Origin of the sequence: Methanobacterium sp. (assembly GCF_038562635.1) — an archaeon.
Classification (GTDB): domain Archaea; phylum Methanobacteriota; class Methanobacteria; order Methanobacteriales; family Methanobacteriaceae; genus Methanobacterium_D.
Genome location: NZ_JBCFBO010000001.1, coordinates 1972702 through 2088044 on the forward strand (window position 1 = coordinate 1972702; position 115343 = coordinate 2088044).

Annotated in this window: 108 protein-coding genes, 1 tRNA gene and 2 pseudogenes (1 of these 111 running past the window's edge); 49 read left to right on the top strand and 62 right to left on the bottom strand. The window is 34.7% G+C overall.

Annotation, left to right across the window (positions count from 1 at the left end):
• The 4 genes from AAGU07_RS09445 to AAGU07_RS09460 all read right to left on the bottom strand — a co-directional run.
• Positions 1-740, bottom strand: the 5' portion of a protein-coding gene (locus AAGU07_RS09445; RefSeq protein ID WP_048081917.1) for a bifunctional 5,6,7,8-tetrahydromethanopterin hydro-lyase/3-hexulose-6-phosphate synthase. The gene continues 481 nt to the left of window position 1, outside the view; the window shows 740 of its 1221 coding nt (coding positions 1-740); its start codon is at positions 738-740; its stop codon lies beyond the left edge, outside the window.
• Positions 741-1009: 269 nt separating this feature from the next.
• Positions 1010-2302, bottom strand: coding sequence for a TrpB-like pyridoxal phosphate-dependent enzyme (locus AAGU07_RS09450; RefSeq protein ID WP_342458852.1), 1293 nt, complete (start codon positions 2300-2302; stop codon positions 1010-1012).
• 271 nt (positions 2303-2573) lie between these two features.
• The gene (locus tag AAGU07_RS09455; protein ID WP_342458853.1) at positions 2574-5051 is read right to left on the bottom strand and encodes a PAS domain S-box protein; all 2478 of its coding nucleotides are present in this window, start codon (positions 5049-5051) and stop codon (positions 2574-2576) included.
• A gap of 475 nt (positions 5052-5526) precedes the next feature.
• On the bottom strand, positions 5527-7986 hold the full coding sequence (locus AAGU07_RS09460) for a chitobiase/beta-hexosaminidase C-terminal domain-containing protein (RefSeq protein ID WP_342458854.1): 2460 nt from the start codon (positions 7984-7986) through the stop codon (positions 5527-5529).
• Positions 7987-8498: 512 nt separating this feature from the next.
• On the opposite strand from AAGU07_RS09460, the gene AAGU07_RS09465 reads away from it, so the two are divergent.
• The 3 genes from AAGU07_RS09465 to AAGU07_RS09475 all read left to right on the top strand — a co-directional run bounded on the left by AAGU07_RS09465 (position 8499) and on the right by AAGU07_RS09475 (position 11059).
• Positions 8499-9527 carry a DUF1786 domain-containing protein gene (locus tag AAGU07_RS09465; protein ID WP_342458855.1) on the top strand — a complete coding sequence of 343 codons (1029 nt, stop codon included), beginning with the start codon at positions 8499-8501 and terminating at the stop codon, positions 9525-9527.
• 56 nt (positions 9528-9583) lie between these two features.
• Positions 9584-10231 (top strand): PHP domain-containing protein, encoded by a 648-nt coding sequence (locus AAGU07_RS09470; RefSeq protein ID WP_342458856.1) that lies wholly within the window; start codon positions 9584-9586, stop codon positions 10229-10231.
• A gap of 144 nt (positions 10232-10375) precedes the next feature.
• Positions 10376-11059, top strand: coding sequence for a zinc-ribbon domain-containing protein (locus AAGU07_RS09475; protein ID WP_342458857.1), 684 nt, complete (start codon positions 10376-10378; stop codon positions 11057-11059).
• 34 nt (positions 11060-11093) lie between these two features.
• Here AAGU07_RS09475 and AAGU07_RS09480 read toward each other — a convergent pair whose 3' ends face one another.
• A complete protein-coding gene (locus AAGU07_RS09480) occupies positions 11094-11597 on the bottom strand; it encodes an archaemetzincin family Zn-dependent metalloprotease (protein WP_342458858.1) in 504 nt (167 codons plus the stop codon).
• Between the two features lie 194 nt (positions 11598-11791).
• Here AAGU07_RS09480 and AAGU07_RS09485 point away from each other — a divergent pair, with 194 nt between their 5' ends.
• The 3 genes from AAGU07_RS09485 (at position 11792) to AAGU07_RS09495 (ending at position 14004) form a co-directional block, all read left to right on the top strand.
• On the top strand, positions 11792-12235 hold the full coding sequence (locus tag AAGU07_RS09485) for a universal stress protein (RefSeq protein ID WP_342458859.1): 444 nt from the start codon (positions 11792-11794) through the stop codon (positions 12233-12235).
• 105 nt (positions 12236-12340) lie between these two features.
• Complete coding sequence (locus tag AAGU07_RS09490; protein WP_342458860.1) at positions 12341-13132, top strand: DUF63 family protein; 792 nt, start codon at positions 12341-12343, stop codon at positions 13130-13132.
• A 131-nt stretch (positions 13133-13263) separates the two neighbouring features.
• Positions 13264-14004, top strand: a complete 741-nt coding sequence (locus tag AAGU07_RS09495) for a hypothetical protein (protein ID WP_342458861.1) — start codon at positions 13264-13266, stop codon at positions 14002-14004.
• Between the two features lie 219 nt (positions 14005-14223).
• Here the strand turns inward: AAGU07_RS09495 and AAGU07_RS09500 are convergent, their stop codons facing one another.
• On the bottom strand, positions 14224-14496 hold the full coding sequence (locus tag AAGU07_RS09500) for a hypothetical protein (protein WP_342458862.1): 273 nt from the start codon (positions 14494-14496) through the stop codon (positions 14224-14226).
• Between the two features lie 345 nt (positions 14497-14841).
• Here AAGU07_RS09500 and AAGU07_RS09505 point away from each other — a divergent pair, with 345 nt between their 5' ends.
• The 4 genes from AAGU07_RS09505 (at position 14842) to albA (ending at position 19506) form a co-directional block, all read left to right on the top strand.
• Positions 14842-16359, top strand: a complete 1518-nt coding sequence (locus AAGU07_RS09505; protein WP_342458863.1) for a 2-isopropylmalate synthase — start codon at positions 14842-14844, stop codon at positions 16357-16359.
• A gap of 630 nt (positions 16360-16989) precedes the next feature.
• Positions 16990-17808, top strand: a complete 819-nt coding sequence (locus AAGU07_RS09510; protein WP_342458864.1) for a response regulator — start codon at positions 16990-16992, stop codon at positions 17806-17808.
• 25 nt (positions 17809-17833) lie between these two features.
• Positions 17834-18595 (top strand): response regulator, encoded by a 762-nt coding sequence (locus AAGU07_RS09515; RefSeq protein WP_342458865.1) that lies wholly within the window; start codon positions 17834-17836, stop codon positions 18593-18595.
• 638 nt (positions 18596-19233) lie between these two features.
• Positions 19234-19506, top strand: coding sequence for a DNA-binding protein Alba (gene albA / locus AAGU07_RS09520; RefSeq protein ID WP_069585544.1), 273 nt, complete (start codon positions 19234-19236; stop codon positions 19504-19506).
• 379 nt (positions 19507-19885) lie between these two features.
• On the opposite strand, the gene AAGU07_RS09525 is transcribed toward albA, so the two are convergent.
• The 4 genes from AAGU07_RS09525 to AAGU07_RS09540 are packed head-to-tail and all read right to left on the bottom strand — an operon-like array spanning position 19886 to position 23944.
• Positions 19886-21121, bottom strand: a complete 1236-nt coding sequence (locus AAGU07_RS09525; protein ID WP_342458866.1) for a PQQ-binding-like beta-propeller repeat protein — start codon at positions 21119-21121, stop codon at positions 19886-19888.
• Between the two features lie 27 nt (positions 21122-21148).
• Entirely contained in the window at positions 21149-22339 is a 1191-nt protein-coding gene (locus tag AAGU07_RS09530) for an ABC transporter permease (protein WP_342458867.1), read from the bottom strand.
• Positions 22326-23429, bottom strand: a complete 1104-nt coding sequence (locus AAGU07_RS09535; protein WP_342458868.1) for an ATP-binding cassette domain-containing protein — start codon at positions 23427-23429, stop codon at positions 22326-22328. Before AAGU07_RS09535 ends, AAGU07_RS09530 begins: the two co-directional genes overlap by 14 nt.
• 14 nt (positions 23430-23443) lie before the next feature.
• The gene (locus tag AAGU07_RS09540; RefSeq protein WP_342458869.1) at positions 23444-23944 is read right to left on the bottom strand and encodes a PadR family transcriptional regulator; all 501 of its coding nucleotides are present in this window, start codon (positions 23942-23944) and stop codon (positions 23444-23446) included.
• 454 nt (positions 23945-24398) lie between these two features.
• Between AAGU07_RS09540 and AAGU07_RS09545 the strand changes: the two genes are divergently transcribed.
• From AAGU07_RS09545 to AAGU07_RS09555, 3 genes are all read left to right on the top strand, one after another.
• Positions 24399-25175, top strand: coding sequence for a sugar phosphate isomerase/epimerase (locus AAGU07_RS09545; protein ID WP_342458870.1), 777 nt, complete (start codon positions 24399-24401; stop codon positions 25173-25175).
• A 367-nt stretch (positions 25176-25542) separates the two neighbouring features.
• The gene (locus AAGU07_RS09550) at positions 25543-26643 is read left to right on the top strand and encodes a DUF362 domain-containing protein (protein WP_342458871.1); all 1101 of its coding nucleotides are present in this window, start codon (positions 25543-25545) and stop codon (positions 26641-26643) included.
• Between the two features lie 93 nt (positions 26644-26736).
• Entirely contained in the window at positions 26737-27339 is a 603-nt protein-coding gene (locus AAGU07_RS09555) for a TMEM175 family protein (RefSeq protein ID WP_342458872.1), read from the top strand.
• A 107-nt stretch (positions 27340-27446) separates the two neighbouring features.
• On the opposite strand, the gene budA is transcribed toward AAGU07_RS09555, so the two are convergent.
• Together budA and AAGU07_RS09565 are read right to left on the bottom strand one after the other, a co-directional pair.
• Positions 27447-28172 carry an acetolactate decarboxylase gene (gene budA, locus AAGU07_RS09560; protein WP_342458873.1) on the bottom strand — a complete coding sequence of 242 codons (726 nt, stop codon included), beginning with the start codon at positions 28170-28172 and terminating at the stop codon, positions 27447-27449.
• Positions 28173-28309: 137 nt separating this feature from the next.
• Entirely contained in the window at positions 28310-29098 is a 789-nt protein-coding gene (locus tag AAGU07_RS09565; protein WP_342458874.1) for an HAD family hydrolase, read from the bottom strand.
• 663 nt (positions 29099-29761) lie between these two features.
• Here AAGU07_RS09565 and AAGU07_RS09570 point away from each other — a divergent pair.
• Together AAGU07_RS09570 and AAGU07_RS09575 are read left to right on the top strand one after the other, a co-directional pair.
• On the top strand, positions 29762-30289 hold the full coding sequence (locus tag AAGU07_RS09570; RefSeq protein WP_342458875.1) for a hypothetical protein: 528 nt from the start codon (positions 29762-29764) through the stop codon (positions 30287-30289).
• Positions 30290-30579: 290 nt separating this feature from the next.
• A complete protein-coding gene (locus AAGU07_RS09575) occupies positions 30580-30729 on the top strand; it encodes a hypothetical protein (RefSeq protein ID WP_342458876.1) in 150 nt (49 codons plus the stop codon).
• An 83-nt stretch (positions 30730-30812) separates the two neighbouring features.
• Here AAGU07_RS09575 and AAGU07_RS09580 read toward each other — a convergent pair whose 3' ends face one another.
• The 4 genes from AAGU07_RS09580 to AAGU07_RS09595 all read right to left on the bottom strand — a co-directional run bounded on the left by AAGU07_RS09580 (position 30813) and on the right by AAGU07_RS09595 (position 34600).
• Entirely contained in the window at positions 30813-31448 is a 636-nt protein-coding gene (locus AAGU07_RS09580) for a LysE family translocator (RefSeq protein WP_342458877.1), read from the bottom strand.
• A gap of 182 nt (positions 31449-31630) precedes the next feature.
• Positions 31631-31792, bottom strand: a complete 162-nt coding sequence (locus AAGU07_RS09585) for a hypothetical protein (RefSeq protein WP_342458878.1) — start codon at positions 31790-31792, stop codon at positions 31631-31633.
• 149 nt (positions 31793-31941) lie between these two features.
• Positions 31942-32934, bottom strand: coding sequence for an alanine dehydrogenase (ala, locus tag AAGU07_RS09590; protein ID WP_342458879.1), 993 nt, complete (start codon positions 32932-32934; stop codon positions 31942-31944).
• Between the two features lie 127 nt (positions 32935-33061).
• The gene (locus AAGU07_RS09595; protein ID WP_342458880.1) at positions 33062-34600 is read right to left on the bottom strand and encodes an MFS transporter; all 1539 of its coding nucleotides are present in this window, start codon (positions 34598-34600) and stop codon (positions 33062-33064) included.
• A 366-nt stretch (positions 34601-34966) separates the two neighbouring features.
• Here AAGU07_RS09595 and AAGU07_RS09600 point away from each other — a divergent pair, with 366 nt between their 5' ends.
• Entirely contained in the window at positions 34967-35746 is a 780-nt protein-coding gene (locus AAGU07_RS09600; protein WP_342458881.1) for a heparan-alpha-glucosaminide N-acetyltransferase, read from the top strand.
• 78 nt (positions 35747-35824) lie between these two features.
• On the opposite strand, the gene AAGU07_RS09605 is transcribed toward AAGU07_RS09600, so the two are convergent.
• On the bottom strand, positions 35825-36817 hold the full coding sequence (locus tag AAGU07_RS09605; protein WP_342458882.1) for a hypothetical protein: 993 nt from the start codon (positions 36815-36817) through the stop codon (positions 35825-35827).
• A gap of 672 nt (positions 36818-37489) precedes the next feature.
• On the opposite strand from AAGU07_RS09605, the gene gatA reads away from it, so the two are divergent.
• Together gatA and AAGU07_RS09615 are read left to right on the top strand one after the other, a co-directional pair.
• Entirely contained in the window at positions 37490-38860 is a 1371-nt protein-coding gene (gatA, locus tag AAGU07_RS09610; RefSeq protein WP_342458883.1) for an Asp-tRNA(Asn)/Glu-tRNA(Gln) amidotransferase subunit GatA, read from the top strand.
• 30 nt (positions 38861-38890) lie between these two features.
• Positions 38891-40393 (top strand): AAA family ATPase, encoded by a 1503-nt coding sequence (locus AAGU07_RS09615; protein ID WP_342458884.1) that lies wholly within the window; start codon positions 38891-38893, stop codon positions 40391-40393.
• A gap of 25 nt (positions 40394-40418) precedes the next feature.
• On the opposite strand, the gene AAGU07_RS09620 is transcribed toward AAGU07_RS09615, so the two are convergent.
• The 5 genes from AAGU07_RS09620 to sepS form a co-directional block, all read right to left on the bottom strand.
• On the bottom strand, positions 40419-40685 hold the full coding sequence (locus AAGU07_RS09620) for a hypothetical protein (protein ID WP_342458885.1): 267 nt from the start codon (positions 40683-40685) through the stop codon (positions 40419-40421).
• A gap of 638 nt (positions 40686-41323) precedes the next feature.
• Positions 41324-42007, bottom strand: coding sequence for a 3,4-dihydroxy-2-butanone-4-phosphate synthase (gene ribB, locus AAGU07_RS09625; RefSeq protein ID WP_342458886.1), 684 nt, complete (start codon positions 42005-42007; stop codon positions 41324-41326).
• Positions 42008-42119: 112 nt separating this feature from the next.
• Complete coding sequence (locus tag AAGU07_RS09630; protein WP_342458887.1) at positions 42120-42500, bottom strand: DUF120 domain-containing protein; 381 nt, start codon at positions 42498-42500, stop codon at positions 42120-42122.
• Positions 42501-42635: 135 nt separating this feature from the next.
• Positions 42636-43268, bottom strand: a complete 633-nt coding sequence (locus tag AAGU07_RS09635; RefSeq protein ID WP_342458888.1) for an endonuclease V — start codon at positions 43266-43268, stop codon at positions 42636-42638.
• Between the two features lie 28 nt (positions 43269-43296).
• Positions 43297-44892 carry an O-phosphoserine--tRNA ligase gene (gene sepS / locus AAGU07_RS09640; protein ID WP_342459368.1) on the bottom strand — a complete coding sequence of 532 codons (1596 nt, stop codon included), beginning with the start codon at positions 44890-44892 and terminating at the stop codon, positions 43297-43299.
• 289 nt (positions 44893-45181) lie between these two features.
• Between sepS and tfrA the strand changes: the two genes are divergently transcribed.
• Together tfrA and AAGU07_RS09650 are read left to right on the top strand one after the other, a co-directional pair.
• Positions 45182-46831 (top strand): fumarate reductase (CoM/CoB) subunit TfrA, encoded by a 1650-nt coding sequence (gene tfrA / locus AAGU07_RS09645; RefSeq protein ID WP_342458889.1) that lies wholly within the window; start codon positions 45182-45184, stop codon positions 46829-46831.
• 100 nt (positions 46832-46931) lie between these two features.
• Complete coding sequence (locus AAGU07_RS09650; protein WP_342458890.1) at positions 46932-47468, top strand: DUF1697 domain-containing protein; 537 nt, start codon at positions 46932-46934, stop codon at positions 47466-47468.
• 52 nt (positions 47469-47520) lie between these two features.
• Here the strand turns inward: AAGU07_RS09650 and AAGU07_RS09655 are convergent, their stop codons facing one another.
• The 3 genes from AAGU07_RS09655 to AAGU07_RS09665 all read right to left on the bottom strand — a co-directional run bounded on the left by AAGU07_RS09655 (position 47521) and on the right by AAGU07_RS09665 (position 50550).
• The gene (locus AAGU07_RS09655) at positions 47521-48501 is read right to left on the bottom strand and encodes a hypothetical protein (protein WP_342458891.1); all 981 of its coding nucleotides are present in this window, start codon (positions 48499-48501) and stop codon (positions 47521-47523) included.
• A gap of 414 nt (positions 48502-48915) precedes the next feature.
• Complete coding sequence (locus AAGU07_RS09660; protein WP_342458892.1) at positions 48916-50163, bottom strand: hypothetical protein; 1248 nt, start codon at positions 50161-50163, stop codon at positions 48916-48918.
• A 315-nt stretch (positions 50164-50478) separates the two neighbouring features.
• Positions 50479-50550 (bottom strand) — tRNA-Arg (locus tag AAGU07_RS09665).
• A 175-nt stretch (positions 50551-50725) separates the two neighbouring features.
• Between AAGU07_RS09665 and AAGU07_RS09670 the strand changes: the two genes are divergently transcribed.
• Positions 50726-51502, top strand: a complete 777-nt coding sequence (locus AAGU07_RS09670; RefSeq protein ID WP_342458893.1) for a 4Fe-4S binding protein — start codon at positions 50726-50728, stop codon at positions 51500-51502.
• On the opposite strand, the gene AAGU07_RS09675 is transcribed toward AAGU07_RS09670, so the two are convergent.
• Entirely contained in the window at positions 51488-52120 is a 633-nt protein-coding gene (locus AAGU07_RS09675; protein ID WP_342458894.1) for a PAP2 family protein, read from the bottom strand. The two genes, AAGU07_RS09670 and AAGU07_RS09675, sit on opposite strands and share 15 nt — an antisense overlap.
• Positions 52121-52356: 236 nt before the next feature.
• Between AAGU07_RS09675 and AAGU07_RS09680 the strand changes: the two genes are divergently transcribed.
• Positions 52357-53148 (top strand): 4Fe-4S binding protein, encoded by a 792-nt coding sequence (locus AAGU07_RS09680; protein ID WP_342458895.1) that lies wholly within the window; start codon positions 52357-52359, stop codon positions 53146-53148.
• 62 nt (positions 53149-53210) lie between these two features.
• Here AAGU07_RS09680 and AAGU07_RS09685 read toward each other — a convergent pair whose 3' ends face one another.
• The 3 genes from AAGU07_RS09685 to mtaB form a co-directional block, all read right to left on the bottom strand.
• Positions 53211-54848 carry a methylamine methyltransferase corrinoid protein reductive activase gene (locus AAGU07_RS09685; RefSeq protein WP_342458896.1) on the bottom strand — a complete coding sequence of 546 codons (1638 nt, stop codon included), beginning with the start codon at positions 54846-54848 and terminating at the stop codon, positions 53211-53213.
• A gap of 82 nt (positions 54849-54930) precedes the next feature.
• Positions 54931-55758, bottom strand: coding sequence for a methanol--corrinoid protein MtaC (gene mtaC / locus AAGU07_RS09690; protein ID WP_342458897.1), 828 nt, complete (start codon positions 55756-55758; stop codon positions 54931-54933).
• A 9-nt stretch (positions 55759-55767) separates the two neighbouring features.
• Positions 55768-57153, bottom strand: a complete 1386-nt coding sequence (gene mtaB, locus AAGU07_RS09695; protein ID WP_342458898.1) for a methanol--corrinoid protein co-methyltransferase MtaB — start codon at positions 57151-57153, stop codon at positions 55768-55770.
• A 141-nt stretch (positions 57154-57294) separates the two neighbouring features.
• Here mtaB and AAGU07_RS09700 point away from each other — a divergent pair, with 141 nt between their 5' ends.
• Positions 57295-57861, top strand: coding sequence for a hypothetical protein (locus AAGU07_RS09700; protein ID WP_342458899.1), 567 nt, complete (start codon positions 57295-57297; stop codon positions 57859-57861).
• 27 nt (positions 57862-57888) lie between these two features.
• On the opposite strand, the gene mtaA is transcribed toward AAGU07_RS09700, so the two are convergent.
• On the bottom strand, positions 57889-58959 hold the full coding sequence (mtaA, locus tag AAGU07_RS09705; RefSeq protein ID WP_342458900.1) for a methylcobamide:CoM methyltransferase MtaA: 1071 nt from the start codon (positions 58957-58959) through the stop codon (positions 57889-57891).
• Between the two features lie 331 nt (positions 58960-59290).
• Here mtaA and AAGU07_RS09710 point away from each other — a divergent pair, with 331 nt between their 5' ends.
• The gene (locus AAGU07_RS09710; RefSeq protein ID WP_342458901.1) at positions 59291-59692 is read left to right on the top strand and encodes a protease inhibitor I42 family protein; all 402 of its coding nucleotides are present in this window, start codon (positions 59291-59293) and stop codon (positions 59690-59692) included.
• A 127-nt stretch (positions 59693-59819) separates the two neighbouring features.
• Here the strand turns inward: AAGU07_RS09710 and AAGU07_RS09715 are convergent, their stop codons facing one another.
• The 7 genes from AAGU07_RS09715 to AAGU07_RS09745 all read right to left on the bottom strand — a co-directional run bounded on the left by AAGU07_RS09715 (position 59820) and on the right by AAGU07_RS09745 (position 66165).
• Complete coding sequence (locus tag AAGU07_RS09715; RefSeq protein WP_342458902.1) at positions 59820-60440, bottom strand: PAP2 family protein; 621 nt, start codon at positions 60438-60440, stop codon at positions 59820-59822.
• Positions 60441-60593: 153 nt separating this feature from the next.
• Positions 60594-61754: a hypothetical protein gene (locus AAGU07_RS09720; protein WP_342458903.1), complete on the bottom strand. Its 1161-nt coding sequence runs from the start codon at positions 61752-61754 to the stop codon at positions 60594-60596.
• 298 nt (positions 61755-62052) lie between these two features.
• On the bottom strand, positions 62053-62784 hold the full coding sequence (locus tag AAGU07_RS09725) for a hypothetical protein (RefSeq protein ID WP_342458904.1): 732 nt from the start codon (positions 62782-62784) through the stop codon (positions 62053-62055).
• A 110-nt stretch (positions 62785-62894) separates the two neighbouring features.
• On the bottom strand, positions 62895-63242 hold the full coding sequence (locus tag AAGU07_RS09730) for a hypothetical protein (RefSeq protein WP_342458905.1): 348 nt from the start codon (positions 63240-63242) through the stop codon (positions 62895-62897).
• Entirely contained in the window at positions 63233-64042 is an 810-nt protein-coding gene (locus AAGU07_RS09735; protein ID WP_342458906.1) for a cysteine peptidase family C39 domain-containing protein, read from the bottom strand. Before AAGU07_RS09735 ends, AAGU07_RS09730 begins: the two co-directional genes overlap by 10 nt.
• 225 nt (positions 64043-64267) lie before the next feature.
• The gene (locus tag AAGU07_RS09740) at positions 64268-64696 is read right to left on the bottom strand and encodes a hypothetical protein (protein ID WP_342458907.1); all 429 of its coding nucleotides are present in this window, start codon (positions 64694-64696) and stop codon (positions 64268-64270) included.
• Between the two features lie 107 nt (positions 64697-64803).
• The gene (locus AAGU07_RS09745; protein ID WP_342458908.1) at positions 64804-66165 is read right to left on the bottom strand and encodes an AIR synthase-related protein; all 1362 of its coding nucleotides are present in this window, start codon (positions 66163-66165) and stop codon (positions 64804-64806) included.
• Positions 66166-66430: 265 nt separating this feature from the next.
• Between AAGU07_RS09745 and AAGU07_RS09750 the strand changes: the two genes are divergently transcribed.
• A complete protein-coding gene (locus tag AAGU07_RS09750; RefSeq protein WP_342458909.1) occupies positions 66431-67258 on the top strand; it encodes a 4Fe-4S binding protein in 828 nt (275 codons plus the stop codon).
• A 54-nt stretch (positions 67259-67312) separates the two neighbouring features.
• Here AAGU07_RS09750 and hisH read toward each other — a convergent pair whose 3' ends face one another.
• The 3 genes from hisH to cfbD all read right to left on the bottom strand — a co-directional run bounded on the left by hisH (position 67313) and on the right by cfbD (position 70219).
• Positions 67313-67918 (bottom strand): imidazole glycerol phosphate synthase subunit HisH, encoded by a 606-nt coding sequence (gene hisH, locus AAGU07_RS09755; RefSeq protein ID WP_342458910.1) that lies wholly within the window; start codon positions 67916-67918, stop codon positions 67313-67315.
• Positions 67919-67949: 31 nt separating this feature from the next.
• Positions 67950-69008, bottom strand: coding sequence for a sugar phosphate nucleotidyltransferase (locus AAGU07_RS09760; protein WP_342458911.1), 1059 nt, complete (start codon positions 69006-69008; stop codon positions 67950-67952).
• Positions 69009-69148: 140 nt separating this feature from the next.
• Positions 69149-70219: a Ni-sirohydrochlorin a,c-diamide reductive cyclase catalytic subunit gene (gene cfbD / locus AAGU07_RS09765; RefSeq protein ID WP_342458912.1), complete on the bottom strand. Its 1071-nt coding sequence runs from the start codon at positions 70217-70219 to the stop codon at positions 69149-69151.
• Positions 70220-70487: 268 nt separating this feature from the next.
• On the opposite strand from cfbD, the gene AAGU07_RS09770 reads away from it, so the two are divergent.
• Complete coding sequence (locus AAGU07_RS09770) at positions 70488-71225, top strand: hypothetical protein (RefSeq protein WP_342458913.1); 738 nt, start codon at positions 70488-70490, stop codon at positions 71223-71225.
• 103 nt (positions 71226-71328) lie between these two features.
• Positions 71329-72039 (top strand): DNA/RNA nuclease SfsA, encoded by a 711-nt coding sequence (gene sfsA, locus AAGU07_RS09775; protein WP_342458914.1) that lies wholly within the window; start codon positions 71329-71331, stop codon positions 72037-72039.
• A 20-nt stretch (positions 72040-72059) separates the two neighbouring features.
• On the opposite strand, the gene AAGU07_RS09780 is transcribed toward sfsA, so the two are convergent.
• The 5 genes from AAGU07_RS09780 to AAGU07_RS09800 form a co-directional block, all read right to left on the bottom strand.
• Entirely contained in the window at positions 72060-73064 is a 1005-nt protein-coding gene (locus tag AAGU07_RS09780; RefSeq protein ID WP_342458915.1) for an NAD-binding protein, read from the bottom strand.
• A 31-nt stretch (positions 73065-73095) separates the two neighbouring features.
• A complete protein-coding gene (locus tag AAGU07_RS09785) occupies positions 73096-73422 on the bottom strand; it encodes a hypothetical protein (protein WP_342458916.1) in 327 nt (108 codons plus the stop codon).
• Between the two features lie 367 nt (positions 73423-73789).
• Positions 73790-74062 (bottom strand): hypothetical protein, encoded by a 273-nt coding sequence (locus AAGU07_RS09790; RefSeq protein WP_342458917.1) that lies wholly within the window; start codon positions 74060-74062, stop codon positions 73790-73792.
• A 244-nt stretch (positions 74063-74306) separates the two neighbouring features.
• The gene (locus tag AAGU07_RS09795) at positions 74307-80651 is read right to left on the bottom strand and encodes a hypothetical protein (protein WP_342458918.1); all 6345 of its coding nucleotides are present in this window, start codon (positions 80649-80651) and stop codon (positions 74307-74309) included.
• A 733-nt stretch (positions 80652-81384) separates the two neighbouring features.
• The gene (locus tag AAGU07_RS09800; protein WP_342458919.1) at positions 81385-84096 is read right to left on the bottom strand and encodes a carboxypeptidase regulatory-like domain-containing protein; all 2712 of its coding nucleotides are present in this window, start codon (positions 84094-84096) and stop codon (positions 81385-81387) included.
• A 497-nt stretch (positions 84097-84593) separates the two neighbouring features.
• On the opposite strand from AAGU07_RS09800, the gene AAGU07_RS09805 reads away from it, so the two are divergent.
• Both AAGU07_RS09805 and AAGU07_RS09810 read left to right on the top strand, forming a co-directional pair.
• Entirely contained in the window at positions 84594-85982 is a 1389-nt protein-coding gene (locus AAGU07_RS09805) for an NAD(P)/FAD-dependent oxidoreductase (RefSeq protein ID WP_342458920.1), read from the top strand.
• Between the two features lie 198 nt (positions 85983-86180).
• Entirely contained in the window at positions 86181-86657 is a 477-nt protein-coding gene (locus AAGU07_RS09810; RefSeq protein ID WP_342458921.1) for a DUF308 domain-containing protein, read from the top strand.
• A gap of 128 nt (positions 86658-86785) precedes the next feature.
• Here AAGU07_RS09810 and AAGU07_RS09815 read toward each other — a convergent pair whose 3' ends face one another.
• From AAGU07_RS09815 to AAGU07_RS09825, 3 genes are all read right to left on the bottom strand, one after another.
• Positions 86786-87145: a heavy metal-binding domain-containing protein gene (locus AAGU07_RS09815; RefSeq protein WP_342459369.1), complete on the bottom strand. Its 360-nt coding sequence runs from the start codon at positions 87143-87145 to the stop codon at positions 86786-86788.
• A 191-nt stretch (positions 87146-87336) separates the two neighbouring features.
• Positions 87337-88524 (bottom strand): redox-regulated ATPase YchF, encoded by a 1188-nt coding sequence (locus AAGU07_RS09820; protein WP_342458922.1) that lies wholly within the window; start codon positions 88522-88524, stop codon positions 87337-87339.
• 150 nt (positions 88525-88674) lie between these two features.
• Positions 88675-90444, bottom strand: coding sequence for a S8 family serine peptidase (locus tag AAGU07_RS09825; protein ID WP_342458923.1), 1770 nt, complete (start codon positions 90442-90444; stop codon positions 88675-88677).
• A 738-nt stretch (positions 90445-91182) separates the two neighbouring features.
• Between AAGU07_RS09825 and cbiE the strand changes: the two genes are divergently transcribed.
• Positions 91183-91806, top strand: coding sequence for a precorrin-6y C5,15-methyltransferase (decarboxylating) subunit CbiE (gene cbiE / locus AAGU07_RS09830; protein ID WP_342458924.1), 624 nt, complete (start codon positions 91183-91185; stop codon positions 91804-91806).
• Between the two features lie 33 nt (positions 91807-91839).
• On the opposite strand, the gene AAGU07_RS09835 is transcribed toward cbiE, so the two are convergent.
• From AAGU07_RS09835 to AAGU07_RS09895, 13 genes and pseudogenes are all read right to left on the bottom strand, one after another.
• On the bottom strand, positions 91840-92208 hold the full coding sequence (locus AAGU07_RS09835; RefSeq protein ID WP_342458925.1) for a cupin domain-containing protein: 369 nt from the start codon (positions 92206-92208) through the stop codon (positions 91840-91842).
• A 347-nt stretch (positions 92209-92555) separates the two neighbouring features.
• Entirely contained in the window at positions 92556-93494 is a 939-nt protein-coding gene (locus tag AAGU07_RS09840; RefSeq protein WP_342458926.1) for a CBS domain-containing protein, read from the bottom strand.
• Positions 93495-93596: 102 nt separating this feature from the next.
• Positions 93597-93767: pseudogene (locus tag AAGU07_RS09845) on the bottom strand (PRC-barrel domain-containing protein); the annotation flags it as partial.
• A 159-nt stretch (positions 93768-93926) separates the two neighbouring features.
• Positions 93927-94520: a HemK2/MTQ2 family protein methyltransferase gene (locus AAGU07_RS09850; RefSeq protein WP_342458927.1), complete on the bottom strand. Its 594-nt coding sequence runs from the start codon at positions 94518-94520 to the stop codon at positions 93927-93929.
• A 170-nt stretch (positions 94521-94690) separates the two neighbouring features.
• Entirely contained in the window at positions 94691-94990 is a 300-nt protein-coding gene (locus tag AAGU07_RS09855; protein ID WP_342458928.1) for a hypothetical protein, read from the bottom strand.
• A gap of 9 nt (positions 94991-94999) precedes the next feature.
• Entirely contained in the window at positions 95000-95329 is a 330-nt protein-coding gene (locus AAGU07_RS09860; RefSeq protein WP_342458929.1) for a carboxymuconolactone decarboxylase family protein, read from the bottom strand.
• A 45-nt stretch (positions 95330-95374) separates the two neighbouring features.
• Positions 95375-95536, bottom strand: a complete 162-nt coding sequence (locus AAGU07_RS09865; RefSeq protein WP_342458930.1) for a hypothetical protein — start codon at positions 95534-95536, stop codon at positions 95375-95377.
• A gap of 78 nt (positions 95537-95614) precedes the next feature.
• Positions 95615-96439: a 16S rRNA (adenine(1518)-N(6)/adenine(1519)-N(6))-dimethyltransferase RsmA gene (rsmA, locus tag AAGU07_RS09870; protein WP_342458931.1), complete on the bottom strand. Its 825-nt coding sequence runs from the start codon at positions 96437-96439 to the stop codon at positions 95615-95617.
• Positions 96440-96508: 69 nt separating this feature from the next.
• Positions 96509-97087, bottom strand: a complete 579-nt coding sequence (locus tag AAGU07_RS09875) for a DUF655 domain-containing protein (protein WP_342458932.1) — start codon at positions 97085-97087, stop codon at positions 96509-96511.
• A 155-nt stretch (positions 97088-97242) separates the two neighbouring features.
• The gene (locus AAGU07_RS09880) at positions 97243-97572 is read right to left on the bottom strand and encodes an RNA polymerase Rpb4 family protein (protein ID WP_342458933.1); all 330 of its coding nucleotides are present in this window, start codon (positions 97570-97572) and stop codon (positions 97243-97245) included.
• A gap of 5 nt (positions 97573-97577) precedes the next feature.
• Positions 97578-97871 carry a 50S ribosomal protein L21e gene (locus AAGU07_RS09885; RefSeq protein ID WP_069584347.1) on the bottom strand — a complete coding sequence of 98 codons (294 nt, stop codon included), beginning with the start codon at positions 97869-97871 and terminating at the stop codon, positions 97578-97580.
• A gap of 303 nt (positions 97872-98174) precedes the next feature.
• On the bottom strand, positions 98175-99395 hold the full coding sequence (locus AAGU07_RS09890; protein WP_342458934.1) for a tRNA pseudouridine(54/55) synthase Pus10: 1221 nt from the start codon (positions 99393-99395) through the stop codon (positions 98175-98177).
• 74 nt (positions 99396-99469) lie between these two features.
• A complete protein-coding gene (locus tag AAGU07_RS09895) occupies positions 99470-100801 on the bottom strand; it encodes a signal recognition particle protein Srp54 (protein ID WP_342458935.1) in 1332 nt (443 codons plus the stop codon).
• A gap of 254 nt (positions 100802-101055) precedes the next feature.
• On the opposite strand from AAGU07_RS09895, the gene hpt reads away from it, so the two are divergent.
• From hpt to AAGU07_RS09975, 16 genes are all read left to right on the top strand, one after another.
• The gene (gene hpt / locus AAGU07_RS09900) at positions 101056-101622 is read left to right on the top strand and encodes a hypoxanthine/guanine phosphoribosyltransferase (protein WP_342458936.1); all 567 of its coding nucleotides are present in this window, start codon (positions 101056-101058) and stop codon (positions 101620-101622) included.
• A gap of 15 nt (positions 101623-101637) precedes the next feature.
• Positions 101638-102630, top strand: coding sequence for a diphthamide biosynthesis enzyme Dph2 (gene dph2 / locus AAGU07_RS09905; protein WP_342458937.1), 993 nt, complete (start codon positions 101638-101640; stop codon positions 102628-102630).
• Positions 102631-102760: 130 nt separating this feature from the next.
• The gene (locus AAGU07_RS09910; RefSeq protein WP_342458938.1) at positions 102761-103327 is read left to right on the top strand and encodes an exosome complex RNA-binding protein Csl4; all 567 of its coding nucleotides are present in this window, start codon (positions 102761-102763) and stop codon (positions 103325-103327) included.
• Between the two features lie 399 nt (positions 103328-103726).
• Entirely contained in the window at positions 103727-103993 is a 267-nt protein-coding gene (locus AAGU07_RS09915) for a DNA-directed RNA polymerase subunit L (RefSeq protein WP_048081693.1), read from the top strand.
• A 6-nt stretch (positions 103994-103999) separates the two neighbouring features.
• Positions 104000-104596 (top strand): DUF99 family protein, encoded by a 597-nt coding sequence (locus AAGU07_RS09920; protein ID WP_342458939.1) that lies wholly within the window; start codon positions 104000-104002, stop codon positions 104594-104596.
• A gap of 55 nt (positions 104597-104651) precedes the next feature.
• Positions 104652-105038: an NUDIX hydrolase gene (locus AAGU07_RS09925; RefSeq protein ID WP_342458940.1), complete on the top strand. Its 387-nt coding sequence runs from the start codon at positions 104652-104654 to the stop codon at positions 105036-105038.
• Positions 105039-105268: 230 nt separating this feature from the next.
• Positions 105269-105583, top strand: coding sequence for a transcription factor S (locus tag AAGU07_RS09930; RefSeq protein WP_069584338.1), 315 nt, complete (start codon positions 105269-105271; stop codon positions 105581-105583).
• Positions 105584-105660: 77 nt separating this feature from the next.
• Complete coding sequence (locus AAGU07_RS09935) at positions 105661-106266, top strand: hypothetical protein (RefSeq protein WP_069584337.1); 606 nt, start codon at positions 105661-105663, stop codon at positions 106264-106266.
• A gap of 73 nt (positions 106267-106339) precedes the next feature.
• On the top strand, positions 106340-107074 hold the full coding sequence (gene pcn / locus AAGU07_RS09940) for a proliferating cell nuclear antigen (pcna) (protein ID WP_069584336.1): 735 nt from the start codon (positions 106340-106342) through the stop codon (positions 107072-107074).
• Between the two features lie 449 nt (positions 107075-107523).
• Entirely contained in the window at positions 107524-108405 is an 882-nt protein-coding gene (locus tag AAGU07_RS09945; RefSeq protein ID WP_342458941.1) for a hypothetical protein, read from the top strand.
• Positions 108406-108790: 385 nt separating this feature from the next.
• Positions 108791-109069 (top strand): 50S ribosomal protein L44e, encoded by a 279-nt coding sequence (locus tag AAGU07_RS09950; RefSeq protein WP_048081700.1) that lies wholly within the window; start codon positions 108791-108793, stop codon positions 109067-109069.
• A gap of 8 nt (positions 109070-109077) precedes the next feature.
• On the top strand, positions 109078-109263 hold the full coding sequence (locus tag AAGU07_RS09955; protein WP_069584334.1) for a 30S ribosomal protein S27e: 186 nt from the start codon (positions 109078-109080) through the stop codon (positions 109261-109263).
• 36 nt (positions 109264-109299) lie between these two features.
• Positions 109300-110079 carry a translation initiation factor IF-2 subunit alpha gene (locus AAGU07_RS09960; RefSeq protein ID WP_069584333.1) on the top strand — a complete coding sequence of 260 codons (780 nt, stop codon included), beginning with the start codon at positions 109300-109302 and terminating at the stop codon, positions 110077-110079.
• 37 nt (positions 110080-110116) lie between these two features.
• Positions 110117-110293: an RNA-protein complex protein Nop10 gene (locus AAGU07_RS09965; RefSeq protein WP_342458942.1), complete on the top strand. Its 177-nt coding sequence runs from the start codon at positions 110117-110119 to the stop codon at positions 110291-110293.
• On the top strand, positions 110294-111061 hold the full coding sequence (locus tag AAGU07_RS09970; RefSeq protein ID WP_342458943.1) for a proteasome assembly chaperone family protein: 768 nt from the start codon (positions 110294-110296) through the stop codon (positions 111059-111061).
• 128 nt (positions 111062-111189) lie between these two features.
• Positions 111190-112392, top strand: coding sequence for a TIGR00375 family protein (locus AAGU07_RS09975; protein ID WP_342458944.1), 1203 nt, complete (start codon positions 111190-111192; stop codon positions 112390-112392).
• Positions 112393-112545: 153 nt separating this feature from the next.
• On the opposite strand, the pseudogene mtrA reads toward AAGU07_RS09975, so the two are convergent.
• Positions 112546-113052: pseudogene (gene mtrA / locus AAGU07_RS09980) on the bottom strand (tetrahydromethanopterin S-methyltransferase subunit A); the annotation flags it as partial.
• Between the two features lie 47 nt (positions 113053-113099).
• On the opposite strand from mtrA, the gene AAGU07_RS09985 reads away from it, so the two are divergent.
• From AAGU07_RS09985 to AAGU07_RS09995, 3 genes are all read left to right on the top strand, one after another.
• Positions 113100-113240: a hypothetical protein gene (locus AAGU07_RS09985; RefSeq protein ID WP_342458945.1), complete on the top strand. Its 141-nt coding sequence runs from the start codon at positions 113100-113102 to the stop codon at positions 113238-113240.
• A gap of 365 nt (positions 113241-113605) precedes the next feature.
• Positions 113606-114247: a helix-turn-helix domain-containing protein gene (locus AAGU07_RS09990; RefSeq protein WP_342458946.1), complete on the top strand. Its 642-nt coding sequence runs from the start codon at positions 113606-113608 to the stop codon at positions 114245-114247.
• Positions 114248-114382: 135 nt separating this feature from the next.
• Positions 114383-115060 (top strand): TetR/AcrR family transcriptional regulator, encoded by a 678-nt coding sequence (locus AAGU07_RS09995; protein ID WP_342458947.1) that lies wholly within the window; start codon positions 114383-114385, stop codon positions 115058-115060.
• The last annotated feature ends 283 nt before the right edge of the window (positions 115061-115343 follow it).

A 115343-nucleotide genomic window follows, 5' to 3' on the forward strand; every position in this document is an offset into this window, starting at 1 on the left:
GCAGCTATTTTAACTTCTACTCTTCCGACATCGAGGGTTTTAAGGTCTGCAATTATAAATGCGTCTTTTCTGAGTTCTCTGATTTTGCTTATAACTCCAACACCGAATTTTTTAATAAGTGGTGTTCCAGCTTCAAGCAGTATTCTTTCACGGTTTGGAAGGCTGTTTATTATCCTTTCAACATCATCAAAGTTGTCTAAGTCGAGCGCAACCTGTAAGTATGGTGGGTTCCATAGTTTTACTACTTTAAAGCCCATTATAGGGTGTGCACCACGGTCTTTTTCAGCTAAAACTTTTCCAACTGATGGGTATCCTTCCATCGCTCTTCTTATTGCCAATTTTGTTGCTCCGTAGTTGTACTGATAAATTTTACGATAATCGCTTGCTTCAGGGTGTATGAAAACTGAAGCGAGTATTACTAAATCTTCTGCTTTGTCTTCAGGAATTAATCCTTCTTGAACTGCGTCTGCTACTGCTCTACTTACTGCAGTCTGAGCAGGGCCGAATATTTTCTCTGCATCGCACAAATCTTTCACAGTTACTTTAGGTATAATTAATGTGGCAGGTTTTGTAAGTAAGTTAGGCCTTATAACTGAAAGTAATGGTGTGTGTCCTATTGATAGTTGTGTTAAATTATTTACAAATGCTGTACCAGCAGGGCCGTTTTTGTCCCCAATTACTAGATCAACGTGAGCTACTTCATTTCCGCTTCCTATTAAAGCTTCTCCTATATGATACATAATTATTATCCTCCTAGATTAGTCTAAAATAATGTATTGAATTAGTGTAAATATAGTTTTAGTTTTTTAAAATCATAAATGTTAGTTTAATATTTTTATTGTAATGGGTGTGAATCTATTTCTAGTTTTCTGTTAATTTAAATTGTGATGGGGAATCATCAACAATTTAAGTTCCGTTTTTAAAAACTGAAAATAAGATTATATTTCTAAATAAAATAAAAAGAGATGGGTTAATTACCCTCAAAAACCGTTAAAGATTTTCGAGAGGATTAATCCACAAGGTTGCCGTTTATAAAGTCGTCATAACCTTTAAGGTCCAGCATTCCGTGTCCTGAGAAGTTAATTATAATATTTTTCTCTTCTCCGGTCTTTTTACATTCCAGTGCTTCGTCCATACCTATTTTTATGGCGTGACAGGTTTCTGGAGCTGGGACTACACCTTCGCATTTTGCAAATGTGGTTCCGCTCTTGAAGATATCTCCCTGTTTTACTGAACGGGCTTCTACAAGTCCTTCATGTACGAGTAATGATACCAGTGAGGACATTCCGTGGTAACGTAATCCTCCAGCGTGTACAGATGGAGGTACGAAGTCGTGTCCAAGTGTGTACATTTTTAAAAGAGGTGTTAAACCTGCGGTGTCACCAAAGTCGTATTTGTACTCTCCTTTTGTAAGGGTTGGGCATGATGAAGGTTCTGCTGCTATGAATTTACAGTCAATTTTTTCGTCAATTTTATCTTTAACGAATGGGAAAACTGCTCCTCCGAAGTTACTTCCACCGCCTACACATGCAACAATTACATCAGGGTCTTCTCCAACAATTTCCATCTGTTTTTTGGTTTCAAGACCAATAACTGTCTGGTGGAGGAGAACGTGGTTTAAAACACTTCCAAGGGAATAATAAGCTTTTTCATCCTGTAGTGCGTCTTCCATAGCTTCTGATATTGCAATTCCAAGTGCTCCTGGGTGGTCTGGGTTTTCACTTAATATTTTTCTTCCAAATTCAGTTTTATCACTTGGGGAAGGTATAACATCTCCATCGTATATCTGCATGATGGTTTTTCTGTATGGTTTTTGCTGGAATGAAACTTTAACCATGTAAACAGTACAGTCCATGTCCATCATTGAACATGCAAGTGATAATGCTGTACCCCACTGCCCTGCACCTGTTTCTGTTGTAAGACGTTCAACACCGTCTTTTTTAGCATAGTATGCTTGTGCAATGGCTGTATTTAATTTGTGACTTCCAGTTGGGGAAGTATCTTCTCTTTTGTAGTATATTTTAGCTGGGGTGTCCAGGTAGTCTTCAAGACCAGTTGCCCTGAATAGTGGGCTTGGCCTCCCAATCATTTTATAAACTTTTCTTACTTCTTTTGGAATTTCAATCCATCGTTCTGTGGACATTTCCTGTTCTAAAACGCCTTTAGAAAATACTTTAGGCAGATTTCCTAGCTGCTGTCCTTCCTCGGTCTGTGAAGGCGCGGGAAGTTCTACAGGCAGGTCTGCTGCTATATTATACCATTTTTTGGGTATGTCTTTAGAGGATAGTGTAACTTTATACATTAAAAATCACCATTTAATTTTATTAAGACCATATACTCCGTGATATTATTAAATCTTTGTTGTACACATCTGTACTTTAATAATTATGGATTTTATATTATGAATAAGTTTTGGTTTTTGATTATAAAAACAATATACTAAATTAGCATTAGTGGGGCCATCAAGATGCATGATCCAAGAATAAGATCCATTAAAATTAGTGATTTTGGCATTTTATAGGTCAGTATATGTGGGTATCTCTAAGTGCGAAGGGAGATATAGGGTAGATAACTCACTTTTTTTCTGTAGGTATGGTAAAGTAAAATGTCGAACCTACACAGGGCTCTGATTCAACCCATACCCTTCCTCCATGGCGGTCTATAATTCTTTTAACAATTGCTAAACCTATCCCTGTGCCATGATATTCTCCAATAGCATGTAACCTCTTGAAAACTTCAAAAATTTGATTACTGTATTGCTCTTCTAACCCAATTCCATTGTCACTGATTGAAAAAATATATTCACCATCTTCTTTTCTGGCTGAGATATGAATTTTAGGCTTTAATCCTTCCCTGTGGAATTTAAGTGCATTTCCAATTAAATTTTGGAATACACGCACCATCTGATCTTTATCTGCAAAAGTTACTGGAAGTTCATCACTTGTAATTTCAGCATCAGCTTTACTAATTGCAGTTCCTAAATTACTTAAAGCATAGTTCAAAGCATCTTCAGATTCAAATTCTGTAAATTCATGTCCTCGGGTTCCGACACGTGAGTAATCAAGCAAACCCTGAATCATCTGCTTCATCCTCCGGGAACCATCAACCATAAACTCAATGAATTCATCAGCATCTGGATCTAGTTTATCTTTGTAACGTCTTTCGATTAATTGGGCGTAGCTGGCAATGGTTCTAAGAGGCTCCTGCAGGTCGTGGCTGGTAATGTAAGCAAAACTTTCTAATTCATTATTAGAGCGTTCTAATTCTTCTATAATTTCTTTTAACTTTTCTTCCGATTTTTTACGGGTTGTGATATCGGTCATAAAGCCTTCTAATAAAGGATTTCCATCATTATCATTTCCAAGATCTCTAAAAGAGAGATCTCCAATTATTATTTCTCCATCTTTGCGCCTGTAACGATTTTCAGTTTTAAACCAGGCTTTCGCTTTCAAAGCAGATTCTAAAAAACCAGGTCTTAAATTTTTATTAACATAAATAACGTCTGCAATAGATGTTTTGTTAACGGTTGAAATTAAATCCTCTGGAGAATCATAGCCTAAAAGCCTTGCGAGCTCAGGGTTAACATCAATATATTTTCCATCTAATGTTGAATGAAAAATACCTACAGGTGCATTTTCATATAAAGAACGATATTTTATCTCTTTTTCCTTTAAAATTTTATAAGCCTCTTCTAATTCTAGTGTACGCTCTTTAACCTGTTCTTCGAGGTGATCTAGAGTATATTTTAATTCTATTTCAGCTTGTTTACGTTTTAAAGCTTCAACAAAAGCAACAGAAAGAGTTTCAATGTTATTTTTATCCTGTTCAGTGTAGCCTCCTTCTTTATTCGCTAAAGCAATCAACCCTATTGTTCTATTGCCCTGTTTTAGTGGAACTCCTAAGAATGATTTGATTGGAGGATGTCCTTCAGGGATACCGCGTCTATCCGGGTCTGAATCAGGGTCATTCACGATTTGACTTTTCCCTTCTGTCACTGTTCGTCCCCAGTAACTTACAATTTCCATATTACTTATTAATTCCCGTGATTTTTCAAGATTGGTTGTACATGCGTCCCATCCTGGAGGACTTATAGCAAGGTCATCTAAACGTCCATTTTCATTAACTTCACCTATAAAACTGAAATCACTGTCTGTTAGTTCTTCTGCAACTTCAAGACACTTTTCTACAACATTTTCAACAGTTTCACAGGTCAAAGACTCTTTAAATACTTTGTTAATGCCATTTAATAGTTTATTTTGCCTGTTAATTTGCATTTCAGAGTTTTTACTTTCTGTAATATCGTAGTAAGTGCAGATAATCATGTTATTGCGGTTATTTTCATTTAACAGGGGTTCAGCACTCACCAACATCCAGGTAAGTCTATTAGCTCCGGGATTCCGCACACCGACAAGCTGATTCATTACAGGTTTACCTGCTATCGCTGCTTTTCGTACGGGGTGCTCATTAACGTGTAATAATTTACTATTTTCATTATATACTTCCCAACGACTCCAATCTTGACTGTTAACGTTTAATATATCTGATTCCTTGTCTAAACCGAAAATTCGCATAAATGAGGGATTAACTACTGCAAATTTACCGCCTTCATCTATCAATGCTATTCCTGACTGTAAATTTTGAATGAGCACTTTGAACTGGGCTTCACTTTCTTTCAATGTATTTTCAGCTTCTTTACTTTCAGTAATATCTTGAATTTGAACCAAAAAACTAGAATCCGCAACAGAGACACTCCAATCAATAAAAGCGATCCCTGACTTTACAGGAACATAAAACCCTTTATTTTTTATATTATCATAATTTAATTGGGACTGAAAATTAATTAGCCCATTTTCAAGTAACTCTACCTTCCTGGAGGCAATATGGGGGTTATCAAATAAATTAACTTTTTTAAAATCATCTATAGAATCAATACCTGCTATTTTTAAGGCAGTAGGGTTAGCATCAATTAAGTTCCCTTTTTTATCATAACAAAAAATGCCGATGGGGGATTTATCGAATATTTCCTTGAATATATTGTCTTTTTTATTCAAATATAGCTCTCCCATCAAATGATAATTAATATTATCCGATAAATTAGAAAGAAGTTAGTATTATTTACTTGTTTTTAAGATTTAAAACTTTTTAATTGGTTTTGTAATGGGGGTTAATATTTTTATAATTTAAGTTTTTTTAGTTTTAAAATAGTAATTTAAATAAATTTAAGATTTTAACCGCTAAAATAAGATTTAAAATGCATGAAGTAGGGTGTGGGGGGCGAATTTTTTTATTTAAATCTGGAATTAACGTGGAAATTAATAGTAGTGGAAAATGATCCGCCCCTCGATTTTAATATTTAGGGTTTGAGGTATCATACTTTTTGGCACTAAAAAAAGTTTTACTGTTAAAATTGGGCGTGTAAATTTGTTAGAGATTTATAGAATTCGTTAAAATCCGAAAATGTAATTTTCAAACTTTAAACAATAGTTATAGCGATTTAAAATAAAAAAAAGAAAGAATTTAGGTTTATCACCCTGTTTTAAACTTAAAAACATAACTTTTAGCTAAATTGTTTCCTGCAGCATCTTTAACAGCGTAATATGGAATGTAAACCTGGTACCATGTGTAACCATATCTCCTTAAGTTCATTTTAAGGGTCAATGTGTTACCGCTTATTTTTTTAGTTATTGCGGCTATTTTACCGGTTTTCATGTTTTTAATGTAAATTTTGGACCATTTAGTGCTTGCTTTGATGTTTTCGCTGAACTTAATGGTGATAGCAGCTGTTCTTGAATATCTTGTAGCTCCGTTTTTAGGATATGTTGAGGTTATTTTTGGCGCTGTTTTGTCAATGGTGTATTTTTCTGTGTAAACTGGGGATTTATTCCCTAATTTATCGATTGCAATGAATTTCAATGTGATTGTGGATGTTATTGAAATTGGCCCTGTGCATAGTTTACTTGCTGTAGTTGGTGTGCTTCCGTCTGTAGTGTAGTAAATGCTTGCAACTTCGTTTGTCATCAAATTAATAGACTTGCTGGTATTGTAAGACCCAGTTTTGTAGTCTGCCCATGCAATAGGAGCTGTTTTGTCAATAGTGTAGCTTCTGGTGTAAACATCTGATGGATTTCCTGCGGCATCAACTGCATAGAATTTTAAAGTAGTTGTGGAGTTTATATTAATCGGTGAAGTGTATTTCACACGTGTACTGCTGGTTGTAGGGTCAGATCCATCTGTAGTGTAGTAAATTGTTGTGTCGCTGTCGTCATCTTTAGCAGTTAAAGTGACAGTTTGTGCAGTGTTAAATGCGCCGTTATCAAGACTGGCATTTGCTGTTGGAATACTGCTGTCAATTGTATAAGTTTGATTAAATATTGGGCCCCAAACGCCGAATTCGTTGACTGCAGCAGATATGAGTGTTGTTGTTTTGCTTATTTCGATTGATCCGGTGTAAGGAGTACTTGCCGTAGTGGGTATAGTTCCATCTGTGGTGTAATAAGTTGTATAAGTACTGCCTGGACATTTAGTAGTTAAAGTGACTGTTTGAGAAGTTTTATAGGCTCCTCCTTTAATATCAGCAGTTATCAGCGGTATTGTGGAATTGATTATATAGTTTTGAGTGTAAACTGGGCTCCAGTGATTTGCAGGGTCAACTGCGGAGAATTTAAGAGTTGTATTGCTGTTAAGAGTTATTGGAGCAGTATATGCAGTTCGAGTAGTGCTTGTTTGTGGGTCAGATCCGTCTGTGGTGTAGTAGGTTGTTGTTGTGCTGCTGTCAGGGTCTTTTGTGGTTAAGGTAATAGTTTGTGGAGTGTTAAATGTGCTTCCAGCAGGATTGACAGTTACGGTTGGACTTTTAGTATCAACTGGTTTATCTAAACTTTCTAATGCATTTATAAGAGCATTTGCATCGGTTGCTTTTTGAGCTGTGGAATCATAGGCGTAAGTTTCGTAGATTATAGTGGTTATCCCTTTATTTTTAATTGGTTCTGTGACATATTTGGGGCTTGTTGGATTTGGAGGAGTATATATCAATAATTTGGATGCTTTTGAGTTGATTAATTTCATTTGACTGATTATTTCATTGGCGTATTTTGTAGTAGTCGTGGTTTTTGAAATAGGGTACAAGAACCTGTAATATTTGTATCCGCTCTGTGCACCGTGGTTTTCGTGGTTATCTATCACTAGTATGGGGTGTTCTTTAGAAACATCGGGAACTATAAATTTCTGGCCTAATAGCTGTCCGTTCATCCTTCCTTTGCTGTAATCGCTGGCATCTTTAGTTACATGAATATAGTAAAGGACATATCTTTTAGTGAGTTGGGATGATTTACTTGTTATGGCATTGTAAATGGCAGTGTGTATTCCATTTTCTTGAGGATGCATGCCAATTATAACGACAATGGTCTGGTTAGAGCTCTTATTTCCGTAAATTTTCTTTTCCACGTATCCATAACTTGTTTTGCCTATTATATTGGGATTTGAGGTGACAGTTGCCCATGATTTTACCGTAACGCTGCTTGGTAGAACTTTGTTGGTATTGTAGTAGCTCAAAACCTGTGAAAACATGTAAATCATTGATTCGTAGCGAATGGTTTTTCCTGTACTGGTTTGAGTAACATAATTAGGTGCACGTCCGTTTTTGTCCATGTAAGACCTTACACGATTTGCCATGTCTAAGTATTCTGCTTTGCTGATGGTCTGTGTTGTGATGGTTTCTGAAGGAGAAGATGCTTTTCCAAAGCTTTTTATTGTAATTGCAGTGTTTGAACCTTTGTTGATGTTTACTACTGCTGATGTTGAGACTCCTAAATAATTAGACATGTTCACATTATTTCCAGATATATTTACGCTGCCTGGAAGCTTGTGGTTTGTATCTACATAATTTTTAACAGCAGTTGACGAATTGGCAACCTGATTAGGCGTAACACTTGCTGCCGAAACGGTGCTGACAGTTATAAAAAAAGCTAAAACAAATAATATTAACATTAAATAACTTTTACGTATTTTTTCCGCCCCCTTTGCATATTAAAGTTAAATAATCTTTTATTTTCATGCAACACTTGGTTGTCATGTATACCCATTTTTTAAATATAATACTGTAAATTTATTATATTTTTATAGATTTGTTGAAAATCTATTATGGGAATAATCTTATTTTTGGATTCATATTTAAATTTTGTTATATAATAAAATTTAGTAATAAATGATCAAGGCATAGTTAATCACATTTATGCAAATTCTAGATTAAACATGCTAATTTCATGTATAAATGGATTTAAACAACTTAATACTTAATTAAACTTGTACAATTAATTTAGTGGAGATATTAAAAAATATAATATCTAAAAAGTTTAAAATACAAAAAGAGAATGTTGATTAAATATTTATTCGGCGTATTAATTGTTCAACAAATTATTTCCTGAATACTGAACAGGTACTTAATATAAGCATGTATCCAATTTGATGCTTTATTATAATATAAAATCAAATATACTAACATGAAGATTTTAACCATTGACGTAGGTTTAGGTACTCAGGATATCATGTTTTATGACAGCAAAGAGTCCATTGAAAATTCTCCAAAACTTGTAATGCCCTCTCCAACCAGGATAATCGCAGATAGAATAGCCGAATCAGAGGGAGATTTATTTATAAAAGGCGAAACTATGGGCGGAGGATTTATAACTAAAGTTGTAAAGGAACATTTAAAAGATCACCGGGTTCTCATGACGGAAAATGCTGCAAGGACCATAAGAGACAATTTGGATTATGTAAAGTCGTTAGGGGTGGAGATAGTACCCTTTTCTGAAGCAAAAAAATATTCAGATTTAACTCAAATAGAGTTTAAAGATGTTGATCTGGATGCCATAAAAAGTGCACTGGCTGAATTCGATGTAGATCCAAGTTTTGATTATTTAGGGGTAGCTGTCCAGGATCATGGATATATGGAAGGTGTTGGAGATAGAGATTTCAGATTCATGAAAATAAGGGAAAAACTGGACGTTCCAAAAGGGCCAGAAGAGTTTGCATATTTTGGTGAAGCTCCATCTTATTTTACAAGGATTAATGCAGTATTGAGGTCATTTAACAATTATAAAACTGCTGTAATGGATTCTAAATTTGCGTCTGTCTGCGGTGCAACATGTGACAGGTATGTAAAGACCCTTGAAAAGTTCATAGTTATGGATATTGGAAATGGGCATACTCTGGCGGCAGCATTTGACGGGGGAAAAATAGTGGGTGTATTTGAACACCATACCAGTAATATGACACCAGATAAGATAGATCTATTTGTTAATAAGCTTGCAGATGGAACTATAACTCATGAAGAAGTACATGAAGATCACGGGCATGGGGCATGGTCTTTAAAACCAATAGGTGATTTTGAAGCTATAGTTGCAACAGGGCCCCGCAGAAACGTTTTAGAGAAAACAGATTTTAATGTGCATTACGCAGCTCCTGCAGGGGATGTGATGATGACAGGACCTGCTGGACTTATAAAAGCCATTCGATCTAAAAATGGTTAATTTTTATGTATCTAAGGATGTATGCGTCTGAAAAATATAAATAAGGGGATTTATAAATGATATTAGATCCACATATACATAGTACGTACTCTAGTGACTCAACAGCACGTCCTAGAGATATAATTAAGAAAGCCCGAAGTATAGGGCTAGATGCAATTGCTATAGCTGATCATAACAGCATTAAAGGCTCAATGGTCGGAATTGAAGAATCTAAAGGCATGGAAGATTTCATAGTACTGCCTGCAATGGAAGTAAGCAGCAGCAAAGGCCATATAGTATCAATAGGAATAAATGAAGAGATAAAAAGAGGATTGTCTCCTGAAGAAACAGTTGAAGCAATAAGGGAAGCTGGTGGAATTGCCATTGCTCCACACCCATTTGTGCGTTACAGGGAAGGATTATGTGATAGGATCAAAAAGTTAGATATAGATGCTATGGAAACATTAAATTCAAGGTATATCTTCGGATATTCCAACTGGAAGGCAAAAAATCTTGCTGAGGAAAGGGGAATACCTCAAATTGGTGCAAGTGATGCGCACTTCCTGGGCGCAATTGGAAGCTGTGTTACAGAATTTGACGCTGATTTTTCTGTTGATAGTATAATAGAGGCAATTTTATCTGGAAAAACCAATGTATTTGGAGATAGAACTCCCCTGCCTTTGATAATAAAGGAAGTTATCAATAAGAAGATTAAGCGGATTTAAAAGTTATGGAGTAGCATAACTTTAGATATGGCCTAAGAAATGATGTAGTACGAGATAAATGCACTAAAACTTTAGAAAAGTTTAAAATAATCTTTGACAATTTAATATTCAGTGTTATAATCATTGGACTGAGAGGGGAAAACCATGGTTTCAAACGAAGAAATAAAGAGAAGACTGGAATTGAGGAGGAAAGGCATAAATCCAGATGAAGAACTTAATAAAGCAGATGAAGTTATTTGCTCAAAATGCCACACTGTAAACCTTGAAAACGCGAAGTTTTGCATCGGTTGCGGAAATGAATTAAATAAACCCCCTGTATATACTCTTAAAATAAATGAACCTAAGTCTAACTTGATCGTGTGTCCGGGCTGCGGAGCTGAAAATAAAATAGATTCCAAATTTTGCACCGGTTGTGGAAGCAACTTACTGGAAAGTAGCGTAAACACATCTGAAGCGGATGAAATTGACATGAATTCTCTTATTTGTCATAAATGCGGCTTTAAGAATAATCCCGGTTCTAAATTTTGTATTGGCTGCGGAGCTAGCTTAAAAGAAGCCCCAAATAAAAACGCAAGCTCATTTGATATGGAAATGGACAATGAAAAAGAAGTCCTGTTAACTATAAAAGATGGGAATGATAAAGAAGCTGCGTTAGATACAGAAATCGATAGTGGATCTAATGGTAGAATGGAAGATATTCCTGAACAGGCTGCAGAAGTCACTATTCTTGATGAAATTAAAAAAGCAAAAGAATTACTTGATATGGGTGCTGTATCTGAAGAAGAATACCAAAAAATTAAAAGTAAATATCTTGATAAACTGGGTTAACAGTTTAAGAGAAACAAAATCAATTTTTTAATGATTAAAAAAGCTTGTTTAAACAGTCACTGCAAAATCCCGGGCCTTTAATATCAGTTTCTACAACACTGTTGCTGAAATGCATCACGCAAAGGTGATTTTTGCAGTGGGGAAGCCCAAAAGTATGGCCTAACTCGTGTACAGCTTCTGTTAAGATTCTTTTTAAAAATAATTTTTTATTGGGACTTTTTAATCTATTTACAGATATTATTGCAAAATTTCCAGGATATTCAGCTTCTCCAAGGACAAAATTTATCCGTGAAGCATATAAATCTACATTTGTTACTCCCAGAATATGATTAGAATCTCTTTTTAGGATATTCATCATAGAATAAAGGATTTCTGTTGAATGGTACTGGTCTCTAGATGGGTTATAAGATCTTTCAGGTATCTCTAAGATATCATTTGATACATGGCAGCTAATGCCAAATATTTTCTCTAGGGGCTTTTCCAGCATCCTGAGAAGCTTGTTTTCTACTGTTCCAATGGACTGTATGAGAATTTCCATGGTATATTATTTATCCTTTTTTATACATAATATGTAGTAGGAATAATTCATATTGGAGGTTTTCAAAATTCATTCTGAATTTTGGAGGTTGAAGGAAATTTTATAAAATTTCCAAAACCCAAAAATCAAAGTAAGCAAAACTAAAGTTTTGCACCCCAAAAACGAAGTTTTTGAGGGATTTGGGAGGTAAATCTATGGTCGAAAAAATGTTATTAGCTACAGATAATTCCAAACAGGCGGAAAAAGCTGGAGAAGAAGCGATTTCAATGGCAAGTTTGGGGGGCACTATCATTGTTTTATATGTAATTGATGCAGATTACTTGAATGCATTACCACAGCAGGATTTAAGGGATCAGCTTAATGAGAACTTAAAAAAAGAGGGAAAAGAGGCTGTTGAAAAGTTTAAAGAAAGGATAGAAGAGGAACAGTGCGCAGGTACATGTCCAAATGTTAATATTATCACCATGATTAAAGAAGGCAGACCCGCTGATATTATAATTAAAACTGCTGAAGAGGAAGGTGTAGATCAGATAGTACTTGGAAAATCTGGTAAACACGGTATAGAAAAATTCTTGATTGGAAGCACCGCTGACAGAGTGGTGAGGAAAGCGAAGATCCCTGTCAATGTGGTCTCTTAATAAGCTGAAAATTGAGCATTAGGTTAAATTTATAAATTTTAATTTAATTTACTTTTTTAGTAGCTATATAAAAAAACTTAAATTATTCAAATTTCTATTAAATCTATGCTTTCAGATATTTCAGAGTTCATACAGCAAAATTTCCTGTACACTCATCCAGGATATACCATTTTAAATACAGTAGTTTTTGGAATTATACTTGGAATTGCTGTTATACTGATTATAAAGATGTTTAAATACATTAAAAAGGATCCAAAAGATCTTTTCATCCCTTTAGTTCCATTCATATTCTTTGGATCAAGTGCAAGGGCACTTGTAGATAATGGAATTTATCCCCTTGTCCTGTGGCTTGTCACGCCAGGAATATATATTTTAACAGGTTTTGCAGCAATTGCCGCGCTATTGATATCTGTTTATGTGGAAAAGAAAACTAAATTTGATTACAGGTACTTCATACTGATTGTGGGAACTATTTTGTGTATTCCTAACATTTTAAGTATTAACCATCTAAATTGGGTTACATTTTTTGAGGTTGTTGGAACATGGGCAGTAATGACTTCAATATTTGCACTTATAGGAAGAAAATGGACTCTTTTAAAGGATAAATTTAATTTAGGAATTCTTTCAGCCCATTTATTTGATGCATCAGCAACTTTTATAGCAATTGATTTTTACGGCTATGGTGAGCAGCATGTTCTTCCAACTGCACTTATGAATATTACTGGGACAGCAGCGGTGATGTTTCCTTTAAAAATAGGAGTTATATTAGCAGCTCTTTATGTTATAGATGAATATGTTGAAGATGATACCATTAAAAATATGTTAAAGCTGGCTATATTCATTTTAGGACTTGCACCAGGTCTTAGAGATTTCTTGAGCTTAAGTATAGGTACATAATTCTTTTTGGTTTTTAAAAAGGGCTCCCTATCTTTTTAAAAGTTGATTATTTTTTTATTTTATGAATTAGTATTAACAGAACTAAACTAAAATATAAATGTTTAATTTAATTATATTAATAGGGTGATTGGGTGGATTACGAAGGTGGCAGAGATAAAATAAATGATAAGAATAATAACAAATTTCAAAAAGAGGGATATGCTGAAGATAAAATTTTAAAATCTCCTGTAAGTGGAGGGGATAAGTATAAGGCCTCTAAAGAAGCTATTCCTTTTACTCCACCAGAAGATGTAAAGCTTTACCATTATAATATTAAAAAACCTTTTAAATCATTTAGAAAAATATATGCTCGTTCATATAACTCTTGGGAGTCAGATGCAGCTATAAATGACATTAATGAAAAACTAAAAGAAAAAGCTTCGAATTTAGGCGCCAATGCTATAATTAATGTTAGTTATGAAAAAGGAATTTTGACTTTATTTCGAGGAATCAGAGGTATTGGGCAAGCAGTTTACATAAAAGATCTGGAAAATATAGAAAAAACTTATCCTGCAGGAAATACTTTTCTACTGATTTATGGCTTCTTCTGGTTAATATGGGGATTATTAGACTTTTACAACTATTATAAACTTTTTCTTGTTCTAATTGGGCTTTCTATGATAATTTACTGTGTTTTTGCTCGGCGTGATTATATAACTAAAACTTTTTTACTGGCATTTTTAAGTATCATAGTCATCGGTGGATTAATGTGGGGCAATTATATTCTTAAAAATGGTATTCAATTATCCAGTTTTGGGTTTTATTTAGGCACAGGTGTTTTTACAGCTCTATTGATTAGCTTTGTTTATTCGTATCTTAAGAAACGATCATAACATAGTTAAGGATGATGGGGGAGGGCATTATGTTCAACTTATGGAAAAAGATATAACTCCGATTAATATGTTGAAGTTAGCCATATTCATTTTAGGATTTGCACCTGGTCTTAGAGATTTCTTGAGCTTGAGTATAGGCACATAATTGCCTTTGGGCAGTCAGGATCAAATATAAATTCTCTATAATTGAAAATTCAAAAGTAAATAAAAAAGAATTAGTTAATCAAATTTAAAAATCAAACTTAATTTATTGGTGTCAACGTATTGAATGAAAGTTTCAGTAGATCCTAACTGTTCTCTAATTTCATCAATAGCTTCATTAGGAATTAGCGTATGTGGTGAAACAGATAATTCAATTGTTATGTTGGATTTCTCGTAATTAATTTTTATATAATGGTTTAATTCTAGAGAATGAGCTTCACTTATTTCAAGAACAATATTATCAACTTCATGTATTATATCAAGTTCTTTATCACTAATTTTCTCATTCATTTCTTTTAACCAGTCAATATCTTCTTTAAACGTAATATCGCCCCATTTATTTGTTAAAATATGGTGTTACATGATGATTCTATTTCCAATGATTTTAAATTTTTGCAAAGTTTTTTTCAATTTACACTAATTTTCATATATTTTCAATGAAATTTACTCAAATTTTGCATGATCTAATTCGTGAGCTGCTGATTCTGTGACTCTTCGTATGCTCATAAAATCAGGACGGGAGATCATTTTTAATATCTGTTGTTGTCATACTTATTGTGTAAATTGTTTAAAGCAAAAGGTATAGATTGTACCTGAACAATTTACAAATTGCCAAACCAAAAGGAGAAATAAGTTATGTATATAGAAAAAGTAAAAAACGAGATGAACCTGCCGGAAACGGTGAAAATATTTGACACAACGCTAAGAGACGGCGAACAAACACCAGGGGTTGCAATGACTGTAGATGAAAAGATACGAATTGCAAAAAAGCTTGATGAACTTGGGGTTAATGTAATAGAGGCCGGATTCCCTGCTTCATCAAGTGGTGAAGTAGAAGCAGCTGGTGAAATCCTTAAAATGGGGTTAAATGCCCATATTTGTGGTTTGGCAAGACCATTAAAAGGTGATCTGGACGCAGCAATTGATGCTGACGTGGATTACATACATACATTCATTGGTACATCTCCCCTTCACAGAGAATTCAAACTTAAAATGAGTAAGGAAGAAATTTTAAGTAAGTCTGTCGATGCAGTAGAATATATAAAAGATCATGGTATAATAGCTGAATTTTCAGCAGAAGATTCTACAAGAACAGAACTTGATTATTTAAAGGAAATTTATAATGCAGTTGAGGATGCAGGTGTGGACTGTATCAATGTTCCAGATACAGTAGGTGTTATGGTCCCAACTTCTATGAACTGGTTTATAAGAGAACTTAAATCGGAACTGAAAGTTCCAATTAGCGTGCACTGCCATAACGACTTTGGACTTGCAGTTGCAAATTCACTTGCCTCTGTGGAAGCTGGAGCTGACCAGGTTCATGCAACTATTAATGGATTAGGTGAACGTGCTGGAAATGCGTCCCTGGAAGAAGTTGTAATGGCTCTTATTACTCAATACGACTTAAAAATGAATATTAAAACTGAGGGTCTTGTAAACCTTTCAGAATTTGTTTCAAGAATTACAGGGGTTAAAATGCCTCCAAATAAAGCTATTGTGGGAGAAAATGCATTTGCTCATGAGGCAGGAATACATGTACATGGGGTGCTTGCAAAAGCGGAAACATACGAGCCAATAACTCCTGAAATGGTAGGCCACACAAGAAGGATCGTTTTAGGGAAACATACCGGTGCAAATGCTATAAAAGCAAAGCTTGAAGAGTATGGAATAGACTTAGATAAGGAACAGTTTAGTAAAGTATTTAATCAGGTTAAAGCGCTTGGAGATAAAGGTAAATGTGTCACCGACGCTGATTTAAGGGCTATAGCTGAAAGTATTCTGGGACGGGCAAAAGAAGAAATAGTAAAACTGGAAGGATTTTCAGTAATGACTGGAAACAGCGTACTGCCTACAGCTACAGTTAAACTAAGCATTAATGGAGAAAGTAAAACCGCTGCAAAAACGGGTGTAGGTCCGGTAGATGCTGCAATAAATGCTATTCAACGTGCTGTAAGTGAAACTGCAGATATAGAACTTCAGGAATATAACATAGAAGCTATAACTGGAGGAACTAATGCTCTTGCTGAGGTATTTGTTATAATGGGAGATAAAGAGGGTAACAAAGCAACTGGACGATCTACAACTGAAGATATTGTCATGGCAAGTGTTGAAGCAGTTCTGGACGCAATAAACAAAATACTGATCTTAAGATAATTTAATTATCTTAAGATAACTCTGATTTAAACCGTACCATTATTTAAAGGATATTTAGATTATATATGTTTTAAAACAGTAAGCAGTGCTGTTTTAACTTTTTTTTATTTTTAAACTATTATTTCTTTAAAATATTAATGCAATTAATTTTAGGATATTTAATAACATAACTATTATAGTGAATAACCAAATTATTGGATCTATAAAAAATGTATTTACGTGCTTTAAACCCTCAAAAAAATCAGAGATTTTTTTGGGGTTCAGGAAAAACACGGTTTTTCCTTCAATTTAATAAATTTAATTAATCTGCCAAAATCTCTCAAACCCAAAGGGGTTTGGAGCACTCAAACACGCAGTGTTTGGTGCATCACAATCAAAGATTGTGATAGCCCTCGAACACGTAGTGTTCGGGGCCACGAAATCAGAGATTTCGATGGCGCGAAACAACGCTGTAAAAAAATGCATGACATTTTTCGACGCCCAAAAAATCTGTGATTTTTGACAGTTTCGCAAGCTTTGATTTTGAAAGCATTTTCTTAAGTCACGATTTTCGAATATACCTCAAATTTATTAAGTTTAAAAGGTTATGTTATTCACTATAAATTTTTATTAATGAATTAAAGTGTTTAAATGATTAAAGTATTAATATGCGTAAATGCAAATGATAGATTAATATTTGTAAAAGATAGAGGCATGTCAATGAGTAACGCAAGAATTCTGGTTGTTGAAGATGAAAGGATTACCGCAGAGGACATAAAGGATGGCCTTAAAAGTCTAGGATATGAAGTACCTGCAGTGGTTCATTCGGGTGAAGACGCTGTTTGTAAAGCGACAGAGCTTCAGCCGGATCTTGTTCTTATGGACATTAAGCTTGAGGGTGAAATGGACGGTATAGAGGCTGCAGGAGAAATTAAAAAGCACTTTGATATACCGGTTATTTATTTGACTGCATATTCAGATGAGGATACTTTAGAGCGGGCAAGAAGGACAGAACCATCGGGTTATATTCTTAAAGAACCTTCTGGATTTGTCCATAAGCCATTTAAAGAGAGTGAATTACATACTATCATTGAATTAACTCTTTACAGGCATAAAATGGAAAAAAATCATGATCAATGGCTTGAGGCAATGCTTGAAAGTGTAAATGAAGCTTTAATTGCCACAGATGAAAATGGAAAAATTAGATTTATGAACCATATTGCAGAAGACATTACTGGATGGATACGAGAAGAAGCTGTTAACCGAGATTTAGTTGATGTTTTTAAAGTTCAAGAGGGTGAATTTGACATCAGCGAATTAAGAGTTGATGTTAGTGATTATTCCATAGATCGGGTCATGTTAAACGATAAAAATGGGGTAAAAATTCCAGTTAGAGCCAATTTAAGTCATATTACTGATAATAAAGGAAATATAAATGGAATGACTTTAGTTTTCTGTAATTTAACATAATTATTTGAAGTATAGGGGGTAAAATATGGCAGCCGCTCAAATTATGGTTGTTGAAGATGAGAGGATTACCGCAAAGGATATACAAAATGCATTGGAAAGTGCGGGATATGGAGTTGCTGATTTAGTTTTTTCTGGTGAGGATGCGGTTCGTAAGGCAGGAGAGCTTCAGCCGGATCTTGTTCTTATGGACATTAAGCTTGAGGGTGAAATGGACGGTATAGAGGCTGCAACACAAATCAGGGAACGTTATGATATCCCCGTAATTTATTTAACTGCATATTCAAGTGCAAGTATTGTGCAGAGAGCTAAAATGACGGAACCTGCAGGATATCTTCTTAAAGAACAGTTTGGCTTTCTTACCAAGCCTTTTGAAGAGAGTGAATTGAACACTACAATAGAAATAGCTCTTTACAATCATAAAATTGAAAAAAGACTTAGAAATCGTGAGCAATGGCTTGCTGCAATACTTAAAAGTGTGAGTGATGCTGTAATAGCTACAGATTCTAAAGGTAGGATTAAATATATGAATCCTGTTGCTGAAGAGCTTACTGGATGGATACAGGAAGAAGCTATAGGTGAAGATCTAGATAAAATATTAAAAATTTTGAGTAAAGAATCTACAAACGTTGAATCTGGGAATATTTCAACTGATTTCTTTGATAAAACGGTAATAAGAGCTAAAGATGGAACTAAATTACTTGTAGGTGGTAGTACTACTCCTATTAAAGATGAAAAAGGTAATTCTGATGGTTTAGCTGTGGTATTTAGAAAGTATAGGTTAAATTAAATTGAATATTAATTTTATTTCACGCTCATGCCAGAATGTTGTGTAAATAATATTGCTTCATTTTCGTGTGTCTGGTTAATTAAATTGTATTTTTTATGTTAAGTCATATATAATCAATTAAAACTACAATTTAACATGAAGTATAACTCATGCACAGGATCATGGACATGTAAAAATCGCAATTTTTACGGTCACAAAATCAAAGATTTTGTGAACATGAGCGTTATTTTAAATATAGATAATAATTGTAAATAATCTGGAAAATATGTTTTGTAAAGGGGTTAATGTGATCTTAAAGGATCTAAATCTCGGGATAAAACTAAAATAGATTTTAAATTGGCTATTATAATTAATGAACTACAAAGACAGAATAAAATAGTTCCTAATTAGTAATACTGGGGTTGGCAATATTAATTCTGATAAAAATATTTAATTTAGTTTTAAAGGCAATTTAAGAGATTTTTTGATTAATATTGTATTATTAATGATTAGTATATTTAATTAGTGGCTGTAATTATTTTATTTTATTGATCCAGGAATTTAAAGTTGAGTATGCAAAACATAAACTATATATATTAATTAAGGAATTATAGTAATATTAGACCAAATTAACATGGTTATTCTTTGGAGGTAAAGTGATGTCAGAGGAAAATGTTGTATACATTGGAAATAAACCCGTAATGAACTATGTTTTAGCTGTCGTAACTCAAATGAACGGCGGAACTTCAGAAGTTATCTTAAAAGCACGTGGAAGGGCCATAAGCAGGGCGGTCGACGTCGCTGAAATAGTAAGAAACAGGTTCATATCGGATGTAGAACTCGGAACTATAGATATATGCACAGAAGAAATCATGAGCAACGAAGGCGCAGCAACAAACGTTTCAGCTATTGAAATACAGCTTACTAAATAATATTCTTGTTAGCTCCAAAAAAGAAACCAGATGGTTTCATTTTCTCTTTTAATTTTAGGTCTTTTTATCAAAACTTATTTTAAAGTATAATATTTTTTTAAAGATTAAGTATTCATTAATATTTTTTAGGTTTATAAAATTAGTATTTAATTTTAGTTTATCATTTAAACATTTAATAATTTATTTGAATTTTACAAAAAAGTTAAAAATTTTCTTATGCTTATCCCTTGAGAATCAAGTTAAATCAAAATAAGGAGGCGGTAATTGATGATTCTCTTAATTTTAAAAAGCTATATTTCCCACCCTCCGTAAGCATAAAAAATTTAATCATCTTAAAAATAATAAAAAATAGGATGAAACTTTAAATTTCATCAACTATTTATTCTTTTTTACGACGTCCTCTTACAGACCTAAATGCTAAAAGTCCTACTATTACTACAATTACGATTGCACTAACGTAGTACATGTAAACTGAAGTTGGGCCTGATTTTTTGTCGTAGTTAAGGGCGTACATGGAACCATCTGCAGCACCTACAAATATGTCATCTCCGTATATTATCGGGGTGCTGAATGCAGAATTAAAGAGGTAGTAACCTGGTGCATAACTCCAGTCTTCTTTACCGCTGTATTTATTTAATACATAGACGGTTCCGCTGTCTGAACCAATTACAATATCGTCTCCCATAAGTGCAGGGGTAGATTTTACGTTACCTACACTGACAGACCATTTCAATGTTCCGTCTCTCATATCGAGGGAAGTTATGTTTCCATTGTCAGATCCTACAAACAGACTGTTGTCGTTTGGATCAAGTAGTGCTGATGATCTTACACTGTCATTAAAGTCATATGACCATTTTATTGACCCATCATTTGTGTTCAGTGCATAGAAATTACCATTGTCTGTTCCAATGTATAATGTGCCGTTGTATATGGCTGGGGAAGATCTCACTGCATTTCCAGTGTCATAAGACCATAATTTGCTACCGTTTGTATTTACTGCGTATACTTTTCCATCATCTGACCCAAAGAATACGGTGTTATTGTAAACTGATGGTGATGATTTCACAGCATTTTCAGTTTGGAACTGCCATTTAAGATCACCATTATCCACATTTAGTGCATATAACCTCTGATCATCTGATCCAAAGTATATCGTTCCATTACTTACTGCTGGGGAGGACTCAATGGAGTTACCAGTTCGATATTTCCATACTGAATCTCCGTTTTTCTTATCCAGGGCATAGAAATAACTATCCATTGAACCGAAGTATACGTTGTCTCCTTTTACAACTGAAGAACCTGTTATATTTCCCTGTGTACTGTAATCCCAAACCTGGGTACCGTCATTCAAGTTCAGAGCATAGAATGTTCCATCTGTTGAACCGAAGTACATTAATTTGTCTGCAATTGAAGGGGAGGATAGTATGGATCCTCCTGTTTTAAACAGCCATGCTGCAGGAGTGAAATCTGATGATTCATTTAAGTAACCGGTATGATCCAGATTGTACTGGAACATCGGCCAATCTGCTGCTCCTACTGCGGACGCTATTGAAAGTGGACCTACTAAAAGACACATTATGGTAAGTCCGATGATTATATTCTTTTTCACGACCATTTTATCACTTCTTAATTGATTTTTTCTTTATATATCCCTGTTAAATTTGGTAACTCCTAATGCGAAGAACAGCGCTGTAAATCCTAAAAGCACTGCTATATCTACCCATATTGCTCCAATACCTACCCCTTTTAACATCACTGCACGTAGTGCGTCATTTACGTAAGTTAATGGGAAGATGTAAGCAAGTTTCTGGAATATCCATGGCATTGTCTCAATTGGATAGAATACTCCTGATACAAACATCATAGGCATTGTAATTGGCATTACCATCTGCATGTAATCTTCCTGTGTGGAAACCCTTGCAGATATCATAACTCCAAAACCTACAAAGCACAATGCTCCAAGTATCAGAACCAGAAGCGTAAGTATCATACTTCCCTTTATTGCAATTCCAAACAGGACTATGGCCGCTGCAATTAATATTAAAGCCCTTACGATTTCTATGGATAATTTAGAGACTATTTTACCTCCAACAACAGTTGCAATACTTGTTGGTGTCATAAATAATCTTGCAAGTTCTCCTCTTTCTCTTTCACCGGCTAAAGCATCTCCCATTCCGAACATACAACCAAACAGGACAGTCATACCAATTACGGCAGGTACCAAGAAGTCAATGTACTTGACATCTCCGTACATTTTATTTATCTGCAGGTTGATGGAATCCATCACGTTCTGGAAATTAATCCCTTGTGAAGCAGCTGCAACCTGGTTAGATTGGACCTGTATTGCTGAAGATGGGGTTAAGTTCATACCTTCTAGTTTTTGCACGCCCATTTTGTTGGATATTTGATTAAACAACTGCTGTGTAGCTGGGATAACTGCGCTTGACGCCATCTGGTCTGATGAATCAACATCAACTACCACGCTCTTGGGCTGCGTACTGCTCGTATCGTCATAATTTGCAGGCAGAATTATGGCAGCCTTAACCTGGCCGTTTTGAACCATCTCTTTTCCTTTATCTGGATCCGTTATTATATCCTTAACATCATACAGACTCATCCCCTTAATTGCATTAAGGGTTGCATCAGTTACCTGACCATGACTTTGTTCTACCACGACAACTGGAATATTTTCCAGTGTTCCACCCATACCGTAACCGAAGAGGGTTATCATAATTATGGGGAATAAAAGTATTGAAATTAACCGTGGTGGATGCCTCCATAAGACTAGTAGATCTTTTTTAAACATCCACATAATTTTCTTAGTTTCCACCATCATCTACACCTTGTTCTTGTTTCTTTTTAGAAGTAACTCTCATGAAAACATCTTCTAAGGAAGGATCTTTTGTGGCTATGGAAGTGATATTTCCGCCCTGCTCAATTATATCAGATATAACTTTACTTACAGCTTCATCTGAATCTTCTATATCCATAGTTATTCTTCCAGAAGCATGTTCTACTACATCGTGGACTATGGATAAATTATTAATGGTATTAAGCATTTCTTCATTCTTATTGCTGATCATAACACTTAATTCTTTTAAATCAATGTTATTATTACCCATATTGCCTTTTATGTATTCAACTGCCTTTTTATCATCAGGATCGGTCTCTTCAAGGATTTTTTCCAGGGCTTCAGAAACATTTGAGTCAACTCTTGAGTTTTCTTCTTTAATTTCTTTAATCATAGTATCCTTAAGTCCTTGAGGAGTATCAAAAGCAGCAAGCTTTCCCTGACTGACAATTCCCACGTCATCACAGAGTAGCTCTACTTCATACATATCGTGAGAACATAATATGATTGTATGCCCGTTAGAGTTCAGTTCTTCAACTAAATCCCATAAAACTCTTTTAGTTGTAGGATCTAAACCGATTGTAGGTTCGTCTAAGAATAATATTTCTGGCTGGTGTATTAAACTGGCTACTACGGAAGCTTTTTGTTTCATACCTCCTGAAAGCTGTTTTACAAGCTTATTTTCAGCGTATTTAATATCTACCATTTCCATGAGTTCATCGGCTCTGCTTATTTTCAGGTCTTCTGGAAGACCATAAAAATCAGCACAGAGGTGTATGTTTTCTTTAACTGTAAGGTCACCGTAGAGACTTACCAGTTGAGGAACCATTCCAATTTTCTGTCTAACTTCATTAGGATTTTTTAGAACGTCATAACCTGACACTTTTGCAGTTCCAGATGTTGGAAGGATTAAACATGTAAGCATTTTTATTGTGGTGGTCTTTCCGGCACCATTTGGACCCAAAAATCCGAAGATAGTTTTATCTCGGACTCTCATGTTCAGTGCATCGACAGCTAAAAAATCATTATTATACCTTTTTGTAAGGTCGAATGTTTCTATAGCGTATTTCATAAATATAACTCCTATTATTCATTATTATCTTCAACATCTATCATATCTCTAAAGAATTCCACCCAGAGACTTGATTTATTTTTTTTAGCAAATTTTCCCATTTTTCTGAATCTGGAAAGAGCTTTTTCACCTTCTGTGGTTATTTCATAGTACTTTACCCTTCGTTTTCCATGATGCTCCCATGATCCTTTTATCAAGTTATTTTTCTCTAGATCATGCAGTACGGGGTATATTTTGCTGGCACTGGGCATTTTAGTATTATATGGGGCGGTAGATTCATGAAATTTGGTCATTATTTCGTATCCATGCTGTCTTTTTTTGCTGATAAGCCACAGGATCATGGTATTACCAAAACCTCTCATTAACCCTCTAATAAGCTTTTTTTCGTAATTAGACATGCTATTGAATAACTCTTTATGAGCTTTCATGCATTTAATTCTCTTTTCTTCATCTAAATTATTTTCTGGGCTAGATTCATTTGAATTATCCACATTGGGTGTTCCATCATCGTCCATCCATTTACCTCCTATGCCTCATTTTATGATATATCAAAATTTGATATGTAAAAAAATAATATATCTATTTTCTATATAAAAGTTTTGGATATATCTAAAGATATAATATATTTAGGCTTACCTAAACTATTCAAAAATACAGTACATCGATATATGATATAAATTTTTGGGTAAGCCTAAAAAATCGAATTATAAAAATAGGTAACCAGTTACCATATTATTTTATCTAAGGGGGATAACTGCCATGTTTTGATTTATTACATGGGATACAACAAGCAAAATATGACGATTCTAAACCTTAAATAAGCATTAAATTATTTAATTTGTAAATACAATATTAAATCATATATGATGAATGAGTATATTAATTCATAATCTTACAACATTTAAAGATCTAAAGGAATTAATTTCAAAAATTGTATTTAGCATGGTTTTATCTGAGGGGGTTAGTAAAATGAAAATTGGATTTTCAACGCTGGCACTTTTTATGAATTCAATGGAACATTTTTTAGAAACAGCTACAAATGACGGCTTTCAATTAATGGAAATGCTGTGTGAAGGCCCTTATTGGCCTAGAAACATGCTGCTCATGGATAAAAAGGAGTTTGAAATATTTAATTCTTATGATGTATCTGTATTTTTACACGCTCCTACTATAGATCTTAATCCTGCAAGTCTAAATCCAGGGATCAGGGAAGAAACATTGAAGCAGCTTAATGAAACAGTTGATTTGGCCGTAGAAATTGGGGCAAAAGCTATTACAACACATCCCGGCATGATTAATAGGCTTGAAGATAGAATAAGAGAATGGGGAATGGTTTACTCAATCGAAACACTTCAAAAAGCCAATGATTACGCAGAAGGTAGGGGCATTAAGTTTTCAGTTGAAAATATGCCTAATAGATATGCATATTTCTGTAACAGTGCTGAAGAGCACGAATTCTTTGTTAAAGAGAGTGGTTCTTATGCTACTGTAGATACAGGGCATGCAAATACATCTGATGATCCGGCATCTTTTTTTAAAATGAAAAAAATAATTTATTACCATTTGAATGATAACGACGGCAAAAAAGACCAGCATTTAGCACTTGGTGAAGGGACTTTTGACTTGTCACTGCTTAATGGGGTTAATAACGGCATCATAGAATTAAATAACTATGAAAATATTCTAAAAAGTAGGGATCTGCTTGTTTCATTGGACCAGAGCATTTCTGATGTAAATGCCAAATAATTATGATATTTGAGTTGGATTTACGTGAAGTAGGGATATGTTTACTTGAATGGGATATTCCCGCAGATATAATATGATTTGAAGATAAGATTTAATTCATTGGAAAGATTATATCGAATGAAACATTTTTTAAAGTAGATATGTGCTTGTTTGGCACAGAGCATTTCTAAATGGATTATATAATAAAGATTAAGGTTTAGTTTAGCTGAAGATATCATGATTAAGGTTTTCAAATAATGATTTTCGTTTTTATCAAATCAGTATTCTCTGATGTAAATTCAAAACAAATTTAAACTTTAAAGAATATATCAGAAGTTGAATATGGATAATTAGAATTTTAAAATAATAATATTTATCAGGTGATACCATGGCAAAGGTTTATTTTTCAGATTTTAGATCGAGAAGTAGCAGGGAAAATAAGGTAAGTAAAATAAAAAAGATTTTTAATGCTGCCGGCTTTGCTGATATTTTAGATGAAAGTGATTTAACTGCAATTAAGCTTCATTTTGGAGAGAAGGGAAATGATTCTTATATAAATCCAGTTTTTGTAAGGCAAATCGTGGATAAAGTAAAACAAAATGGGGCCAAACCTTTTGTAACTGATACTAACACGCTTTATTTTGGACACAGACACAACTCCGTTGATCACCTCCAAACAGCGATACAGCATGGCTTTGGTTATGCAGTTCTGGATGCCCCTATTATAATTGCAGATGGAATTTTAGGAAATAATGAGGCCAGAATTGAAATTAACAAAAAACATTTTGAAGAAGTTAAAATTGCAGGAGACATCGAAAAATCAGACAGCATGATTGTAATGTCTCATTTTAAAGGTCATGGTATGAGCGCATTTGGGGGAGCGATAAAAAACCTTGCTATGGGATGTGCTTCTGCATTTGGTAAAATAGAACAGCATGGATGTGCTAAACCGGTAGTAAAGGATGCATGTACTGCCTGCGGTAAATGTATGTCTGTATGTCCTGAAGATGCAATATACATTGAAGACGGGAAGTCGTTTATAGACTACGACAGGTGTATTGGATGTAATTTCTGTATTGAAGTATGCCCTGACTCAGTTATAGACCTTGATCTTGAGAAGATACCTGAATTTATTGAAAAAATGGTAGAGTATGCATATGGCGCTGTTAAAAACAAACAGGACAAGGTATGCTACATTAATTTCCTTATGAACATCACTCCAGATTGTGATTGTGTTCCATGGAGTGACGCTCCAATCGTTCCAGATATTGGAATTCTGGCATCATTTGATCCTGTTGCAATAGATGCTGCCAGTATTGATCTGGTAAATGAACAGTGCGGATTTGAAAACTCGCTTTTACATCACAACTTCCATAAAGGGGAAGATAAGTTTAAAGGAGTTTATGAGGGCATCGATGGAAGAATTCAGCTTAAATATGGGGAAGAAATTGGACTTGGAAGTGCGGATTACGAGCTAATTAGAATGTAATTGAATGTTGGATAGAACTGAATTAGTCAGCATGTTTTTATAAAAGATTCAAAAATTTAAACTATTTTAAAAAATTTTTAAAGCAGGTGCAGCATGGCATATGGGGATAAGGATGCATGGGAAACAACCAGCCGTATTGAAACTCTTGTAGATGGGATTTTTGCAATCGCATTGACTTTACTGGTTTTAAACCTCAGTATTCCTCAGTTAACAAATTCTATGTCTAATATTGCTGTTGAAGACTATTTAATTGGTTTAATACCTGATTTATTTACATATGCTCTGAGTTTTGTCATCCTGGCTATTTTCTGGAGGATAAACCACCAGCAGTTTTACAGGATTAAACGTGCTAACAATGTACTGCTGTGGATAACTGTTATATGGCTCCTTTTTGTCGCGCTGGTGCCCTTTTCCACATCACTTATGGGAAGTTACGGCGAGACACAGGCGGCAAATATATTTTTTAATATTAATCTACTTTTAATTGGGATATTTTCAGGGTTAATATGGTACTATGCAACAAAAAAAGATTTTATAGAGGAATTAAGCCGTGAAAAAATAATTGAGCTTAATAAATTAAATTTGATGCTGCCTATTGCGGCATTAATTGCAATTGGGGCATCTTTCATAATCCCGGCATTCAGTACTTTCACATATCTGGCTATTCCCTTAATTAAAAGGATAATAAGGGCGTAGGCTTGTATTTTAATATAAAAATTAAAAAAAGGGTTTTAAACAGTTTATCAAGGATGGCATTTAAAATTTAAATGATAGTTTAAGCCATGTAAAAAGAATTTACAGGGCTAATTCGAACTTGAATTCACATTTAAAATGCTGCCGTTTGAAAGCAAAACACTATCTTCCGGAATATAATCAATTTCAATTATTACTCCCTTTAGCTGGCAGTCTATAACATGCCCTCCAGAATTTTTATCTTCACTTATGAAGTGGAAGTGGTAATCGTTCAGGTTCACGTCACTTGCGTACTCCGGGCACCAGAACCCGACCATAGTTCCAGTAATATTGTTGAAATTGAAAATAGTTTGATTTTCCAAGGCGGTAGTTAGATCAGGATAAGGTTTGTTTTGTTTTGGTGGACTACGTGCTTTAACACTGTCGAAAGTTCCAATTACCTTAATTGAATAGAACATGTTCTTAGAAGGCACTGTGGCATTTAAAAACTGTTCAAGCTGTGTTAAATTCATACTTGAATTTAAAATAAGTATTTTATCAGTTTTAAACGGCACTGTCATTGCAAATGGAGTGTTTGCAGAATCATTAACAAGATAAACAGTTCCATTTGATTTTATTTGGTATATGTTACCGTTTAGTTCGATCATTTCTCCATCCAGGCCATTGAAAGTCCCTATTCCTGTATCTCCATATGATCTTAACTCTCCTGTAGTCCAGTTCCCGTCGAATTTGCCTTCAGATAATGAATTGAGCGTGGATACCTGGAAAATAGAATTATCATTTGTTACTTGTAGAGAAGCACCATAAACGGCCCCTGTCCCTAAAATTAATATCATTAAAATTCCTGTAAATAGATAATATTTCTTTGCCATGGAGATATGTTGTATTGAATGAATTATATATAATTTCAGTATAATTTTGGATAAAGGAATAGTTTTTGAAAATTAATGAATGTTACTCAAACTATTATAATTTAAAAATCAATATCCAGAATCTCTTTTATATTCTCCACAATGACATCTGCAGAGTTGTAAACCATTTGTGGATTCTTCTCTTTCTGCTGTACAGTAAGAACACCAATATCTGCTTCTTTTAGGGCAAGAACATCATTTACACTGTTTCCAACCATCATAACGTCATAGTTCCTTTTAAGTCCCTTTACAATTTCCATCTTTTTCCAGGAGTCTGCAGTGTCAAAAACATTTTCTTCAGGTATTCCAATGTATCTTGCAAGCGCTTTTAAAGATCCTTTCCGATCTCCGGAGGCTATGAATATGTGAATGTCTCTTTTTTGCAGTTCTTTAACCACATCTCGCACTTCTGGGAATATTCTTCCTCCTGAAGTGACTATAAATTCAATTTTTCCCTTGTTTAGATTCACTATAAATCCAGATCCACTGCATACCTGTATATTGTAACCTTTGGCTGTTACTGCCCTTATTGTATCCTGGATATCACTTACTTTAGATTCATCGCCAGTAATGGCTTCAATTAATTCCTTTTTTTTGATTTCAACGGTTGAATAGCTTATATCAATATGGATGTCGTTCCTTTTAATGAACTGACATATTCTCTGGTCTGGTTTTGCATTAATTATACACTTTGAAGGGTCTGTCTGTATAACTACAAGTGCTCTTGCACTGCTGCTGTCTACAATATCCAGCGAACTTATGGTATCAAATATTTCGCCTGTTTGAAGGTCTTTCACAGCTCTATATCTTTCAATAAGTGTCCCTGAATTATCGAATACAATCGCTTTCATATTATCAACTGTTATTTGCAGATTATCATTTTTTGATATGAATTTTATAGTCAGATCATAATTAATTGAACTTACAATGTTTGAAAAAGTCCAGTGTAATGATTTTATTGATTAAATTCAATATTTCACCATTTCATTTGATGTACTAAAAATTTTTGCACCTGATTATAATTTAACTACAATAAATATTGTAAAAAAAATTATTTATCATTATTGTTTATTGGAATCTATTTTATAATTTATAACATCCCTATGTTTTATGGGCATTCGTATTGGAGAAATAAATTAGGTTTTTTGGACATTATAACTGATTTAGAACTATTTTTTAAGTTATATATGGTTAATAATGAATTAAACATACTAACAATGGATATAACACTGTATTTTTAAAATGTGACTATTATCACAAATTAATAATACATAAGTATATATATTTAATAATATAATACTATTAACCGGGATTGTATAGCTAAAAATATTGGCAGGATTCCAATTAATAATAAAAATCCCGTTTTTTGTATAAATTGGCAATTTAAGCCACAAAAATGTAATAAAAACAGTTGTAACTTTATGCTGGTATTGTGACTGCAATCACAAATCTGTAATAAAATTTCATTCATTAGTGATTACAGTGTTTATTTATCCAGAAGAGGATGATAAGAAATGAAATTAGAAATGGTTATTAAATTTCTTATTTTATTTGTAGTTATAATGCTATTTATCTTCCCTACATCTGCAGAGGGTTCTTCAACATCTTCACAAACTGTAAGTGTAACTATACCAGAGACTACTGCAGTCTCAGCAAATTATGGAAATAGTTCAACAATATTTATTGGCCCCATATCTCAGGGTACTAATGAGATCACCATTAACAATGTATATTTTGCAAACCCCTCAAATGTAGACACAGAAATCTGGATTAAAGCAAGTGGTGACCTTACAGGTACAAGTACAGCAAGTACGATAAGCTTGTCTAATCTGAAATATATTATTCCAGGTTTGGGCGCAGCTGGAGAATTAACGGATCAATACACCAAAGCATGTGTGCTTAAAAAACCAAAACAGGGAAGTAGTAATTCAGGAATGGGCGTGGATTTACAGTTAAAGATTCCTTATGGAACAACTCCGGATACATACACAACAACAATCTATTTCACATCCCTAAAATTTAACTCTGATGCACCAGTATGAGATCAAACATCAGATAAAATTAGAAAGTATAGATGTATTATCGTCTTTACTTTCTAATACCTCCTTCAATCTAATACAAGACTTAAATGTACGTATTACTATTTTTATATATAAAATAGATTGATTAAATTAGAAAATTTTGTTTATAGGTATCTGTTTGGTTATTTATAGAATTTAAGGGAATATTTGAATATTTTATCCGTAATTTAGTCAATAATAATTACTCTTAATACATAAAATTATAATAATCATAAAATTCAACTATATTATAAAGAAAGGGGAGGGTATAGTTGGAAATTAGAGTTAAAGTTGGAGATGAGAAAGCATCAACAATTCGAAATTTGCTGAATAATGGCTTAAGGGGTAAATACGTTTTACAATCTGTAACTGAGGATAAAGGAAAAGGTGAATTTATTTTTCAGTATAAAAAGATGAAATAATTATATTTTGTATATAAATCTAATTTTTATAATTCTATTTAATTAATCAGGCTGAATATTTTCTAAAATTTTATGTATATGTTTTAAAACAGATTTACCTGGGAAACGATGAAATAGACGCCAAGTAGGATAAGGAATACTCCGCAAATTACCATTACTGCCTTATATGTTTCATCGCTCATGAATTTTGATCCTCTGCTTGATGCGAACGAGACTACGCTGAACCATGAAAGATCAGCTAACCAGTGGCCAATTGAAAATGCTAAAATTCCAATAATCCCTGCCAGTGCGAGTCCTTTAAACATGAATGCCAGGCCAATGGTTCCCCACCATATAAAAAAATAAGGGTTGGAAATACTTGTTATAACTCCCTTAATAAAAGATCCGTATTTTGGGGTTCTGTTTTCATTAGTTTTGATATTTGACAAAGTGGTATTTGATCTGGATGTACTGTATCCCATAAATATGAGGACTGTACCTCCAAATATTCCAATGATAAAAGCCGCAGTTTGGGAACCTAAAATCTGACCTAAACCTGCCAAAATGGCGATCATCATCAGTATTTCTGTCATTATGTGGCCTAGGATAATCATGGGGCCTGTTTTAAACCCTTTTTTAACAGAGTCAGAAACTGTTACAGTGAACATGGGTCCTGGGACTAATGCGCCAGATAATCCAACTCCAAATGAAGTTAATGCAAATAACGCAATTTCAATCAAGTAAATCACTAAAATGGGTGGTTCTTTGTTTGAAAATTTGTAATTTTCAACCGCAAAAATCATTATGAAAATCCATTTGTAACTTAAATACTATTAACTAATATTGAATTTACATTCACATAAAAACTCCAGTATAATAAAAGATCAACACCAAAAAATAGATAAAACATGGATTTACCATGTTAATATTCATTTAAAACTTTCATTATCTCGGATAAATGATAATTAATGACTTTCATTTGGTCTTCATTTAATGGTCGGGTCCGTGTCAAATACCTAAAACGTTCGAAAACATGTCCCATTTTATTAATTAATTCGTTTATATAAATTTTCTCTTCGAACATTTCATCACCAGTCTGTACTTTGTTTTTAATGCGGATAAATTTAACTATGTATGAATCGAAGAGGCTGTCTCATGATTTTTTTATACTTCAAATTATTATTTTTTCCAGATTTTGAATTAGTGGACAGCCTATTTAAAAAAATGAAAATGTTATTCTAAGAAATTCATCTTTTGACCGATGCCTTTTTGAAGAGCCTTCTCATACACGTTCCATGCAGTGACTATGTCCTGAACTGCAAGTCCTGTTGAATCAAATACTGTAATCTCTTCATCTGAGGTTCTACCTGGAATGGAACCTATTATTACATCTCCAATTTTACTGTGGATGTCATTTTGTCGTATAATACCTTCTTGAACTGGAATGTTAATTTCACCACTGTGGCTGGCCTGATCCCAGCAGTCAATTATAATTTTAGATTTTTGGAGTATATGGCTGTCTAGTTCCTGCTTACCTGGAGCATCAGCCCCCATTGCATTAATATGAGTCCCGGGGCCTACCCATTTTGATTTAACGACAGGTTCTCGTGCAGGTGTGGTGGTCAACAGTACGTCAGCACCTTGTACAGCTTCTTTTATAGTATCAACTGCTTTAACAGGAATCCCATATTTTTCAGAGGCTTTTTGAGCAAATGATTCCCTTGTTTGGCAGGTTCTGCAGGAAACCCTTACTTCCTTAATGTCTATTACTTCCATTATAGCTTCAAGTCCCGTTTCTGCCTGAACTCCAGCCCCTACAAGTCCTAAAATTTCAGAATTATCTCTTGCGAGGTATTTTGTGGCAACTCCTGCTGCAGCACCTGTTCTCATATCTGTGATCCAAGTTCCATCCATTACAGAAACTGGAAAACCTGTTTTAGGGTCTACAAGCTCGATCATTGCCATGACCGTTGGCAGGTTGTGTTTTCGGGGGTTGTCTGGATGCACATTTACATTTTTAACTCCAGATTCATTTAGGCCACGAATAAAACATGGCATTATTCGGAGGTCACCCCTAAATTTTTTATAAAATATATATTCTTTGGGAGGCATCTGGACTTTACGCTCCGCATGAAACTTATATGCAGTTTCAACATTTTTAATAGTCTCTTTCATGGTTGTAAGTTCTTTAACCTGGCTTTGATTTAGAAGTATTGTCTCTGGCATAAGTACACCTCATATAATTATGTAATCTTTTGTTGTTATAACTTCTTAAATTTAGCGATTTGTGTAGAAAATATCATGTTTTGTGAACTAAATATGGTCCATAATTTTGAATTTAATAAATAAAAAATCAAATATGCGTGGTAACACAGTGTTCCTCATGTTTAGTCGGTTTTATTGGTATTAACATGGAGCATATTAAGCCTATAATTAGCATTAAGGTTACTACATTAAATGCATCTTTCATAGCATTTGTTTTTTGATGATCTTCAGTTACTCCTGTCCCTTTTATAATAGGCATATTCACAGCGCTTACTTTCTCAAACAATCTCTGATTATTATTTCCATAGGAACTGCCTGCAGGTAAATCGTACATGGATCCGCCTCCTAAAGTACCGAAACTTCCAAGTATTAATATTACTCCCAGAACAGCGGTTCCAAGTGAAGAACCAAGGTTAATGCCGGTATTCAGGATTCCTGACGCATCAGACTGTTGGTCCCTCCTGGCAGCTGCAAAGATTATATTTGCTGAATGGGGGAAAACAATTCCCATTCCTATTCCGAGGAATAGTACGCCCGGAATCATGTCCATAACCGTTGTGGAAGGACTGAAAATAAGGCTCAAATATATGCTTCCGGCTAAAGATGCTAAAAATCCAATAGAAAGTATATAACGCGGTTGCATTCTTGTTGAAACCTTTCCTGCTGTAAATGACATTGTAAAAATGCCTATACTCATAGGTATCAGGGTTAAACCGGTTACTAATGGATTGGTTCCTATAACTCCCTGTAAAAACACTGGAATAACGAAAGTCACCCCTCCAATTGTGAAATTCATTATTAATCTTGTTATGTTTCCTAAGGTGAAAGAATGATCTTTAAATAGGGTAATGTCAAGCAAAGGCATTTTATTCCATTCAATCCTTCTTTTCTGGGTGAAATAAAATATAATCAAGAGAAATATTCCAATTATAATGGATAAAATCGCAGTGTTCCAACTTGAGGGGTTGTTAAGTAGCAGCACACCAACAACCAGCAGAAATATGCCCAGTGAAGAATTTATTGCCCCTAAAACATCTATTTCACGCCATTTTATAACGGGTGGGAATACATCGATCTCTTTTGAAAACAGGAGTATCGCAATGATTATAACCAGTTCAAGTGCAAAAGCGTAACGCCAGGAATAGTAAGTTGTTAAAAATCCACCTATAATTGGCCCGATAGTCCCTGCTCCCGAAGCCATGGAACTTATTATTCCCAGTGCGAAGGCTCTTTTTTCTCCCCCGTAAGTTCCGGAGATTATGGAAGTAGTGGCAGGCATCATAAGTGCAGCCCCTACTCCTTCAAGTATGGACCATCCGAGCAGAAGCATGATGCTGTTTATACTTAAAGCTGCGACTATTGTACCTGCTCCATAGATAGATGCACCCATAAGGAATGTTTTTTTCCTCCCAAAAACATCCTGCAGTTTTCCTCCAAAGAGCATTAATGAAGCCATAACCAGGGAGTAAATCGCGATTATGGCTTGAATAGTTTGAATAGTAGTACTCAAATCTCTTATTAAGGTATAAATCGCTACATTTAAAAATGTTTTATCTATAACTATGGTAAAGACAGATAGGGTAACAATTATAAGGGTTAACCATCCATTTTTTGATTTTTCCGCCACTATAAATGTCCTCCACGGATTTAAGTAATGATTGAAGTTAAAATATTAAACAAATCAAATAGCGCAACTTCATGTCCTTACTATTTTTGTTTTTCATTTGATTAATTTTTATACATTAAAAAAGGGAATATATGTCTAAATAGTTTTAAAAAAATATATTCCTATTTTTAGATTATTTAAATGGATATGGTGGTTAAAAATAGTTTAATATCAAAAAATAATAGCTTAAATAAAGTATTTATAAATTTAAATATTATTAAAGCGTAAACTATTTTTTAAATAAACTTAAATTTGTTTTAAAATAAATCAATATTTAACTGAATTTTAAGTCAATGATATAGATTTCCATGTTTAAAGGGTATTTAAATGAATTCCAATCTAAATAAACGTTTTTGGGAAGTTGACTCCCTGCGTGGGCTTGCCATAGTAATGATGGTAGTGTTCCATTTCATATTTGACCTGAACTATTTTGGAATTTACAGTTTCAACATGTACTCTGGATTTTTATGGTGGTTTGCGCGTGTAACTGCATCTATATTCATCTTCTTGGTGGGAGTATCTTTAAGTCTTAGTTACGCAAGGACAACCATTTCAAGCAACCGTCCAACTGAAAAAGAGCTTTTTTTGAAGTATTTAAAGAGGGGGCTTAAAATATTTTCCTACGGGCTTTTAATTACTGCTGCTACCTATATTTTTATTGGAGACGGTTTCATCGTGTTTGGAATTCTCCATTTTATAGGAATAGCTATAATCCTGGAATATGTGTTTATAAAACGTAAATATTTTAACCTGTTTTTGGGTCTGGCATTTATCGTGGCAGGAATTATATTAATGCGCTTTAGGTTTGATTTTTATAGCCTTTTATGGCTTGGATTTACTCCAAATAATTTTTACACTGTAGACTATTTCCCACTGCTGCCGTGGTTGGGAGCAGTTTCCTTTGGGATATTTCTTGGAAACACACTCTATGAAAAATATGTGAGGCAGTTTGAACTGCCTGATCTGTCCAATAATCTGGTTGTGAAGGTGTCAAGCTTTTTAGGGAAGCATTCGCTGCTTATTTATTTAATTCACCAGCCGATAATAATTATACTGCTGCTTCTTTTTGGCTTTATAGATCTCAGTTATTTTTTTCCTACTCTTTAACGTGCATAAATGGTTCTAAGTTCATTTACTCACTATGTTTAGGTCTTTTAATAATAGGTAGACTCCATAAGTGGATAATCAGGTTTTTGCTGTTGCAGGTCTGGTGACTGGAACTGATAATTTGTTATAGCTTCTCAGGGTTACTGTGCCTATATATTTTTTTGAAGGAATCCGTGGCAATGTTTTTGAATATATTTTACGGCTTCCAAAGAAGATATTGTCTGGTTTTCCTCTATACCTTTTAATTAATTTTCCGCCGTCGTAGGATGCCCATACTTTAACTTCAGTTGAATTGGAGACATTGACTCTGTAGGTGATTACATTACGCCTGTTAACTCCATATCTGTCAGTACCTGCAAGATATATTGCTGATGCTACGGAGACAGATTTTTTAGGGATAATGCCCTGTCTGTAATAAGTAGGGCTGTTAGGAACAACTACATATTCTCCATCTTTCATTTTAAAGAGTTTGGTTTTGGAGCGTCCATAATTGTAGGTGACCAGGCCGACATTACCGGAAGGGTCCTTAATAAGGAAATGTCCGAGTCCTTCTTTCTTTAGCAGTGCATAAGCACTGTTTATATCGGCTTTTTTAATATGTCCTCTTACTGAAGCCCGTCCCGCAATACTTTCCAGCTTTTTGGTTATCCAGACAATATCTGGACCCCCAGTTGAAACTATCCAACCATTCCTGGTGATAATAGTGTGAAAAAAATACCCATTGGTTGTTTTATATTCTTTAACTGCTTCTTTTCCATACCACTTTGTTTTTATGATATGGAGATTTGCGGCGTAGGTGGAATCTCTTCTATATGAGAATAAGTCTACCCCTTTTTTAACATGAACCAAAACAGAACAACACCCGCTGCTTGTTTTTATAGTTTGAGAAGCTTTTTTAATCCCTGTGGAATTAACACTGGTAAAATTAGTTTCATTTGTTAAATGGTTATTGTAGGTTGTGTGATTATCCAAATTAAATGAGTCATTATTGTCTGCTGCTGCAGCAGTTCCAATTAAAAATAAAAAGGATGCAAATAGAACAGTTACAAGAATTATTTCTTGCAATTTCAAAATTTTATTTACCCCCACGTAATTTTCAGTAATTGCAGTATGTATTATATTAAAACTTTTTAATAAAATAATCTGTTTTGATAGAGGCGGTTTAGAGCTCTTGTTACATTAAATATAATATTTTATTCATTATATTGGTATTATATATTCTTTTAGAAATGTATGGGGCATAAAATATATATAAATAAGTTTAATAGTTAAATAATGAGATTTTAAGCTTTATATATAGTAAATAATGGATATCTAACCTGCTTATCATATTGTGAACGTGAGTCAGATTATCTGGAAATAACGAATTCTTCTAATGTAGGGATTTTATGGAAACTTCATGCATTTAATATGGTTTTAAGATTAAATTCGAAAGGCATTAGTTTTAATTCAATGATTTAAATTTTTATATTCGCAACTGATATTTATTATAACCTAGATAACTAACATATTATATTGATTGCAGTGAATAACATAACTTTCTGAACTATGAATTTTAGATAATTTGTAGGAAATACCCTATTAAATTCATTCTTATGCTCTTTAATTCAATTAAAATGATATTTCAATGTAATGAGAAACTATTTAGTATAACTATAAATAAATTATTTTAATAGATAAAGCACAAGCACGATTTATTGATATTCAAATGATCATTTTATTATTAAACAGTAAGGTGTGGCCATGAGTCTTTTAAATAAAGAACGTTCAATTAAAAATCATGAAATAACAGCTTTAGAGAATGTAGAAAGCTTTTTAAAAACAATAAATAAGAAAAACGACAGTATAAATGCTTTTTTAGAAATAAAAGAAGATGAAGCGATCCAGGCAGCAGAGAAAATCGATTCTAAAATTGAAAAAGGCGCTGAAGTAGGAAAGCTTGCAGGGCTCGCTGTTGGGATAAAAAGCAACATCAACATTGAAGATTTTAAGATCACAGCAGCTTCAAAAACCCTTGAAAACTACATTGGAAGCTACAATGCCACTGTTGTAAACCGAATAAAAGAACAGGACGGCATAATTCTTGGTGTGACCAACATGGACGAGTTTGCAGCTGGAAGTTCCACTGAAACATCCTACTTTGGATACACAGAAAACCCTGCCGCACCTGGAAGAATTCCAGGAGGTTCAAGCGGGGGAAGTGCAGCTGCAGTTGCAGCAGAAATGTGTGATCTCTCATTAGGATCTGATACTGGTGGATCCATAAGAAACCCTGCATCTCACTGTGGAGTTATGGGATTTAAACCAACTTATGGTGTAGTATCGAGACAAGGATTACTTGATCTTGCAATGAGTCTTGACCAGATCGGGCCTTTTGCTCAGGACGCTGGTGGAATCGCTTTAATGCTTGATACAATTGCAGGATACGACCCAATTGAATGCACAAGCCTGAAAGATACTCCTGATTTTGAAGGTATAACTGAAAAGTCACAGGATGCTCTCAAAGGAATGAAGGTAGGTGTAGTAAAAGAGTTCTTTGATGTTTCTGATGATAAGATAGTCAATATAATTGAAGAGCAGATCGATAAAATGACAGAAGCAGGGGCCGAAGTAGTGGAATTAAGCTTCGACTATATTGATTTATGTCTACCTACCTACTACCTCATAAACTATGTTGAATTTTTCTCTGCAACAAGAAAATACGACGGCCGAAAATATGGTTACAGAATTGAAGATGTATGTGGAGATGAAGTTTTAAGGAGAATTCACATAGGTTCATATATCAGCCAGAAAGAATACAGCGGAAAATACTACAAAAAAGCACTGCAGGCAAGATCATTAATTAGAAGAGAAATAACTAAGCTTTTAGGCGGTGTGGATGTAATAATAGGCCCAACAGTTCCAAAACTCCCTCACAAACTTGGTGAATCACTGGATACAATGGAAATGTATGCTTACGATGTCCTGACAGTTATAGCAAACCTTGCAGGAATTCCAGCAGCAAGTATGAAGGCTGGAGAAGTTGATGGAATACCAGTTGGACTCCAGATTCAGGGAAAACCATTAGATGATGCTAAAATTATTCAGTTAATGGCGGGACTTGAACAGATTTAACCAAATTTTTTATTTTTCAGCGTGGAAACAATGAAAAAAATAGGTCTCCTGTATGTAAAAGGTGCGCTGCCCCTTTTTGAGAATTTCGGTGAACTACCAACACATATTGTGAAAGAAAATGGCCGGGTCAACGGTCAAAAAGCCAGTGATGTACTTGACGGGCTTATAATACCTGGTGGGAGCATAGTTGAATCACAAAGTGTTGGAGAAGATCTCAAAAAGGAAGTCATGAAAATGAATCATGATGGAAAATTTATTTTTGGGATGTGCTCTGGATTCCAGCTGCTTGCAAATAAAACGGATATAGGCAGACGTTCTCCGTGCCCTATTGAAAGGGAAGGCCTTGGAATTCTGGACGTGTCGTTTCGCCCTATGATCGGAACAGATAGAGTTGAAGCTGAAATTCTTGATGATTCATTTTTGACTAAGGGTATGGATGGAGAGACTGTTACAGGTTTTCACTGCCATACTTACGGGTTAATTGAAGGAAATGCTGCCCCTCTTTTTTTAAGCACAGTTAAAAGAACAGATTATCAAAATAATCCTCGTAAAATATTATCTGGAGCTAGAAATGATGAAGGGAATGTCACTGGTACGATGGTTCATGGGTGCCTCGATGAGAATCCTGCACTTGTAGATAATATCCTTGAATTTATAGGTGCAACTGAAAAAGATATTTTGGAGATTAAAGAGAAGAATACGGAGCTTTCAAAGAAAATTAGAAGCGAAATAGGTATAGATACGAATATCTCTGCCAACTCATTGAATTCTCCAGTAAATCCCTCTAACCTGGAGCTTCCGAAGGTTCTGATGATGGTAGGCACTGGTTCAGATTCTGGAAAAACATTCTTGACAACAGGAATCGTGGGGACTTTGCGAAAAAGAGGTTATCGGGTTTTCGTGTTAAAAGTAGGGCCGGATATAAGGGATTTAGTGCCTTCACTTTACTTGAATAAAGAAAATATGGAAAAATTCTCATCTATTCAAATAGGCGGACTTGGATGGATGGACTTAGAAAATGTCCTTAAGGACCTAAAAAATCAAAATTATGACCTTGTTTTGATTGAAGGAGTTATGAGTGCATTTACAGGACTATTAAACGAAAAAACTCCATTTTCGTCGGCTGAAATTGCAAAGGCTGCAAATATTCCAGTTATTATGGTCTCATCATGCAGTAAAGGCGGAATTGAAACTGCAGCGGTGGATATAGTTGGTCATGTAGGCATAATGGACAAACTTGGAGTTCAGACAAGTGGTGTTATCTTAAATAGGGTTTACGATAAGTCTATTTCAAAGGTTTCATCAGCTTACATAACCAAAATGACAGGTAAAAATGTTATAGCTGAAGTTCCCAAGGTAAAAATGACCGAAAGGGGCAATACTCCTGAAGTAGAAATTAAACTGGAAGAGTTCTGTTTAAATGCTATGAAAACAGTTGAAGAACATTTAAATATGGATCAAATCCTTAAAATGGCTGAAATTCCTGAATTCAGCGGTTATTTGTCCTATAAAGAAATAGTTTCTAAATTTTAAAAAATATAAAAAAATAGGTTTCAGATTAATCTGTTGAATTTTCATCTATATTTTGTATTTTTTCCATTAACTCCTTATTCTGGTTAATCAGTGATTCTATCTCTGAACTGTTGCTGTTTATCTCACTTTTAGTCGAATTGATTTTCTGATTCGTTGTTTCATATACTGCTTCTAAGTTGTTTATTTCTTTTTTTAGATTGTTGTTCTTTTTAATCAGCGATTCTATCTGAGTACTGTTGTTATTTATTTGATTTACTGAGTTAATATACTGTGTTTTAATTTCATTTTTCATTGAATTTTTTATTTCTGTTCGGGGGTCTCTGTTTCGTGGTGTGTGTTCTTTATTCAGGTCATCGTATATTTTTTCTATATCCTTTTGAAGGTCCTCGTTTTGAGTAAATATTGAATGTATTTTTTTTAAGCCAGTTACAATGGTGCTGTTGTTTTGGCTTGATGTTTGTGGATGTTTTGTTTGTAGCTTTTCATGATTTATACTGGTTGAATTAGCAGCAAATACCGGTAAAGTACCAACCAGTATAAGTAAACATATTAACGCAATTTTTTTTACAATATTCTTGCCTTTATCACCTCCTTGTTTTGATCTAACTTCATTTTAATCTAAGGCGCTTTAAAAATAAATATTTATTTCCGATTTACACCCAAATTTTTACCAAATAAACCCCTAAATAGAACCAAATCAAAAAATAGCCCATGATTAATAATGTAAATTTAAAATAAATTGGATAATATAATTTAAAGGGTGATAGGGGCTTAAAATAAGTGTAATACTCTGCCATTTTTCAATGGGATTTCAAAAATTAAGGGATATTTACATTAATGTGGTATTTTTATCTGATTTTAGTAAAATAGAATTCAATATTTTAAAAATGAAAAATCGTTAAAGGCGTATGCCTTTAAAAATTAACTAACTTATTCCTGGGTTTCTTTAAATTCGTGGTATGCTTTTATGACTTCATCACCGCTTAAAAAGATGAGCCCTTTCTCTTCAGCATATTTTGCGACTTTGTCAGTGGTCATGGAGCCACCGGTTTCGTCGTCCATCATTTCACAGCAGACAGCTACAGGTGTAGTCCCTGCCATTTCTGCAAGAGCTATACTCATTTCAGTATGGCCCTGCCTTTTAAGTACGTGTCCTTCAGTAGCTCTAAGTAAGGTAACGTGTCCTGGAGCTCTGAAATTCTTTCCAAAGTCGTCGAACTCTTCATTTTTACATAGAAGGGCTAATTCTTTTATGGTACATGCCCTGTCGCTGTCTGTTATGCCTGTGAATGTTTTCCTGTGGTTTACTGTTATTGAAAATGCTGATTTTTCATCGTATGGTATGTCATTTGGTGATAATTCGCCAAGTACAGGATATTTTTCAGTTGCTGCATCCATTATGTCTGTCATAAAGGGGATTCCAAGTTTATCTGAAACTTCTGCTGAAAGAGGGACACAAACAAGACCTCCTGCATCGTTCCTGATGGTTGTCATGTGTTGGGTGGTCATGTGTTCAGCGGCAATGATCATATCGGTTTCCCTTTCCCTGTTATCATTGTCAAATATTAAGACGATTTTTCCGTCTTTAAATGCTTTAATTGCGTCTTCTATCATTTGGTGGTAACTCCTTTTTTTTAATTATTTTATAAATTTAATAAGTCGATATAGAATACATCATATATCTTATACTTAATAGTTTGGGTAAACAAAAACATAAATTAAAAATTTAGTATTTAAGGGTAATTTTAACAGAATCTCCATTTTTAATTCCAGTTGTTTCTTTGATGTTTTTAGAAGTTATAAATTCGAGAATATTTTCTTTATGGGTGGTTTTTTTGGGAAAAACAATTGCCCCTTCTATTTCATCGTTTAAGGTGGCGTGTATAAGTAGAACATCTCCAAAATTTTCTTTACCTTCAATGATTTTCAGCTTATCTTCATCGATATTGTGGATTATGTTGATTTCCCATTCACTTATTTTTACATTTAAGGTGCCGGGAAATGGGCTGAAATTGAGCTGTTTTTCAAATTGAGTTTTATATACTGGTAGGGACATAAAATAAGCCCCTTTTCCTTGTCCGGAAGTTACAATTCCTTTAATATCCATTGTATCACGTTACTTTGATATTAATTCTCCAATCTGGCTTAATAATATTTATAGTATTTGCTGATATTTTTAGAGCAGTGCTGTAAATATTCATGGTTTACTTTTTAACCATTATAATCAAAATTCAAAAACTAATCATTTAATTTTACCTTTCATGGTATTTGTAGCTAAAATATGGGCCTGTCTTACTGGTTCTGGCATTTTAAATATGGATGTTTTTAGTACAATGTCAACTGCAGTTTTTAGGGATAGTTTATGCCCAACACTAATGCATTTTTGCTTATCACATGCTCCCACGGGTTTATCCATAAATTCTACGGTTTTCAATGAATTACCATCTGTATATTTGTAGTTTCCTTTAATTAATTTTTTGGCGACCCCAACTGTTGGTGTATCCATAAGAAGCCCGACATGGGATGCAAGGCCAAAACCTCTAGGATGCATTATGCCATGCCCATTCACCATTAAAACATCAAAATGGCTATTTAATTTTCTTAAAACAGAAATTACAGCATCTGCTTCTCTAAACCCTAAAAATCCGGAAATATAAGGAAATAAAAGTTCAACTTCAAGTGTTTTTGCATCTATGATCTTAAGATTATCTAGATCAATTACAACTGCTGCTGCAACTGCAAAGTTATCTTTTTGGAAGGATACATCTGCTCCTGCAACTGTTTGGAGATTTCCAAAGCTGTCCTGTTCTATTATCTTTTTTGATAGACTGTATTGAATTTCTGCAAGCTTTTGGTTGAAATTATAGGAACACATAATGGTTAAAAAATAAAAAATAAAGGAGCTATTCTTTAAGTGTACATGTTATGGTACAGAATACTGGCCCTCTTACATCTATGGCTTTATTTTTACTTGTTATGTAGTTTAAAGCCACCTCTTCTAGTCTTAAATTAATGTCAGAAATGGATCTTGATATGGGTACCCTTAATGTGACTTCTCCAGCTCCGCTTACGACCATTTCTTCAATTTTGTAGGCAGCATCAGCACATATGCCGCCCATGTAAGTTATTTCAGTTGATATCCCATTTTCAAGTGCATTTAACGCATTTTCATCAGTGACATCTTTTGCAGGGACTCCAATTATGTCTCCCTGATTGATATACACTGTATTCCATGCTGCAGGCCCTAAAAGCTTTGTACCTTTTTCAGGTTCCACCACTTTAACTTCTATATCTTTGCCTAAGAATTCACCTTCAAATGCAGTAAATTCGCATGGTGAAGGTGTATCGCCGTGTTCTTTAAAGGCAGCAACCAGGTCATTCATTAAGCTTTGTCCTTCATTTGTTGCAGGATAATAGTTTATTCTGAGCATTGTTGCAAGGTCACGGTCTGAAAGCTTCCACGTTCCATAGGTTTGTGGGTAAACCATTTCCCTGACATCCGTCTGGTTATAAAGAAGCATTGCAATCCTTTCAACACCCACTCCTAAATTCATGACGTCCTTATCTATTCCGTATTTTGCAAGTGCAATTGGTGAGTACATTCCAAATGTGGCGACTTCCACCCATTCTTTGAGTTTAGGGTGATAACCATAAACTTCTGTCTGGGTACCTGCTATGTAATATTTTGATTTTTTCTCATCAGGCGTGAATTTGAACTTTTCAAACCCAAAGTATTCCAGTAAACTTTCAGACACCGCTTTTCCCATGTCTAAAGATATTTCATCATCCACAATAACACATGAAGCTGAGTGATATGTTGTAAGGTGACTTGCATCTTCCCTTTGTTCCCTTCTGAAACACCTGTCAATTGAGAAGAGTTTTATAGGTAATTGTCTTTTATTATGGATATTTTGGAGTGTTATGAACCATCCTGATGTCATATGTGACCTTAAAGTTGTTTTATGAGCTATAGGTGTTAATTCACGGATTTCTGGAAAGATTTTTTCCAGAATACGGAGCCCCATATTATTTTTAACATTTAGGGCCTGTGAAACTTCTAAAACCAGGTCGTCTCCACTTACATCTCCCTTTTTATACCCTCTAAACACTTCTTTCAGGCCGTCTATCTTTGCATCGTCAAGATCTACTCCCATTTTTTTGATCTTTTCAATTTTATCCATTCCAATTCCAATATCGGGTCTTGGAAGCCCGGCAGTATAGAAACACCTGTCTAAAACAGCGGGAGCCTCAGGGCCGAACTGTTTGTAGATATGTTCTTCTTCAATGAAAACAGGATTTACAGCTTCATTGAACCCTAAATTAAGATATGCTCGCCTTAACTGTGCAACAGTATCATAGAGCATGTGACTTTGTCCTGTTTTTAAGTGTATTCGAGGATATTCCTCATCATGATGGGGTTTATGCAATGTTTTTGAGGTCATTGTCCACGCTTTTTCGAAATCTTTCTTTGCAAGCTTTACTAGTTTCTTTTTATCCAGAGAAATGCCTCCTGATTAAAATAATTAAAAAGTATTATCAAATTGAATCATTGATTAAATATTTAAATAGAAATTTCGTGCTGATCCCTTTTATATTTAGTTATGTATATTGAGCATAATCAAAGTTAAATAGCGTTATATGGACTTAAATGCCTCAAAATAACTTAAATAGGGCGATTTTTAACAATAATTTAAATTTAATTCATTATATTTTTAAAAAAGAGTCTCTTAGAGCTTTTTTATATTATTTTTAATAATATTTAAATTAAATGGGCAATATAGTAAAATCATGGAAAGAGAAGTATACGAATGCGACGTTCTAATTATAGGCTCTGGAGGAGCAGGCTGTAGGGCAGGAATAGAAGCTTCTAAATATGATTTAAACACTATAATAGTATCAAAAGGGTTAACATTTAAGTCGGGTTGTACAACACTGGCAGAAGGCGGATACAACGCTGCTTTTGGAGCAGTTGATTGTGAGGACACTGTTGAAGCTCATTTTGAAGACACCCTTAAAGGCGGGGGCTATCTAAACGATTCTAACCTGGTAAGAATTCTGGTAGAAGAAGCACCGCAGAGGTTAATTGAGCTTGAAAGCTATGGTGCTCTTTTTGACAGGCAGGAATCAGGACAGATTAACCAGCGCCCATTCGGAGGTCAAAGTTACAGGCGTACGTGCTTCCAGGGAGATAGAACTGGCCATGAAATGATGCTGGGTTTAAAAGAAGAAGTAACAAAGCGAGGTATCAAAACCATGGATGAGATAATGATCACGTCTCTTATCATGGATGAAACCGGCCGGAACGTCATAGGGGCATGTGGATTATCACTTAAAGACTCTAAACTTATGGTATTTAAAGCTAAATCTGTAATTCTTGGAAGTGGAGGGGCAGGCTGGTTATACCCTGTTACTTCAAACACATTACAGAAAACTGGGGACGGCTACTTCATTGCATACAATGCAGGCGCAGATTTACTGGATATGGAGCAGGTGCAGTTCCACCCAACAGGAATGATACATCCTGAATCCAGAAAAGGAGTCCTTGTAACTGAAGCTGTGAGGGGAGAAGGTGGAATTCTCTTAAACTCTGAAGGCGAAAGGTTCATGGAAAAATACGACCCTCGAAAGGAACTTGCAACCCGTGATGTAGTGGCAAGGGCTATATACAATGAGATAAGGGAAGGAAGAGGAACCGCAAAAGGTGGAGTTTACCTTGATGTGACACATCTTCCAGCAGAAGTTATTGAAGAGAAGCTTGAGACAATGCTTGCACAGTTCCTGGATGTTGGTGTGGATATAAGAAAAGAGCCAATGGAAGTGGCACCAACAGCGCACCATTTCATGGGCGGTGTAAGAATAACTGAAAACGGCGAAACCACAGTAGGTAATTTATTTGCAGCAGGTGAAGCCGCTGGAGGTATACACGGTGCAAACAGGCTTGGTGGAAATGCACTGGCTGATACTCAAGTATTTGGAAAAAGGGCAGGTGAAGCCGCTGCTAAAAATGCTTTAGATAGTGAGTTACTGTCAAATGATGCTTTTGTTGACGCGGAAGATGCAAGGATTTCAGGCCTTATTAAGGAGGGTACAGTATATCCCTTTGAGATTAAGAAAGAGCTTGAAGAAGTCATGTGGAAAGACGTGGCTATAATAAGGAATCAAGAAGGTTTAATGGCCGCGTTAAAGAGGATAAAAGAGCTTAAAGAAATGCTTCCGGACATGAAAGTACCTGGAGGCATGGGCTTTAATAAAGACCTTCAAGATGCCCTTGAAGCATTTATAATGCTTGATGTGGCAGAAATTGTTACAAAGGCTGCATTTTTACGCCGTGAAAGCAGGGGATCTCACTACAGGGAAGACTATCCTGAAACGAGCGATGACTGGAAAAAGAGTATTGTTTTCAATAAGAGCGGACGACTGAAGTTTATTGAAAGGTAAACAGTTAAATAATTAATTTAACTATTTTTTTTGGATACTGAAGGTATTTTGGTGAATTTATCAGTATGTAACTTGAATATCAAAAAAAGGAAATCTGTTCATGAAATACATAGCTTTACTTCGCGGAATCAACATAGGCCGCAGTAAAAGAATAAAAATGGCTGATTTAGTAAAAACCTTGGAATCGCTCGGTTTTAAAAATGTAAAAACATATCTTCAAAGCGGTAATGTTATTTTTGAGCATGATTCTGGTGATATCACGGAAATTGTCCTAAGCATTGAAAGAAAAATAAGTCAGACATTCTCTTTTTCTGTAGATGTAATTATTCGGACAAAGGATGAACTGGAAAACATTGTTAAAGGCAATCCATTTATTAAAGAGCCTGATATTGAGCTTGATAAACTGCATGTGACATTTTTATCTGATATTCCGGATCAGAAAGCGGCTTTAGATTTAGATGTAAATACGGCTGAAAATGAAAAATTTGAAATTATTGGCAGGGAAGTGTACCTATACTGCCCTAATGGGTATGCAAGGACAAAATTAAAGAATGATATGTTTGAGAAGAAGTTAAATACTACAGCGACAACGAGAAATTGGAAAACAGCAAATAAGCTGATTGAATTATCCAGTTAAAATCTAAAGTTAATCAGTTACTATAAAGACTGAACAGTTTGTTGAAATATTTTTAATAAAGATTTATCAATATTATGGTGACTGCAAGTGAAGTTAAGGTCCCCGCAATCAACTTCTTGTTAATAGTCTTTATTTTAAAGGTTTTTCCATAATATGCTGCATCTTCTAGGGAAGGGAAATATGTAATGGTGCCGCCGCATCTGCAGTGGGTGAAATCATCAGGAATTTCATCATCTTCGAGGCTGTAGTAGCCGTTGCACTTTGAACAGATCAAAAAACCTTTATATTCTTTTTTATTGACCATAGGGCTGATATCAGTTTTAATAATCTTAAAAATAGTTTTATATGCATTTATAACATCTATAGTTGTTATATATGTCCTATTTTTGTTAACAGTGCTGCACACAGCAAGAAATTTAGCTATTCTTTTAAGTTCACGTTTAAATGTGATTTCAATACTTCCAATCTCATTAAAGCTTTTTGAAATCAGTAGATCGTGCAGTTTATCAAAAAATCGTTCAGTATGTTTGTCTGTCCATTTGACTTCTTTGATATCATGGAAAAAACTATCGTCAAAGTTATTTGGGGAGTTTACCCTGTCAAAGTTTTCCAGTCCTAAAATGATTTTTTCAAGAATATTGCTGGAGAAAATGGCTTTAACATCTTCTTCCTGCAGCTGTCTTCCTAAGTTCATGGAGTAAACCCTTTCCAGGAACCGGTAAAACTGATGAAGTGAAAAATAATCAACAGAACCTGAAAAAATATTGCTCTTTTCAGGGGTTAAATTATTTGACATAGCTCGCTGTAGTAATGAACTGGTGGATAGTAACCCGTTATATGCACTGGTTAAAACACTGATGGGATCTTCCCAGTTTTTATAAATATCAAAAAATTCTTCATAGATACCTTTATTTTTCAGATATCCTAGGTCCAGAATGACATTTCTCACACTTTCAAAGTCAAAACCGGTACCTAAATCTTCTAGTTCTCCTCTTATTGATCTAACATAACCTTTATTATACACTAGAGCCATATTTTTCACCGAAATAATATTTTTGGCAATTATGTGGCTTTTAACAAGAAAATTCAAAAAAATAATGACAGTCTAATCAATATTTATAATCTTTATTGAATATGTGACGTGAAGTTAAAGGTGTAGGGCCTGCTCTAAAGTCATTAATAACCATAAAAATTTGTTATTAAAAGCCACTGTTAGTCTAATATATTGTTAGTACAAAATTTGGCCAGATCATTATATAAATAAGTATTATTTGAATAAAGGTGAAAAAGAATATTTTTATATATCAGAAATTAGAGCGCAAATAAATTTTTTATATAAATTAAAATTGGCTGGCGTAAATTAAATTTAAAATATATGTTGGGCATTATTCAGAATTCCGCGCTTTAAATTGATTATTTTTACAATTTAAACCTTTAAAAATTATTTTTAATCTGCGGCGCTTTTTTTGGACCGTTGGCACATGAAAGTCCAGATTCTTCTGCAGTAAATAGCGAAAACTCCCACCACCATAATAAATATGAATATTGTACTTCCTCCAATTGAAGGAATTTGGTTAAATTTAACTCCGGACAGTATAATCGAAGATATGAAAACGGCCATAAAGAAAAGCGCTCCAGAGATATTACCTGTTAAAAATCCATATTTAAATCCGTCTGTGTAGTTTTTAGCCATTATAATAGTCACAATCCCTATGAGCAGTGCTATTAAAATGACATTATTAAATATGAGGCCAAACATCAGTGAAGTTATGGCTCCTGCAATTAATCCCTTCTCATCCATCACCATTTCTTTAAAAGAGCCTACATAATGTTTCACGTTCTCCAAAGACATGCTGTATACAAGATTACCACCACAGCTGCACTGAATGAAATCGTCGGGAATTTCATCTTCTTGAAGGTAGTAGTAGCCGTTGCATACAGGACAGATTAATAATCCTTTATATTCTTTTGTATTAACTAAATGGCGAATGTCCATTTTTATAATCTTAAAAAGAAGTTTATAAGAGGATATAACTTCTATTGTAGTTATATATCTTCTTCCTTTACCCACTGTACAACATACTGTAAGAAATTTGGCTATTCTTTTAAGTTCGCGTTTAAATGCAATTTCTCTGTCTTCCATTTGATTAAAGCTTTTTGAAATCAATAAATCGTGTAATTTATCGAAAAACTTCTCGGTATGTTTATCTGTCCATATAACTTCTTTAATATCCTGGAAGAAACTATCATTCAACGTTGATGGAGAAACATGCTCAAAATTTTCCTGTCCTAAAATAATCTTTTCTATAATATTACTGGAAAAAATAGCTTTAACGTCTTCTTCCTGCAGCCCTCTCCCTAAATTCATGGAGTAAACCCATTCCATGAACCTGTAAAGATGATAAAATGAATAATAGTCCACGTAACTTGAAAAAATATTGCTTTTTTCGGGAGTCAACCCATTAGATACTGCCTGAGTTAATAATGGGCTAATGGACTGCAATTCATTCTGCATACCTGCCGAAACATTAACAGGATCTTCCCAGTTTTTAAAAACGTTAAAGAAATTGCCATAAATTCCGTTATCTACAAGATACTGCATATCTGATATAAGGTTTCGCACGCTTTCAAAATCAAAACCGATCCCTAAATTCTCCAGTTCTCCTTTTATAGATTTATTAGTTCTTAAAGCCATATTTCCACGTCAAGTTAGTTTTAATGTATGCGAATCATTTACATGTGAAATTAAGAGTATAGGGGTTATAATGGTGTAATATTAAATTTATAGATGTAAAATTGATTTTAACCGCATGTTAAGCATAATTGAATATTATATCTTGTTAAAATCATTAATAATTTGTTTTAGATATTGTATCATTAATATTATGCATGTGCTATTATATAAAGCAGTATTATTTGAATAAAAGTGCATAATAATATTAGTTAAGTATATTTTATTAAATAAAAGTGAGATTAGATGTTGATTTAAAAAAGAATATTAAAATAAGCATGCCCTGACCGGGACTTGAACCCGGGTAATAGGATCCGCAATCCTACGTGATATCCGCTACACTATCAGGGCAACTTTTAATGATTTAAAAATTATCTAATAAAAAACGCTCTTTTTACATCTTTAATTTTTTTAATATTTAAATTTTTAATTAATTTTGGAGAGATTAACTAATCTACTGGTCCACTGTATTATAACTCAATAAATTTATATTATACATTTATCTCAGTTATACTGGTGAATGATTATGTGTGAATTCTGTGTTCAACATGGTGCGGGCAAAAAATGGTATCTAACCGCTAAGAATTATGCTGATGAGCTGGCAGATTCAGAAGAAAGAAAAAAGTTCATCCATGATTTTTTTAAATCCTACGAACGAAATTACAGAAAAAATGTTCGCATGACTGATATAGCAAGGAAAGTACCGTTTGTGAAGGAATATGCAGAAAAAAAGATTAATAATTATTTTAGCCAGAAGCATGCAGGACAGGTTGTTTCTTTAGAAGATGCAATTTCTATATGCAGTATCCCTGGGAGAGTCAGTGTTGTAGATTGTCCCTGCCAGAAATACCTTTCAGGTAAAGAAGAAAAGAAATGCATACTTTTTGGGACTACTGCAGACATTGTGGAAAGTTTACCTGAATTTTCTAATATTTATGATATGGGCTTTGAAGATGCAGTTGAATTACTGAAAGCGACCGAAAAAGAAGCCAAAATTCACACTGTATGGACTTTTATGTCCCCTTATATTGGGGCTATATGTAACTGCAACCAGAGAGGATGTTTGTTATTTCATCTGAAAAATAAGTATCAATTTGCTGAAATCGTGCACAGAGGTCATGAAACAGCTGTAATAGATAAAGAGATGTGTACTGGTTGTGGAAACTGTCAGATTATTTGTCAGTTTGATGCTGTGGCAATTGTAGATGGAAAAGCGGAAATTAACTCTAACTGTCAGGGATGCGGGGTTTGCAGAAGTTTTTGCCGTGTAGAAGTAATTAATCTAGTTTCAAGGTATCCTTAAACTTAGATATGGGATATAGGTCATACATAATCTGAATTGCATCCATGTAACGGTAAAACTGGTAACTGCTCCAACAATAACCTGGGCCGGTGTGTGCTGGTTAAGATAGACACGGCTCCACATGACCATAATGAGGGGGAATCCAAACAAAAGTCCGGGATATCCAAATATGCAAGTTATGGCTGCTGCGGGTCCTGCAATTCCCATAGAATGTACGCTGATTTTCCAGAAAAAGGTTACAAATATGGTAAGTATTATATTTGTGAGGTAGCACAGCATCAGTATTGCAGCTACAGCAGGGGCTCCTGCAATGAAAAGCATGATTATTCCAATAATATAAGATAATGCCCCGAAAAGTAGGGGAAATGTACGTTCATCCTTGTCACTTACGTCTAAATCTAAATTTTTACTTTTTATCCACATTAAAGCTGCGATCAATGGTAAAAAAGTCCCAAAAAGCAGGCAGATAAATGTTGATATTAAAAAATTATTTCCACCGGCTGCAAAATAATTTATAATAACGAAAACTGGTATGGTTACTATTACAGGTTGTACAATGTTTGAAACTACCTGAGCGAACCCATGTTTGAATTTAAAATTAGAAGCAATTGATTTCATCATTTACCTTTCATAATTGATGTTAATTATTTTAAATATTATATATATTAAATTTACGGTCTTTAATTAGCAGTATTAAGTATTAATAGTGTATTTTTAAGATTTTTATATATTTATAGGTATGTAACATATGTTGTATATGCTTTTAACTGCTAATTAAATGAAATTTCATTTAATTTTATTTATATTGTATTATATAATTTATATAATTATATTATTATTTTATGGTGAAATTTATGTGTGAATTCTGCATGCAGCATGGGGCTGGTAAAAAATGGTATCTGGCTGCTCAAAACTATGCTGATAAACTGGCGCAATCACAAGAAAGAAAATTATTTATAAAAAGTGTTTTTAAAGACTATAGAAAAATGTATGGGAGACAGGTGCGTATAGCGGATGTTGCACTCAAAATACCGCTTGTTAAAAAATATGCATTGATGAAGTTCAATGCATTTTTTACGAGTGACCATTCAGGCCATGTAGTTTCCCTTGAAGATGCAGTTTCCATATGTGGTATTCCGGGGAGGGTTAGCCTTGTTGACTGTCCCTGCAGCAAATATCTTTTTGGTAAGGATGTGAAAAAATGCATACTTTTTGGATTTACAGCAGAAATTGTGGATAATATTCCTGAATTTTCACCGGTACAGGATATAGGAGCTGAAGATGCTGCAGAGTTCCTTAAGGGCCTCGATGAACAGGGTACGATTCATACAATATGGACGTTTAAGACGCCGTATATAGGTGTTATCTGCAACTGTAATAGTAGAGACTGCGTTTTAATGCATTTAAATCAGCGTTACAAAGATTTAAATGTCATAAGAGCGGGTCATGAAGTTGCGGTGGTAAATAATGAAATCTGTAATGGGTGCGGGAATTGTCAAAGGGCATGCCAGTTTAAAGCAGTTACAATAAATGAAAAAAAAGCAAATATTAACAATAGTTGCTATGGATGCGGCGTATGCAGGAATTTTTGCCCTGTAGAGGCAATTCAGCTGGTGCCAAGAATTGAATTAGAATTAATCAAATGATTGTAGTAAATAACATGCAAATTTTTTTATAAATCCATTAATCTCCGACATTTGGTTATTCACTATGATGTTTCAGGTTTCTTTTCTGGAGTAAGCAGTTCCTCATACTTAAATACCTTTTGAGGACAGCCTAGTTCACACCTTAAGCATGCCATACCTGAGCAGAGGTCTGTTCTTATTGTAACTACTCCATTTTCGATGGTCAGTGCATCTTCAGGGCAGTTTTGGGCACATGTCATGCAGCTGGTGCACCCTTCAAATTCTGCCTTTAGTAAACCGCCTATTTTAGTTATTTTCAGGCCTTCTTCACCCAGTTCAGGTATGTCCCTTTCAAAAATTCTATGTATCACAGGGTTGGAAACCTTTGGCGGGATTTTTTGAAAACCGTATTTGGTCAACCAATCATTGTACATCCAGAAAGGCATTCCTTGCTCACACATTGCCAGTTCTAGAGAGTATATTTTTTCGAAAGTTGGGGATGTGGCAAGTGTTATGTGTTTGCTGCGCATTCCATCTGCTATTTTCTGCAGCTTTTCAAGGAGTCCAGGATCTAGGACTAGATCTTTTGCCATTGCTAATGAGGTATTTCCCATCTGATAGATTTCACGGGAGGAAGGAGGAATTTGTCCAACGTTCAGGGATTTATGTGGGTCTACGTAAAATCCTGAAGCTCCTGCCATGTATGTTTCATCAATTTCATCAAGGAATACTCCTGATTCTTCTGCTAAGGTTAAATGGGCAGCTCTAAATGCCCCTAAAGCTTTACCAATGTTTTCAATATCCCTTTCTGTAAGGTATATGTCCTCATGCAGGTTGATTTTACCATCACTGCTCTTTATTTTAGGCAGTTTTATAATACCTGTGCTCAGTCCAAGACTGTAAGCAGCGATTACTCCTGTTCCAGTTATGCCTATTGGTTTCACGCCACTTTCCTCACTTAAAATAACAGTTCCACCTGAAGGATCAACTGTATTTCCATCCTGGGCTATAAGATCATCATCTAGAATACGGGTTTTCCACCCATAATCAGTGAGTTCCAGATCGCATATAGTTCCTGGAGAAGCTAATCTTCCTTTTTCTATCATCTGCCCTTCTACTGCCGGGCCTGCAGCGGCAGAACAAGAATAAACTTCACCATCTATAACTAAGGCTATTTCAGCATTTGTTCCAAAGTCTGATACCAGATAAATCCCTTTTTTTTCTAAAACTTGAGACTTAAAAAGCATTGCAAGGGCATCTGCCCCAATTTCATGTTTTATGGCCGGAGGAATATATATTTCAGCTTCTTGATTGATCTTAAGACCTATTTCAGCCCCATTTACAGTAATGGCGTCTCTTGAAGGGGGAGTTACATGTAATCTTTCAAGTGCATGGGGGCCCCAGTAAGCTAAATCTCTAATTTCTATATTATGGAACAAAGAGAGTTGTATAGGGTTACCGCATACTGCTAACCTCTCTACATTCTCAAGATCTATATTTAAGCTGTTTAGCACTTTGTTTACTGTATCAATGAGGATCTCATGGGCAGTATCCCTGCCGACCTTAATGGCAAAGTGAAGATGGTCTACAACATTGGCTCCAGGTAGGGGATGCCTGAGGGTAATTGCAGTAGAAATTACTTTTCCATCTTCAATATTTAGAGCTTGTGCTCTAATACCGCTGGTTCCAATATCCAATGCTATTCCATATCTGGTTTTCATTTGATAGTACCTCAAATGTTTAAATCCCTTAAAAATTAGTTTTAAATATTTTAAAAAGAAAAATAAAAATTTAAGTATTTTTTTAGTCGTATTCGGGGACGAATTCTCCTACTATCTGTGAGTACTCTTTTCTGATATCCTTCCATGTTTTCTTGTCTTTTAATATACTATCGGCAAGTTTTGGGGCATGATATGCTTCAACACCATATACACTCATAGGGAAAGATTCTACAAAGTCCTTTCTTACAGAACCTCCACCGCATCCGATGGCCGGAACTTCAAGACCTTCTTTCTCCAGTTTTTCAACCACTTTAGGGAAAGCAGTCATGGTAGTTGTCATCAGAGCGGTTCCAGTCATAAATATTGGTTTGTATTCTTTCACAGCTTTTACAATCTCTTCAGTAGGTACATCTCTACCTAGATCTACCGCATTATATCCATTAGCCCTTAAAAACATTACTACTAAATTTTTACCTATATCGTGGGGATCTCCTTCAGCAACAAAAGAAACTACAGTTCCTTTAGTTTCACTTTTATGGCCCAGAGCTTCTTCACTTTCTTTTAAACCTTCCATCATGGAATCTCCAGAAAGCATTAGGTCGGGGAGGAAATAAAAGCCTTTGGTATAAAGTTCGTTAACCGCATCCATTCCTTTCATTAAACCGTTGTTAATTACATCCATTGGCGATTCGCCGCTTTTTAGCCCTTCCTTAACTTTACTAACTGCTTCTTCTGTATCTCCACGGAGCACAGCCCTTGCAATTGATCTGTAAGGTTCATCTTTAGGCAAAATGGCCTGCACGTCAGGGTCATTTTCAGGTGTTATAGCTGGTCCTTCCAGTTCTACATTATATCTAACTGCTATAAAGTCTTGATCCAGTTTTGATTCTAATTCTTCCATATAACTCATCTTAACACCTCAGAGGTCATAATTTTTAGGATTAAAGTCAGGTACTTTCCTTGAATATGCTCTTATACATTCATCAATAAATTGATCCCTGTCGGCAGGTAAATCTTCAAGGATTTTAAGTGCATTATCGAGTGAATCTCTTTCAAATCTGGTAAGATACATTTTATTTGCATCAACCGCTTCATTTATTATTTTCCCTGCTTCAATGGCAGCTGCCCTTGACCTCAGGTAAGTATCCTTACCATATTTAACTATGGCTTCACCTATCCTGTGGGCATTATCGTATGCAAGTACCAGTGCCTGAGGGTCTCTGTATTTATCTGTGAGGGTGTATAGATCTCTTAAAACTTCTTCCTGCCCGGTTTGGAGAGCTGTGTTCATGAGAGATGCTTCATACCCTGTAGCCTGTAACCATACTTCTGGAGTTGTTCCTCCCATCTCCTGTCTGTGGTAAACAGATTCATTGCTCCACACGTCTGTAACTCCACAAACCAGGTTACCCATTAAATCAGAGTGTGCACAGACTGCATTTTTACCTTCCATTGCTATTGGAACTCCGCTTATCGCTTTTATGATTGGGTTTTCATATCCGCAGTCTTTTAACGGACCAACAGCACCGCATTCAACTGCTACAAGGCTCCTTGCAGCACCCATTCCCCTTGCAAGTGCAGCAACAGTATGTGAAACATCTTTATCCAGCAGCCCTCCTGCAATGAACATAGCGGTATTCGCTTGAGAACAATCTGTGTCTCCACCAGGCCTGCAGTCGTATTTTTTACAGATATTTACGATTCTTTTCCACATATATTCCATATCTATGCTTCCAAGAACACCTATGCCGAAAAGTATTGCTCTTATATCTCCTCTAGCAATTCCATAATCGGATAATGCTTTTCCTCCCATAGTTTCTATACAGAGATCAGAAGCCCCATTTGCAGCACAGGCTTCCATAGACTCTTCAATTTTGTTATCATAATCTGATCCTCTAAGCCCTAGACCTCTTTCTTCTATTCTTATATCTGCGGGTGTCTGTCTAAGAGATACTCTGATGCCGTATTCATCATAGTATTTTTCTAAAATTTCAGCTTGAACTCGTGTGGTTTCTGCAGCCCATTCTGGATTGTTGGTCTGCTGGGAAACGTGTTCTTGCTCTAACATGAACGCAGGTAACCCTATACCGACAGCCCTTTCACAGGCACTTTGCGCTATATTACGGCATTCTGCTATCATCTTCTCTTTTGATCCTTCAGAACCTTCTACTGGAGCTACTTTTACTTCGGGTACTACGTAACCGGCACCAAACTGCATGTTCCAACGTTGACTCACTGGAAATTTCGCACGGCCGAAAACCATTTCTTCAGGTTTTTTATACACCATTTTAGTAAATCTTTTCACATTTTTCACCACTAGTTATTCATATAATAATTAATCATAATTATATAACGTTCAAATTGTTTATATTTTTGGAATTTGATAAAGAAATTAAAATTTATCGAATTAGTTAGGTAGCCAATGCATCATGGAGATATGGAAAAAATGGCAGTTGAAAATGCAGTAAAAATAATAAAAAAGCTAAAAGGAGTCCTTGACGTGCAAGAGCTTTCAGAGGAAGATAAAAAAGCTCTGCTTGAAATTGAATCTAGCAGGAAGGGAGATATGATACCTGTGGTCAACACCGGACTGGAAGAATGCATGAAACAAAATTTTCATCTGGCTGTGCTCAAGAATACAGAATTTAGGAGCCCGACAATACCTACGGTACTCCTTGTAACTGATAAAGGCAGAATATTGGGACAGGAGCTGATTTCTCCAGAAGAAAAGGAAAAATATCAAAATAGAAAAGACGCATATTTTTTAAGCCCTGAATTCGTTATTTTCAAACCTGATGAATCAACAAGGGGCATGCAAAAAGAAAAAGAATTCTTTCTTTTACCACCAGTACCTTTTCCAGAATTAGAAGATATTGAAGGAATATATGATGTAGTATCATGCAGCCCTTCAACTGAGGGTGATTCGTACCTCAAAGATAAATATGGATATCCTCAAGATCCCCACATCGCCACTATACTGGTTGGATTTTCAATACAAGATAAGAAAAACTAAGAAAAAGGAAAAATAATCTTTCTAAAGTTAGATATTAGATACTGTAAATTCGTTACGTGCTTCGATCATGGTTTTGATGTTTTCAAGGGGAGTGTTTGGAGCTAAACCACAACTTGGAGCTATTATATCTACTCCTGCTTCTAAAACTTTTTTAACTTCTTCTTTAACCTGATCAGGTGAACCTCTAAAGAGTGTTTCGCTTGAAGAAATGTTGCCTATGATTTTTGGGACTTTATCTCCTCCACCCATACTCATAGTTCTTCCGCCAACTCTTATGGTTTTTCCTCCACCTTTAATCGCTTCTTTTGCCCTTGTTATATCTACTTTTTCTTCAATGCTTAGCCCATCAAAGCCTGTGGCCGCCATGTCTTTTATAATAGGTTCTGTGGATCCACATATGTGGAGGACTTTACTCGTGTTTATCTGTATTGCTAAGTCTTCTAATCTTGGTTTAACGATAGTTTTAAACTGTAAAGGGTCAATAAGTTCTGGAGCAGATGTTGGATCAGCGACACAGATTATATCGGGACCCGAATCAGCAATAGCATTTGCATATTCAATAGATATGTCAAGTGCTTCATCTAAAGCTGACTCAACTTCATTTTGTCTGGTTCTCATGTATCTTACAAGTTTTTCGACACCGAGCAGATGTCCTGTAAGGGTGAAAGGACCGGTAATTCCAACGATAATTGGAAGTGTATCTCCATATTTGTCCTTTAATTTCTTAATTGCTTCAAGTACAACTGGAATCCTACCTTTACTGAGAAAATCATCAGGTATGCTTATATCACTGCTGCTTTCAAACGGACTTTCCACCACCTGGGGAGTTCTATCTTTGTTACCGAGATCCACTTTACAACCCATGGCTTCAGCTTCAACTGTAAGACAGAACGGAATTCTTGCGCATTCCAGTCCTGCAAGTTCATAGAGAGAACTTCCGAGTGCTGCCATTTTTTCCGCGTCACTGTGGGCTTCTGGCCAAAATGCGTCTGTTTTTTCCATAGCTTCAGTTATACCAAGTTGTGTGACGCTGACTACTGGTGTAACGTCGGTTTCTTCATCTCTAAGTACTGCAAGTACATTTTCTTTTAGATTCATAAAACTCACTGTACTTAATATGTTATTTAAATTGTTTAAATTTTTGGTGTCAATTTTATCTACATAAAAGCTGGAAAGACATCTGTTAAAACATTCCAAACGTAAAATTCAGGATATCCACCTAATTAAAAATGATTTATTTGAAATTAATATTTTTCATTTTTATTTTTCGGCTGATTAAGTTATTATTTGTTTTAAAAATCTAATTTAATGAGCTGTTTTTATATTATGAATGGTTAAAACTATATATTACTAATTACAAATATATTAATAATATTTACAGGCCCAATGAAATATTTTTAAAATATGCAGCTAAATGGAGGTAATTTAAATGAAAAAATATCTAGCATTGCTGATATCTCTCTTAGCATTAAGTCTTCTGGTTTCAGGAGCATCTGCAGCACAAAATCAGAACACTGCAACACATCCTGTAATAAAAACAGGATTAGTTAAGGTAAACAAAGAGTTTAGGGTAATTTTAGAAAGTAACCCTACTACTGGTTATTCCTGGACGGCTAAATTCGATCCAAATTATATAAAGCTTGTAAATTCAAAATATGTACCTTATAAAACTTCAAATAACGTCGTTGGATCTGGAGGAGTCCAGATATTTACTTTCAAAGCGATTAAAAAAGGATTTTCACGAATTAGATTTGAATACCAGAGATCATGGGAAACTGTTCCCCCTATAAAAGTAGAAACTTATAACATATTCGCTTTTAGATGGATATAGTTTAGATGCTATAGAAATGTTTGGGGTATTAATTTAAAGTTTGTTGAAACGTGGTAAATGAACTATCAAGGATTTTTGTGGCTGCAAAATCTTTTATATGCCGCAAAATACTTTGGTACTTTTTGCGTCATTTAATTAATAAAAAATGTATCTGTAAAATTGTGAGTATAAACCCAAGCAGTGCTCCTGTTATGACCTGCCCTACAGTGTGCCTTTTCAAATAAACTCTACTCCACATTACTATTGGAATAATTGCGGCAAATATGGCTCCAAAAGGACCGAAAGTATAAATTAACACGACTGTGGGTCCTGCAACTCCCATTGCATGGATGCTGATTTTCCAGTAAAGATTTATAAAAAACACGATGAGCGTGTTTAAAAAGTAGCTGAACATTAAAATAGTAGTCATAACTGGTGCATTTAGGGTATATAAAACTGCAGCCCCTATAAAATAAAATAAAATCACTATGATAAGGGGATAATTCCTATCCTTCCTTTCAGGTATATCCATGTCCATTTCCTGACCATGAATGCGTTTACCTTCAATCCATCTAAGTACAAATAAGACGGGCAATATGCATGTAAAAATGGCACATATGGTTGTTATCACTATAAAATCATGGAAATTCAGAAAATAGTAGTTTATTATTGCAAATGCAGGAATTGAAATTATGGGGGCATATGCAACATATGAAATAAACACTGCAAACTGTTTTTTAAAGTCATCTTTGATAAAATAGCATGTCATAGAATTACCTAATGATACAAACATTGAATGTAGTGCATATTTAAATTTTTGTGATAATAAGATTTAGATATATTTAATTTTTAGATTATTAACTGTTTCTACTTACCACATTTAGGTGATATGCCATGGATACAGGAAGTATGTGTCAAAGAGTTAAATTCTTAAAAACTCATCCGGAGCAAGACTAGTAGCTAGCATCACCATGTTGATATCTTTATGATCGGTCCAACTGCTGTATTTTCTGTTTTCATCATTTATCCAGAATTGATCTATATTTTCCCCAGCGGGTTTATATCTTAAGAGAGATTCAACCCGCTGCTGCATGGAATTATTAAACAAGTCGGGATTCTCTTTGATTAGCCCATGCAACTTTTCAACACCTTTTAAACCAATTGATAATCCAAGTTCGCGGAAAGCAAGGCGGTACCCTCCCGGAAGATCTAGGGAGTTACCTGCCACAAAAGATCCAAGGCAGGGTAATGATGAGTTTATAATTGTTTTAAGCAGGTTGTTGTAAGAAAAATCGTGCACTATCAATTGCGCGGTTCTTGATGCATCTGATAATAGGCCGCCGATGCCTAAAGGATCATTTGTAACCATACTTTGGCCCCTGCAAATATGGGCCATATCATTTATCTCGGCACTGAGATTGAATTCATACAGCTGTTCGAAATCCTTAGCTGCGGCCTGCAGTTCGCTGTAGGTTATGAAACCATCGAGGGGGTCGTGCTGCCCCATGGCAAAAACAAGGGGATAGGTAAGGTCAATGCTCATTTTCCAGTGCATCCTTTTTTGGTGGTTTGAAGATGGGGCATAGGTAAAACTGGCATGAACAGCTTGTGCTAGCTCAATTGCCCATCGTAAATAGCTTGGGTTTCCAGAAACTTGACTAACTCGGTTTAAAGCGTGCATCCACTTTGTCAGGTAATGGTAGTACTGTCCATCTTGATCCCATTCCTGGCTCTCATCGAACCGTTCATTATGTTTGCGTTCGGGCAGCGGCTTTCCAATCCTAAGACCTCCTTTTGTGGGATGTAGTTCCCCTTCACCCTCGTCAAAGCCGCTGATCCATCCTGGGCGTGGATCGTCTGCACGGTGTTTGCCTAATGTATGGTGCACCTGGTTAACTAACTGGAATGCGAGATTTAAATAAGTTTTATCATCCGTCTGGCGGAAAAGTTCAAGGAAATTACAGACTGCAAATGCATCTGTCCATAAATAACGTCTAGGATTTGATTTAACTGGCTCAAGGCCAGTTGAACTTGCAAAATCAAGCATAATTTCTTTAACTGAATTAAGATCCGTTTTTTGCATATTTTTCACCAAAATTTTATCATACCTATTTATCAATTTGGGCATACTTATAATTTGTCGTGGTTTAAATGAGTTATTTTTATTTTATGGGATTTATTAGGCAGTATTTTTTATTTATATAGTTTAAAAATAGATTTTTTTTAATTTTTGGTTATAAATTGATATTTAAAAATAGTAAATGAAAAACAATAAAAATTTTGTAGATAAGATCTAAAATATTATTCTGGATATAAATCTCTTAGGGCATCTTTAAATGGCGCGGGCCATAGACCACTTTTATCATCCACTTCTTTAAGTGTTAACCAGCCGCCTGTTCCTGGATTATCACTAAAAATGTAGCAATAAATGTCATAAAAAATGTCACTGTATAATTTTTACTTTTTCCTGTTGTAAGATCAACATAAACATATCCAACTAATTGATCATCGTAGCCTCCTTGCCAGCTACTAATGAAGGTATATATTGGTACTTTCCAGATGTCTTTACCATTTAAAGTTATTTTATGAGATTCCCCAACTGTTTCGTCACCAGTACTTTGAATATCTGCAATATATTGTGCTTTCAGTGCATCCAATGACTGCCATGTATTCACAGGCGGGTTTAAATCTCCATTTTGTTTGCTCATCAATGTTTTTGCATCAACAGTAACAATCATTGAATCATCCATTTTAACTATCCAGTACTTTTTATCAGGAGTTAAAGAAGTATTAAATGTATGGGATGTATAAAAACCGCTTACTCCTTGATATAAGCGTGCTATAGATATAGCAGTTGTTTTGGGAGTTGAATTATCAAATGTGGTGTAATCTTTGGAAAAGTCCTCTGGAAAAGTTTCATTTGTTGAAGATTCATTTACTGAATTCAATCCATCTGTTATATTTTTAGCCGATGAATTTAAATCATGTAAATTTCTAGGAGACATTGAATTATTAGCATTGACGGAACTGGAAAATATGGTTATTCCTATGCTGAATAAAGCGATTATAATGCATATTAAACAGCCGAAAATTAGTAAATTTTTCTTTTCCATGATTAAATTTCCTTTATTTGTTATAAGTAAACTTTAAGAGGAAAATATTATTCTAAAAAATTAAAAAAATATGAGAATTGTTTTTTGATTTTTATAAGCTTGAAATTAGGTCAATATGTAACTATTAGATGGATTTGTGATGAGTTGGCGATTAGCAGAGCTGCAGTTATTAGGAAGAAGAATGCATCATCAATCCTTAAATTTTTGTGGTATAAGTTGGAAAGGAAAATAGCTACTAAACCAAGGAACACTCCAAGACCCAGCATAGCAAATATTTCCATTTTGAGATCATATCCTATGGACAAAAGGATTATACCTGCCATAGCAACATTTCCTATGGAATTCCAGGGCTTATTATTCCTGTAAGCCGTCCATAATCCATATGTTAAACAACATAATAAAAGGCCAATAATTAACCATAGGCCTAAATGTACAATATCTATAATGATCACCCCCATTGTGCTTCATAGACGGTAACAACACCAGCAAATATAAGGCAGGGATTACCGGTAGCTATACCTGCACCTATACCGGCACATCCAAGTATTTTCAAACCCGTACGAGGCCAGTCAATAGTATATCTCATCCCTTTGATTTTTTGCATTTCTTCATTACTCAATATTGTACCACTAGCAAGTTGTTTATCGTTTGAATTATTTGTTATAACTAATGCGTCTCCACTGTAGGCTACTTTAAAATTGGCCATAGTCATGTTAATGTTTCCAATGCTCGGATCTGCAAGATAAACTGTTTTATTGGTTATATTTGTTATAACACTGTATTGTCCTTCTCCGATGGTTAAATACACTATATTGCCTGATTGAAGATTATCAACCGATAAACTCATTCCATATGCAAATAAACCTTCACTTTGTGCTGCTTGAGCAAGTCCATACATTGTTGTTCCAGTTCCATCTGTTCCAGCAAGAGTTGCAAGTTGATCTTGTGTAATGTTAATGTCAAAGTAATTTTGCACAACTGTAGCAAGTGCTGCAGGCCCACAATTATGATCTGTATTTGCCATTATGATTCCAGTGGTGTTTTTCTGAGATATGTCATCATTCAAATTTTTTGTGGATGTATGGAATGATTTATTGGTATTGTTAACTACAATTGTATCATTAGGTGTATCGTTTATACTTGCTTGAATGTTGTTTACAGAGCTTCCTGTACAGTTGGCAGCAGATACTGCTCCTGTAAACATAACTACCATGGTAAATAGGCTTATAAAAACTAAAATTTTTGTTAAATTATTCATACTTCACCTCTTATTAATGTAATTAGTTACTTACATAAAATGGAAAGTATGTATTAATTAACATTTTCCCTTGTAAAAGTATTTTACCATTGTTTAGCGATATTGAAGGCTTAATACTGGTAAAATTTAGTAATTAAATCAAATAATCAAAAATTTCAAAAAAATAGAGAATTAAATTAAGAAATGATGATTATTTGATCTAACCAAAAACTCAAAAAAGAAAGCTCAATCCCAAACACAAAGCCTGAAAATATAACCATCACAGCTTTTAACGCCAACTGCAACATCTCTCGCTTCTTTCATATCTGCATTGGCTGCAATTGTAATATTAAGCTGAGCTTCTGTGAGGTTGTATTTGGTGCTGTTAAGTGTCTGGTTTAAATAGGCGCCTGCTGCCTGTCCCGCTTCTTTGGTCCCGCTTTGGTCATTATTATGGGTATACAGTATATTGGCGACATTTTGAAGGACTGAAGGATCTTCAGGCCCTTTTTTGTAAGCTGCCATGGTTTCTAAGACATCTTGAGCGTTATGGGAGAGGCGAATCTGTGAAGATAATGGGGATTCATTTACACTGGCCACTGCAGCTAGTGCAATAAAAACAATTACTAGAGCAAGTACTGCGTCTAGAGTAAACACGAATCCATTATCTTCCATAAAATCATCCATTTTCAGTTAGTTACATGTCCTAATCTGTCAATGGATTATTTATATGGTCCTATTCTCCAATTATTGAATTATAAAATAAGAGAACTGTAAAGAAATCATTTTTCCCTTACAGCTTTTACAACATCATCTTTTTTCTTTATGGCAGCTAAGGCAGCATTTTGGACCTTTTCTTTCATGATTTCAAAGTCTTCAGGGGTGGTATCTCCAACCACCTTTTTAATTTTGGTATAAGCTGCTTCTCTAAACAGAGGTGTTAATGCTTCTTCAGCGCCGTCTCTTATGAGTTTAGCTTTTCCAGTGTCGTCGACATAACCAATTTCAGCTATATCTACATTAGCTCCAGAAACTGCCTTTTTAACTTCTTCAGCAATATCTTCCGGCGCGATTATCATTAAAGAATCTACTGAAACTCCAAGTGGGTCTATATCCAGCTTTTCAAGCATTTCCAGTACCTTTGGATTTATCAGTCCCCTTATCTTATCGTCGAAAACTGTTAACCCAACTCCAGTAGTGCTTGCGATTTCATGTGCGTCTCCTCTAAGACCTCCGTTTGTAACGTCGGTCATTGCATGGACTTCTGGAAGTAACCCTGCATTAGAAATGGCTTCAGATGCTTTTATGAAACTGACATCCATTGTTTCGTCCACCACGTCGAACATACCGTGGTATATTGCAGTTGTGGTTATGGTCCCTCCTCCAGAACCTTCAGTCATTAAAATAACATCTCCTTTTTCGGCACGTTTCCTTGCAGTTGGAGGATATTCAGATACTCCTACTGCACCCACTGCACTTACCAGTCTATCACCTAAAACCATGTCTCCACCGACTCTGAGAGTACTCCCTGCTACAAGAGGCACGTTTACAAGTTCTGAAACTGCACAGACTCCTGCAGTAAAATCAAAGAGTTTTCCAACATCTCCATCGTCTGCAAGGTGAAGATCACTTAGTATCGCGACAGGGTCAGCTCCCATAACGCACACGTCTCGAAGTGATGCCCTGGCAACGTGAAATCCTCCTAAGAACGGATATTCACTTAAACGGGAGTGTATTCCATCAACAGCTGTTGTCACGTAAATATCGTTGGATCCAACACTTTTTTTGATTACTCCTCCGTCGTCCTGGGCTTCAGGTGTTATAAATGCGTTTGTATGGGTGCTTGACACGATATCTGCGATTCTCCTGTGAACGAAGAAATCTCCTTCTCCCCTGGAACCGACACCGATTTCTCCCATTTTAACGTCTGCTTTTGGATAATTTATTAAATCCCTCAGGAAATCATCTGGATGAGATTCAATTGTTAAGGTGTTTTTAACCTCTTCAATCACAGCAGATGCCATTTTAGAAGCTTGTTCTGGGTTTATATTTTTATATTCTAATATTTTGTCCCTTAAACTATTTTCAACGGATTTTTCATCATTCTGATTTATTGCCTGTCTTACAAAGCCTTCTATGTCCACGTGATATCTCCTTGAATGTTTTAAATGAAATTTTATGATTTATAATCGACTTAATTTTATATTTTAATTGATCTTTATTGTAACTCTATTACACTTAAATATATAATTATAATATTCAAAAAGATCATATTTAATCTAAGGAGTATATTGGCTAGATTATGTTGGGCTTATGATTATTTAGGATAAAAATAGTTTAAAATGGTTTAATCTGGCTTTAAAGTGAATAACATTTGAATTTATAATTTAACTGGATGGTGAGGTAATTATGAAAAGAGATGTTATTAAGATTAATGAAGAAAAATGTACAGGATGTGGCGAATGTATTCCTGGCTGTCCTGAAGGAGCTTTACAGGTAATTGAAGGAAAAGCAAGACTGATCAGTGATTTATTCTGTGACGGTTTAGGGGCATGTATTGGAAACTGTCCTCAGGGAGCTATAGAAATTGAACAGAGAGAAGCTGAGCCTTATGATGAAAATAAAGTTATGAAAAATATAATAAGGGGAGGGCCCAGTGTTATAATGGCCCATTTAAAGCACCTATCTGATCACGGCCAGAAAGACCTTCTTAATCAGGCTGTTGATTTTCTAAAAGAAAGGAATATTGATATCCCTGACTATGAGAAAGGATCATCATTTGAGTGTGCTTGTCCGGGTTCAATGGCAGTGGATTTGAGTCAAAAGCCTGAAACTGAAAATGAACCTCAGATAAGGGTTAGCCCTGAACTTAGAAACTGGCCGGTGCAATTACAGCTTTTAAATCCAAATGCACCCTATTTTAAAAATGCAGACCTTTTGATCTCAGCGGACTGCGCACCGTTTGCATATGCTAACTTCCATCAGGAATTCTTAAAGGACAAAGTTTTAATAATTCTCTGCCCGAAGCTGGATAAGACTATAGATATTTATGTGGATAAATTGACTGAAATTTTCCAAAAACAGGACATAAACTCTATTTCAATAGTACATATGGAAGTTCCATGCTGTTCAGGAATTGAAGTTATAGTCAGGAGAGCATTAGAGAAAGCTCAAAAGGATATACCTCTTAAAGACTACACTATTTCTATATCTGGTGAAATGATACAGACAAAATAAAAATGTAATTAAAGGTTTTATTATCCTTTAATTTTTTTAATTTAAAAAATTTTATTATTTGGAGGGAATACTCTTTACAAAATTCTTTAAAATGTTTAAACCCACTTCGCCGCTTTTTTCTGGGTGAAATTGAGTAGCAAAGACATTATCTCTGCACACAGCTGCAGTTAAGTCAATTCCATAGCTGGTAGTTGCAGCTATTATATCTTCGTCATCTGGCTTTGCGTAATAGGAGTGGACAAAGTACATATAATCATTTTCAATTCCATTGAGTATTGAACATTCATTTACAATTTTCAGGTTATTCCATCCCATATGTGGTATTTTAAGGCCTTCTTCTGGAATTTTCACCACTTCGCCTTTAAATATATCGAGACCTTTTACTCCTTTATTTTCCTGGCTTTTTGTAAATAATACCTGTAGTCCCAAACAAACCCCTAAAAATGGTTTTCCATTATTTATGTGTTCATGAATTATGTCTTTGTAGCTTTCAAGGTGTTCCATAGCTGTTCCAAATGCACCAACTCCGGGTAGGACCAGTGCATCAGCTTTTTCCATTTCATGGATATCCTGGGATATTACTGTTTCTTCACCTATCTTTGTGAATCCATTTTTAATGCTTTTGAGGTTTCCGGATCCATAATTAATTATAACTATCATATTTACCCATTTTTAATCATTTAAAAAGTGTTTAAGGGGATATTGATTTATCTTGTGCTGCTCTGACATAGAAGTCATTTACACGTATGGTATCGTTTAGATGTGGTGTTGAAACCTCGTGTAAAACTGTGTTTTCCATTGCAACTATTGAATGAGGTTTTCCTGGTTCTATTCTTACTGTGTCGTTCTTTCCAAAGTATTCTTTTCTGTCTTCAAATTCTATGTAACCAGAACCGCTTACTATGTACATAGTTTCATCTTTTTCAGAGTGGTAATGGAAAGAGGTTTGATATCCTTCTCTTATGAATAATTCTTTTGTCAGGTATTTTTCTGTGTAAATAAGGACCTTTTCATAGCCCCATGGTTTATCTTCCCTGTTTTTATATTCTTTCTTGATCTGTTCCAGTTCTTTGGATGTATCAATTGCCATCCAGAAAAGGCCATCTTCTTTGTAGTAACCGAGCTGGTTTTCGTTGGCCATCATTGGGAATACTGTCTTTTCGATGTCTCCAATTTCGAAATCCCCGAAATTAATTTCTCCGTTTGAGAAATAAATTCCTCCATTGATATAATAATCGAGAACAGGTTTTTCCTTGAATGATACCAGTTTATCTCCACTAACTTCAACTATTCCATACGGAGAAACCATTTTAGTTATAAACATGGAAAGAGGATAATCAGATTTTTCGCCTTGATGAATCATTTTCTTGAGATTTAAATCTGCAACAACGTCTCCATTCCTTATTACGCATTGTTCTTTGTCGTTTACGTGTTCCATACCTAATCGAATAGCATTTAAAGTTCCGAGTGGTTCATCTTCAATTACATATTCAATTTTCATCCCGTTAAAATCATTACCATACCTTTCTTCGATTTTTTCACTTAAAAATCCAGTTAAAAGGAGTACACGATCCACACCAGCGTTTTTAAAGTCGAACATCTGTTTATCAAGAATTGTGTAGGTATCGTGACCTTCTAAAATTGAATAATCGTATTTAATTTCAACTAATGGCTTTGGAACTTTCTCTGTAAGCGGTCTTAATCTTTTACCAAAGCCCCCGCAAAGTATCATACCTGCTGTTTTGCTCATTTTATCACCATTTACTTATTAGTATAATATTTTGTTTTTATAAGATATTAATACTTTATCTTTACTTATTAAGAGTGAATTAATTTAATTTTGACTATCTAAATTTTCTCAATTTGATTATGTCAGTTATAACTTTAAACTTAACTTAAAATCTCCCTTAAAACTTCACCGAAGTCAGATTGTACTATGTTATCAGTACCTAATGTTTTGGAGTGTGCATCAAGTTCTGTAACGACGTATTTGTATCCTATCTTTTTTAAGGGCTCTACTAATCTAGGACCGTCTGTTATTGCAAGGGTATCTGCATCTATGGTTTCTATTGGTACTGCATGAGGCACTCCTGCAACAATTACGAAATCGATATTTTTATCCTTTAGGGCTTTCGCAGCTTTTTCACCAGTTATGGGATATTCATCAAGCCCTCCTGTTATTATATCGATATTTACTCCATTATTTTTGAGTTCTTCTTTAATATTTGCTGCATGCTGTCTTATTCTTGGAAGTCCAATATTTTCATCAAGATTTGCAATTACAATAGGCTTATTTTCGCTGTTTATTTTCTCAAATGGAATTTTCAAGATATCAGCAAAAAGGTAAGAAGTTTCTTTTTTTGCATTGAGGATAATAGCGGTTTTTGCATTGTTTTTAAGCTTTTCTATGAGTATATTTGCTATTTTCTGCTTTTCGTCACCATAAGATGGGGCTATATAGCCTCCCTGTGCCATTCCACGGGTTTTTTCGATTTCTGTTGCTAATTTAAGCATTTTTGACTGCCTTTCACATTCTGCAACTGGTATAATCCCGTCTTTACTTGCAGCTTCCAGTACTGCTATGGCCCCTTCTGTATTGTCTCCTTCACTTAATCCACCATGGGATTCTACAGCAATTACTGTTGCATTTATATTTGCACTTTGGATTGCTTCTTTCAAGTCTTCTCCGATTATCATACTTGCACAGGTTCCAACGATCCCCACAAGTTTTGGAGAAAACATTGACTCTACTTCTTTTAATGTTTCTTCCAGTTTATCCGAAGCTCCAAAAATAAAGTCATTTTCAGACATTGCAGTAGTTACAACTCTCACTCCGTCATTTTCAAGGAGCCTCCCTGTTCTAAAACAGCAGCCGTGAGGGCCGTGAAGTATAATAACATCGGCATTCATGTCTCTTAATGTGTATAATGATGCAGCAATTGGACTTGGTCTTGGATGCAATTTTTCACCTCTAAAGTAACTGATTTCGTTGAATATGTATTTTAGTAGCTTTATCAATTTAAATAAGCTTAATGTTGTTTAGTTTTATGTTAAAATATTAAATCGGCTAATATTTTTAACACAATATTTTTTCTTTTAAGCCTATATTAACTCTGGTAAATATAAGATTTAAGGTGAGGAGTTGTATAATAATTGTATATGTTTAATTAATATTTTAATAAATTAAAGTCTTGAATTGAAATTTAAATGGATGTAATGCTGTGGGGGCATGGTTAGTATAAGCTCTAAATTATTAGCACTGGTTATGATGGCGGCACTATTATGCTTTGTAATAGTTAACCAGCAATATGCTATGGATAATAAGCAGAGTATAGAAATTAAAACTCCTCAAACTTTAGAAACTCAAGTCTTAGGTAGCACTGGTAAAGGAACGGTAACTAAAATGGGCCCCTATGGAAATCCAAGTTCAAACCGAAAAATCGCGATTATAGTTGGGGTACACCCCCTTGAAGCAAATGCGCATAGAGCTATTGTAGAATCTATTTTAAACCATTCTAACACTCTTAATAGTTCATATTATATTTACAGTGTCGATGTTATTGAAAATACCAATGATTATAAGAATGGGCGAATAAATGGTCAGCAGCTGGCCAATAAATATGTGGTTTCTGATATAAAGAAGAATCATTTTAAACTGGTAATAGATGTGCATTCCAATAGGGGTAAAGATGCAGGTTATAAAGAAAATATGTTTTTATCAGTGCCAGCAAAGTCTGATAAGTCTAAATCAATCGCGTCTAAGATTATAAAAGATATCCCATGGCTTGTTTATTATATACCTCCAAATGGGAGAGGTCCTAAAAGTCCTAAATATGTAACAATTCCTTTAATTAACTCTAAAATACCTTCAATTGTATATGAAACATATATGTATGAACCATATGGAACTACACTGGAACATGCAAATGAATTTATTAAGACGGTAGATAGTATTAAACTGAACTAACATGTTCAAAGTGGATTTATCTAAAGCTTTTTTTAACTTTAAAATACATCTATGATACAACTCGGTTACTAACTTAAATGATTTATTCTAAAGTGGTAAAAGAATGATAATTAAAAGTGTAATCACTGGAAAATTCGTAGACAGGCCAAACAGGTTCACTGTGACATTTCAACGTGGAAAGAAATTAGAAAATGCTCATTTGAGGGATCCTGGACGACTTAAAGAACTTTTAACTCCTGATGCTGATTTACTTTTAAGACATGCATTGAAGTTAGGAAATAGAAAGACAAAATATGATGTGATAGGAGTTTTAAAAGGTGATCTGTGGATATTGATAAATTCAGGATTTCACAGTGACATTGCAGCTGATTTAATAGATTCTCAGATAATAGATGAATTTAAGGGATACTCTGTCTTAAAAAGAGAATATACATATGGTAAAAGTAGAATTGATTTTCTTCTGGCAAATGGGAATGAAGAAAAGATGCTTGTTGAAGTTAAAGGATGTACTCTAGTTGAAGATGGGCTGGCGCTATTTCCTGATGCGCCAACTTCAAGGGGTAAAAGACATGTTGAGGAGCTTATTTCCGCTAAAAAAGAAGGCTTGAAGGCATCAATTCTTTTCCTTATATTTTGCGAAGATGCGGTAGAATTCTCGCCAAACTTTAAGATGGATCCTGAATTTTCAGCATCATTAGAAATGGCTTATAAAAACAGAGTTAATGTAGTTGCTTATTCATTTAAAAATAATTTAAAAAAAGAAAGTTTGGAAATAACTCCTTTGAAGAGAGTTAAAATAAGTTTTAAAAATTAAATCAAATTTTTAATCAGTTATTATTGATTTTCCAATTTTTCAAACTCTTCTGGTTTTCCAATTCCAAGTATTACGTCTCCAGCACGTATTACATAGTCTCTTGGTGGATCTATGGTTAAATCACCTTTTTTCCCAACACCAACCAGTACAACTCCTGTCTTTTCGTGTATATCTGCTTCACGCACTGTTTTACCGTTGAAATAACTTTTTTCAGCTATTTCTACCTCTTTCATTTCCCTGTTTTTGTGTTCTGCAAGGACTTCCTGGACAAACATGGCTTCATATCCGTCGTCGATACTCTTTTGCATAAGCCTTCCAGAAATTACAAATGGGGATATAACTTGATTTGCCCCTGCAAGCTGTATTTGCTCTATGTTTTCATAACGCTGAACTTCTGCAATTATTCTAACATCTTGATCTAATTTACGGATGCTTAGTATACAGTGGATTGTTTGAGAATCAGATTCCATATCTACAATTATGGCCTTAGCTCCGACTACATTGGCTTTTTCAAGGTCTTTGACGCGTGTAGGGTCTCCATGTACAAATGAAGCTCCATTTTTCAGTGCTTTTTTCTTCACTTCTTCATTTTCGTCAACTACAAAAACTGCATTGTCTTTTCCAATTTCTCTGATACATTCTGCTGTACTTTCAGTCCACCCGCATATTACAACATGCTGTGATTTTTTCACTTTAATCAGCCCCATTAACTTCATCTGCTGTCTTTCAAACAGGAATTCCAAAATCTCTCCCACTGCAATTGCAAAACTTCCAATACCCAGCACTATAAGTGAGATAGCGAAATACATGCCTAAAGGAGTTTTAGGGCTGTAATCCCCATATCCTACAGTTCCTATGGTAACAAAAGTCCAGTATAATGATACGGTCCATGTCTGGTTTTCTATCAGGTGGAATCCAATTACTCCGTAGGCAATCACTACAAATATCCATATTAGAATACGAGTCATACGTATTTTGATCAAGTTAGGGAGGTGTTTCCTTAATATTTCTATTATCACTACCATTTAGATTACCTTGAAACTATGCATTTATAAGTTACTTCCTGAGGAAGAAGAACCATACTGCGAGAACTATAATTGCAATTATGATAATTATGATGATAATTGCAATCCACCATCCCGATCCATCGTCAGTTGAACCGTCATCTGTATCATCGTCATCATCGCCACTGTGAATCTTTTTAGCAGCTTTAGTTTTAATGCCCCCCTTAAGTAAAGGAACTGCGTTATCTAAAACAACTGAATTACTAGCTTGTAGGATGTTAGACCCTGTAGAACTTGTTTCCTGAGCAAAAACTCCGCTTGGGGCTCCAAGAAGCCCACATATCAAAAATATCGCTATTATATATGTTAATATCTTCATTTTAAATCCCCTCTAATTGGTATTATCTGATATGATTAATAATTATAAAAAGGTTTGCTTATTAATGCGGGGTCAGATTTTATAATGCATTAAGTCTACGCTCATGCCAGAATATTGTGTAAATAATATCGCTTCATTTTCATGTGATTACTGGTTAAATAAATTGCATTTTTTAAAATAAATCCCATACAATCAATTAAAACTACAATTTAACATAAAGTATAACTCATGCACAGGATCATGGACATGAGCGAGTCTTAAAATAATAATTTGTGAAGATTTAAGATGTTTTGTAGAATATAATAAAAATAGAAAAAACCCACAAACACAAGGTGCTTGGGGATTTTGAATAAATTAAAAATTTAAATTATTTCCTTTTAGATAATCCCATTCCAGCAAGAACCATTAAAGTTGCTGTTAGGGCTCCTGCAATAGGAACTCCTGTTTTTTGCATTGGAATGGTTCTTTCTGTTGTGTTAGTTACCTCAGGTGTTTCTGAATAAGGATCAACGGTTACATTTGCCTGATTATTGTCCAGATTTGGGTCAGTACCTAAATCATCGTCTGCTGCAGACACGCCTGGGATGACTAAAAGACCTAAAATTAAAAGGATAGCTAATATTCCGGTATATGTCTTCATTTTAAACCTCCATTTTATTCTTTTATTACCTACTATAAATAATAGGTATAAAAATGTTTTTGTGTTTTAAACAATTTTATCATTTAAGCCACGATTCTCAGTGACTTATTAATCTTTTAAATAAATTTTTAATATTTATGGCGTAATATTTGGCTTAAAAAGGAAAAATAAATGGATATGAATTTAATCATAAATCCTTATTCCCTTTAAATTAAACCAGTTAGTTACTCCTTTTTCATTTTACCTACTTCATGATTGCAGTCCCTTTTATACGGGCAGTACTTGTTAACCGAACATTTGAAACTACAGCTTGTGCAACGATATGTAACACTAATTTTCCCCCATTTTTGAGGTTACCGATAGTCCATACTCCTGTTTTAGAGTTGTATTTGATATTCTTGTCTTTGGATATGTATTTGAATCCTTTAGGCATTTTAAGGGTTACAGTAACGTTTTTAGCGTTCATTGGCCCGTAATTGTATGCTGTTAGGGTGAATGTAACTTTCTGTTTATATTTGGGGTGTGCGTTGTTTACTGACATCTTCACAGCTAAATCAGCTGCAGGGCCTACTTTTACGCTTGCACTGCCTTTATTGTTGGCAGAGTTCTGGTCGTAGTTAGTTCCGTTTATTGTTGCGATGTTGGTCAGTACTTTGCTTGGAGATGTTGCTTGTACTGCAATTTTTAGTACTGCAGTTGCGCCGTTTGCTAAGTTTCCGATGGTCCATATTCCTGTTGCAGAATTATATTTTCCGTTTCCGCTGGCTGATATGAATTTTAATCCTGTTGGAAGTTTGTCTGTTACTGTGACTCCTGTTGCATTATTTGGTCCGTAGTTGTGTGCTGTTAGGGTGAATGTAACTTTTTGAAGGTACTTAGGATTTGTATTGTTTACAGTTTTGGTAATTCCTAAATCTGATGCAAACCCTACGGTTACGGAGGCATTTGCGTTATTGTTAGTTGCATCTAGGTCAAGTTCATGTCCAGTTATGCGGGCAGTGTTAACCAGTTGAGTATTTGAAGCAACAACCTGTGCCACGATTTTTAGTACTGTAGTTGTGTCGTTTGCCAGGTTTCCAATGGTCCATGTCCCTGTTGTTGAGTTATATTTTCCGTTTCCGCTGGATGATATGAATTTTAATCCATTTGGTAATTTATCGGTTACGATTACTCCTGTTGCACCATTAGGTCCGTTATTGCGTGCTGTTAATGTGTATGTGATATTCTGCAGGTAATTTGGTTTTGAACTGTTAACTGTTTTGGTTATGCTCAGGTCGGCAGCAGGGTCTACATCTAATGATACGCTGGCCTGGTCATTATCCTGATTTGGGTCATAGAATTCTGTTGTACCAACAGGATCAGGATCAGTTATACGGGCAACATCAGTTAAACTGACATTTGATGCCATGGCCTGTGCTATTATGTGTAACACTGCAGTCGCACCATTGGCCATGTAACCAACAGTCCACAATCCTGTTGTGGAGTTGAAAGCACTGTTAGAATCACCTGATATATATTTAAGTTTGTCGGGGAGCGTATTGTATACTTTAACGTATGCTGCATCATTAGGTCCATAATTACTTGCTGTTAAAGTGAAAGTTACATAATCTAAATATTTTGGATTTGCATTGTTCACGGTTATTTTGATACCTAAATCTGAAGCGGGTTTTGTATTCACTGTTGCACTGCTTTGATCGTTAGTTGAATTTTGGTCGTAGTTAGTTCCTGTTATACTGGCAGTGTTAACTACTTGGGTATTAGCGCTAACAGCTTGTGCTATGATGTTCAACACTGCGGTTGCACCATTTGCTAGGTTTCCTATTGTCCATACTCCTGTAGTAGAATTATATGTTCCATAACCACTAACTGATATGAATTTTAATCCTGCAGGTAGTTTGTCAGTCACTTTAACTCCTGTTGCATTATCCGGTCCATAATTATGGGCAGTTAGTGTAAATGTAACATTCTGCAGGTAGTTTGGTTTTGAATTATTCACTGTTTTAATTATTCCTAGATCAGAAGCTAAATCTACATTTATAGTAGTATTTGACTGGTTGTTGGTTGAATTCTGATCGTAGTTGGTCCCGTTTACTCCAGCTATGTTGGTTATTTGGGTGTTTGAAGCTGTAACTTGTGCTATGATGTTCAGCACTGCAGTTGCGCCGTTTGCTAAGTTTCCAATAGTCCATGTCCCTGTTGTAGAATTATAATTGCCGTCTGAAGATACGAATTTTAACCCTGCAGGTAATTTATCGAGTACAGTAACACCTGTTGCATTATCTGGTCCGTTGTTATGTACTTTTAATGTGTAGGTTACGTTTTGCAGGTATTTTGGATGCGTATTATTCACTGTTTTGGTTATTTCAAGATCTGAAGCTGCATTAACAATTACAGTTGCATTTGACTGGTTGTTGCTTGAATTCTGGTCGTAATTATCTCCGTTTATAGAAGCGATATTGGTTATTTGGGTGTTTGAAGTTGTAACTTGTGCTATAATATTTAATATTGCTTTTTGTCCGTTTGTTAAAGTTCCAATGGTCCATGTTCCTGTTACTGGATCGTAATTACCATTTGAAGATATGAATTTCAATCCGGTTGGTAGTTTGTCTGTTACTGTTACTCCTGTTGCATTATTTGGTCCGTTGTTATGTGCTGTTAGTGTGAATGTGACATTGTCAAGGTAGTTAGGATGCGTGTTGTTTACTTTTTTGGTTATGCTCAGATCAGCTGCTGAACCTACATCTAATGATACGCTTGCTTGGTCATTATCTTGATTTGGGTCATAGAATTCTGTTGTACCAACAGGATCAGGGTCAGTGATACGGGCAACATCAGTTAAACTGACATTTGATGCCATGGCCTGTGCTATTATGTGTAACACTGCAGTCGCACCATTGGTCATGTAACCAACAGTCCACAATCCTGTTGTGGAGTTGAAAGCACTGTTAGAATCATCTGATATATATTTGAGTTTGTCAGGAAGTGTATTGTATACTTTAACGTATGCTGCATCATTTGGGCCGTAGTTATGTGCTGTTAATGTGAAAGTTACATAATCTAAATATTTGGGATGCGCATTGTTCACAGTTATAGCTATGCCCAGATCCGAAGCTGCACCTACATTCACTGTTGCATTATTTTGATCATTGGTGGCATTTTGATCGTAATTAGTTCCGGTTATGTTTGCAATGTTAGTCACTTGAGTATTAGGGCTAATGGGTTGTGCTATGATGTTCAGCACTGCGGTTGCACCATTTGCCAGGTTTCTTATTGTCCATATTCCAGTTGAGGAATCGTATATTCCATTTCCGCTGGCTGATATGAATTTTAATCCTGCAGGTAGTTTGTCAGTGACTTTAACCCCTGTGGCATTATCCGGCCCATAATTATGGGCAGTTAGTGTAAATGTAACATTTTGCAGATACTTTGGATGTGGATTATCAACAGTTTTGGTTATTCCAAGGTCTGAGGCAGGATTTATAATCACTGTTGTATTACTTTGGTTGTTGGTCGAATTCTGGTCGTAGTTAGTCCCATTTATCCCTGCGATGTTGGTTATTTGGGTGTTTGAAGTTGTAACTTGTGCTATGATGTTTAGCACTGCGGTTGCACCATTTGCTAAGTTTCCGATGGTCCAAATTCCTGTTATAGGATCGTAATCACCGTTTGAAGATATGAATTTTAACCCATTTGGCAGTTTATCGGTTACAATTACTCCTGTCGCTGTATCTGGCCCGTTGTTATGGGCGATTAAGGTAAATTTAATATTTTCTAGATAATTTGGATGTGTATTGTTTACTGTTTTGGTTATTTTAAGATCTGAAGCTGGATCTACAGTTATTGTTGTATTGCTTTCATTGTTGGCTGAGTTTTGATCGTAGTTTGTTCCATTTATGGAAGCTATATTGGTTATTTGGGTGTTTGATGAGACAACCTGTGCAATAATATTTAATATTGCTTCTCCACCATTTGTAAGGGTTCCGATGGTCCAAATTCCAGTCGTTGGATTGTAATTGTCGTTTGTGAATATGAATTTTAACCCGGTTGGTAATTTGTCTGTTACTGTTACTCCTGTTGCTGCGTCAGGCCCGTAATTATGTACTTTTATTGTGTATGTAACATTTTCCAAGTAGTTAGGGTGCGTGTTATTTACTGTCTTTATTATTCCTAGATCTGAAGCTGGATCTACAGTTACTGTGGAGTTGCTTTCATTGTTGGTTGAGTTTTGGTCGTAGTTAGTCCCGTTTATTCCTGCGATGTTGGTTATTTGGGTATTGGATGCTGTTATCTGTGCGATAATTTTTAAAATGACACTTTCTCCGTTTGCTAAGTTTCCGATGGTCCATATTCCTGTTGTTGGGTTATATGCTCCGTTTGAATTGTCTGAAACCCATGTCAATCCTGAGGGTAATTTATCAGTTACAGCTACGCTTGCTGCTGTATCTGGCCCGTTGTTGTGTGCTGTTATGGTGAAAGTTACTTTGTCGAGATAATTTGGATGTGTATTGTTTACTGTTTTTGTAATGTTGAGATCAGAGGCTGTGGATACTGTTGTTGTGGTTTGGTCCTGGTTGTTTGTGGGGTTTTGGTCGTATGTGTTATTGTTTACAGTTGCAATGTTGGTTATAACGGTGTTGGACTTCACGATCTGGGCTATTATATTTAATGTGATTGATGCTCCATTTGAAAGGGTATCTATAGTCCATACGCCTGTATTATGATTATATGCTCCGTTACTATTATCTGATATCCATTGAAGGCTGTTTGGTAGATAATCACTTACAGTGATATTATTGCTTGCGTCTGGTCCATTGTTAGTTACAGTTATGGTGTAACGTATTTTATCCCGGTAATTTGCAGTTGTTTTATCTACAGTTTTAGTTATTCCCAGATCTGAAGCGGGACTTACATTTACAGTCGCATTTGACTGGTCATTACCAGGTTCTGGGTCGTAATTAGTCCCAGTTATATTGGCAATGTTTGTTATTTGGGTGTTTGAAGAGACAACCTGTGCAATAATATTTAATATTGCTTCTCCACTATTTACCAGGCTTCCGATTGTCCATATTCCTGTTGCTGAATTGTATGTTCCATTACCGCTGGCGGATATGAATTTTAACCCTGCAGGTAATTTATCGAGTACAGTAACGCCTGTTGCATTATCTGGTCCGTTGTTGTGCACTTTTAATGTGAAAGTAACATTTTGCAGATAGTTGGGTCGGGTATTATCTACTGTTTTGGTTATCTCCAGGTCAGAAGTGTTTACATGTAATCCTCCTGCCGGAACCTGTGCTTCGGCATCTGCATGTCCAATTACCAGATTAACAAGGCCGCCTCCAAGAAGACCAAGAATTTGCAGATGCAAAGCATCACCTGATGCTTTGGCATAGGTACCATCAGCAGAAGTGGTACTTTCAATACTGCCCAATGAAAGAGTTAATATGTTAAGGCCAAGAAGGCCAATATTAACGTGACCATTTAAGGTTAAATCGTCTAATATGCTTATACCTAGAGCTTTAATATCTGCTACGTTCCATGTGAAATTTGCAGTAGCGCCTCCTGGTTTTCCATTTACTGAAGCTACTGCATTTGATTGCAATGCTTCAATTTCTAGTAAAGGAATTCCTAAAAGAGTTATAGTTATATCGGCTACTCCTGCATTTGAAGAGCTTATTAAAATGCCTGTATTAAAATTGGGTGTTACACTGCTGTTTGCAGTTATAAGATCTGCATTTAAGGATAATACGTCCAATAATTGTAGAAGTTTTATACCTACATCAATTGATGCTACTTCTCCTGATCCACTTGATTGTGGTAAAGTAGCACTTGAATTTGAAGTAGCACTTAATAGACCTACATCTATACCTAAAAGCTTTAGAGATGAGAGTAAACTGGCATTATTTGATGGAAGCAGCCCTCCTATTTTACTGCCTTCATCACCTGTTGAATATACATCTAAAAGTCCTGCTAATAAGCTTCCTGTAAGAAGTTTAACTTCTAGAGGAGTTCCTCCACCCTGGGAATAATTTAAAGAGGTACTGTTTACCCATGCGCTTGATTTTCCAGCGTAAATATCTGCTAGAATATCTGGCAGTACTCCTACATTGAGTACATAACTTGATGCACTACCGCTGTATTTAAGCAGGTTATAAAGTCTAAAATTTGCGGTACCGTAAAGATTAGGATCGCTTAGGTTTGAACTGGGTACGACTGTTATTGTTTTAGAAATAGGCATATAACCTAATTTACTTGCAATTATTATGAAACTCGTTTTAGAATTAATGAAATTTAATGAATAGGTACCATCATTGTGGGTTGTAGTTTGGGCTACCTGCGTGTTGTTTTGGAGAACCCTTATTGTGACGTTTCCAAGGCCTTTGTTGGTAGAATTATCCTTGACTACTCCCGATATTATGGGATCTGGGGGTTGACTGCTGGTATTGTTTACACTTGTTGATGATTGTAAAGAGTGAAAACTAGAATTACTGTTATTGGCCGTTATATTGGTCGTGTCTGCTGCTGAAACTGTACTACAAAGAGCTAACGTGATGATACAAGCTAATATTAATATTGTTCTTTTAATATTCATTTGAGAATCACCTCCTGTTTTTTTAGAAGAAATTCAAATCTTTAATAGCTATATTAACATTTTTTGGGCGATTTTTATGAATTCACTACATCTAAAAGAATGTGAATTATAGTAAAACATTTGTACTAATAGTGAACTGTTTGTGGGTACTATCACACGTTTATTAAAGAATTTGAATAGTTATGTGATTTGACTAATATTTTCAGTTCCATTTCAATAATTCATACTATAAAGTTTGGTACGTTATGCACAAAACGAAAAGAAGTATATCTACTTTTATTTAGTAATATAATAACATATTATATTATTAATAAACAAATAATTTTGATAAATCAATTTATATGGCATAAAGATCGTTTTAAAAGTACACTTATACTTAAAATAATCTTTTAGACTATTTAAATAATATAAATAAATAAAATAGCTTTTAAGTTCTAAATAATGTTTATTTGTGCACTTTAATTACTTTAAAAGTTATATATAAATTTTATTTATTAAATTAAATTTGCAGTAATTTTATAAAATCAGAATAGGAACGTATATATTCATAATACTTTAATAAAACTATTTTAAGCTCAATTAAGTATTATCCATATGCATATTAGTTATAAATTAATAATAGGAGAGATAATGGATGTATATCTACAAAATAGGTTAAATTAAGAAATTTTTATATAATGAAATTTAAAAAGAAAAAAAAGTAAAAGATGAATTTTACTATCTCGTGCGTTACTTACGTTATGACTGCAGTTCCTTTTATAGATGCAACAGTTGTCAATTTGACATTTGAGACTATTGCTTGTTCAACTACATGCAGCACGACCTTAGAACCGCTTTTTAAATTACCGATAGTCCATACTCCTGTTTTAGAGTTATACTGGATGTTCTTGTCTTTGGATATGTATTTGAATCCTTTAGGCATTTTAAGGGTTACAGTAACGTTTTTAGCGTTCATTGGCCCGTAATTGTATGCTGTTATTGTAAAAGTAACTTTTTGATTATATTTAGGGTGTGCATTGCTCACTGATAGCTTTACAGCTAGATCCGCTGCTGGTCCAATTTTCACGATTGCAGCTGCATTGTTGTTGCTGGATTTTTGATCGTAGTTGTTTCCAGTTATGGTGACAGTGTTAGTTACCTTAGTGTTTGGAGCGGTAGCTTGTGCCACTATGTTAAGTACTGCATTTTCTCCGTTTGCTAAGTTTCCGATGGTCCATATTCCTGTTATGGGATTATATGTTCCTTTACCACTGGCTGATATGAATTTTAACCCTGTAGGTAATTTATCAGCGACTTTAACTCCTGTAGCATTATCTGGTCCGTAGTTGTGTGCGGTTATGGTAAATGTAACCTTCTGCAGGTACTTAGGATTTGCATTGTTTACAGTTTTGGTAATTCCTAGATCTGAAGCGAGTTTTACAGTTATTGTTGAGTTATTTCGGTTGTTGGTTGAGTTTTGGTCGTAGTTAGTCCCGTTTATGGATACAATGTTAGTTATTTTGGTGTTTGATGTAATTACCTGTGCTATAATTTTTAGTATTGCATCTTTCCCGTTTGCCAGGCTTCCGATTGTCCATGTTCCTGTTGTGGGGTTATATGTTCCAGTGCCACTGGAAGATATGAATTTTAACCCTGCTGGTAGTTTATCTGTTACTTTTACTCCGGTTGCCGTGTTTGGTCCGTTGTTGTGTGCTGTTAATGTGTATGTGACATTTTGCAGGTAATTTGGACAGTTATTGTTTACTGTTTTAGTAATTTTTAAATCTGAAGCTGCACCTACAGTTATAGTTGAATTGGATTGATCATTATTAGGATCTGGATCGTAGTTAGCCCCTGTTATATTGGCTATGTTGGTTATTTTGGTGTTTGATGCGATGACCTGTGCTATGATATTTAATGTTGCTTCTGCTCCATTTTTTAGTGTTCCGATTGTCCATATTCCTTTTGTAGTATTGTAAGTACCGTTACCATTAGCTGATATAAATTTTAACCCTGCTGGTAGTTTATCTGTTACTATTACGCCTGCTGCTGTATCTGGCCCGTTGTTATGTACTTTTAATGTGTAAGTTATGTTTTGAAGGTAGTTTGGATGTGTATTGTTCACTGTTTTGGTCACTTCAAGATCGGAAGTGTTTACGTGTAGTCCTCCTACAGGAACCTGTGCTTCGGCTTCAACGTGGCCGATAATCAGATTAACCAGGCCTCCTCCAAGAATGTCAAGAACTTGTAGTCTTAATGCATCACCTGATACTTTGGCATAAGTACCGTCGGCGGAAGTATTTGTTTTTTGGCTGCCTAGGGATAGGGTTAATATACCTGGAATTTCAATCCCTGCTTTTAATTGGTCCAGAGTAACAGTCGCACCTAAGAGTTTTACGGATGCTACATGCCAATTGAAAGTTGCAGATGCTCCTCCTGGTTTCCCATTAACTGAAGCTGTCGCGCTTGTTTGTAATGCTTCAATTTCCAGTAATTTATCACCTAAAAGTGTTACAGTTATGTTGGCTACTCCTGCTTTTGAAGTGCTCAATAAGATTCCTGTATTAAAATCGGGTATTACGCTGCTGCTTGAACCTACTGCACCTACATTTAATGATAATATGTGGAGTGCTTTTAAAAGTGTTATATCCAGATCAATTGATGCGAGGGTACTTGTTCCACTTGCAGATGGGGGGTTGGCGCTTGAATTTGATTCAGCACTTAAAAGGCCTATATTGAGTCCTAAGTTATTTAAAATTTTGTTTAAAGTGGAATTAGTTGTTGGAAGCAGTCCTCCAGATTTATAACCTTCATTTCCTGTTGAGTATACATCCAATAGTCCAGATAATAGACTGGCCGTTAGAAGTTTGATTTCTAGAGAGGATCCGCCTCCTGTGGAATAAGTTGTGGAATTGCTATTTGCCCATGCACTTGATTTTCCTGCATATATGTCTAATAATATTTTAGGTAATGCACCTATGTTTAACACATAACTTGAAGCATTACCGCTGTATTTAAGCAGTTTGTAAAGTTTAAAATCTGCAATACCGTAAAGATTAGGATCGCTTAGATTTGAACTGTGTTTAACTGTCACTATTTTAGATATTGGCATATATCCTAGTTTGCTTGCGATTATCGTGTAAGTTGTATTGGAATTAATGAAGTTTAAGGAGTATGTACCGTCATTGTGAGTTGTAGTTTGGGCTACCTGCGTGTTGTTTTGAATAACTTTTATTGTGACGTTTCCAAGGCCTTTGTTGGTAGAATTATCCTTGACTACTCCCGATATTAGGGGATCTGGAACCTGGCTGCTGGTACTTTTTACACTTGTTGTTGATTGTAAAGAGTGAAAACTAGAATTACTGTTATTGGCCGTTATATTGGTCGTGTCTGCTGCTGAAACTGTACTGCAAAGACTCAATGTAAAAATGCAAACTAATACTAATATTATTCTTTTGATATTCATTTGAAAATCACCTCCTGTTTTTTTAAAAAAATTCAAATCTTTAATGTAGGCTTGGCCATTTTTGTCAGAGATAGAAATGTGAAATATAGTAAAACATTTGTACTAATTGTAAACTGTTTGTGAGTGTTATCACACGTTTATTAAAGAGTTTGAATGGTTTAGTGATTTGACTTCTTTTCAGTTTCAATAGTCCATACTATAAAATTTAATACGTTATTCACAAAACAAAAACAAGCATATATGCACATATTTGGGGGTATTATATAATATTAGATTATTAATTAAAGATTTATTTTAAAAAATTAATTTATATTATCTGTTAGCTATTTCAAAACTTTAAATGAGGATTAAAACTAGTTTTAGTTGATATGAAGTGGTAACTTTGTAAAATAAGTTATAAATAACTAATTTTTACACTTGAAATTGACCTCTGGAATAGGTGAGAGAACCCTATTATTTTTTTATAGTTTAAAACATAAAATAATAAGGGAATAATTATGGAATATGATGTTGTGATAATTGGTGCAGGACCTGCAGGGCTGCTTGCAGCAGCTAAGTTAGCTGATCATCTTAAAGTTGTTTTAGTAGATAAAGGGAGGGGGATGGAAGGAAGAGCATGCGCTGCCCTTAAAAATAGCACCTGTAGAAAATGCAAACCCTGTAATATAACTGGAGGACTTGGTGGAGCCGGAGGGCTTTCTGACGGCAAGCTCAATTTAAGGCCGGATATAGGCGGTAACCTTGAAGAGTTTGTAAGCAATGAAGAAGCGTGGAATATTATAACTGAAATAGATGACTTTTTTTTAAGACATGGTGCCCCAGATGAGCTGTATTCTCCATCTAAAGGAGATACATCTGAAATTTTAAAGAGATCTGCAGCAGCTGGAATTAAATTTATCCCAATAGTCCAGAGGCACATTGGATCAGATAAGACACCTGCTGTCATAAACTCCATAAGGAAAGAACTTGAAAGTAAGGGTGTTGTTTTTTTACTTGAAACTGAAGTTTTGGACATTCTTGCGGGTACTGAAATAAAAGGAGTAATTGCACGGGATAAATCTGGAAATAAATTTGAAATAGAATGTGACTATGTACTAGCGGCACCTGGAAGAGTTGGTGCATACTGGCTCTCAGATCAGCTTAAAAAGCTTAAAATTCCTATAAAATACAACCCTGTTGATATTGGAGTTAGAGTTGAGGTTCCACAAATTGTAATGGAATCTATAACTGAAATAGAATGGGATCCCAAATTTCACATAACAACAAAAACATATGACGACTTTGTAAGAACTTTCTGTGTATGCCCTAAAGGGTTCGTTGTTGAAGAAGTATATGATAGTTTTGTTGGTGTAAATGGGCATTCTATGCGTGAAAAATTATCTGAAAATACTAACTTTGCATTTTTAGTTAGGGTAGAATTAACTGAACCTGTTGAAAATACCTCAGCATATGCATTTTCAGTTGCAAGCATTGCTAACATACTTGGGGGTGGAAAACCCATCATTCAAAGACTGGGAGATCTTAAAAGAGGCAGGAGATCAACATGGAAACGGATTGAAAAAAGCCATGTTATTCCAACATTTAACAATGTGGTGCCGGGCGATATTGCTATGGCCCTACCAAATAGGCTGGTCGTAAATATTATCGAAGGTCTTGATGCATTGAATGAAGTTATTCCTGGAGTAACATCTGATTCAACACTTCTTTATGCTCCAGAAATTAAACTGTATGCCATGAGAACGGAAGTAGATCGAGGGCTGAAAACTGGTATTGAAGGACTTTATGTGGCAGGAGATGGGGCAGGAGTTTCAAGAGGGATCGTTGGAGCTGCTGCAACTGGTATTATAGCTTCAAATGATATTTTAAGAGAAATTAACACCATTTAATTCTATAAATGGATATAAAATAATAAATATTCTAATAAAAGAGTTTTAATATTTAATTAAATATTATAATGCCTATTTTTACATGTTTAACCTTATTTTGAGCTATTTTTGGATAAAAGGCATAAATTTATATCATATGTTATTAAAAATATATGTATTAGATTTAGGGACTCTGAAATAACTATTAGGAGGATTAAAATGAGAAGTCTGTTTGCGGGGATACTGGCCATAATTCTTGGTCTTATAGTTATTGCGTTTCCGTTTTTAACAGCGGTAACAGTCAGCATATTTGCGGGTGTTGTGGTACTTTTAATAGCAATATGGCTGCTTATACTGGGAATATCTGAGCTAGAAATAAGCAGAACAACAGGTATATTGAATTTGGTACTGGGTATTATAGCCCTGATAATAGCAATTGGTTTGATTATAAACCCTACCTTACTCAGCTTTATAGCAGGATTGACACTGTCTATAGCAGGTATATTCCTGATAATAGCAGGTTTAATATCGTTAGTAGATGGAATGCACCGAAAAATGGCATGGGCCGGAGTTTTAGGTATAGTCCTTGGTATTATCTACCTTATATTGGGCTTATTTGCATTTAATCCAGTTAACTTGGGATTCTTAATAGGTATCTGGCTAGTTATAACTGGTATATTCAAATTAGTAGAATGAATTTAAAGAGTGGTAATTAATTACCACATATTTTGTTTTAAAACATTTATTCCGTTAAAAACTTCTAAATTAGTCAGTAATCTGTTTAAAAGCATTAAAAAGTTTAAAATAATTTTGAGAAACAGTAGCTATTTTTTACGGACAATTACTGCAGTTCCATAGGCTAAAATTTCCTGCATTACATTTGAAACTTCATTGGAATCATACCGAACGCTTATTATAGCATTGGCACCCATTTGCTGTGCATGATCTATCATCCTGTACACTGCTTCGTCCCTTGACTCTTCCATCATCTTGACGTATTCCTTTATTTCTCCACCAAACATGGAACGTATTCCTGCACCTACCTGCCCGCCTACACCTCTACTGCGGACAGTCAGCCCGTAACAAAAGCCTTTAGTTTCAACAACTTCATATCCCGGGACATGGTTCGAGCTTACCACTATAAAACTCTGCTGTAACCCTCCCTCGTCATTGTTTATAGGCATTTCGCCCTCTTGGGAAGTATTTCCTTTCCTTCTTTCTTCAAGTTTCCTTTGTATTTCCTCATTTGAGACCATGGGAACCAACTCATTTACTAAACTACAGTTATATTTGTCCGGTTAGATTTAAATCTTTATATTCTTAGGTAAAAAATTAGTTAATGATTGAATTTTATTAACATCCTTTTAAATGCAATTCACCGGCAAATAATACTTATAATATCTCCACTTTTAAGTTCGTAGTCGCTGCTCACCCTCATGCAACTCCTCGCGTCCATAGCATGCATGAAACTCTCACCAATATCTGTATGGATTACGTAAGCTAAATCCCTTGGTTTTGACCCTGTCCTAATTAGAATAGCGTCTGGAAGCACGTTACCTTTGCCGTCGCACATCTTATGTTCGTCTTCAACAGGGAAAACAACGATCATCTTTAAAAGGTCAAAAATTACCGCGTTTAACGCTTCTTGTACTCCAGTACTTCCATATTTATTGAGTACATGTTCCTTAATATAATTCAAGGCTTTTTTCTGGGCATCGCTTAATTTTTCAGGATCTACTATTTCAAAGTCTGAGTCTCCAGAAGTATAATTTATTAAACCTGCTTCGGCAGCTTTTACCAGAGCTAATTCTGATTCAGCAGATGCGGGAATTACATTTTCGTATTTTTCCTGCAGGCGTTTCACGTTTTCCTCTGCAGTTGGAAGGTCTGCCTTGTTGGCAACTATGAGCATTGGTTTAGCTATACGCAGCAGAACAGCTAAAAATTCCTGCATGTCTTTATCTTCCCATGCATGATATTCTGTAGGAATAGACCTTTTTGCTTCAAGGATATCCTCTAATGATATTCCAATCCCGCTGAGCTGGTCATGTATAATTCTAGCAAAATCAACCTTCTCTGCCTGGGCCTTTCTTATTAACCGGCTCCAGTTTTTCTTCAATATCCCAAAGAGCCACATGGTTATTTCATGCTCTAAGAAGTCCACGTCTTCAAGTGGATCATGAGAACCTGCGTCTACAGGTCGTCCTTCTTCATCAGTTGATCCTGAAGCGTCTATTATATGTATAAATGCTCCAGATTGTCTTAAATCATCTAAAAACTTATTTCCAAGTCCACGTCCTTCGTGAGCTCCTGGAACTAACCCTGCAACATCTATGAGTTCTACAGGTATCATCCGGGTCCCGTCAACACATTTTGAGTTTCGGGGATTGCATATAATCTCTAGTTTTGTACATGGGCATTTTGTTGTGACATAGGCAACTGCTTTATTTGCATCTATGGTTGTGAATGGATAACTTGCAACTTCAACCTGACTTAAAGTTGCTGAATTAAAAAATGAAGATTTTCCGACGTTTGGCTTTCCTGTTACTCCGATCTGTAGCATTTTTATCACGTTCTATTTATTCTTTTTATCAGTTTAATATTGAGGTGAGGTAGCAGATAACATTTGTGGAAATTAATTTAATTAATTTAAGCATGTATAATGGAGAAAAGTAGTGTATAACACTGATAACTGGATAATTAATTAAAAAATTTAGGTAAGGATGTATTTTTTCCCGTACCGTGTTTCATATGTGTAATATAGTTTATAGGTCCATTTATAAGTCCAGTAGTAGTGCCATTTTCCATGGCGTTTGTACCAGTGTTTGTACCATTTCTTGTACCATTTTTTATGTGAAACCTTTGCTTTGTAGCTGTATTTTACTGTCCGGTAAATTTTGTATTTATCCGTGTAAACATATGACAATGTACCTGACCTGTCAATGGCCATGAATTTGATGGTTTGGCTGGTTTTAAGGATAATAGGGCCTGTATAAATCAGACTGTTTTTTGTAGGGTTACTTCCATTCAGCGTATAATAAATAGTTGCAGGTTCACTTGAGGTTAAGGTTACATTTAATGGACTGTAGTAAGAGCCTCCTTTTAGATTAACCCTTACTGTGGGGGCTGTGGAATCTGTTATTATGTTTGTCAAAGCTTTGAGAGCGTTGATTCTGCCTCCAGTTAAGATTTTCCCTGCTAAAGAACTTATATAATCTACGTTATTTAAAATGGTGTATTTTATTTGAAGGGCAGTTAGATCTGGCCTTATTGACTTAATGAGTCCTGCAAGCCCTGTTACATAGGGTACGGCCATCGAAGTTCCTTGCATATATCCGTACTGTGATCCGGGCAATGTGCTGCATATATGTGTTCCGGGAGCAGCTACATCAACTGAATTTAATCCATAATCTGAAAAAGATGCAAGAGCATCGCTTGTATCGGTTGCTGCAACTGAAATTATGTTTTTACTTGTAAAGCATGCAGGGTAGACTGGTGAAATATCATCATTTGCGCCACAGCCTCTATTTCCTGCAGCACAGACTACAAGGGCAGAAGAAGCATCAATTACATCTTTAAGGGCTTGGGAGTATTCACTTCCTCCCCATGAACAGCTTATTATGCTTGCTCCCATCTTGGTTGCATAGCGTATTGCAGATACAGCATCATCTACGTACCCGTTCCCTTCATTATCAAGGAATTTTAGGGACATGATGGTGGCGCTCCACATAACTCCTGTAACTCCTTTGGAGTTGTTACCCGCAGCTGCAATAATCCCTGCTACATGGGTGCCATGCCCGTCATCATCGGAGATATTGCTATTGCCGCTGATGAAATTCCATCCATAAACATCATCTATATATCCATTGTGGTCGTCATCAATGCCATTTCCAGGTATTTCGCCTTTATTTATCCATATATTGGCTTTAAGATCGGGGTGATTTAGATCAATTCCAGAATCAATTACTGCAATTATAACTTTATGTGATCCAGTTGTGATATTCCATGCCTCTGAGGCATTGACCTGAGAAAGTCCCCATTGATAATCATAGTAAGTGTCATCCGGAATAGAATTTTCTGCATAGGCATAATTGGGTTCTGCATAAATTACGTTAGAATTTTTTTTATACTTTGCTATTGCATCCTTTAGGGACATATTTGCAGGTATTCTAACCAGTTGTAATCCTTTTACATCACTGTATTCTTTTATTACAGTAGCTCCAATTTGGAGGTTAACCATTTTGGAAATTTTTTGGTAACTGGCTTTGCTGCTGTACTTAAATTTAACAAAAAGCTCATTTTTTTTGTAATTTATAGAACTAGTATTTTTTGAGGTTGAATTGATTACTATATTTGAAGAATTAGAGGTTGAAGATAGATTAATACTATCATTTGTATCAGAAACATTTGAGGCGCTAGCTACGCTACAAAATGTAAATAATGAAATTAATACCAGTATCAACAGTATTATATGTTTTTTCAACAGCTTCCCCTTTATTTAATTTATTATAATTCAGTTTATATTATGTTAAATCCAGTATATAATAATTTCTTATATTTAAATGCTTTAATGACGGTGATGAGCATTTTTAAGTTTTAAAATAATAAAATTTAGGCATATATGTATTAATATGAAATTTCATACATGCAGTGTCTTAAACATTTTAAAACGCTCATGCCAGAATGTTGTGTAAATAATATCGCTTCATTTTCGGTGTTACTGGTTAAGTAAATTGCATTTTTTAAGATAAATCCCCTATAATCAATTAAAACTACAATTTAACATGAAGTATAACTCATGCACAGGATCATGGACATGTAAAAATCGTAGCTAAAGAAAATGCGATGCATTTTCTGTGCATCAAAAACTTTGTTTTTGATAGCTTGCAAAATTCATAGAATTTTGCTGCCTGGAAATCGTAGATTTTCCGGTGGCTGACAAATACTTCGTATTTGTCGCCTGCAAAACTATGTTTTGCATGCCCCAAAATTCTTCGAATTTTTAGGGATTTTGTGAACATGAGCGTAAAGAAAAATAAATTCATTCATGTTTGCATGAATTTGCTGGTTAACTAAATAAGATATTTTAAACATATTCAACTCCAATTAACAGGTTCGTCTTTAACATACAGTAAAATTTCACAATAATGGACAGGGGAGAATAAGTTTTAAAAGTTAGTGAACCTATTAAAATAATATAACATATTTTAACGGGGTTTAAATGTCAAAGCTGTATATTGTAGGAATAGGTCCAGGATCTAAAGATTATTTAACTTTAGCTTCAAAAAAGGCGGTTGAATCTTCTGATGTAGTAATTGGAAGTAGGAGAGCACTTGATCTTTTTAAAATTCCAGATCATGGTAAGATAGAACTCAACGCTCAAAATATGAAAGAAGATATGAAACTCGCAGTTTCTGAGGTTAAAAATGGTAAAATTGTTGCACTGCTTTCAACTGGCGATCCTGGATTTTCCGGAATTTTAAAGCCGATTTTAAAGATGAAAGAGGATATAAATATTGAAGTTATCCCTGGAGTAAGTTCAGTTCAGTTATGTGCTGCAAAACTTAAAATTCCGTGGGATGAAGCTGATTTAGTTACTATGCATGGAAAAGGGATTTCAGAGGATATTTTAGATATCATCAACAATGGAAAACCTACAATAATGCTTCCAAACTTTAAACCAGCCGAATTAGCAGCTTATTTAATTGAAAATGACATTGATCAAGATAGAAAAGCGGCAATTTGTGAAAAACTCAGTTACAAGGATGAAAAGATAATAGAAACATCTTTAAAAGATATTTCAGAAATGGAATTTGGCTATATGTGTGTTATGGTTGTTTATTGATGAAGTTCAGTTCATCACTCAAAGTTTGTAAGATTAAACTAATTCTTCATCTTCTTCCTGCCACGTTGGGTAAACCATGGCTAAAAATTTAAGCTCATTATGGCCGATATTTTCGATGTACTGCTTTGAATTTGCAGGAATATAAATGACTTGGCCTGGTTGAACTTTTTCAGATTCGTCATCAATATGCATAATGCCCGTGCCTTCAAGGATGTAGTATATCTCAATGGAAGTTTTTAATCGGTGGGGTAGTGAAGATTCACCCGCCTTTAAAATTGCATGGGCAATGCTGTAATTTATATTTAAGTCTTCATTTTCCTTTTTTGGATGCAGTAATTCGCAGAGAATAGTATTATCAAGGGCTTTAAAATAATCGCAGTTTTTTATGTCTCTTATCAACATATAACCATCTCAGTTGGGATATAATTAATAATATTATATAAACAATTGAATATATGGGATATTAACACTATAAATGCTTTTTTATAATACAAATACATTATAATCAAATTTATTGAAGTTAAGTCAGTTCGGTGCTTTATAAGGGCATTTTTTATGATTATATATTCTATTATAGTAATAAACGATATTTTAAGGGTATAATCAGTTATATTTGGAGATATAATACATATGATCTAATAAATACTTAAAATAAGTTTAATTAAACAGTTTAAAATTATGACTCTAAAATTAAAATTTAGGTAAATAACAAAAATAAAAGATATTTGAGTTATAATAATCAAATATTTTTAGGATTTTGACTGTAAAAGAAGATCTATGGCATCATCTACGGTTACAATACCTTTTAGATGATTTTCATCGTCAATAACAGGGATTGCAAGTAAATTGTACTTTGCAATGGTTTCTATTACGTCAAACTGCTTTTTGTTAACATCAACGGATATGACATTTTTAGTCATGAATTCTTTTATTGGTTTATCCTGATCTGCAAATAACACCTGTTTTAAAGATGTAACGCCTGTTAAATTATCCTGTTTAGATAATGCATAAATGTAATAAATACTTTCAGCCTCTTTATCCATTTCTTTGAGCTTATTTATAACTTCACCTGCTTTCAACTCTTCAGAAACTGCCGCAAATTCGGTTGTCATGATCCCTCCAGCGGTGTCTTCAGGGTACTGTAGAAGTTTCTTCAGGTCCTTTGATTCTTCGGGATCCATTAATCCCAGTAAATTATCTGTTTTAGAATCGGAAAGACAGCCGAGTAAATCAGTTGCATCATCAGGCGACATTTTATTTAAAATATTTGCAGCTTTATTAGAATCAATTTCATCCAGTAAACACATCTGGTTTTCCTGTGAAACTTCCTCCAGAATATCTGCAGCAACTTCATCATCAAAGGAGTTGAGGATGGTAACTGAATCTTTAACGCTCAACTTTTCAACTATATCTGCTATGTCTGCAGGGTGAAGCTTTTTAAGGTCGTATTCATGAACTTTTAATTTTAAGTTGAACATGTTGTCCTTGCTTGTTGAGACATCAATGTCTTTCCAATCGATATAATCCTCTTGAAGGTTTATTTTAAGGCTGCTGGCAATTTTTTCCAGTCCAAGTCTTCGCAGTACTCCTTTAAGACTTATATCTACTCCAATAAGTCTATAATGATTGTTAACAGGAGATACCTGCAGGTCATTAATTCTTCTTATTTTTTTGCCCTCTACATCCACCAGCTGTTTGTCAAATACCTCTTCTACAAGTTTGATATCTCTTTCGCCTATATCATATTCTTTAATGCTTTCAAAGCTGGTATTAAGCGATATATTACTTCTGGAATTATTTATATATTCCCAGGGTATGTTAATATCCTTTTTATGGGGGCCACGAAGAACTATTGCATTTATTACCGGATATGATCTCTTGGCAGAGATTATGCAGTCTTTACATTTCCCAATTATTTTACCATTTGAGTCAAGTACGGGTTTTTCGATAATTTCGCTTATAAATTGTAAAAAATCACTCCCCTGAGCAGATTTATTTTTCGCTTATGTCTATCATGCACATGGATTATACTTCCTGTTAAATTGTAATTGGGACATAGAATTATCTTAAAAATACGTATTCAACATATAATTTATTTAAACAATCTCATGATGCGGGTGTTACTTTAAAATTCCGGTTATAACTACGATTTCTTCAAAGAAACATTTTTCACTGGCTGTGATGCTGGCCTCAAATCCCAGTGCATCTAATTTTTGGATGGTTTTTTCGTTATCTGATAAAGATGATTGCACGAGCTGGACTCGACCGCCTTCATTTAGGTAATCTTTCACTTCTTCAATGAATTTATCTATAGTTTCTCTTCCTTCTAAACCACCATCAAAGGCAGCATTAAGCTCATCATCAAGCTTTTCATCTTCTTCAGTTGGAAGGTATGGTGTGTTGAATAAGATTAAATCAAATTTCTCATCTTTAACTGGCTCAAATAAGTTCCCTTGTTTTAATTCAACGTTATAAGTCCGGTTAGTAATGGTATTTTTAAGGGCGCATTTAACTGCATCTTCATTTATGTCAGTTGCAGTTACTTTTTTTGATTTTTGTGCAGCTGTAACTGCTATGAGGCCTGTTCCTGTCCCTATTTCAAGTACTTCATCTCTCCTTTGAATATCTAAATTTTCTGCAAGTAAGAATGTGTCTTCTGCAGGTTCATAGACATTTGGATGAGTGTGAATTACGATTCCGTTGTATTCTAGCATTTTAATCATTTCCTTGTTAAATTGGTTTTTAATTTCATAAAAGAGAATAATAAAATATAGTAAATGTAACTATAAATTTTATTTTTGTTAGTGGGATGTGCGTATTTTTGATATAATTTACATTTTTCAATATATTTGAAACTTTTGATACTAGTATGAAGTTTAGATAATCAGCCGTCAATCTGTAAATTGTATTTTCCTTCTTCATCTGGATCTTTTATGATTTCAACTTTATCTCCAGCTTCTAATCCTTCCCATGAAATAAAATAGTGTTTATGAGGCCTGTCTGGTCCTCTACAAGTACATGGATATGATTCTACCATGACTTCTCGGGATATATTTTCATTTGAAAGCTCAAAATTAGTTCCAATGGGAGGAAAAAATGATAATTTACTCTTTAGAATAAAAATGAAATCTTCCTTAGCTTCTTTTGAAGATATCTTTCTTGAATAAGTGTTTTGAGCGGCCATGTATACTCCTCAAACTCGTTTTGATGTTAAAAATTTACCTTCAAACCCGTCTATAGCAGCTGGAAGGCAGTCAAGCACCGATGCAAATCCTGAATGGTGTAAATTCAGCACTACTGCGCCGATAACTTCTTCACGAGTAGCACCCTCATTTTTGGCCATCATTGCATGCATCTGCACTCCTTTTACATTCCGATTAGCGGTTTGAATGGCTATGTTGATTAACTGCTTTGTTTTAGCATCTAATCCTTCTAAAGATTGCTGGGCTTTAATCAGGTCGTTAAAACGTTCTGCAACTTCGGGACATTCTTCTATAAATATTTCATATGGGCTCTTGGTCATATTTTCATCTCTTCATTTTTTTTGAAAATAAATTTATGTACAGTATTATATTTTTCTTGCAGATATACCATAAAAAATCAGTACAATACTGATAATTGAAGGTACTAATGCTATAAATGTTGGATAAGTAATGTAGTATAATATTGAGCCGATCAAAGCAATAATGCCTATAATTATAAAGATTATATTCAAAAGATTAGATTTCATTTTGCAGTTCCTCTGCTGATAACTTTATAATGGCATTTAAATAATTTTATTTAAAATTAATAATTTAATATATAAATATTAGTGTATTAAACGTTTCAATTCCCCAGAAATCACCATAACTTCATCAGGCTCAAGTTTTACAACCCTTGCACTCAGGAGCTTTTCATCTAAATTTGAAACTATTTCTTTGGCTTCCTTTTTATCCACATCTGCAATTTCATGGAATGAGTTAAGCAGCGCATTTCTCACTTTTTTCTTTTTATGCTGGAAAAGCGCCCTTGAAACTTTTATAAAAAATTCGTCAATTTCTGTTTTTTTGGGAATTAATTTGATTACAGCCGATGATATCTTGGGGTTGGGGAAGAATGCATGTTTTGAAACTTCAAAGAGCATTTTAACATCCCCGCAGAAACTCATCATCAATGATAGTCTTGAATAATTAGATTCACCCGGTTTTGCCACCATTCTTTCTGCAAATTCAAGTTGGTACATAAGTACTGCAAAATCAAAGTCATATTCAAGCAGTTTAAATGTGATGGGGGATGAAATTTTATATGGAAGGTTGGATACAACTTTATTAAAATAAGGAAAATCAGTTTTTACTGCATCTGCAACCATAACTTCTACATTTGAAATATTAAGCTTTTTAAGGCGTTTATTTAAAACAGCAGCAATTTTTTGATCCTGTTCAACAGCAATCACTTTTTTTGCATGTTCAGCCAGGGGGATTGTCAATGTTCCTATACCTGCGCCAATTTCAAGTACGGTGTCTTCAGAAGATAGATCTGCATAATCCACAATTTTGTTCAGTATATTTGAATCTATCAGGTAATTCTGACCTTTTCGCTTATCTAATCTTATATCATTCTCTTTCAGTATTTTTAGAGTTTCTTTAACTAACATTAGATATAACCTGAGTAAGATTGTAGTGTTCTATTAAAAAAATTAGAAAAAATATTTAATTTAAAATAATTAGTTTCGTTTTGTAGTGGATCGGGTGAAAAGTACATATTTTCGCTTTCCTTTTTTGTCTCCTGTAACTTCAAGTTCCATAAGAACTCTTTTTGAAAGAAGCTTTACAGGGTCTGAAAGCATAGGGACCCTTTTTTTGAGATCATCAAAGCTTTCAAACGGTTTTTCTTGTCGCGCTTTGATAATGTCCCACATATGTTTTTTTCCAATTCCAGGTAATAGTTCGAGTTGATGGAGTCTGGTTGATATTGATCCTGCTTCGTTGAAAAACCCAATGAATTTATCTTCCTTTGATTTAATGATTTCTTCTACAACGTAGTTTAATTCAACTTTAGCAGTGGCAGTGAGGTCATCATATCTGAGTCGTCGGTTTACACGAGAGATCTGGTCGCGTTTTCCTGAGCCTATATAAACTTTCTGGTGAATATCCAGTGAAACGTTTTCTTTTGGAATAAGCTCAAGTAGAGTAAATTCCTCTTTGCCCATAGCTTGAACTACAGGTTTTCTTTTATATGATGGTATACCTTCTTTAACATAACCTAAAGGAAGATAATCCAAAATAATTGCATATTCTTCCATTTAATCACATCGCCGATGCTATCTCGAATATTCGAGTTTGAAAATCATGTTGATTTTCAATATTTAGTTAATATCTTAAGATATTGTCTGGATTAAGATTCAATTAATCCTCTGAAATTTGTTTATATTATTATTGGCTTTAATATTCCTTATAGTTATCTGTAATTATTTACTATTTCCAATATCTTCTCCATGTCCTCTTGTTTAAATGAACCCCTTTCTTTAGCAAATATTAACCTTAAATCCGCTAGATCTTCAGGCATAATATCTGCCACCTTAATAGCTTGAGTTTTTTTGATTATTTCTGAGAGTTCTTCAACCAGTTTCTTAGCAGCTTCTTCATCTAACTTTGAAAATTTTGTTACATGGTCCAGAGCAAGATTTTGCTCGTATGTAAGCTCATAATGCTCTGAAAGCTCTCCAAGCATCTCTTTAACTTCTGCAATTGTGATAGGATCAGTATCGATAACTTTTTTCCCAATCATCAATATCACTCTTGCATTTTAAGGTGTTCGGGTCTTATTATTAATTTTTTAGCCTTATTACCGTCGTTTATTTCTACTATGTATGCTCTACCCCTCTTATCAGCTATTCTACCGGTTTTCCCGTGGAAACGAGGGTGTGGTTGACCTTTTTGAACACTAGGATCAATTATTATGTGGACTAAATCACTTTCATCGAAAGTCTGTATTTTTTTAGTTATTAAATTTGCCCTACTTACTCTTAAGTCCTTTTTAAGTTTATAACGTGTTTTGCTTCTAAAACCTCTAGATCTGGTTACCATTCTTAAACCTCCGTGATTATTAAAGTTATTAAATTGAAATTTAGAATATGTTAGTGCTATATTATACAATTTCAGCTGATTCGAAGAATTCTTTAGAAAAATTCGTTAAGTGAAATCAGATTTCAAATATGTAGATCATAATTGGCATATTCTCTATTTATGTAATATTGTTAAAACACTATTTATACTAAACTTGTCTATTTTAAATTTTATTAAATTTAAACCTTATGAATATATTTGTCAGTACACTTTTAAATATTAACCTTAAAATTCAGTTTTATATTAAATATCATGCTGAATTTATTAAATATTTACTTCTAATACATCTAGCTGGATGCAAAGAGCATTAATTCCTAAAATTTCAGATACGCTGGGTTTTGATCTTCCTTCATCACCAGATATAAGTTCTTTTATGTATAAACCGCCTTCACATTCCACTATCATTTCAAATTTACGTGCATCTATTGGTTTGGTAGTTATACTTCTTACTTTTCTTGTTCTTATTTTATCTGCACGTCGGTGAGACACTCTTATTGGAGTTCGTTGATTTATAATCTCCATTGAATGTAATAAATTTAATTTGTCATCATTAATATCATTTTCAAGCTCTACAATTGCTCTATAAACTTTATATGTGTCTGTAGATGAGCATTTTATGGTGCCTTTTCTATCTTTTCCCACGAATTTTAAATCATGAACTTCTACTTTTCCACCTGCAAATTTGTTGATTTTTTCTTCAAGAATTTCAAGATCTAAATCTCTTATCTTGGGTTCCTTAATCTCAAGTACAAATGGCCTTCCACTTCCAAGCATTTTAACATCTATATCTTCTCGACCTGCGCCGTGGAATTTGGATTCACTTCCTATGGCTAATTTTACAGCTTCTGGTGAAATTAACTCTTCAACCGTTTCGGGGTACTGCTTCCCTGTGTAATTGCAGCTTGGACATCCTTTGCCTCTGCATTTTCCACATGGCCATTTAGTTTGAGGGATACCTCTTACAAGCTTTCTGTAGCGTCCTTCTATAAAGATTGGATTTAACTGAATGTCTATATCATTATTTACAAAATCCACCATTATGACTATATTGGGATAATCAAATTCTACGTTCTTTTCGAGGGTTGAATATAATTTTTTGCCGATTTCTCGATTAATTTCTTTTTTAATATTTTCAACGTCAAGTTCCAGATTTTTCTGGATTTCTCCTTCTTTACTTAGAATCTCTGGTGAGACACGACATCCAACAAGGAATGTTGAAAATTCAATGTTTTCATGGTTTATTTTATCTATTATTTTATCAATAAGCCCGTTTTCAACATCATCAAACAGGTTACCACATATGTAACATGGATCCGATGTACTGCTATTGTTTTCATTTAGGATTTGTCTTACGTATTCTCCCCTGTACTTGTTATCTGGTCCTTCCACAGTTTGGGAGAATGTCCTGCCTAAACAGTGATCGCATAAGTTTCCTTCTGTTATTTCCATAATTTTCAGTGCTTTTTCTGTAATTTGTGATTCCATTGTCTCATCCGGGTAAATTAATTAAAATAAGTTAATTAACTGAAGTATTCAATTAAAAAAGAGGTAAGTGAGTTTTAGCGCATCATCTGTCTCATCATCTGCCCTAATGGCCCGCTCATTTTCCGCTTTCCAAAGCCTTTCATTGCTTTTTTGGTAACGTTGTAATATTTAAGAAGTTCTTTAACATCTTCGTTTTTCATACCAGAGCCCCTTGCTATCCGTTTTACACGGGACTGCTTTATAACTTCGGGGTGTGTGAGTTCGTGTTCGGTCATGGAGTCCATCATAATTTTATATTTGGTTAACTTTTCTTCTGTTACCTGGGAAGCATTCTTTGGAAGTTTATTTCCCATTCCAGGGATCATATTCATGACCTGTTGCATCGGCCCCATTTTATTCATCATTTCAAACTGTGAATACATGTCTTTAAGGGTGAATTTACCGCTTAACATGGCGTCCATTGTATCTGTATCGATGTCTTCTTCTGCAATTTCTTCTGCCTTTTCCAGAAGTGTTCTAATATCTCCCATTCCAAGAAGCCGTGATATAAACCTTTCAGGGTCAAATGCCTCGAAGTCATCAATTCTTTCTCCAGTTCCGATGAATTTTATAGGTGCACCAATTTCAGACACTGCAGATAGTGCCCCACCACCTTTTGCAGAACCGTCTAATTTTGTGATAACTATTGAACCTACATCTGTAGCTTGATTAAATGCAAGAGCTTGTTCCCGTGCTTGTTGACCTATGGTTCCATCGATAACAAGCATAACTTCGTTGGGATTTACAATTGATGACAACTGTTCCATTTCAGTAAGAAGGTCCTGTTCTTCTTTATGCCGTCCTGCAGTATCTACAATTACGATATCGTTCTTTTTGAATTGTTCAATACCTTTTTTTGCAAGGTCAAGCGCGTCTTTATTTTCTGGATCCCCATACAGCGGCACGTCCATGCTTTCAGTCAGCTGACGCAGCTGTTCATATGCTGCAGGCCTCCAGGTATCTGTACTTACAATTGCAGGACGGAAACCTTTCTTCTGCAGGTACCTTGTAAGTTTTCCAATGGTGGTTGTTTTACCGCTTCCCTGAAGCCCTACAAACATTATTCTATATGGTTTAGCATTAACTTCCACTTCTTCTGCTTTGCTGCCTACCAGGTTCACCAGTTCTTCGTAAACAATAGTTATAATATATTCTCTTGGTGTAATTCCTTTAGGAGGCTCTTCTTTTAGTGCCCTCTCTTCTATGGTTTTTGAAAGTTTAAAAACAAGCTTAATATTAACGTCTGATTGAATAAGTGCCCTTTGAATATCTTTTACAACTTCTTTTACCACTTCTTCATCGATTATGGGCATACCTGCTAATTTTTTCATTGTTTTGGTCAAGTTTTTACCTAAATTACCTAACATGATCTGCCTCGTATGATTTTTATAATTCTCAATTCGTGATTATTGCATTAAATTTTAATTCTTATTTGATAGTTTGTACAGGTCAATTTATACTCTGAGTATTTTTAAATTAATGTTAAGAATAGTAAAATACATTATTAAATATACCTTACGTTATAAAAATATCTTTGTATATATTATTAACAATAGAATTAGATATGAAATATTAAATTTTACGTGTTTTAGTAATGATATTTATATGTCTCGGTGATAAAATGCTTGATAAACTTAAAAAAACCCTTGAAGAATCACCTATAGTAAAAAAAGGTGAATATAATTATTTTGTACATCCAATAACTGATGGCATAATGCTTGTTGAACCAGATCTTTTAAAAGAAGTTTCAAATGCAATTACAAAAGTTGCAGATTTAAATGTTGATAAAATCGTATGTATGGAAGCGATGGGTATTCATATTGCAACTGCACTTTCCCTTGAAACAAACATTCCATTTGTGGTTGTTAGAAAAAGGTGCTACGGCCTGGAAGAAGAAGTTGCAGTCCACCAGGTTACAGGTTACAGTGAATGTGAGCTTTACATAAATGGACTCAGAAAAGGAGATAGAATTTTGGTTGTAGATGATGTTGTGAGCACAGGTGGAACTATGGTGGCAGTTTTAAATGCTCTTAAAAGCGCAGGGGCGGAAATTGCAGATATAGTTGCCGTTGTGGAAAAAGGAAACGGAAAAGAAAGGGTCAAAAAAGAAACAGGTTACGACGTCAAAACTCTTGTTAAAGTGGATGTTAACGGGGGTAAAGTTGTAATAGAGGACAGTATACTTTAAACTGAGTAGGTAACAATGCTTAATTACGATTTTAGACTGGATGAAGTTGTTCAAAAAATAAAGGAAATGGATGCAAAAGCAGTCGGTATCCAGTTTCCAGAGGGCCTTAAAATTCATGCAGTCCGTGTTGCAGAAAAAATAGAAAATGAAACCGATGCAGTGGTTATAATTTCGGGTGATCCCTGTTATGGTGCATGTGATGTTTCAGATACTCATATGGAGGGCTTAGTAGATCTAATTGTACATTTTGGCCATATAGAATTCCCAATTGAGTATAAAGTGCCGGTTCTATTTATTGAGGCATATTCTAAGATAGACGTAGATAATGTACTTAAAAAAAGCCTTTCATTTCTTCAAAACTATAAAAAAATAGGAGTTGTAACCACTATTCAGCATTTACAACTTTTAGATCATATTAAAGACTTTTTAATTGACAATGAAAAAGATATAGTAATGAAAGAAGGTGCAGGGACAAGAAAAGGTCAGGTTCTTGGCTGTAATTTCTCAGCTATTAAAGATGTGGATGCAGATGCATTTTTGTTTATTGGAAGCGGTAATTTTCATGCCCTTGGAATCACTCTCTTTACAGAAAAGCCAGTTTTTATTGCGGACCCCTACATGAATGAAGTAAGAACAATAGATGAATTTAGAGATAGAATACTGAGAATAAGGTTTGCAAAGATAACAAAGGCGGGTGATGCCCAGAAGTTTGGGATCATTGTTTCATCAAAAAGGGGTCAGTTCAGGCTTGACCTTGCAAAAAGTTTAAAGAAGATGATAGATAAAGAAAAAAGGGAAGCATTTATAATAATGCTGGATAATGTTTCACCAGATCTTTTAATTCCTTATATGGACCTGGACGCGTTTGTTGTAACTGCATGTCCCAGAGTGGCTATAGATGATGCAAGTATGTATAAAAAGCCTCTTTTAACACCTAAAGAACTTGAGATAGTTCTAAATAAAAGGGAATGGGAAGATTACAAAATAGATGAAATTGAACATGTATAAATAATATAAAGAATGTAACAACATAAGATAATTATAAAAATGATCAAAATTTTAAAACTTTTAATGATAATTGTATAAAAAATAAAGGAAAAATTAAGAAAGTTTTACTTATTCTAGTCGAGGTGAACTAATGAAAGCTAAATCTGGAGACTTTGTCTTACCTGGTGATGTATTGGGGGTTACTGAAGAGTTTGTTCCGTCTGAGTGGACATATGAAGAAGATGGAGAAATCAAATCACTGGTAGTTGGAAAAGTCTCAATCGATGAGAAAAATAAAAAGATATCTATAATTCCAAAAACTGGCACTCCAGCTCCTGTGGAAGTTGGTAAAACTATAGTTGGGCAAATAACTGAGGTTAGAGGTCAGAGAGCTTCAGTAAAAATAGAAAAAATTAAAGGTATTGATAGGGAACTTACAACCTCTTTTGTTGGAGGGATACATATTTCACAGGCCCAGAAAGGATATTTATCCAAATTAACTGAAGCTTTCAGGATTGGGGACATAGTAGAAGCTAAAGTTACAAAAGTCATAGGTCTGGATAATGTTGATCTTACAACTGCAAATGAAGAACTTGGAGTTCTAAAGGCCATGTGTACCAAATGCAGGCACTACATGGTAAAAACAGATAACGAAGTCGTATGCTTAAACTGCGGGAGAAAAGAAAGAAGAAAACTCGCTGCACACTATAAGGGCTAAAATACTTCATTTTTTTTATTTTGCATGTTTTTAGATTTTAATTGTACTTGTTTTAAATGAATTTTCTATAAATTGAGGTTGAGTGAAACATTTTATAGTGAATGACCAAATATTTTTGACTAAATTTTATAAAAAATTTTGTTAATATGCCTGAATTTAAATATATTTAAATTCTAAAATTAAGCGTTTAAAAAGTTACATCATTCACTATAAAATCATTGTAATGTCGAAAAGTATATAATCTAAAATTTAATATAAGATTTAATACTATGAATTACTAATGAACTAATTTGATAACCGTATTATGCATAGTATATTTTTATTTTGTAGATGTTTAGAGTTATTAGTAAAAATTGGGGTATAAATGAATAGATTTTGTTAAGATTATGAGGGATTAAAATGAAGATTATAAAAGATACTAAAAACGAACTGGAAATTGAAATTACAGGCGAAACCCATTCATTATGTAACGCACTCAGAAGAGCTTTGATGGAAGATAAAAATGTTGAATCTGCAGCATATGTTATAGCTCACCCTATTGTGGGAGAGCCAAATTTGTACATTAAAGGTAAAAACCCAAGAAAATCTCTTGAAAAAGCTGCAAAAACGCTTCAAAAAAGAAGTGATGAGTTCAAAAGTATTTTAGAAGCCTCTTTAGAGGAATAATCTTTAATGAAAAATAAAAAATTTAGGATAATTAAAAAAGAAATACGCATTTTGGGAGTTGACGATGCTCCTTTCCCTCCTCATACAAAAAACAACGTCATGTTAATTGGCACCATCTTCAGGGGAGGAACATGGCTTGATGGGGTATTAAGGACTTACATCAAGGGGGATGGTACAGATGCAACTGCAAAAATCATCAAAATGGTAAATGACTCCAGGCATAAAGATCAAATTGGAGTCATCATGCTTGATGGAATTACTTTTGGCGGATTCAACGTTGTAAATATAAAGGAAATCTTTGGTGAAACTGGCATTCCTATCATTGTTATAATGAGGAAGTTTCCAAATTTTGAGAAGATTAAGAAGGCTTTAATGAGATTTGAAGACTGCAAAGAAAGATGGACATTAATACAGGAAGCAGGAACAGTCTATAAAATAGAAAATAAAGAGCCTTTGTATATCCAGATATATGGCATTGATCTTGAAGACGCTGAGGAAATAGTTAGCATTGCTACAACAAGAAGCGCTATACCTGAGCCTATAAGGGCAGCTCATCTTATAGGGGCGGGAGTTGTAACTGGTGAATCCAAAGGAAGCGCATAAAAATTAATTTTAAGGTCGTGATTAAATAAAATCTCCTTACTTAACTGTTGATGCCGTGATACTATGTGAAGATGATTCCATAGTTTTGATCAAACGAAAATATGATCCATATAAAGGTTCGTGGGCGTTACCCGGCGGATTTGTTGAATGGGGCGAAACAGTAGAATCTGCAGTTGTAAGAGAAGCTAAGGAAGAAACTGGCCTTGAAGTGGATATAATCGAACTTGTAGGAGTTTACTCAGATCCTGGAAGAGATCCGAGAGGACATACAGTTACAGTATGCTACCTTACGAGAAAAATAGGTGGAAATTTAAAAGCAGACACTGATGCTTCCATTGCACAGCATTTTAAAAAAGATGAGATTTTGAAACTTAAACTCGCATTTGACCATGATGTCATCTTAAAAGATGCGTTTAAGTTATTAAATAGAAGTAAAACATAGATACAAACCTATTTCAGTATATGAATATTGTAGCCCGATTTTTAAAAGACCACAAAATAATTCTTATTAATGATTTTAAACTCGGATAAAGTTTATAAGTGTTGAGAAACTATTTTTTTTAATCACAATTATAATAATTTTGTAGATAAAGTTACAGATTAAACTCACAGATACATCAAACTAAAAAATTTATTTATCTAAAAACTATCAAACTGATAAGGAGGACTAAAATGGAATTTTGTCCAAAATGTGGAACTGTCATGTTTCCTAAGGATAACTGCTTTAAATGTAAATGTGGATATGAACGGGAAATAACCAAAGAACAAAAAAACGAGTATGAAGTCTCTGAAAAAGTATCATCCAAAGAGAATATAATAGTTAAAGGCGATGATGTAAAAACATTACCAACTACTCGTGCAATTTGTCCAAAGTGTGGCAATAAAGAGGCTTACTGGTGGCTTCAGCAGACCCGAAGGGCTGATGAATCTGAAACAAGGTTTTTAAGATGCACTAAATGTGGGCAGACCTGGCGGGAATATGATTAAGTAAATCAACTGTCGTTCATCAATTGATGAGTTTTAGAAAAATATAAGACCTTACACAATAGTGAAGGGGTTATTTTATGAAAGAAAATTCAGAAAAAGAGAATTCTAAGGGGAAGACGGAAGAAAATTCTGCAATTTCCAAGAATTCTGATAATAAAGTGGAGGAAGAATCCACCACTTCTAAGTCTAGGGATGATTTCTTAAAAAAGTTGGACTCCATGTTTCCAACTCGTAAACCTGGAAAAAAAGATAAAGCGGAAAATACAGAAAATAAAGCTCCTAAAGACTCTGAAGAACAAAAACATGAAAATTCAGAAGATCCGGACAAACATGATCCTCATGCATTTCCAATGATCGGGGATTTCATAGGGTCAGATAAATGGAAAAATCTTAAATCTGGAAAGAGCAACCTGGTACTCGTAATAGGAGTTGTTGCAGGTATTTTACTGATATATGCCGGTATTTCTTTAATGATGGGATCTGTTGGGTCTCCTGAGAGAGTAGCAGATAATGTACAATTTGAAGATGTTTCATCGTTTTCAGCATTTTTAATCTTGGCCGGTGCTCTTTTAATGGGAGGGGTTTTAGTCCGCAGATTTCTCGACAAATCTTTTTTTAAAGGAATAAATAAAGAAGTCGAGTCACACAATGGAACGTCTTCTAATTCAACTGAAAAAGAATAATAAAAGGTATAATATAAATAGAACTAATAAAATAATAGGATAACAGAAAGTCTTAAATCGAAGGAGGATAAAAATGTTTAAAGCGGTTCTGAGCGATTCGAACATCTTAAAAACCAGTTTTGATGCTATATCTTCTATTGTAGATGAAGTACAGATGCAGGCAGATAGTGAAGGTCTAAGATTGGATGCACTGGATAGATCACATATCACATTCGTACACCTTGAACTTAAACCACAATTATTCGATGAATTTACTATCGACGAGCCTTTAAAAATAAATGTAGACACCGAAGAGCTCATGAAAGTCTTAAAAAGAGCAAAAAGTAGTGATATTGTTGAACTTTCAGTAGATGAAGGAAATCTTATTCTTATATTTGAAGGGGATGCAAGACGCAGATTTAAAATAAGACTTATAGATATTGAATATGAAGCACCAAGTCCACCAGATCTTGAGTACCCAACTGAATTTGAGATTCCATTCAGTCTTCTTAAAAACTCTATTCAGGATATTGAAATAGTCTCAGATAAGATTGCACTTATGGTTGATGAGGATAAATTTACTGCAGAAGCTGAAGGTGAATTTGGTGATGCAAAAATCGAGTATCTTCACGGGGAAAAGATAGATGCAAAATCAAAATCCATTTTTTCACTTGAGAAAATTAAAGAGATGCTAAAAGCAGATAAATTTTCAGATGCGATTGTTTTAAAACTTGGAAATGATATGCCCCTTAATCTTTCCTTAAAAATGGCTACAGATGAAGGAGAGCTTAGTTTTCTTTTAGCTCCACGTATAGAAAGTGAAGAATAGAAGTAAATACAAAAAAATTAACTGACTACAAAACACAGATACAGTAATCTATAGTGAATGACGTAACTTTTTAAACTTATAAATTTTGACAGTAAGTTGATCAAAATTTACATCTGACAAATTGAGGAAATCTCTCAAAAATTCCCTCGAAATCCTCAAAAAAATTTTCAATTTTTTTGGGAGTTAGAAAATATTTCATATTTTCTAAAGTTCGTAGAATTTCGGGGCCACGAAACTGAAAGTTTCGATGGCGCAAAAATCTTTGATTTTTGCAAGCTGTAGGAAGCTATCAAAATCGTAGATTTTGATGCTGCAAAATTAAAAATTTTGCAAGCTTTGCTTCCTGGCCGCAAATCGGAGATTTGCAGGTTTAAAGCATATAAACAAATTACTTTATAAATAATTAACCTAAAGTATTAGGTCATTCACTATAAAAGCGAGGAATAAGGTTGGATGAGTTTTTCCAGAGATTGAGGGAAATCCAAAAAAAAGAACGTAGTACAAGTGGGTTAGCTGATGTTGGAGATAACTTCTATAAAGATGTTCACAACTATTTAGATAAGCTGATAATGAAAATAGGAAATAATCCTTTTTCTTTTGAATCATATCTCCTTAGAGATGCGAGAAGAATTGCAGCAGAAATCTGTGAAAGGCGAGAATATAAAATAACAAGTAGTGCTCTGATGAATGTGCATCGTATCTATAGGATATTCGATGAAAAATCTGAAAAATCAGATATAAATTCTCCTGCGATTCCCCCTGCGAACTTAACCCCTGAGGAAGAAGATCTTTACTATTCTCTCGTAAAATCACTTTCAAAATATAGGAAGGGGATGAAATCTCCTTTAGCTAAATTTAAAGCGAAAAAAGAGAAACAGGAGTTAAGATCAGAAGTATCAAACGTTCCAGAGCCATCTGCGCCGTTAGCTAATGAAAATCTAAGCGCGGGAAATGTTAAGAAAGCAGCACCTGCTGGAATTGAACATGATATTGAAAGTTTTCAGGCATATACAAGTCCCGGATTTGAAGCACCTGATATAGAACCGCCTATAGGGCCCGAATTAGAACCAGAATTAGAATCAGATATCGGACCTGAAATGGACTTTGAAAGTCTTGAGAAAAGAATTTCAAAGGCAGCTGATCAAAAGGATCCAGTTAAAACACTAATGGTTCTTGAAGAGCTTCCTTCTATTATGGGTATTGATAAAAAAGTTTACGGCCCTTTATCTCCTCAAGATGTAATTACGATGCCTGAACCAAATGCAAGGATACTCATAAAGAATAATAAAGGGAAATTTATTGAAAAATACGAAAAAATATCTTATAGATGAGTAACAGGCATTTGGTGCTGTTTAAAAGATATATTTATTAAAAATACACAAGAATACCATTATTAATTGGATTATGACATTGTAGCTATTCTATTTATAAAGATATAGTTACCCATTGTAATACATATTACCTAATTTTTGCAGAAATTGATGGAATTAATCCAAACATATAAATAAACTATTAAGAATAAATAATGCTAATATCGATTGAACTTTGAAAATCATGATATTTTCAAGCCAAAAAACCTTATGAAACTATATTTTTCAGGTTTCAAAATCCTCGATTTTGAAAACTGCTGGTTTTAAAGGTTTTTTTAGGAGTTTAATGTAACTATATTTTTAATCATAAATATATGGTTTATTTTTATAAATAGAGGTGATTATAATGAAAATTCCAAAAGAAAGAAGAACTTACTGTCCAAGTTGTAAAAAACATACTCTTCATGAAGTATTCCAATCCAAAAAAAGGAAAGCAAGCGAGCTTAAATGGGGGCAACGTCAGTTCAGAAGGGTCACAAGTGGGTACAGAGGTTATCCAAGGCCACTTCCATCTGGAAACAAACCAGTCAAAAAACTGGATTTAAGATACAAATGTAAAGAATGTGGAAAAGCACACATTAAAAGAAACTCATTTAGAGCAGGAAAAGTGGAGTTTGTAAGCTAGGTGATCTCATGGCAATTGCAGGAACTCACAAAAGTAATTTTTTAAAAGTCAAATGTTTGGACTGCGGAAATCAGCAGACTGTATTCGATCACGCAGCATCAAACGTCCAGTGTATCATATGTGGGAAAACACTGGTAAAACCAAAAGGCGGAAAATCTGAAATAGTAGCTCAGATTATTGAAGTCCTTGATTAAGTAAAGTTAAGGGCTAATCCAAAATCAGGTGTTTTAATGGTAAGAATGAAAAGAGAATGGCCCAGCGAAGGAGATTTAATAGTAGGAACAGTGCACAAAGTTTTAAACTATGGTGCATTTGCTTCCCTTGAAGAATATGAAGGAAAGGAAGCTTTTATTCATATTTCTGAAGTATCTTCGGGATGGGTAAAAAATATCAGGGATTATGTCCGTGAAAACCAGAAAATCGTTGCAAGAGTCTTAAGGGTAAACCCTAAAAAAGGCCACGTCGACGTTTCCATGAAAAGGATAAGGGAAGATCAAAGGACAAGGAAAATTCAGCAGTGGAAAATCGAGCAAAAAGCTGAAAAACTGCTTGAAATATCTGCAAAAACAATAGGAAAAGATCTTGATGCTGCATATGATGAAATTGGATATGCTATCATAGATGAATTCGGTGATCTTTACGAAGCATTTGAAACAGCCGCAGAAGAAGGAGAAAGTGCACTTAAAGATAGAGGAATAGATGGGGAATGGGCAACAACTATAACTGAAGTTGCTAAAAAGAACATATCTCCTCCGGAAGTTCAGATAACTGGATATATTAACTTAAAATCTTATGCACCTAATGGTGTTGATATAATAAAAGAGGCACTCGGATCTGTTGAGGCTGATAACGTTTCAGTCCAATGTGTTGGAGCTCCAAGATATCGGTTAATAGTTAAATCTTCTGATTACCTTACAGCAGAAAACTTAATGAAAGATGCAGCACAGCAGTGCATTGAACTTGTTGTTGAGGAAGGCGGGGAAGGCGAATTCCAGCGTGAATTAGAATAGGAATATAACTCCATAATAGTATGCTACAGGTCTTTTAATGAAAATGAAAATGAAAAAGTGTAAATCCTGCGGGGAATATACACTTAAAGACAAATGTCCTTACTGTGAAGGTAAAGTTGGAGTGGTATATCCACCTAAGTATTCTCCTGAAGATAAATATGGGAAGTACCGGAGAATACTTAAAAAACAACTGCTTAAAAAAAGGAGTGATTAGATGAATAAAACTTATGTGAAGATGATAGAAGAGGTGGACCTTAAAGAACCCATATTCATAGAGGCACTTCCTGGAATCGGTCACGTTGGTAAATTAGTTGCAGAGCACATAATTCATGAACTCGATGCAAAAAAATTTGCAGAGTTATACTCACCATCATTTCCGCCACAAGTCTTTGTAAGTGAAGAAGGGCTTATTGAACCAATGAAAAATGAGTTTTACGCACTTAACGGTGACAATGGGCAGGATTATATAATTCTTGTTGGAAATACCCAAGGTTTAAGTCCAGAAGGTCAACACGAAGTATGTGGAATTATACTTGACCTTGTAGAAAAATATGGGGTTAAACAGATGTTCACCCTCGGTGGTCTTGGAACAGGTCAACCTATTGAAAAATCAAAAGTATTAGGTGCAGCTACTACATTAGAACTTGCAGAAATGTTGAAAGAACATAATGTAACTCTAAGATCCGCAGATGGAGGTATAATCGGGGCATCAGGCCTTCTTTTAGGAATGGGCATGCTTCGAGGTATTAATGGTGTATGCCTTATGGGTGAAACACCCGGATATTTCATAGATGCTGATGCTTCTAAAGCAGTTTTAACAGTTTTACTGGATATACTGAATATGGAAATAGATATCGTTAAATTAGAGGAAAGAGCAGAAGAAACTCGTAAGATGATATCCAAAGCTCAGCAAATGGAGCGAGAAATGGCTGAAAGAATGCACATAGCTCCTGGCGAAGAAGATTTAAGATACATCGGGTAATCACATTATTTTTAAACCTGATTACCATTTATTTTGATTTATTTTTGAGTGATTGTATGACATCACAGATATTTGTTTAGAATTATTTTTTTCCACAGAAAGCATGTAAATTTCAAGTGGTGGAGTTTATGATTATTAATGCAGATCTACATATTCACAGCCTTTATTCAATGGCAACTTCAAAAAATATGACCATAAGCACGATTGCATCAGAGTCAAAACTTAAAGGATTGGATTTAGTTGGCACGGGTGATGGTTTTCATCCGGAATGGCTTCAAATTATAGAGCAGAATACAAAGCCTTCAAAAACAGGAATATATTCAGTTAAAGAATGTGATAATGATTCACAGACGCGCTTGATAAAGAGTGTGGAGCATCCTGAGACCAGCACAGCTAAATGTAAATTCATTTTAACCGCTGAAGTTGAAGACCGCAATAGAGTTCACCAGCTTATTATTTTACCTTCAATTGAATCTGCTTACCAGATAAGGGAAGAATTACCATCTAAAAATATAGATAAAGAAGGTAGGCCTAGAGTTAATATGAATGGGGCGGAATTAATGGATTTAATTAAAGATCACAAAGGATTAATAGGTCCTGCCCATGCATTTACTCCATGGACAAGCATTTACAAGGAATTTGACAGTATATATGACTGTTACAATGATACTCCTGATTTTTTAGAGCTCGGACTTTCAGCGGATACTGATATGGCAGATAGAATAGAAGAACTTCAGAACATCCCATTCCTTTCAAATTCAGATGCGCATTCGCCGTGGCCCCACAGGCTTGGAAGAGAATTCAATGAAATTGAAATTAAAAAAATGACATTTGATGCATTTAAAGACGCAATAAAGGCAAAAAAAGTTGTAGGAAACTACGGATTTGATCCAAGGCTCGGTAAATATCATGAAACTGGCTGTGTAAGATGCTATGACACGATCATGATCGAAAAAGCACGGGAACTTAAGATGAGATGTCCATGCGGAGGACTTATAAAAAAAGGTGTTAAGGATAGGATAAGCGACATTGCAAAATGGGATGAGCCGCACCACCCAGAATTCAGGCCTAAATATACGCATATTCTTCCACTAGCTGAGATAATAAGTCTTGTTCATGGAAAAGGGATCACTACGGTTTATGTTCAGAAAATATGGAAAGAACTGGTACAGACATTTGGAAGTGAAATAGAAGTTCTGATTTATGCATCTCTCGACGAGATTGCAAGAACTGAATCTAAACTGGCAGGGGTTATAAAGTCATTTAGAGAAAATACTTTGAAAATTCAGCCAGGTTCCGGTGGACATTATGGGCAAATTATTTTAGGCTGAATTTTCTTAATTTAAACATTTTTAGATATTATCCTCTTTTTTAAATAATAGCTGCCAGTTCGATCAGCGGCATGTATAGATTTGATAAATAAATTTAAAGTGTAAAATATTCTGTTACGTGTTTTCAGATGCTAAACTGGAATCTTTTTGTTTTTCCAGTAAGGGAATTACTACTGTTTCTTCTTCATATGCCCCTGCATCCTGGATTAAACACCCTTCAATTTTGGAGTGAATGGCGGCAGCGTTTTCTGTGTCTACCAGGTCAACTATTTCGATTTGATCTCTAAATCTCTGGACTGCGTCATCGGTGACGTTTTCAAGATAGGGTATCGCCCCTTCAGCGCCTACTATTCTTTTTTTTGCATCTACACCGTTTTCATGTAGGGCTTTAATAGTTTGGCCAGTGATGTGTCCCTGGACCTCTGCACCGCAAACCACAAGGAACCTTATGTTAGGGTTGGAAACAACATTACCAATGACTTTTTCAATACCAAGATTTTCAGTGTGAAGAGAGCCTGATATTGATGCTCCTGCTTCAACAGGTTCATTTCCCATATGTGACCCGAGGGTAACTACTGCTACTGCGTTTTCTTCATCTCCGACAGTATAATCGCCGACTATCTGCGGCCATCCTTCAGCAGCGGGTTTTTTGTTTACCATACTTTTCATCTCCTGCAAAATTTACAATTTTGCGGACCCGAAAATCTTTGATTTTCGACGGTCCGGTAAAATTTGCAGACCAAAAAATCATAGCCGCCAAACACATAGTGTTTGCGGCATGCAAAAAACCAATGGTTTTTGCGGTTGCAAATCGAAGATTTGCAAACATCGAAAATGTAATTTCGTAAACATCGAAATTAACAATTTCGACAGATTTTAAGGTTTAGCTACAATTTTTTAATGATTCTTTAACCAATAGTTAATTTTTAACTATAAGTTAAATTTTAACTTGTAGTTAACATTATATAAAACTTTTGTTTAAAATTAATATGACACAGATCATCAAATAGAAAAAAATTTTAAAAATTTACATTATAGTTCTAACTTTAACATATGGTGATATATGTGTTGTAATTAATGTTTATCCATCATATAATGACATTCTAAGCTCAGCATTAAATTTGTAAGACAGAAACTTTATTATCTCATTGGACTAATTTTAAACTAGTAAAATAATGAGCTTGAAGTTAGATAAAATTTAGAGGAGAATCATATGGCTATTTCCAGAAAACAACGAGAAAGAGAACAGAGGCGCAATGGACTCATAGATGCTGCAGAAAAGCTCTTCTTTGAGAGGGGTTACGATAATGTTACAATGGATGAAATAGCAGATGAGGCTGAGGTTAATAAAGCACTGCTTTACTACTACTTCAAGAATAAGGAAGCGCTGTTTTTTGCTGTTGATCTTCGTGGAGTCAGAATATTGCATGAACTGTATGTAAAATGTTCTAATCTTGATGTTGATGGTTATAACAAAATAAAATTAATGATTCAAAGTCTTTTTGAATTTTCTAAAGATTATCCAGATTATTTCCGTATTTATCGTTATGCGAGGACAGAAAGGTTCCAGATGAGTGATAATAAAGATGCAAAAGAACTTGTAGATCTGACAACTGGAATATGGAGAATCATGGTTGAAGCGATACTTCAGGGGATGAATGATGGAACCATTCGAAAGGACGTGGATCCTGTAGAAATGTCTATTTATATTAATGTTATGAGTATGGGGGCTTTAAACATTGATATGAGCTTTAAATTGATATTGGAAGGCAGAGGAATACATCAAGATAAATTTTGGGGAGATTTGCAGCGTTTTTTGGATCCTGCAATCACAAATCGTTCTTTAATTGATTGAATATGCAGAAGATGGTCGCATTCATAAGAAATTAAACCGATTTAGCCTATTCATTCATTAACTAAATTTTTATATTAAAATGACTAAATGTTACATAATAAGCTCTATTTTAATTTATTTGGCCTGGGTGAGACAATGGCAATTTCAGATAGGAAAAAACGGGAAAAAGAATATAGGAGGCAGTCTATTATCGACGCCGCTGAAAAGCTGTTTTTTGAGAAAGGCTATGATAACGTTTCTATGAACGATATTGCTGGTGTGGTTGAATTGAACAGGGCCACAATTTATCTTTACTTCGAAAATAAAGAAGCATTGTGCTTTGCAGTTGTTTTAAGGGGAGTTAGAATGTTAAATGCGATGATCAAAGATAATGTGAGGAAAGCTATTGACCGTCAAAAGATAAATACGATAGGAAGGTCATATTACACATTTTTCCAGGCATATCCTCAATATCTTCAAGTCTATACTTTTTTCCAATCAGGAAGGTTTAATTTAACCGGTTTAAGGGGCCGCGCATACCAAGATGTAAATGAGATACTTAAATTGCAAAGGGACATTTTTGATTTTATACATATAAATATTAAAGATGGAATAAGAAAAGGAAGCATTCTTTCGGATATAGAAGGGTTAAAAAGAGAGGGGATCCGTCAGGATATAGATTCTTTTTATGCAACGAGTTTGATTTTATCTACAATAGAGAGTATTATAAAGCTTCCCCCATCTTTAGAAGAAGAACTTAAAGATAGAGAAATAACTGAATACCAATTTGAAGCGCTTTTAATGCACTTTGTAAGCAGATTACTTATGAATTAATGTTAAGAATGTCGTTGAATCTAAAATTAGTTATTGTTTTAAATTTTAGTTTTTTTAGTTGTTATTTATGTTTTTAAAAATATATTTGCTTTTTTATGGTTTTTACAGTTTAAAATGGTTTATTTAACGTTTCTTCCCATTTAAATTTAGATTCTTTTTACTTTTTCATGCAAGGTTTACCCAAAACATTTATATTACACTAACACTATGTTATAAAATAACACTGTGTTAAAAAATAACAACCTGTTATAAAATGACAGGTGGAAAGCCACTGAGATCTCCA

Bases quoted from the DNA above. Each gene is read 5' to 3' on its own strand.
- AAGU07_RS09465 (WP_342458855.1), top strand. From the start codon at position 8,499: ATGAAGATTTTAACCATTGACGTAGGTTTAGGTACTCAGGATATCATG.
- AAGU07_RS09475 (WP_342458857.1), top strand. From the start codon at position 10,376: ATGGTTTCAAACGAAGAAATAAAGAGAAGACTGGAATTGAGGAGGAAA.
- AAGU07_RS09515 (WP_342458865.1), top strand. From the start codon at position 17,834: ATGGCAGCCGCTCAAATTATGGTTGTTGAAGATGAGAGGATTACCGCA.
- budA (WP_342458873.1), bottom strand. From the start codon at position 28,172: ATGATATTAATTTTAGGGACAGGGGCCGTTTATGGTGCTTCTCTACAA.
- AAGU07_RS09635 (WP_342458888.1), bottom strand. From the start codon at position 43,268: ATGTGTTCCTATAATTTCAACCAAAAGCTTGCAGAAATTCAATACAGT.
- AAGU07_RS09795 (WP_342458918.1), bottom strand. From the start codon at position 80,651: ATGAATATTAAAAGAACAATATTAATATTAGCTTGTATCATCACGTTA.
- AAGU07_RS09860 (WP_342458929.1), bottom strand. From the start codon at position 95,329: ATGACCAAGAGCCCATATGAAATATTTATAGAAGAATGTCCCGAAGTT.
- AAGU07_RS09485 (WP_342458859.1), top strand. From the start codon at position 11,792: ATGGTCGAAAAAATGTTATTAGCTACAGATAATTCCAAACAGGCGGAA.
- AAGU07_RS09820 (WP_342458922.1), bottom strand. From the start codon at position 88,524: ATGCTACAGATCGGAGTAACAGGAAAGCCAAACGTCGGAAAATCTTCA.
- AAGU07_RS09910 (WP_342458938.1), top strand. From the start codon at position 102,761: ATGAAAGCTAAATCTGGAGACTTTGTCTTACCTGGTGATGTATTGGGG.
- AAGU07_RS09535 (WP_342458868.1), bottom strand. From the start codon at position 23,429: ATGAAATACGCTATAGAAACATTCGACCTTACAAAAAGGTATAATAAT.
- AAGU07_RS09685 (WP_342458896.1), bottom strand. From the start codon at position 54,848: ATGAAAACCAGATATGGAATAGCATTGGATATTGGAACCAGCGGTATT.
- albA (WP_069585544.1), top strand. From the start codon at position 19,234: ATGTCAGAGGAAAATGTTGTATACATTGGAAATAAACCCGTAATGAAC.
- AAGU07_RS09725 (WP_342458904.1), bottom strand. From the start codon at position 62,784: ATGGAAAAGAAAAATTTACTAATTTTCGGCTGTTTAATATGCATTATA.
- mtaA (WP_342458900.1), bottom strand. From the start codon at position 58,959: ATGAATCTAAAAGAAAATGTACTTGCAGTACTTAGAGATGAAGAAACC.
- AAGU07_RS09715 (WP_342458902.1), bottom strand. From the start codon at position 60,440: ATGACATGCTATTTTATCAAAGATGACTTTAAAAAACAGTTTGCAGTG.
- AAGU07_RS09965 (WP_342458942.1), top strand. From the start codon at position 110,117: ATGAAAATGAAAATGAAAAAGTGTAAATCCTGCGGGGAATATACACTT.
- AAGU07_RS09920 (WP_342458939.1), top strand. From the start codon at position 104,000: ATGAAAAATAAAAAATTTAGGATAATTAAAAAAGAAATACGCATTTTG.
- AAGU07_RS09650 (WP_342458890.1), top strand. From the start codon at position 46,932: ATGAAATACATAGCTTTACTTCGCGGAATCAACATAGGCCGCAGTAAA.
- AAGU07_RS09700 (WP_342458899.1), top strand. From the start codon at position 57,295: ATGGCAGTTGAAAATGCAGTAAAAATAATAAAAAAGCTAAAAGGAGTC.
- AAGU07_RS09680 (WP_342458895.1), top strand. From the start codon at position 52,357: ATGTGTGAATTCTGCATGCAGCATGGGGCTGGTAAAAAATGGTATCTG.
- AAGU07_RS09915 (WP_048081693.1), top strand. From the start codon at position 103,727: ATGAAGATTATAAAAGATACTAAAAACGAACTGGAAATTGAAATTACA.
- AAGU07_RS09675 (WP_342458894.1), bottom strand. From the start codon at position 52,120: ATGAAATCAATTGCTTCTAATTTTAAATTCAAACATGGGTTCGCTCAG.
- AAGU07_RS09550 (WP_342458871.1), top strand. From the start codon at position 25,543: ATGGCAAAGGTTTATTTTTCAGATTTTAGATCGAGAAGTAGCAGGGAA.
- AAGU07_RS09710 (WP_342458901.1), top strand. From the start codon at position 59,291: ATGAAAAAATATCTAGCATTGCTGATATCTCTCTTAGCATTAAGTCTT.
- AAGU07_RS09995 (WP_342458947.1), top strand. From the start codon at position 114,383: ATGGCAATTTCAGATAGGAAAAAACGGGAAAAAGAATATAGGAGGCAG.
- AAGU07_RS09480 (WP_342458858.1), bottom strand. From the start codon at position 11,597: ATGGAAATTCTCATACAGTCCATTGGAACAGTAGAAAACAAGCTTCTC.
- sfsA (WP_342458914.1), top strand. From the start codon at position 71,329: ATGATAATTAAAAGTGTAATCACTGGAAAATTCGTAGACAGGCCAAAC.
- ala (WP_342458879.1), bottom strand. From the start codon at position 32,934: ATGCCAGAGACAATACTTCTAAATCAAAGCCAGGTTAAAGAACTTACA.
- AAGU07_RS09540 (WP_342458869.1), bottom strand. From the start codon at position 23,944: ATGGACGATGATGGAACACCCAATGTGGATAATTCAAATGAATCTAGC.
- tfrA (WP_342458889.1), top strand. From the start codon at position 45,182: ATGGAAAGAGAAGTATACGAATGCGACGTTCTAATTATAGGCTCTGGA.
- AAGU07_RS09735 (WP_342458906.1), bottom strand. From the start codon at position 64,042: ATGAATAATTTAACAAAAATTTTAGTTTTTATAAGCCTATTTACCATG.
- AAGU07_RS09545 (WP_342458870.1), top strand. From the start codon at position 24,399: ATGAAAATTGGATTTTCAACGCTGGCACTTTTTATGAATTCAATGGAA.
- AAGU07_RS09530 (WP_342458867.1), bottom strand. From the start codon at position 22,339: ATGGTGGAAACTAAGAAAATTATGTGGATGTTTAAAAAAGATCTACTA.
- AAGU07_RS09740 (WP_342458907.1), bottom strand. From the start codon at position 64,696: ATGGAAGATAATGGATTCGTGTTTACTCTAGACGCAGTACTTGCTCTA.
- cbiE (WP_342458924.1), top strand. From the start codon at position 91,183: ATGTCAAAGCTGTATATTGTAGGAATAGGTCCAGGATCTAAAGATTAT.
- AAGU07_RS09955 (WP_069584334.1), top strand. From the start codon at position 109,078: ATGGCAATTGCAGGAACTCACAAAAGTAATTTTTTAAAAGTCAAATGT.
- AAGU07_RS09510 (WP_342458864.1), top strand. From the start codon at position 16,990: ATGATTAAAGTATTAATATGCGTAAATGCAAATGATAGATTAATATTT.
- AAGU07_RS09970 (WP_342458943.1), top strand. From the start codon at position 110,294: ATGAATAAAACTTATGTGAAGATGATAGAAGAGGTGGACCTTAAAGAA.
- AAGU07_RS09880 (WP_342458933.1), bottom strand. From the start codon at position 97,572: ATGATTGGGAAAAAAGTTATCGATACTGATCCTATCACAATTGCAGAA.
- AAGU07_RS09450 (WP_342458852.1), bottom strand. From the start codon at position 2,302: ATGTATAAAGTTACACTATCCTCTAAAGACATACCCAAAAAATGGTAT.
- mtaC (WP_342458897.1), bottom strand. From the start codon at position 55,758: ATGAGTTATATGGAAGAATTAGAATCAAAACTGGATCAAGACTTTATA.
- AAGU07_RS09750 (WP_342458909.1), top strand. From the start codon at position 66,431: ATGAAAAGAGATGTTATTAAGATTAATGAAGAAAAATGTACAGGATGT.
- AAGU07_RS09505 (WP_342458863.1), top strand. From the start codon at position 14,842: ATGTATATAGAAAAAGTAAAAAACGAGATGAACCTGCCGGAAACGGTG.
- gatA (WP_342458883.1), top strand. From the start codon at position 37,490: ATGAGTCTTTTAAATAAAGAACGTTCAATTAAAAATCATGAAATAACA.
- AAGU07_RS09630 (WP_342458887.1), bottom strand. From the start codon at position 42,500: ATGGATATTAAAGGAATTGTAACTTCCGGACAAGGAAAAGGGGCTTAT.
- AAGU07_RS09930 (WP_069584338.1), top strand. From the start codon at position 105,269: ATGGAATTTTGTCCAAAATGTGGAACTGTCATGTTTCCTAAGGATAAC.
- AAGU07_RS09780 (WP_342458915.1), bottom strand. From the start codon at position 73,064: ATGGTAGTGATAATAGAAATATTAAGGAAACACCTCCCTAACTTGATC.
- AAGU07_RS09790 (WP_342458917.1), bottom strand. From the start codon at position 74,062: ATGAAGACATATACCGGAATATTAGCTATCCTTTTAATTTTAGGTCTT.
- hpt (WP_342458936.1), top strand. From the start codon at position 101,056: ATGCTTGATAAACTTAAAAAAACCCTTGAAGAATCACCTATAGTAAAA.
- AAGU07_RS09565 (WP_342458874.1), bottom strand. From the start codon at position 29,098: ATGAAAGCGATTGTATTCGATAATTCAGGGACACTTATTGAAAGATAT.
- AAGU07_RS09500 (WP_342458862.1), bottom strand. From the start codon at position 14,496: ATGAATGAGAAAATTAGTGATAAAGAACTTGATATAATACATGAAGTT.
- AAGU07_RS09950 (WP_048081700.1), top strand. From the start codon at position 108,791: ATGAAAATTCCAAAAGAAAGAAGAACTTACTGTCCAAGTTGTAAAAAA.
- AAGU07_RS09620 (WP_342458885.1), bottom strand. From the start codon at position 40,685: ATGAAAAATGAAATTAAAACACAGTATATTAACTCAGTAAATCAAATA.
- AAGU07_RS09660 (WP_342458892.1), bottom strand. From the start codon at position 50,163: ATGGCTTTAAGAACTAATAAATCTATAAAAGGAGAACTGGAGAATTTA.
- AAGU07_RS09990 (WP_342458946.1), top strand. From the start codon at position 113,606: ATGGCTATTTCCAGAAAACAACGAGAAAGAGAACAGAGGCGCAATGGA.
- AAGU07_RS09555 (WP_342458872.1), top strand. From the start codon at position 26,737: ATGGCATATGGGGATAAGGATGCATGGGAAACAACCAGCCGTATTGAA.
- AAGU07_RS09960 (WP_069584333.1), top strand. From the start codon at position 109,300: ATGGTAAGAATGAAAAGAGAATGGCCCAGCGAAGGAGATTTAATAGTA.
- AAGU07_RS09730 (WP_342458905.1), bottom strand. From the start codon at position 63,242: ATGGGGGTGATCATTATAGATATTGTACATTTAGGCCTATGGTTAATT.
- AAGU07_RS09975 (WP_342458944.1), top strand. From the start codon at position 111,190: ATGATTATTAATGCAGATCTACATATTCACAGCCTTTATTCAATGGCA.
- AAGU07_RS09810 (WP_342458921.1), top strand. From the start codon at position 86,181: ATGAGAAGTCTGTTTGCGGGGATACTGGCCATAATTCTTGGTCTTATA.
- AAGU07_RS09895 (WP_342458935.1), bottom strand. From the start codon at position 100,801: ATGTTAGGTAATTTAGGTAAAAACTTGACCAAAACAATGAAAAAATTA.
- AAGU07_RS09470 (WP_342458856.1), top strand. From the start codon at position 9,584: ATGATATTAGATCCACATATACATAGTACGTACTCTAGTGACTCAACA.
- AAGU07_RS09805 (WP_342458920.1), top strand. From the start codon at position 84,594: ATGGAATATGATGTTGTGATAATTGGTGCAGGACCTGCAGGGCTGCTT.
- AAGU07_RS09850 (WP_342458927.1), bottom strand. From the start codon at position 94,520: ATGCTAGAATACAACGGAATCGTAATTCACACTCATCCAAATGTCTAT.
- AAGU07_RS09670 (WP_342458893.1), top strand. From the start codon at position 50,726: ATGTGTGAATTCTGTGTTCAACATGGTGCGGGCAAAAAATGGTATCTA.
- AAGU07_RS09585 (WP_342458878.1), bottom strand. From the start codon at position 31,792: ATGTTCGAAGAGAAAATTTATATAAACGAATTAATTAATAAAATGGGA.
- AAGU07_RS09760 (WP_342458911.1), bottom strand. From the start codon at position 69,008: ATGAGCAAAACAGCAGGTATGATACTTTGCGGGGGCTTTGGTAAAAGA.
- AAGU07_RS09815 (WP_342459369.1), bottom strand. From the start codon at position 87,145: ATGCCTATAAACAATGACGAGGGAGGGTTACAGCAGAGTTTTATAGTG.
- hisH (WP_342458910.1), bottom strand. From the start codon at position 67,918: ATGATAGTTATAATTAATTATGGATCCGGAAACCTCAAAAGCATTAAA.
- AAGU07_RS09525 (WP_342458866.1), bottom strand. From the start codon at position 21,121: ATGGTCGTGAAAAAGAATATAATCATCGGACTTACCATAATGTGTCTT.
- ribB (WP_342458886.1), bottom strand. From the start codon at position 42,007: ATGATAGAAGACGCAATTAAAGCATTTAAAGACGGAAAAATCGTCTTA.
- AAGU07_RS09890 (WP_342458934.1), bottom strand. From the start codon at position 99,395: ATGGAATCACAAATTACAGAAAAAGCACTGAAAATTATGGAAATAACA.
- AAGU07_RS09835 (WP_342458925.1), bottom strand. From the start codon at position 92,208: ATGTTGATAAGAGACATAAAAAACTGCGATTATTTTAAAGCCCTTGAT.
- AAGU07_RS09855 (WP_342458928.1), bottom strand. From the start codon at position 94,990: ATGGCCGCTCAAAACACTTATTCAAGAAAGATATCTTCAAAAGAAGCT.
- AAGU07_RS09460 (WP_342458854.1), bottom strand. From the start codon at position 7,986: ATGTTAATATTATTTGTTTTAGCTTTTTTTATAACTGTCAGCACCGTT.
- AAGU07_RS09490 (WP_342458860.1), top strand. From the start codon at position 12,341: ATGCTTTCAGATATTTCAGAGTTCATACAGCAAAATTTCCTGTACACT.
- AAGU07_RS09885 (WP_069584347.1), bottom strand. From the start codon at position 97,871: ATGGTAACCAGATCTAGAGGTTTTAGAAGCAAAACACGTTATAAACTT.
- AAGU07_RS09600 (WP_342458881.1), top strand. From the start codon at position 34,967: ATGAATTCCAATCTAAATAAACGTTTTTGGGAAGTTGACTCCCTGCGT.
- AAGU07_RS09935 (WP_069584337.1), top strand. From the start codon at position 105,661: ATGAAAGAAAATTCAGAAAAAGAGAATTCTAAGGGGAAGACGGAAGAA.
- AAGU07_RS09570 (WP_342458875.1), top strand. From the start codon at position 29,762: ATGAAATTAGAAATGGTTATTAAATTTCTTATTTTATTTGTAGTTATA.
- AAGU07_RS09770 (WP_342458913.1), top strand. From the start codon at position 70,488: ATGGTTAGTATAAGCTCTAAATTATTAGCACTGGTTATGATGGCGGCA.
- dph2 (WP_342458937.1), top strand. From the start codon at position 101,638: ATGCTTAATTACGATTTTAGACTGGATGAAGTTGTTCAAAAAATAAAG.
- AAGU07_RS09615 (WP_342458884.1), top strand. From the start codon at position 38,891: ATGAAAAAAATAGGTCTCCTGTATGTAAAAGGTGCGCTGCCCCTTTTT.
- rsmA (WP_342458931.1), bottom strand. From the start codon at position 96,439: ATGTTAGTTAAAGAAACTCTAAAAATACTGAAAGAGAATGATATAAGA.
- AAGU07_RS09785 (WP_342458916.1), bottom strand. From the start codon at position 73,422: ATGAAGATATTAACATATATAATAGCGATATTTTTGATATGTGGGCTT.
- AAGU07_RS09720 (WP_342458903.1), bottom strand. From the start codon at position 61,754: ATGCAAAAAACGGATCTTAATTCAGTTAAAGAAATTATGCTTGATTTT.
- pcn (WP_069584336.1), top strand. From the start codon at position 106,340: ATGTTTAAAGCGGTTCTGAGCGATTCGAACATCTTAAAAACCAGTTTT.
- AAGU07_RS09800 (WP_342458919.1), bottom strand. From the start codon at position 84,096: ATGAATATCAAAAGAATAATATTAGTATTAGTTTGCATTTTTACATTG.
- AAGU07_RS09875 (WP_342458932.1), bottom strand. From the start codon at position 97,087: ATGGAAGAATATGCAATTATTTTGGATTATCTTCCTTTAGGTTATGTT.
- AAGU07_RS09865 (WP_342458930.1), bottom strand. From the start codon at position 95,536: ATGAAATCTAATCTTTTGAATATAATCTTTATAATTATAGGCATTATT.
- AAGU07_RS09655 (WP_342458891.1), bottom strand. From the start codon at position 48,501: ATGGCTCTAGTGTATAATAAAGGTTATGTTAGATCAATAAGAGGAGAA.